Consider the following 112,001-nt stretch of genomic DNA (forward strand, 5'->3'; position numbering starts at 1 on the left):
CCGAGAGCCCAGACAGCAGGGGCGCGAAGATACAGATCGGGGCTTCGCCACCGTGATCGGGCAGAATCTCCCGAGAGAGCATGTAAATACCGCGCTGGTCGACCCCGCCGTAGGCGATGTCGGCGTCGAGGGCGTCGACGTCCAGGGTCTGCATGAGCGGGTAGAGTAGCCCGCCGAGTTTCGGTGAGTCGGATTCACGAACGACCTCGCTCGCGGCACGCTTGGCCCGGGAAATAGTCGTCTCGGCAGCCATCCGCAACAGTTCCAGAGAGTAATCCTCGTCGAGTTCGAAATCGCTGCCCCGGACGAACTCGATCTGTTCGGGATCGGCCCCCGCAGCCTCGATCATCGCCCGGATCGTCGTCTCGTAATAGCGCGAGCGGGCTTCGAGCAGGTCGAAGGGACTCTTCTCGTCGTCCAGGTGTGCGTGGAGGTCGGCGATGAGAACCGTCACGTCCAGGCCAGCCTGGATGAAGTCGGCGAGCTTGCGCATCGTCGTGAAGTGGCCGATGTGCATCTCGCCGGTCGGGGCGTAGCCGATGTAGGCGCTGGGCTGGTCGCGGTCGGCCAGTCGCTCACGTAGCTCTTCGTCGGTGACGACCTCCTGGGTGTGGCGGGTCGTCAGGTCCACACGCGCGTCCGTGTCCATACCACAACGTTGCCCCGGCGGCGGGTAAAACGGTTGTTACTCCGGCCGGAGACCGACACGAGTCCTTTCGGCCGGGTGATCTACCAGGCGAGCGCTTCGGCCAGGTCGTCTCTGAAGTCTTTGACCTGGGTGTAGCGCTTGCCCGGATCCGTCGCCATCGCCTTCGAGACGGCCTCGTTGAGACGATCGGGAACGTCGACGACCGAACTCGGCGGCTTGGGCGGACCCGAGCGGATCGCCTCGGGCAGCGAACTCGCGCTCTCGAAGGGGTCGCGGCGGGTGATCGCGTAATAGGCCAGTGCACCCAGGCGATAGATCGGCGTTCGATCGGTCCGGCCACCGTCGAGTTCCTCGGGCGCGCTGTAGTGACCCACGGGCGTCTCTCCGAGGGAGCGTTCGACCTGATTCGTCAGGCCCCAGTCGGCGAGTTCACCGCTCCAGCCGCGACTGACCGCGCGGACCTGGACGTTGTCCGGTTCGGCTCCGCGGAGCGGCACGTCGTACAGCGTCGCTGTCTCGTAGGCGCCAGCGATGTCGTCTGCGATGTCGACCCGCGTCCGCAGACCGAACTCGTCGATCTGTTCACGGAGGGGCGCCTCTCCGGCGTCGAACGCGACCCAGGGCGAGGGGCCGATCCCATCGTCGTGAACGGTCGCGACGTGGTTGTTGTCCGCGATGGTCTTCCAGTTCTCGACGACGTCCAGGAACGCGTCGACGACGTCGCGGTCGTCACAGAGTTCGGGGTCGAGGGCCACGATAGCGGCCTCACCACCGTCGTCCCAGCCAGCACGATACCGGCGAAGCGGGCCTTCCGTCGGGACGACCTCGACGTCGGTCAGGTCGGGAACCGCAGCGGCCAGCGCACTCGCGGGCGTCGTCCCGGAGGTGACGCCATCGCTGTCTGCCTCGTCGGCGAGTGGTCCGGTCTCGTCCTCGACGATCTTCTCGCGGTCGAATCTGACCCCGGAGGAGTCGATCTCGTTACGGACGAACCGATGGTCGATCGTCCGCCGCTTCGTCCCATCAGGATCGTACAGATCGAGGTGTTTGAAGTCGTAGGTCTGTTGGACCTCCCGGCCGTAGCGGGCCGCAAGTTCCTGATCGTCGGTCGCGTAAAACGGGACGTCGCCCACCTTCGGAAGGATGACCCACGTCTCGGTCATGGCGTCGTAGCGGACGTCCAGGTGTTCGAAATCCGGGTTCCAGTACATCGTCCGGACGCTCGCGTCGCTATCCCAGCGCAACAGGCAGGGATGGCCGCGCTCGTCCATCCGGCGTTTGCCGGCCCGGAGGGCGTCCATCTGTGTGTCGTGGACGGAATAGGTCTCGCCGTCACGCCGCCCGGTGTTGTATGCTTCGAGGATCCAGTGAGCCCCGCCTTCGATGATCTCCAGCGGCGGCCGGTTCGGCGGTGGCTCGAACGTCTTGGGTTCGGACGGAGCCGGCGGATCAGCGCGGGGCGACATCGGAGTATCTGAGCTTTGTCTTGGATCGGCAAGTAGGTTGCCCACCCCGCCCACGTGGTGAGATCTCCGTGAACAGTTAAGCCGCTTCCAGAGAGTGTGCTAGACGAGAGCAATGTACGATCACATCCTGCTCCCGACGGACGGCTCTGCTGAGATGGACGCCGTGATCGAGCACGCAGTCTCGCTGGCGGCCGTCCACGGCGCGGAGATCCACGCCCTGTACGCACTCGATACAGCCGCGTTCGGCGCGCTCCCGATGGAAACCTCGGCGGACGCGATGGCGTCGATGCTCGAAGAAGAGGGTGAGGCAGCACTCGAGGCCGTCGAGACCGCTGCCGGAGACGACGTCCCCGTCTCACGCGAGGTCGTCGACGGGTCACCGAGTCGACGTATCGTCCAGTACGCCCGCGAGCAGCCGATCGACGTGATCGTGATGGGGACCCATGGCCGCGGGGGGCTCGATCGACTCCTGCTCGGCAGCGTCGCGGAGCGAGTGGTCAGGACCTCGCCGGTTCCGGTGCTCACCGTCCGCGTCACCGACGAAGAGTAATCGCGTCTCTCGTGGGTCGATCAGTCGTCGACGGGGCGCAAGTGCTCACAATCGCCGGCTGTGACGGTGCGTCGGCCGCGCCCCGTCTCGATGACGAGCGTCCCCGGGAACGCGACGTCGACCGCTTCGCCGACGATGGTCTCCGACTGTGTCTCGACGCGGACGCGCCGACCGAGCGTCAGTGAGTGATCCGTCCAGGCCTCGAGCACCGAATCGGGCGCTCCCAGACGGTCGTCGAGTCCGTCGAGCAGCGCCTGGGTCAGCGTCCGTCGATCGACGTCACCGACGAGCGCCCGGAGGCTGGTCGCACCTGCCGGCAGCGCCTCGGGATCGACGTTCGCGTTCAGACCGATCCCGACGATCAGCCAGTCGATCCGGTCGTGTTCGCCCGCCATCTCCGTGAGGATCCCGGCGAGTTTTCGTTCGTCTTCGCCCACCAGCACGTCGTTTGGCCATTTGATCCCGGCCTCGACGCCGACGGTCTCGACCGCCTCGACGACGGCGACGGCAGCTGCGAGCGTAGCGATCGGCGCGTGGGCCGGTGGGAGGTCGGGACTGCCCAGTAGACTGCACCAGATTCCCCCGCTCGGCGAGGCCCACGCGCGGTCGAGCCGACCTCGACCGCCGGTCTGTTCGTCCGCGAGGACGACGACGTCCCTGTCCCCGGCCTCGGCACGCTCGCGAGCTCTGGCGTTCGTGCTCGGGATCGACTCGTGGAATTCGATCTCGTAGGGGGCCTCGAGTCCGTACTCGACCGCCAGGCCGCCGAACTCCGGGCTCGACGCGAGCGCGTAGCCCGCCTCCCTGCTCTCGATATCGAATCCAGCCTCTCGGAGGGCTTCGACGTGCTTCCAGACTGCAGTCCGGGAGATGTCCAGATCGGCGGCCATCTCGGGGCCCGACACAGGCCCCGACGCGAGCGCGTCCAGCACCGCCCGACGTGTCTCCTGCATGGCCGGCCATACGCCCGGCCGGACAAAAATACCGGCTACCGCGTGCCCTGAGTTCCCCAGCGATCCAGCGCCGTCGCCAGTTCGGGCGAGTCCTCGGCCGCGGCCGACAGCGACCGTCCCTCGACAGTCGCGTCGATCGCCGCCCGGAAGGCTTTCGCGCCGGCGTGGCTCCCGTCGGGGTGACCGTGAATACCGCCACCGACCTGGACGGCGAGGTTCGTCCCGAGCGCGTCGAGCAAGTCCGGGACCAGCCCCGGATGGAGGCCGCCCGAGGCGACCGGGAGGACGTCGGTCAGGCCGTGCAAATCACTCGTGAGCCACTCGTTGATGCCCGCCGTATCTTCGTTTTCGAGTTTGCCCAATCCTGCGGTCCCGGTGTGGAGCTGGTCGACGCCACAGAGTCGTGCGATCTGGGCGAGCACGCGCATCGAAACGCCGTGGTTCGGGACGCGGTCGAACGCGGCGTGCATCGCGCGGTGGGCGTGGATCGCCAAGCCATGTCTCTCACAGCGGTCCCGTACTTGCTCGACCATCCCCCAGCCGGCGGTGATCACGTCGACCATGACGTACTCACAGCCGTGTTCGGCCGCCAGATCGACCCGTTCGAGCATCTCGGGTCCGGGGCCGGTGACGTTGACCAGATAGCTCTTTTTCTCGCCCGTCTCGTCCTCGGCACGATCGCGCATCGCGAGGCTCTCAGTGAGGCGATCCTCGTAGGAGTTGAAGCCCTGGTCGGTGAGGTTCTCGTCGTCTTTCAGCAGGTCGACGCCGCCGGTCCAGATCTCGTAGCCGATCCGGGCGTGCTGGTCGGTCGAGAGTCCGACCTTCGGTTTCGGGACGCTGGCAGTGATCGGCCGTTCGCCCGCGTCGAAGAGCTCCGCGCGGACCGACGAACCGAACTGCGGACCTGGGAAGCTCCTTGCCAACGACTCGGGCCACTCACAGTCCAGCAGGCGGATACGATCGACCGCTTTCATGCCCATGATATTCCCGGCGATACACGAGAGGACCTGTGCCATGCTCCCGGGTTCGAACAGGGCGTCGGGGTAGGCGACGCGCACTCGCCCCTCGGAGACGTCGAACGCCCGCGCGCTCAGATCGGTGATCGTCCCTTCGACCTGGAGTTCGGCCCAGGTTCCGTTCGAACTCTCGGAGGCGACCCGGCCCGCGACGGCGTCCACGTCGAGTCCGTCGGCTGGCTCGACGGCGAACTCACAGACGAGATCGTCCGCTGCTGGGTCGTAGTCCCGATCGAGAAAGTCCGCGTAGCTGATGCCGGCCATACTTCCATGGTAGGGCGTGACATCCTATAAAGTACCTAGTCGAGATCGGACGCCAGCGCGGCGGCCGCCTCGCCGTCGTCCGGTTGATCAACGTCTTCGAAGAGGTGCCAGCGTTCGGTGTGCGTGGTCGTCTCGCCGGGGTCGAGTTCGACAAGCGGGCCGAGGGTTTCGAGTTCGAGCAGCGGATCGATCATGAACACCTCGACGGATGCGCCGCGGTCGGGGTAGGTCGCCGTCGAATCGTACTCGAAAGTCTTGACGAAGGCCGTGCCGTCGAGGACGTACGCGGTCCAGCCGTCGAAGACGTTCGCGCCGATCTTCAACTCTTGCCCCTCGTCGTGGTCGACGAGGACGTGGTCGTCCACGTAGAGAAGGCGGTCGTCGCTCGGGTCGGTGCTCGGCCAGAAGACGAGCGACCTGTCCGGGAGGAGTTCGCTCGGATCGCCGTCCGGGAACGGAACGACGGCAGTCCCCTCGGGCTTGCAGACCGAGATGGCCCAGGGAGCGAGTTCGACACTCCAGAGCCCCTCGTTGGTCAGTTCGTGCGTGACTTCCACGACCGGCTCGTAGGGGATCATCTCGATCTCGATCGTCTTCCGAATGTTCGTCTCCTCTTCGACTGGCTGGACCAGCCGACAGCCTCGGTCGGTGATCTCGTACTCGACAGGGTCGTTGTCGGGCTGGTACGTCCGAGGGTGGGCCTCCGGGCTGTGCCAGAGGCGGTGCCCGCCGTAGACCTCCCACTCGGTGCTCTCGGTCGTCCCCACCACGTTCCGGTCGTGGAAGAAGATATTCTCCCCGTCGACCGGCCGTAAGTCGACGACGCGTGGCCCGACGTCGGTCGTGGCGACGAGTTCGAGGTGGCCGTTGCTGACCTGTATACAGTGCTCCCAACCGCGATACGTGATCTCTTCGACCTGAATTGCTGACATAGATCGTCTCCGGTCTGTCTACAGATTTCGAGTGTCCGCTTGGTCGTACTGACGCGCTACTGGCCTAATAAAACCCGAGGACAGTCAGTAGGCGTCGCGCCCCGCGCCGCCGCTCACGTCACCGACTGTGCCTGCTGGGCTGGTTCGGGTCGCCCGTCGATCGGTGCGTCTTCGAACACGTCGGGACAGAGCTCTCTGAGCTCCCGATACCGACGGCGGATCGTCTCGGGACAGACGTCACCGGCAGCGGCCGCCGCAGTCTGTGAGCACGACGACTCATCTTGGAGTCGAGAAACGGTGTAGCAGGCACTGGCGGCCAACCCACTGGGATCGCGCCCGCTGTGCAGATTCTCGTCGATGGCCGCCTCGAGCAGTCGTCGTGCCCGTCGTTGCTCGCACTCGTTCAGACCGAGTTCGCTGCAGACTTCGGGCAGATATGCTTCGACTGTCGGCGGGTGGACGGCCAGGCCGAGTTCACGTTGGAGGTGCCTGGCGTCGCGGGTGAGACGACGCCGTGACTCAGCACTCGCCGTCGCGATTTCGTCCAACCGCCGGTGAACGTCCGACCGCCGGACGGCGAGATAGACCGTCGCCGCCGCGACCGACTCACAGGCCCGGCCGTAGAGCAGTCGCTCTTCGACGGCCCGTCGAAAGATCGTCGCTGCTACCGTCTCGACCCGATTGCCGACTTCCAGGTCGCCGCTCAGGCGCTCGATCTCGGCGATCCCGACCCGCCGGGAGTCGCCGATCGCGTCGCTCGCGATCCGTCGCTGCCACCGCCGCTGCCGACGCAATCGCCGGCGTTTCGAGCGGCCGATTCGTCTGCGTCGACTGTCTCGTGAGCAGTCACCGATGTACGTCGAGAGGCGGTGCTCTGGCCGTTGCGGTGGTCCGCGACCGCTGATCGAACGCGCCACGCTGGGGGATCGCTGCGACCGCACTGGGACGAGCAGTCCACACTCTCGACATCGAGGCTCGCTCGTCGTTCGTTGCACGATCCGGCTACTGCACTCCGGACAGTGATCGATTCCATGCCTGTGTTGGGAGGGTCTTTTCATCGTGTCCACCTGTGTCGCTGGACTGGGCGGGCGACAGCAGGAGCTATCGACCATACGGAGTCCACGGGGACCAACCTGGGACTCTCGCCAGCCCGAACGAACAGATAATAATCTCCTCCACTATTGTATAAACCTACCGAATAATCTGTGAAATATTGGGGCAGGTCGTGAAGCGACGGCGTGATCACTCGACGCGGTCAGGATCGGCAGACGGTGTGTCACCGGCGGGTGAGTCGCCGGGGGGCGAGGTTCCGGACCGCATCGAGACAGGCAACTCGCCGCTGGTCTCGTCGAAGACGACGTGTGAGTGGGGATACGCGATCTCGACGTCGGCGTCGTCCAGGCGGTCCCAGATCGCAGTCTGGACGTTCGATCGCGCAGCCAGCAGCTTGTACGGCTCTTTGAGCCAGTATCTGAGTGTCAGTCGAACCCCATGATCGCCGAAGTCGTTGATGTAGCAGGTCGGACCGGCAGGGTATCGCGCTGCCCCGACGCGGATCGAGGGGCCGCCAGTGATGACGTTATCGACGTCTCGCGCTGCGTCTTCGATGAGGCGTCGGGCTTGTGCGAGGTCGCCCTCGTAGGTGACGACGATGTCGAGTGTCTGACGAGTTCGCATGTCTTCGGCCGAGTAGTTGACGACGTCACGATCGCGGATGGTCCCGTTCGGGATGACGACGAACGTATTGTCGAGTGTGAATATTTTCGTGTATCGGAGCGTGATGTCTTCGACGAACCCTCGCTGGCCAGTGTCGACGATCTCGATCATGTCACCGATCTCGAAGGGCTGGTCGGCCAGCAGGAAGATCCCGCTGATGAAGCTCCCGACGATCGGCGCGAGCACGACACCGAGCACCGCCGTGAAGACGGTGACAGAGAGCGCGATCTGGCTGAGTTGGAGACCGTAGATCCGGAGGATGGCGAAAAAGCCGATCAGGTAGACGCCGCCTTTGAGCCCCCGAATCGTCATGCGTGTGAGACTCGGCCGGTCGGACCGACGGGCGATCCGCCGCCCGAGAAGTCGAACGAGTAATCGCGCGACGACGTAGGCGAGAACGACGACGAGCACGACTTGCAGGAGATCGACCGCCCACGGTGGCACGAACGCTTCGACGCGGTCGAGGACGTCGTCGACGGTCACGGTGGCGAGGGGCGACGGCCCGATGGCTCCCTGGGCAAGCGATTCGACGACGCCTCCTCCGGCCATGAGCGTGGGGACACCCGGGGCATAAAAAAGGATTGCGCCACGCCGAGCGACGGGTTACAAGATGTCGGTGGCTGTAGCAGTCAGTATGGCAAGCGAGACACCGACGTTCGACGTCCACTACGACGGCGAGTCGAAACCGGTCCTGCTGGCGGGATTCGCTGAATACGGCCTGGCCGGGCTGACGGCAGTCGATTACCTGGTCGAGCAACTCGATCTCCAACCACAGGGACACGTTCGGGCCGAGGGGCTCCCCTCGATCACGCCGTTCGAATCGGGGACACCACGCCATCACTCTCGGCTGTTCACCAGTCCCGAGACGGACGCGATCGTCCTCGTGGGCGAGCTTCCTGTCCCGGAGTTCGTCGCCGAGGCGTTCGCCGATAGCCTCTTCGAGTGGACTGACCGGGACGGTATCGAAGAGATCGGACTCTGCTCGGGCGTCCCGTTCGCCCACGGTCCCGACGACCACAAACCATTCTACGTCGCGACCGAGTCTTATCAGCGTCAGCGGCTGACCGACACCGACCTGACACCGATGCACGGCGGCTACCTCGATGGCCTCAACGGCAGCGTCATGATGCGCGGGCTCACGAGCGAACGACCGACCTGTCTGTTCACGACCCCGGCGCACGCTCAATCACCCGACGCCGAGGCGGCACTCCGGTTGCTGGACGCCGTCGTCCGGGTGTACGACCTCGAACTGGATACCGCGCCGCTGGAGACGTTCGCTGGTGAGGTCTCGAAATACTACACCGAACTGGCCCAGCGCGTCGAACGGAAAGGCGACGAACAGTTCCCCGACGACCGCATGTATATGTGACTTCGAGTCGGAATCACTCGCCGTATCGCTTGATCCCGTCGTCGGTGACGATCGAATCCAGCAGTTCGACCGGCGTGGCGTCGTAGTTCGGGTTCTCGACGACGAACCCTTCCGCGGGCTCGCGCATGACTTCGCTCACGGATCGGAACTCGTTTTCGAACTGGAAGCCGCCCTCGGGCATCTTCGCGCTCGCCCCGACGGCCGTGACGGGGACGCCGACGTCGGACGCCGTCGCGGTGATCGGGTAGGTCCCGATCCGGTTGTAGAGGTTTCCGTCGACGACGCTGTCCATCCCGACGAGCACGCGGTCACACTCCGAGAGGAAGTAGCCACAGGCGCTGTCGACGATCAGGTGAGGGTCGATCTCGGGAATCTCGGCGAGCCGGCGGGCAGTTTTACGGCCCAGATACCGCGGTCGGGCCTCCGTGATGTAGACCGTCAGTTCGTAGTCCTTCTGGGCGGCGAGTTCGAGCGTGCGGAGAATCGTCGTCGAGTAGTCGTGCGTCAACAGGGTCATCCCGTCCTCGAGGAAGGTCAGCGCCGTCTCGGCGGCCTCCTGTTTGGCCGACTCGACGGTGTCGATGACGTCGGTGATCACGGTGTCGGTGAGTTCCTGAGCCTCCGCGACGGTCGCGGGGTCGGCGTCGGTGACGGTGTCGACGATCTGTCGCTGAGTCTTGTACAGCGAGGCGTGAGAGGGTTTGGCTCGCCGGAGCGCGCTGCTGTTGCGTTCGAGCGCGCGGACGTACTCCTCGACGGTCGGGAAGTCGTCGTCGAGCAGTGACCGGAGGGCGTCGGCGGCTTTGACCGCGACGACGGAGGAGCTATGGGTCTGCATCTCCTCGATCTCCTCGATAGTCTGGTCGATCATACCACACCCATCGGTGCTTCCGTCCAAAGGCTTTCTGCATTGCCTCGCTATCGGGGAGACGCGTCGAGATCCCGACACAGCGTCTGGATCGACTCCTCGGCCCCGTCGAGAACGTGCGATCCATGCGAGACGAGTACGCGCTCGACATCGATCTCCCGGAGACGCGCGACGCTTCGACGAGCCGCGGCGTCGTCGGTGTTAAAGCGCGCTTCGATGACCGCGAGCGGTCCCGACCAGTTCTCGGACGCGGCGAACACGGAGTCGCTGGCGACGACCGTATCGCCCGCGAGCAACACGTCGCCCGCCCGGTAGGCCATGTTTCCGGGTGTATGCCCGGGTGTCGCGATCGCTTCGATCCCCCACCGCTGGTCCCCGTCCTCGAGCGTGACATCAGGCTCGATTCCGACCTCCCGTAGCGCGGCGGCGTCTCCTGCGGGAATCGCGACGTCGACGTCGAGTTCCCGGCGGATCGTCGGGACCGCGCCGTAGTGGTCGACGTGTGCGTGTTCGACCAGCACGACGTCGACATCGTGGGTTCGGGCGACATCGAGCACCGCTTCGGCTATCGATTCGTCGCCGCCACCGACGAGCACGGTCGTCTCGCCCTCGACGACGTGGACCGACAGCGGTTCGACGTACTCGCCGTACGACCACTCGATGGCGTGCGTGCTGATCCCGGGTGCGACCTCCATACCGAGACTGACGGCGAGCGGCCAGTTGGTCGTTTCGCCCGACTGCCACGGCGCTCCGATCGATCGGTTCGTCCGAACCCTGACATCACTGTGAGTAGTATGGGGTGTGTGCCCAGGATCGAACGTATCGCCGAGAACCGACGGCTCGTCGTCGAGCGCGAGATGGACGCGCCCGCCGAGGCGGTATGGGACGTCTTGCGGGATACGACGCTGTGGCCACGGTGGGGACCGTCTGTCACCGCCGTCGAGTGTGACCGTCGATACATCGAGCGCGGGACGACAGGCCGCGTCCGCCTGCCAGGTGGCGTGTGGATTCCCTTCGAGATCACGACGTGCGAGAACTACCGCTGGACCTGGACCGTCTCGCGCATACCGGCCACTGGACACAGTGTCGAACCGCTCACCGAGCGGCGCTGTGTCGCAGCCTTCGACGTCCCGCTCGTCGCGGCCGGCTACCTGCCCGTCTGCCGGCGTGCGCTCTCTCGAATCGCCGCACTCGCCGGGACCTGATCACTCCGCTCGCCGAGACCTGATCACTCGACGTCGATCTCGAACCGTGCACCGCCGCTGTCGGACTCGGCCAGTGCGATGTCCCAGCCGTGGGCGTCGACGATCATCGACACGATCGCCAGACCGAGACCCGTCCCTGATTCGTCGGTCGTGTAGCCCTCGACGAAGACGCTTTCACGTTCGTCTTCGGGGATTCCGGGGCCGTCGTCCTCGACGAAGAATCCGTCGGCGGTCAGGCCGAGCCGGACCGTCACCGTGCTCGAATCGGCCGGCCCGCCGTCGGCGACCGTGTCGGGACTGACACCCGATCCCTGGGCGGCGTTCGCGTGCTCGATCGCGTTGCGAAAAAGGTTCTCGAACACCTGCTGGAGTCTGCTCGCGTCGGCCTCGACGGTCACGTCCTCGGAGACGTCCAGATCCAGGCTCGCCCCCGCAGTCTCGACGGACTCCCAGGCTGCCGTGGCGGCTTCGGTAATCGAGACGGGTTCGGTTTCGTCGACGGTCCGACCCTGGCGGGCGAGCTGGAGGACGTCGCTGATGATGTGCTCGATCCGGTCGTGGGCCCGCATGGCCGCTTCGAGCCGCGCGGTCTCGCCGGTCTCGTAGGCGTACTCGACGTGACCCGTCGCGACGGTCAGGGGATTGCGCAGGTCGTGGCTGACGATGGTCGCGAACTCCTCCAGGTTCTCGTTTTGGCGTTTGAGTTTCAGCGTCTGGGCTTCCAGTCGCTGTTGCTGGCGCTGTTTTTCCGTCACGTCGTGGATGATCGCGACGCGACCGCTGACGTCGTCGCCTCTGCCGTCGAGATTCGAGATGACGATATCGTAACACCGTCGCTCGCCGTCGGGAGACTGGACCCAGACGCCGTCGAATCGCCCCTCGCGGATGTCGGGCCCGAGAAACGGGAGGTCTTCAGCCTCGAAAACGTCCTGATCGAGGATCGAGTCGATCCGCTCGCCGACGATCCGGTCGTCGGTCGCGCCGAGCATGCGCCGCGCCACCGGGTTCAGGTCGACGATCCGGTTGTTCGCGTCGAGAACGACTACGCCGCTGCCCATCTCCTCGATGACGGCGTCGCGGGCGATCGGCCCCAGATCCTCGAATCGATCGCCGAACAGCCCGTAGACGCGCTCGATCGGGAGGAGCGCCAGAAACGTGTCGTCGTACAGGACCAGTCCCGAGATCACGCCGAGGCCGACGAACGACAGCGGCCCCAGCGCCGTGTTCGGGAACGGGCTGAGGCCCGCGACACTGGCGACGTGGCCAGCGAGCAGGACGCTTCCGATCAACACGAACAGGAACGTCCGCTGGCGGTAGACGTTCCGAGATCGCTGCAGTTTGCCGACCAACAGTACAGTACCGGCCGACTGGGCCAGATAGCCGTAGGCGATCAGCGACACATACAGCGGGCCCGGCGCGAACGTCAGCGATCCGATCGACGCGCCGTCAGGAGACAGGTATGCCGACGGACGAACGACACCCCCGAGAAACAGCACAATCGGGATCGCCCACAGGATGGTCGACCGCCGCCTCGTCAACCATCCGTCACGGCCGGTGTAGATCGCACCGAAGTGCGTCCAGCAGACGGCACTCACGACTGCTCCGCCGGTCGCAATGTAGGCGGCACTGACAGCCCCGCCGTCGCCCTGGATCACGAGCGCGGCGGCGTCACCGACTCCCCACAGGCCGATTCCCAGCGTCGAAACTGCGAGATACGTCGCTCCCGTTCGGGGTCTGTGTTGCCAGATCGCGTAGCTGACGACCAGCGCCATCACGGTCACGATGGCGAGGGTGACGACGATCGCCTGGGGCGACATCTACCGTTCGTATTACCTGTACTCGGTAAAACCAATATCGGCCAAGTATAGCGATTGATAACCGGCAATTCGTCGACGATCTCGACCGTGGGACGGACCCGAGCCGTTTTGGATCGTCCGACCGACAGCGTTCGTATGGACGATCGAATCTACCAGCACGCGGAGACGCTGGTCGACTGGAGCGCGCGGATCGAACGCGGCGACGACGTGGTGATGACTGTTGCAGAGGGTGCACACGACCTCGCGACGGCGACCGCAGAAGTGCTCGGTGAACGGGGTGCAAACCTCGTGACACTCTATCAGTCAGGCGAGATCGGACGGGCGTATCTGACGGGCCACGACGGCAAGTTCGACACAGACTCCGAACACGAACTCGCGCTGTACGAGAACGCAGACAGTGTCCTGATCCTCGGTGGCGAGTGGAACACGGCTGCCATGGCAGACGTCCCGGGCGAGCGACAGAGCGCGTACAGTCGCTCCCGGCAAGCGATTCGCGAGGCCCGGATGGACACTGACTGGGTCTCGACGGTTCATCCCACGCGAGCGCTGGCCCAGCAGGCGGGGATGAGCCTGCCTGCGTACGAGGATTTCGTCTACGACGCCGTCCTTCGAGACTGGGAATCACTCGCCGGGGAGATGGCCCAGTTGAAATCGATTCTGGACGACAGCAGCGAGGTTCGGATCGTCGCCGACGGCACGGACCTCACGATGTCCATCGAGGGTCGAACGGCCGTCAACAGCGCCGCGTCAGTCGAGTACGACTCGCACAATCTCCCGAGTGGCGAAGTGTTCACCGCGCCCGAGGCGACTGCGGGGCACGTCACCTTCGACGTGCCGATGACGATTCGGGGCCAGCGCGTCAGAGACGTCCGGCTGGAGTTCGAAGGCGGAGAGGTTGTCGACTACAGCGCCGCGATGGGCGAGTCGGTGATCGGCGAGGTGCTGGACACTGACGACGGCGCCAAACGCCTGGGCGAACTCGGGGTCGGGATGAATCGCGGGATCGACCGGCCGACGGACTCGATCCTCTTCGACGAGAAGATGGCCGAAACCGTGCACCTGGCGCTCGGCCGGGCGTACGACTCGTGTCTCCCGGAAGGCGAGTCGGGCAACGACAGCGCCGTCCACGTCGATTTGATCACGAACATGGACGATGGATCGCGGTTCGAAGTCGACGGCGAGGTGGTCCAGCGAGACGGGAAATTCAGGTGGGAGGACGGATTCTAGACCCGTCCATTCATACCCACCGAGCGCGGAGAGATCACTATGCGGTACGAGGACCAGGGTCTGGACGAGTCCCACACTGACGACGAGCGGTGGGTCAGCGCCGGGCCAGGTGACGGAGCCCTCCCACGGACAGAAGCCGTCAAAGACGAACGCGTCCGCCGGTGGGACATCGCGACGCCGAGCGCAACCCAGATCGGTCGCGCACAGAGTGCAGACGAGGAGTTGCCCGAGCGACTCCGCCGGCTCCACGACGAACAGCACCCCGCCATGCAGGGCCACAGCGAGCGGATGCACAGACTCGACAAGATCCGGATCACCCACGCCATCTGCTCGCGGCTGGATCTGACGCGGTGGGAGCGCGACCGCGTCCTCGGGATCATGGCCGAACTCGACCTGACGGCGTTCGGGAGCCAGCGTGCCATTCCAACTGTTGCGCTGGTCGTCGTCAGCCACGTCGTCGACCGCGAGCGACAACATCAGTTGGGCCTGGACGACAGCGAGCGTCTCGCAGCGCTCTCTGCGGACAGCATGGAACGGCTCTACGAGTTGTTCGATCCGATCACCGACGACGACACCTATCAGGACTTTCTCGACGAGCAAGACCTGACGACGACCAACATCAATCGTCTCAAGCGCGTGCTGAAAACACAACTCGAAGAACAGGAGCTGGAGGGTGCAGTCCTCGGACGCTCGCCGTTCCGGGACCCGAACCTGCCGGCGGTCGAGGGTGGGACTGCCGACGAGCGCGAAGAGGCAGCCGACTCCTGAGGCCGGTTCGCGCACGGCCGTCAGATCACTCCGGACTACGACCCGCCGTCTGCATGAACTCGTGGAGTTTCTCGGCCATCGCCCTCGCGAACGCCTCGTCGTTGATCGGAGCGTCCATCTCGACCATCTCGACGACATCCGTATCCACGTGGTCGGCCAGTGCATCGAACAACGCCTGATCGGCTTTCGGGTCGTAGAAGTCCTCGCCTTCGACGTCGATCATCGAGACGCCGCCCAGCGGGAGATAGAGCGCTGTCGGGCCACTCGAAGCGTTCAGTTTCTGGGCGATGACCTCGCCTAACTCGGCGTTCTCCGCGACGGTCGTGCGCATCAGCGTCACCTGCGGGTTGTGGACGTGGAACAGCCGACCCTCGAATTCCTCGGGGACGGAATCACGCGGCCCGAAGTTGACCATGTCGAGCGCGCCAGTCGAGACGACCTGCGGCGTCCCTGTTTCTGCCGCCGCGTCCAGCCGGTCGGGACCGGCGTTGAGGACGCCGCCGACGAGTTCGTCGGCCCACTCGGTCGTCGTCACGTCCAGCACGCCGTCGATGACGCCCTGGCGGATCAGATTCTCCATCGCCCGGCCGCCGGTCCCGGTCGCGTGGAAGACGATGGTCTCGTAGCCACGGTCTTCGAGGTACTCGCGGGCCGTCTGGACGCAGGGAGTGGTCACGCCGAACATCGTGATTCCGACGGTCGGTCGCTCCTCGACCTCGACATCGGGTTCGTTCGAGACCATCCCGACCATCGCGAGGGCGGCGTTGGCGATGACCTTCCGTGAGAGTTGATTGAGACCCTCGATGTCGGCGACGGAGTACATCATCGTCACGTCTGTCGCCCCGACGTAGGGCTCGACGTCGCCCGAGGCCATCGTCGAGACCATCAGTTTCGGGACGCCGACCGGGAGCGCGCGCATCGCCGTCGTCGCGATCGAGGTGTTGCCCGATCCGCCCAGCCCGAGAACGCCATCCACGTCTCCGGACTCGTGCATCTGCTTGACGATAGCGGCCGCACCCTCACCCATCGCTTCCATGGCTTCGCCGCGGTCGGCCTCCTCTCTGAGGTGTCCGAGCGTCGTGTCGGCGGCCTCGGCGACCTCGCTAGCGCTCGTGTCGGGTTCGAACTCCGGGTCGCCCACGACGCCCGTATCGATCACGTGAACCGCGACGCCCTCCGCTTCGAGGACATCCCGAGCGAAGCCGATCTCCTCGCCTTTCGTATCGAGTGTGCCGACGATGACGACGGTCATGGTCCCTCCACGTTCTCCGGCGTCGGGAGTTTCCCTGGTGGGACGATTTCACACTCCGGGAGATCCCGGAGAACGTCCTCAGGACCAGGCGGGGAGTAGACTGCGAGCAGCAGGAGCGGTTCCCAGCCCGTGTTGACTGTGCCGTGTTCGACGCCTTCGGGGACGAAGACCATCTCGCCGGCCTCGATATCGCGGGTCTGCTCGGCGACTTCCTGCTCGCCCTCGCCGCGGATGACGTAGAGAATCTCGTCGCTGTCGGGGTGCGTGTGGCGTTCGTGGCCCTTCCCGGGTTCGAGTTTGACCACGCCAGCACTGAATCGTTCGCCGCCAGTGACGGCAGGCGTACTCAACCATTTCAGGACGCCCCAGTCGAACACCTGACTCTCGACGTCGTCCGGTTCGACGAAATACTCGTGGTCGACCATCTCAGAACTCGATCTCCTTGAACTCCCGCGCCTGGTTCTGGATGGCCTCCTCTGTCGGGAGGCGTTCGATGCTGGACGCTCCGAAGAACCCGACGACGCCCTCGGTGTTGTTCAGGACGTACTCGGCGTCCTCCGGCCAGGCGATGGGGCCGCCGTGGCAGATTACGAGGACGTCGTCGTCGACGTCCTTGGCCGCGTCGTGATGGGCCTGGACGCGCTCGGCAGCGGTCTCGAGGTCGAGGGAGGTCTCGGCACCGATGTCACCCGAGGTCGTGAGGCCCATGTGCGAGACGATCACGTCCGCGCCGGCCTCGGCCATATCCCGAGCCTGCTGTTCCGTGAATACGTACGGGCAGGTCAGCATGCCCTGATCTGCGGCCTCGCGGATCATCTCGACCTCCTTGTCGTAACCCATCCCCGTCTCTTCGAGGTTCTGTCTGAATCCAGAGTCCGCGTCGATCAATCCGACAGTGGGGAAGTTCTGGACGCCCGAGAATCCCCGGCGCTTGAGGTCCTCGATGAAAACGTCCATCTCTCGGAACGGATCTGTGCCGTTGACGCCCGCCAGAACGGGTGTGTCCTCGACGACCGGGATGACCTCGTGCCCCATCTCGACGACGATCTCGTTGGCGTCGCCGTACGGGAGCAACCCTGCGAGCGATCCGCGACCGTTCATGCGGTAGCGCCCAGAGTTGTAGATGATCAGCAAGTCGACGCCACCGCGTTCGGCGAACTTCGCCGAGATACCAGTACCCGCGCCCGCGCCGATGACCGGTTCTCCGCTCTCTACTGTCTCGTGCAGTCGGTCCAGCGACTCTTGTCGTTCAAATTTCATAGTGCATGTCGTACTATCGCACAGAATCGTGATCAATATTTTGATAACTACTATGCATTGAAACTATCGGTTGGATGAGCGAACTCGTAGCTACCAGCCAATTTATAAAAGATGGCCGAACGTATTCGGGGACCTTCCCGGGCAGTTAGAAGGCGCTCACGGGCCTAAAGCGGTGGATGACTGTGATCGGAATGTGAGCGTCGCAAACCGGTCTCAGGAACCATGGCCGATGGGGCGAGAGAGTGCCCTGTCGGGTTCGTGAGACTGGCCGACGGTGATAGTCATGAACAGGAAGACACTGGTCATACTCGCGGTGGTGATCGCGGTTCTACTGCCGATGTGGTTCGTCGCGCTACACGGCGAACCGCCTTCAGAAGAAATCGCGATCGACCAGAGCGTCTCGGAGATGCGCCCGCTGGAGGGCGTGCTAGACACGCCGCGGACTCATGTGGCGACAGTCACGGCCACGCGCAGGTCCGGCCGAGCATCTACACGGACGTGCGTGCGCAGATGCGCCGCCGAGATTACGCCAAGGCGCTCGCGACCGTCGACGGATTGACGGCGGTCGCCAGTCTCGCCGCACCGCTGGCGGGCCTCCAGCGGGTCTTCGAACGGGAGTATACGGGTCCGGTGTTCGGTGACGGCGTCCCACTGGTCGACGCGGAGGGCGAGCGGATCAGGGAGGATCGGTTGAAGAACGGCGAACAGATCACGGTCTTCCCGGAGCTGCGGCCGGGAATCGAGCGCGCGCCGACGCTGCTCGTCCGATTCCCCGAGTCCGACTACGGCGGCGACACCGAGATGGCCTTTACTGCCGGCGGATACGCTGCATACTCGAAGATCTGTACGCACGCGGGCTGTATGGTCGCGAACCGAAAGGGCGACACCTGGGAGTGTCCGTGCCACTACGGGAAGTTCGATCCCAAGAGCGGCGCGAGCGTGGTCGGCGGCCCGGCACCCAGATCACTCCCGCAGTTACCGATCACCGTCTCCAGCGACGGCTATCTGGTGGCGACCGGCGACTTCGAGGCCCCCGTCGGGGCGGGAGGTGGATGATGGCGATCGCACGGCTTCTCTATCGTCTACTCGACCGAGGAGGGCCAGCCGGTTCCGATCAGAACAGAAGACCTGGAGGTGATGAGCGTCGGGTTGCTCGAATCGGACGTGCCGCTGGCGTGGCGCGGCGCGATGGCTCACGACGCCGTCTCACAGCTGTTCGGCGAGACTGCCTGGCGCAGTGACGACACCCTGGTCGTCGACCTCCCGCCGGGGACGGGCGACGTCGTCCTGACCACGCTGCAGGAGGTCCCAGTCGACGGGCTGGTCGTCGTGACCACGCCGTTCCACACCAGCGTCACCGACACCAATCGGACGATCGACCTCTTCGATGACGAGGGCGTCCCTGTGCTGGGTGCCGTGGTCAACATGGCCGAGTTCACCTGCGAGTGCTGTGGCGAGCCGAACGACCTCTTCGAAGACGGCGTGGCGGATCTCTCGACAGCGGTGCTCGCGTCACTGCCGTTCGACCGCGAGTTGCAGGGGCGGCCTGCCCCGGGTTCCGTGCCGGCTGACATCGAGGACCTCGCCGATCAGATCACAGCCGAGATCGACTCGCTGGGATCGTATCAGCCACCGCAAGACGCGGTCGATATCCGGGGACTGCCGCCAGACCTGCGACGCCAGCGCGTGGAAGAGGCGTTTTCGAGTCTCGATAGCGGCGACCCCTTCGTACTCGTGAGCGACCGCGATCCGACGCCAGTCACGGAGTTTCTGGCACGGCTTGCTGACGTCGACCCCGGCTCGTTCGACGGCTTCGAAGTCGAGCGAAAGACCCCTGAAGCCTGGGCACTTACGACCGAACATCCGTGACGACACGCGCCGGAATCGTGCTCGGTGGCGGCTACGCCAGCCGATTCGACGAGGGTGACAAGACGCTGGCCGACTTCGAAGGGAGGCCGCTGATCGCCCACGCTGTCGAGCCGCTGCAATCTGTCGTCGGGACGGTCGTCGTGAGCTGTCGCGCCGAGCAGGTCGAAGCGTTCGAGCGCGTGCTCGACGACGTGGAGTTCGTTCCCGACCCGGAACCTGACGAAGGCCCACTCGCGGGGCTCGACGCAGCGCTCCAGCGCATCGAAGCGGACGCCGTCGCGCTGGCGACAGCGGATCGTCCGTGCGTGCCGTCCACCCTCTATAGCCAGATTTTCGAGACGCTCGACGCGGACGGCGTCGTGATCGACGCCGACGGGATCCGGCAACCTGCACCGGCAGTGTTCGACACGAGAGCGCTCCGAGGGGAAGTCCAGCGCCACCGGGATACCGGCGAGCGACGACTTCGATCGATACTAGCCGACCTCGACGTCGACCTGCTCGCTGCCGACACCGTTCGCGACCAGTGGGGCACGAGCGTACTCACAGACGTCAACACGGTCGCGGAACTGGACCGTCTCCGCCGCGACGGGTGCTAGGAAGCGGCGTAGGTCACGGTGCCGGCAGCGACGAGCACGACCGGACCAGGCTCGAAGGTAGTCGGCTCGCCCGACGAGCGGTCGCTCAGGACTGGCCCGACCTCGCCGAGATTGTATATCGAACCGAGCGGTCCCGGAGGCGATTGTAATGTATTCCTTATTACTCGAAACGTGACCGTACTCTCCGAGGGCGCAGGTGCGCGCTCACCAGGTCTCAGGTGCCGACTGTTCGTCGCTTGCCTCCCGGCTTCGATCAGGGTCCCGCCGGAGGCTAGTAGCTAGTCAGAGGGTTTCTGCTGGACGTGTGTCGTGCTCCGCGAGTCCCAGCGCGCGTACAGCGAGTACGCGAGGATGGCGAACCCGACGGCGGTGAACGTACTCTGAACCCCGACACTGGTCGCAAAACCGATGCCGAGGAACTGGTGGAGACCGCCTGCTAGCAAGGCTCCGGCGGTGACGAGACCGAGACCAGCTGTGAGTGCGCCGAGCGCTGGTGACTGCGTGCGGTGGTACGCACGGCGGGCGAGTAACGTAACCGTGCCACCGCAGAGCAGCGTCACGGTATTGGTGACGATGACGTACGTTTCGAGTGCGGCTGACATTACATCTCGTTTGAGACTCCGTCACGTGGCCCAATATAATATCCCTGGTCTTTCCATGGAATGAGAATCCCGCGCTCCGAGAACGCAGGCGAACATCTTCGGGACACGTCCCAGCAGGCTCACAGTCGAATTCATTCGTATGAGCGCGATTCCGAGCGGAATCGAGACCGATCGACAGCCTCCCCTCCCGATCCCGATGGCGCACTTTCTCGTCGGGATCGGCTTTCTCCTGCTGGGGGGCTTCAGTGGCGCTGCTGCGGGTGCGAACGCCCTCCCAGGCATGGCGATGCTCGCACACACCCACCTGCTGCTGGCCGGGTGGGTCTGCGTGACGATCATGGGCGCGATGACGCAGTTCGTCCCGGTCTGGTCGGGGGTCGCCTTGCATTCCGATCGGCTGGCTATGGTACAGCTATACCTCCTGACGGCAGGCCTGCTCGGGTTCGCCGCCGTGTTCGTCTTCGGCCCCCTTCGATTACTGGTGGTCCCGGCCGCGCTGATGCTCGCTGGCTTCTGGGTGTTCGTCTACAACGTCGGTCGAACGCTTCTGGCGATCGACACTCCCGATGTAACCGAGATACACTTCGCGGTTGCGCTCGGCTGGTTCGTCGTGCTGACGGTGATGGGGGTGACCCTGGCAGCGAGTTACGCCCGCCCGATGGTGTTCGTCGAGTTGGGGCTGAATCCGCTACAGTTCCGGATGGCTCACGCGACGGCGGCCGTCTTCGGTGCGGTCCTGACGACCGTCGTCGGCGCGCTCTACCAGCTCGGCGAGATATTCACGCAGGCACCAGATTCGGCAGTCGACGACGCCGTGCAGCGGGTCGAATCGGTCAGCTATCCCATCGGTGTCGTGTCGCTGGTCGGCGGCCGGCTGTTGGGGATCGAGTCGGTTGGAGCCGTCGGTGGCGTCCTGGTGGTCACCGGCCTGGTCGCAGTCGGCGTGGTCCTCGCTCGTCGCCTGCTGTACGCCCAGACGGAGTGGGCGCCCGTACTCTCGCGCTACAGCGTCGTCGCGGGCGCAATGCTCCTGTGGGGGGTGCTCACCGCGCCGATCTGGCTTCGTCGACCGCTCGCCTACGACGCCATGCTCGGTGCCCCACTCGCGCGGAACGTCCTCGTCTTCGGCGTGTTGACGTTCGTCCTGCTGGGCTCGCTGTATCACGTTGTGCCATTCTTGCTGTGGCTCGAACGCTATAGTGATCGAATCGGCCTCGAGAGCGTCCCGATGGTCGAAGACCTCTACAGCAGCCGGCTCGCAGCCGTCGACTTCTGGGCGGTCCTGCTCGGCGGCGCCGTCCTCGTCGCTCGCGACGCGTTCGATCTTCCAGTCGTCGCGATAGCGCTCGGTGGCACGCTCACCACTGTCGGATTCGTCGTATTCACTGCGAATATGCTGCTCGTGCTTCGCGGCCACAGCCCGTTCTCGATACGGGTGATAGTGTCGGCTGGTCTCAGCCGCTCCACTGGTGAGCGGTGACCGAACACGTTCGCCGACAGCCGGAGGGGCGTCCCCGACTGACTGTTCACTGATGGTCGAACGAGCGTCACTCGCGTCGCCCGCCGAAGCGAAGAAAGAACCACTGTTCGAGGGCGGTCTACGTACAGTTAGAGTCACGCTCGAAGAAGACGGGCAGATCGCAGAGCACAACCACCCCGGGACAGAGATCCTGTTTTTCGTCGTCGAGGGAGGGCTCGAACTGTCGCTCGACGACGAGAACTACGAGCTATAGCAGGGAGATCTCGTCCGATTCGAGGGTGAACGGACGATCTCGGGGCGCGCTGGCGAACCGACGACGGCGCTCGTCGTGCTGGTCGATCGATAGGCCTGGGGTGTGAGAGCGCCCGACACCCCTCCAAAAGTGCTTTCTCATACCCACTGGAAGACGTGGACATGCCCGGTCCCGTCTTCCTGTCGGGCGAGCGCGTTCGCCTCCACACAGTCGAGGAGGAAGACCTCGACGCGTTCGCGCGCGCTCGGAGCGACCCCGACCTCAGAATCCCCCTGTGTATCGATACTCCACAGAACCGTGAGGGCCTCGAAGAGTTCTTCGAGGAGACGATCTCCAGCGACGACGGCTACTGGTTCGTCGTGAGCGTCGACGAGGAGACCGTCGGCGCGGTGATGTATCCGAACGTCCGCGAGTCGGACGGTCTGGGTGAACTGGCCTACTGGATCCTGCCCGAATACCAGAGCGCGGGCTACGGCCGGGAGGCCGTCTCGCTCCTGCTCGAATACGGGTTCGAAGAACTGCGCCTCAACCGCGTCCAGGCCGATTGCGTGGCCACGAACGAGGCCTCAAGCGGATTGCTCGAATCGCTCGGGTTCACCCGGGAAGGACAGTTCCGTGAGGCCGTCTTCCAGAACGGGAGGCACGTCGACGTCCGCAGATATGGCTTGCTCGCCGACGAATGGAGGGATCGCTGATGCCTGGGCCTGCCTTCTGTCGGGGGGAGCGCGTGAGCCTGCACACCTGGGAGGAAGAAGACGCCGAGTTCTTCCAGAAGAACCGCAACGAGCAAGCGATCCGGCGACCGCTGACGGACGTCTCGCCGCGTAATCGCGAGCAGGTCGACGAACAGTTCGAAGAGCGGTTCTACGACGACGACGGGATGGTCTTTCTCGTCTGCACCGGCGACGACGCGGCGATGCGGACCGGCGACACCGAGGAACTGACCCGCGTCGGCGAGGTCGCGATCCCCTGGGTCAACCAGCCTCACGGGGTCGGGATGCTCATGTACTGGGCCACCCCCGAACATCAGGGACAGGGTTACATCCCCGAAGCGACCGGGCTCTTGCTGGATCACGCCTTCGGCGAGCGTCGCCTCCACAAGGTCTGGGCGATGGTCGTCGAACCGAACGAACCCTCCCAGAACGTCCTCGAAACACTCGGCTTCGAGCAGGAAGGTCGGTATCGCAAGGAGACCTTCTACGAGGGCGAATACGTCGACAGCTACCGCTACGCAATCTTGGCCGAGGAATGGCTCGAACAGCACGATTGAAACCGACAGCATTCGATACAAACCTCCCCCACGAGCACTGATCGACACATGCCCGACGCCTCCCGCACCGTCCTGAAGTATTATCTCTATCGCGCCACAGCCGGACCGGCGTTCACCTACCCCATCTATACGCTATTCCTGCTACTGAACGGGCTGGATTTCGCTGCGATCGGGGTCATCGGCGCGGTCCAGTCGGTCATCGTCGTCGGCGGTGAGATCCCGACCGGCTACGTCGGCGACCGGATCGGCCGGCGGAACAGCCTCGCCGTCGCGGCAGTCCTGTTTCTGGTCTCGAACGCGGGCTACCTGTTCGCGACCGACATCTGGGGCTTTCTGTTCGTGTTCGGGACGCTGTCGTTCGGCCAGACGTTCGTCTCCGGCAGCGGGAGCGCCTGGCTCTACGACACCCTCGAAGAGCACGACATGGAAGACGAGTTCACCCGCGTCAGCGGGCGAGCCAGCGCGATCAACAAGGTCGTGATGGCGGTGACGATGATCGCAGGGGGCCTGCTGTACGTCGTCGATCCGTTCTTTCCGTTCTACGCGGCCGTCGCGTTCAGCCTGCTCAATATCGGGTTCGTCCTCGTCCTGCCGAAGAACGCCGCCTACGCAGACGACCGGGGGAGTGAAGACGACGAGGGTGGGCCGCTGTCGATCGTCGAGGCGTTGCCGACGATCCGCGAACGGATTACCTCGCGAGAGCTGCGGTGGTTCGTGGTCTACCTCTCGCTGTTCTGGGGCGCACTGATGACCGCGGACATGTACCTCCAGCCGGTGATCGATCGGACCCTCGAACAGTCAGTCGGGCCAGCGCTGGCTGCGTACGGTGTCGCAGTACCCGCGACGCTGGGCTTCTTCTACGCTTCGTTCATGGTCGTTTCCGCAATCGCCAGTGACCACGCCGCCGACATCGAGTCGTGGCTGGGCGTCCAGAAGGCCATGCTGTTGCTCCCGCTCGGGATCGCCGTCTTCTATCTCGTTCCGGTGCTCGTTCCGGTCGCCGTCTTCCCGATGTTCTTCGTCATGAAGGGTTCGAACAGTCTGATATTCCCCATCTCCAGTCGCTACATCAACGAACACGTCGAATCGGTCGGTCGGGCGACGGTCATCTCCGCTATCGCGATGATCAGGGCCGTCGCAGGCGTCCCGTTCCGGGTCAGTAGCGGCCTGTTCGCGGATCTGTTCACACCGCTCGCGGCCATCGCGGCGCTGGGCGTGTGTTTCATCGTCGGCGCGCTCGCGCTGTACACGTTCGTGCCGCCGATCCGGGACGTGGACGTCCCCGAGTCGCTCGGTCCCGAGCCGGCGGGGGCGGGCGACGCGAGTACGGAGGCGACCGACTAGCGGTCGCCGTAGCGCTCTGCGAACAGGCCGAGTAACAGTCCCGCGTGGACGACGCCGCCGACGAGCGCGAGGGCTGCACCACCAGTGGCGAGCGCGGCAACGTCGGCGAGCAAGCCCCCGACCTGCGCGAGCAGTCCCAGTGACAGTAGCGTGATTGCCACCCCTGCTGTCCGATTTCCAGCACCGGGGAACGTCCCGACTGCAGGCGGGTAGAACTGATAGGAGACGCCGACGATCGTCAGGCCGAGAAGGCCCACCAAATTGACGCGGAAGTGCGCGATTGCGACCCCGGCAGGCGGGACGCCGACGGCCATCCAGAGCCCGAGTCCGACGCCAAGTAGACCAAAGAGCGCGCCAGCGAGCACGCCGTAGAAACCGACGCGCTCGCGCGGCGACCGGACGAACAAGACGAGATAGCTCACGGCGAAGCCGGCGACTGCGATGGCCTGCAATCCGGCGCCGGCGTGCAGTAGCGGCCCGGAGGGGAGGCCGGCAGCGACACAGATCGGGGCGAGTGCGCCGGCGACGAGGACGATCGGGACCAGGGGCCGTGGCGGGTCGGCGACGAGAAATCGCGGGAGGAGTCGAAATCCGATGGCGAACACGAGTAGCGCGCCGGTCCCGGCCGCAAGGAGGTGGCTCGCCCGCGGCGGATAGCCGTCGAAGACGAGTGGGAGGGCGCTCGCACTCGCCAGTGTGGCGTAGCTCCCGAGCGCGAGATACAGGAACGCGAGCGGGACGAACGCGTTGGCGAGCCTGTCGACGGACCGGCGGTCGGCCTTGGCCTCACCGGTGGCCGTTGCCGCGCCCGTGAGATTGCCCCGAAGCGTCCAGCCGAGCGTCGTGAGAAAGACTGCGACGCCGAGAACCCACGAGGTTGCGCCGGCCTGGCCGATCCAGTGGACGTCGACGAATCGCACCCCGTCGAGCGCGAGCAGTGCAGTCCCCGCGAGGGTGAACGGAAACTGGACGAGCGGGGCACAGGCGAACGCGACTTCGCGGTCGAAATAGGCGGGCAGGAGCGAGTAGGCCTTCCCGAAGACGGTGTGGAGGACGAAGCCGAACAGGAGCGCGACCACGACGGTCCGGCGCGGAAGCTCGGCCAGCACGGCGGCGAGCCCGACGACGAGCCAGCACGCGCCGGCGGCGACGAACGCCCGACTCCCGCGGGAGACAGTTTCGGCAGTCACGACGGCCGTATTCGGCGGCCACCCTCTTCAGGGTGGTCCCGAACACCATCCGCTAGCGGCAGAACGCGCACGTTGGCCAACCTCTTAGTGGTCGAGGGCCGACCGTTCAGTTGCTATGCCAACACGAAATGCGGAAGCGACCTGGCGCGGCAATCTCAAAGAGGGAAGCGGCGATCTCGCCGTCGGTAGCGGCGCGTTCGAGGGCCCCTACTCGTTCATGTCCCGCTTCGAGGACGGCGACGCCACCAACCCCGAGGAACTGATCGGCGCGGCCCACGCCGGCTGTTTCGCGATGGCGCTGGGCAACGCGCTCGACGAGAACGGCTTCGAAGCCGACGAACTCCACGTCGAGGCTGAAGTCCACCTCGACCCCGAGGCTCTGGAGATCGACTGGATCCAGCTGACCCTCGAAGGCAACGTACCTGACATCGACGAGGAGACGTTCCTCGAAATCGCCAACGAAGCGAAGGCGGGCTGCCCGGTGTCGAAGGTCCTGGCCGGCGCGGAGATCCGGCTGGACGCGACGCTCGTCTGAGCAGAGCCACCGACTCGTTTTTCCACCTGTCGTGTGATCGCTCCCAGCCGACGAAAAGAGACCCGAACATGTAGGGGGCCGAGCAGAGGGTTGCGGGGGTCCAATACTCGCCTATGAGCGACGCCGAGCACGACCACGACGCCGCGCCCGTGACTGACCGGGTCCACGACAACTCCTGGTCCGCGAATCTCGAACAGCCAGAACACGCAGACGACCCCGATCTCGTCGTGGCCCAGGCGGTCGAAGCCATCGAACACACGACCGCCGGCAATCACGTCAATCTCGTCACGCACGGCGACCTGGGCCATCCCGAGACGTTCCTCTACGACGCCATCGAGAGGCGTAGCGAAGGCGTCACGCTGGAGTACGTCGAGCAGTGTGGGTGCGGTGGTCACGTCGTCCGGGCACACGTCGGAGACGACGAACATGCTGTGGAGGAGTGAACATGCGGCCGGGAGACATCGACACCGACGAGCGACCGTTCGTCCTCATCTGGGAGCTCACCCAGGCCTGTGATCTCGAATGCGATCACTGCCGGGCCGACGCCGAACCACAGCGCCACCCGCGCGAACTCTCGACCGAAGAGGGCAAGCGACTGCTCGATCAGGCCGCCGAATTCGGCGCGGGCCAACTGGTCGTGCTCTCGGGCGGCGACCCGCTCAAGCGCGATGACGCCGTGGAGCTAGTCGAGTACGGGACCGACCAGGGCCTCCGGATGACGATGACGCCAAGCGGGACGAACTCCTTGACACCCGAGAAGATCCAGGACCTCGCCGACGCCGGTCTCAAGCGGCTCGCCGTCTCCATCGACGGCGAGGACGCGACGTCGCACGACGACTTCCGGGGCGAGGACGGCAGTTTCGAACAGACTGTGGCAGCCGCTCGTGCGGCCCGCGAGGCCGGCCTCCCCCTGCAGATCAACACCACCGTCTGCCAGTCCACAGTGGAGGACCTGGCGGGGATCCGTGAGTTGACCGCAGATCTCGGGGCCGTGCTGTGGAGCGTCTTCTTCCTCGTGCCGATCGGTCGCGGGCGGATCCTCGATCCCATCTCACCCGAGCGCGCCGAGGACGTCATGGCGTGGTTGCTGGACGTCGCCGACGAGGAGCGATTCGGCGTGAAGACCACCGAAGCCCCGCACTACCGCCGGGTCGCCCTCCAGCAGAAAATCGAGTCCGCGACAGGGGCGAAACCGAACGATGAGATCGGCCGCCGAACTGGAATTCGCGCGGGCGACGGCTTCGCGTTCGTGAGCCACACCGGCGAGGTCTATCCATCGGGGTTCCTCCCTCACTCGGCGGGCGACGTCCGCGAGCGCAGTATCGTCGATATCTATCGCGGTTCGCGGCTGTTCGAACAGTTGCGCGCCGAGGACAACCTGAAAGGCAAGTGCGGGGCCTGTGAGTTCCGGCAGGTCTGTGGCGGCAGTCGCTCGCGGGCCTACGCTTACACTGGAGATCCACTGAAGAGTGACCCACTCTGTGCGTACGTGCCTGAGGGGTACGACGGCTCGATGCCCGCCGAGGAATTCGAGGTTCCCGAGTCCGCGGACTAGCTGTCGAGTCGGTCCACGTCGGTGATCTCGAAGCGCGCACCCGTCTCCGTCTCGCAGAGTTCGACCGTCCAGCCGTGGGCCTCGGTGATCTCACGGACGACGTTCAGCCCGAAGCCAGTCGCCGTCGGCTCGGTGGAGTAACCGGGTTCGAAGACGTGCTCGCTGTGTCTGGAATCGATACCGGGGCCGTCGTCGGCGACGAAGAAGCCGTCGTCGAGACAGCCGACAGTGATGGTATCGCCGCCGTGTTCGATCGTGTTCTCGAAGAGGTGATCGAGCAAGCGGTGGAGTCGGGCACGGTTGGCGGCCAACCTGCAGTCGCCGTCGACTGTCAGCGTGACTGCCTCCGTATCGCGTTGCTCCAGTACGTCCGTTGCAACAGCCTGCAGGGAGATCGAAGTCGTCTCGGTCACCAGCGGCTCCGATCGAGCCACCGAGAGTACGTCGTCGACGATGGCCTCGATCCGGTTCAGCGCGCGCTCGACCAGTTCGGAATCGTGGGCCTCTCCGTGGTCGAGTTGCCCCCGAATCACCTGCACCGGATTGCGGAGGTCGTGGGCTAATACACGGGTAAACTGCTCGATGCGGTCGTTCTGCCGTTTGAGACGCCGTTCGCGCTCTTTCAGATCGGTGACGTCGGTGAGCACACTGACGATCCGAGAGGGAGTGCCACTCTCGTCGTCAAGCGCGGCCGCCGATAGCTGTAGGTCGAGCCACCGGCCGTCCCGCCGCTGTCGGCGCACTTCGCGTGGGCCGATCGATCCATCTTCGAGGACGGACGCGACAATTGCTTCGAACTCATCGCGGGTCTCCTCGCTCACGTACGGCGGGTAGGGTTCGCGGATCGCCTCGTCGGCCGTCCAGCCAAACAGCTCGCCTGCCGCGGGGTTCCAGAACTGGACCGTCCCCGTCGTGTCGTGGACGACGATCGCCGCGGGCGAGGTCTGGACGATCGTACTCAGCAGCTGTGTCGTCGCCTGCAACTCCTCTTCGCGCTGTTTTCGGTCGGTGATGTCGATCGCCAGCCCCGCGACGCCGACGATCTCGTCGCTGTCGATCCACGGGACCTTCGAGACGAGAAACCAGCCGTCTTCGACCGGACAGAACGCCGCTTCGTTGCGGATCGTCTCACCGTCTTCGAGCACTCGCCGGAAGGACTCCTGACCGCGATCACCCGCTTCACGCTCGGGCCAGATCTCGACGTCGGTCCGCCCGAGCAACCGCGACGGATCGTAGCGTGCCGAACTCGCTCGGACGTACTGTTTGGACCGATCTTTCGCGAAGACGTGGACCGGTAGGCGATCGAGCATCGTCTCCAGCAGGCTGGCGTCCTGTCTATCCGCGACGCGCTGGCGATAGCGGCGTGCGTCGTTCAGGACCGTCTCACGGACGCTGTCGTCGTCGAGCCGAGCCGGAGTCAGTATGCTATCGACTCCCGCCTCGAGCACCGCTGTTGGCTCGTATGTGTCGGCCTGCGACGTCCAGAGTACGACCGGCAACTCGGGGTCGTGAGCGTCGATCTGTGCGGCGATCTGGAGTGGGGCCACATCCTGAGCGGTGTCGTCGAGCAGCACACACTCCGGGCCCAGGTCGTCGCCGTCGACAGCACGGAGCAGTGCCGTGGCGTCGGTGTAGATGGTAGTACGACACCGTTCATCGTCGAGCAGCTCCGAGAACCGTCGAACCGCTGCCGTGGCGGCCGGTTCACTCGACCGTGGATCGTCCGCTGGTTCCGCTCCGACGCTGGCGACCACGATCGGCGCTCCCTCCCTGGGGGGTGGGGGGTGAGGGCCATCCAGCGGAGTTACAGGCGGGTGTGTGATAAATATACCTGCGAATGTCAGTGATCGTAACGGTACGTGGCGGTGACGAGTGTGGTTAGGCGAGCGCCTCGTCGAGGTAGTCGAACTGCCCCTCGATCTCTTTGCGCCGCTGGCGCTTGATCACCGTCGCGTCGAGGATCGATCCGCCGGGAACGTCGAGTGCGAATTCGGTCCGGACGGTCACCTCGGCCCCGTCGTCTTCGTCCGTCACCGTATACCTCGTGATCATCGATTCGAAGATGCCCTCGGCCTGCTCGTAGGTGAGGACCGCGTCGGGCTCGTCGAGGATCCGCAGTGACAGCGAGATCTTGAGCAGACCGACGGCTTTGGCGATTGCCAGACGGTCGCCGTCCAGTTGCACTTCGTCGAAGCCCGCCGCTCGCATGAACGGCTCGACATCGGCGATCGCATCCCTAACTGCAGACGGCGGTGCGTCGACGACGTGACTGAGTGTGATGGATTCCATAGTGAGAACGGGAAGCCCCGGGACGTTATTCCTTGGGCAGTTCCGCGACGAACGTCTGCTCGTCGCGCTGTTCGACGGTATACTCCTCGGCGTCGAAGGACTCGACTTCGGCCTTGAATTCGTAGTACAACGGCGTCGGTTCGTGATCGTTGACGATCGTGAGACACTCACCACTATCGAGGTCCTCGAAAGCGGCTTGGATCTTCGGGTGTCGTTGCGGCGGCGGGACGTCACGCAGGTCGAGTCTGGTCTCTGCCATCGTCGACGCTTCGAGGTGCCACCTGGTGTGTGTTTGCCCGAACGTGTTCGCCTCTCGGCCAGAAGGGTGTTCGAACATGTTCGGGAAAATCATAGGGCTGATCAATCCCGAACACGTTCGACAGGAACGATGCCCCGGGCGAAACTGACCTTGACGGTTCCAGAGGAGGTGTGGATCGGCAAACTCACGCGCCAGCACCCTGAAGCGACGATACGGGTGCTGGCCGCGCTGTCGAACGATGCCGACAGTGGTGTCGGCCTCGCGGAGGTGATCGCGGCGGACCTGCCGAGTGTGCTCACGGAGATGAGCGAGTACGAGGCGGTGACCCAGATCGATCTTTTGCAGCGCGACGGCGACGAGGCGTTGGTGCAGTTCCAGACGTCCATGCCGTTGCTCCTGTTTCCGGCACGGGACTCGGGGATCCCCCTGGAGATGCCGTTCGAGATAAGCGACGGGCAGGCAGTCTGGGAGGTGACCGCCCCACAGGAACGGCTATCGGCACTGGGCGAGCAACTGGAGGTGTTCGATATCTCGTTCACCGTCGATTACATTCAGCAACACGTCGCCGAGGAACCGCTGTTGACCGAGCGACAGCGACGACTCGTCGTGGAGGCGACCGACGCGGGCTACTACGATACCCCGCGAGAGTGTTCGCTCACGGACGTCGCCGAGCAACTCGACATCGCGAAATCGACCGCGAGCGAGACGTTACACAGGGCCGAAGAGAAGATCGTCAAGCAGTATGTCGAGCAGCTTCCCGACACCGACACGGCGTGACCGTTGAGCATGGGTACCGCCCGGCTCAGGTAAAGATCGGCAGGCCGACGTGGCGCATCCGCTGGAGGACGTAGATGGGGACGGCGATAAACGCGCCGACGACGGGGATGACGTGAACGGCCGTATATAGCATCCAGTGGGGCGACCAGTCGGCATCGACCGATTCGAGATACCGGGCGTCGAAGTAGTACCCGATGAGCGACCCGACCCACGCTACGACGACGAGGACGGCGATCAGTCGCAGGAGCCAGTTGACCGCGAACCGGACGATCCACTCGACGCCGAAGTAGTCCCAGACCGGACTGAACCCTGCGTAGAAGGTGAGGATCATCGGGACGACGAAGAAGACAGCCACCAGAAACGCCATGTGGTGTTTCCACCAGTCGTACTCGACGAGGGGTTTCGAGACTAGCCCGCCCGTGAGATCGGAGATAGACGTCGCCATCCGTCTACCGCCACGAATGGAGTCTGTACGATTAAAACTCGCGATCCCGTCGTCGCGGCCAGGATACTGAGTTCAATGTGTGAACAGCAACGTCTGACTCGGAGTGCGTGCCAGACAGAACGGCCCGGGTGGTGACTGGAACGTGTTCGTTCGTTTCTCGCTGACGAACAGGCGCTCGAAGGGCTTGCCGCAGGCTGGGCAGGCGAACCCGGCCCGATTTTCCAGGTGCATCGTCTCGCGGGTCTCCTTGAGGAGTTTGAACCCCTCGCGATACTCGTGGACGTCGAACTCCCCGGTCACGTCCAGATCGCTCATGGCCAGAGATTCGACGTGGATTGACAAAAAGCGACCGGCAAGCCCTGGGCGCTGACGCACGTCTGACGAACATATATAGCCCTCTCGGACACTCGATTGTGTGTGATGGACGAGAAGTTCCTCGATATGGAAGCCGTCTCGATCGAGTTCGACGAGGAGACCCTGGAGGCGCTGGACGACGTCGCGTTCACGGATCACCGGGGCAATCGCAGTGCTGCGATCCGTGAATGTCTCGATCGCTGGCTGAAACGCAAATAGTCGGGTGCGAGCGCAGTACGGTCAGTGCCGGAGCCGGTTCCGATCGCCAGTTCCCTGGGTGAGCGCGCTCGCCAGCGCACCCCTGAGGACCACGTCGTCGCCGAGGGTCGTGAGCTTGATGTCGGGCATGTTGACGAAGACGTGGTTTTCCAGCCGTTCGCGAACGGGGTCGAGAACGAGGTCTTCGTTGTGCATCGCGACGCTGCCACCGACGTAGATGACTAGCGGCGCATAGGAGTGGATGACGTTCGCGAACCCCTGGACGTTCCAGTCGGTGACGCGTTCGATGACGTAATCCGCAAACTCGTCCTCGCCAGCGTTCTCGTAGATGTCGACTGCCGAGAAATCGTCGTCGAGCACGTCGAGGTCCGTCTCCCAGTCTTCCTCGCGATAGAGTGCCCGGGCGTACCGGGGGATGTTTTTGCCCGAGCAGTAGGCTTCCCAGTGACCGGGTTTGTCACAGCCACACTCCATGAATCCGTCCGGATCGAGCGTGATGTGACCGACTTCGCCCGCGTTGCCGTCCCAGCCCGACAGAACGTGGCCGTCCACACAGACGCCAGCACCGATCCCGGTCGAGATCGTGAGATAGACCATGCTATCGGGGTTGCGATCGCTGTGGAAGCGCTCGCCGATGACGCCGGCGATGGTGTCGTTGTGGAGGTAGACGTCCTCGGTTTCGGCGAGGTTCGAGATGGGGCCGACCAGCGGGATGCGGTCGATCGAATCGGGCAGATTCGCGGGGTTCTCGACGGCACCGTCGGCCAGATCCAGCGGGCCGATAGAGCCAATCCCAACGCTGCGGAGTTCGATCGGTTCGACTCCTGCCTCCTCGCACGCGGTCCGAAGCGTCTCCAGGACGGCTTCGGTCACCGTGATACCGGTCGGTCCCTGCGGCGTCTGCTGTTTGTGCGACCCGAGCTCCTCGCCCGTCTCGTCGCCGACGATGGCACGGACGTACGTCGCACCCAGGTCGACCCCTGCGTATGTGGCCATTCTATCGGCGTATCGTCCTTGCCGTACTTAACTGCACATATTTACTCGCGAGCCCGTGTGTTTTTCTGCTGATATGTAGGTCGTGATCCATCCTCGAGAGATCATGGCCAGGCGTCTTCGTGGCCGTCGAGCGGGTCGGCGACGACGCCGTCCTGTCGGGCGAGTGTCCGGGCGTGCCCGGCACACACCAGGCGGTTCTCGGCCCACGGGATGTGCAGTTCGACGACGGCCTCGGCGTCACAGCCGTCTTCGGCACAGGCGGCCATACAGGCACTCGGTGGCCAATCTATAAGTGCCCTTCCCGCCCGGGATACGACTCGGCGACAGACATACAGTAGTGCCGTGAGAACACCTGATCGATGGGCTGGCTCGACGCGGCGATGGCGACGGCGACGGGAATCGCTGTCTTCGTGCTGGTGGTCGCCGGCGTCGCCACCGCACTCACGGGTCTGCTCCCGAACCCGGTCGTGATCGCGATTCCGGTGGGCATCGGGTTCGGAATGGCCGCGATGACGGGGACCTACATCGGACTGGCTGCCGAGCCGTCCACTCGCGAGTATCGCGCCGCCTTCGCGTGCGGTGCGTTCGGTGTGACTTCCCTCGGCGTCGGGGCCGTCGCTATCGGTGCTGGGCTTCAACTGATAGCCGTCGTCGCAGCAGCGGTCGGGGCGGGACTGTTCGCGGCTGTCGGCGTCCTCGTCGCCTTCTAGACAGTGCGACACGACAAATTTGAATGTCCAAACCTTGAATACAGTCCCAGGAGAGTCGAAGGTATATGCCCGACGAAGCCTGCCGTGAGATCGAGCACTGCCGCGTCTGCGAATCCGACGCACTCTACTCGTTCCTCGATCTGGGCGACCAGCCCCCAGCCAACGCGTTCGTCGACGACCCCGACGAGGACGAACCGGCCTACCCCCTCGAAGTCGTGGTCTGTGAAGCCTGCGACCACGTCCAACTCGCCCATACGGTCGACAGCGGGATTCTCTTCACTGACTATCCGTACTTCTCCTCGGCGTCGCGGCCGCTGTTCGATCACTTCGGCGCCTATGCCGACGCGGTCGAACAGCGCTACCTGGAAGCCGACGACTTCGTGGTAGAGATCGGCTGCAACGACGGCGTCCTGCTGAGCCAGTTCGACGAGTCCATCCGACGGCTCGGCGTCGATCCCGCAGACAACGTCACCGAGGCCGCCCGAGAACGTGGCGTGGAGACCGTCACTTCGCTGTTCAGCCCCGATCTCGCCGCGTCGATCCGTGAGGACTACGGCGAGGCCAGCGCCATCTGTGCCAACAACGTCGTCGGCCACATCGATGACCTGCACGCACTGATGACAGGGATCGACACGCTGCTCGCGCCCGACGGCGTGTTCGTCGTAGAGGTCCCGTATCTCGTGGATCTGCTGAGCAACAACCAGTTCGACACGATCTACCACGAACACCTCTCGTACTTCTCGATCCGGGCGTTCCAGACATTGGTCGAGCAGGTCGACATGCAAGTGCTGGACATCAATCGCATGTCCGTCCACGGCGGGACGATCCGCGTCCACATCCAGCGAGAGTCGGCCGACAGAGCACCGAAGCGCGTCGTCGACGACTACCGACGCCTGGAGCTCGCGCTCTCGCTTGACGATCGGAGGGCCTACGACGAATTCGCCCACCAGGTCGAGCGCACGCGCGAACGGATCACCAGTCTCCTCGACTCCCTCCGAGAAGACGGGTCCGCGATCGTCGGCTACGCCGCACCAGCCAAAGGAAATACCCTCCTGAACTACTGCGATATCGGGCCCGAAACACTCGACTATCTCATCGACACCACACCAGCCAAGCAGGGAACGTACTCGCCCGGGATGAACATCCCCGTCAAAGAGCCCGACGTCTTCCACGAAGATGCGCCCGAATACGCCTTCCTGCTCGCGTGGAACTACAAGGACGCCATCCTCGGGAACGAGGCCGACTACCGCGAGGGCGGCGGGCAGTTCGTCGTCCCGATTCCCTACGTCAACATCGTCTGAACCGTCGCATCACCCCTTCATCGACTCCCGACCCGGCTATTTGGTAACACATCTCCCTACAAGGATATATATCTCAGGCGACCAATAGAGGGGTGGATAATGAACACCCGACGAACCCCATTCGACGAGATGAACCGCTTCTTCGACCAGTTCCGTGGTGACACCTTCGACTGGCCCACAGTCCGGGGCGGCCAGGAGACGGACCTCAACCTCACGATGGAGCGGACCGAGGACGCCTACGTCGTGCTCGCAGACCTCCCGGGCTTCGAGCGCGAGGAGATCGACCTCACCTTCGAGGAGGGAACGGTCGAGATCAGCGCGACCCACGAGGTCGACGAGGACAGCCACTACCGCAGCCGCGCGGTCTTCGACCGCATCACCGTCCCCGACGACATCGACGTCGAGGCTCTCACTGCGACCTACCAGAACGGCGTCCTCGAAATCACGCTCCCCACCAGGGCCGAACTGACCGAAAGCGGCCACCGTATCGACATCGAGTAACCGGATTATCAGCTTCGAATGACTGGATAAACGCACGTTCCGTTTCTCGTTTCCTATTTCCTAGTTATTTTTTACCAGCAATGCGAACAGGGTGGATATGACAGGCGGGTTCTCGCTGGCCGAAGAGCAGGGGTACAACGACGAGATCATCGGCGACGACACGCTGCCAGCGATGTTCGAGGCGACGGTCGAGCGAAACAAAAACCGAAACGCACAGCGGTTCAAAGTCGGTGTCTACGACCGTTCACTGCCGGAGTTACCGACCGAAGGCGTCGAGAGCGGAACGTATCGGTCGATCACCTACGGCGAGATGCAGTCGTTCGTTCACAACCTCGCGGCAGGCTTCCGAGAACTCGGGGTAGGGGGGGGAGACCGCGTCGGGATCTACGGGAGTACGCGGATGGAGTGGGCGCTGTCTGATTTCGCACTCCTAGCGGCTGGTGGGGTCGTCACGACTGTCTACACCGAATCTTCGCCACGGCAGGTCAGGTATCTGCTCGACGATCCGGGCGCGACCGGCGTCGTCGTCGAGAATCAGGAGCTGCTGGACACACTGCTGGAAGTCGAGGACGACCTCGACCTGGAGTTCATCGTCGCCATCGACGAAGTCGACAGCGACCACGAGGCCGTCTACACGCTCGGAGAAGTCCACGAGATGGGGGCCGAGGCGTTCGACATCGAGACCTACCAGTCCTGGATAGACGCCCGTGATCGCGAGGATCTGGCGACCCTGATCTACACCTCCGGAACCACAGACGAGCCGAAAGGCGTCGAGTTGACCCACTGGAACATCCGGTCGAACGTCAATCAGAATCGCAAACGAATGGCCGAGCGGCCGGACAAACCCGCTGGGGTGCCGGCACTGGAACCCGGCATCGACACCATCTCGTTTCTGCCGCTGGCACACGTCTTCGAGCGAACGGCCGGCCACTTCCTGATGTTCGCCTCGGGGGCCTGCGTCGGCTACGCCGAGAGCACCGACACGATCGCCGAGGACATCCAGCAACTCCAGCCGCAGGTCGGCGCGAGCGTCCCCCGAATCTACGAGCGCATCTTCGACTCGATGCGCGAATCCGCTGGCGGCGGCCTCAAGGGCTCGATCTTCAGCTGGGCGATCGACGTCGCCAAACAGTACGCCCGCGCCGAGAATCCCGGAGCCGGACTGCGATTCAAACACAGTCTCGCCGACAGACTGGTCTACAGCACCGTCAAGGAGCGACTCGGCGGCAACATCGAGTTCATGGTCAGCGGCGGCGGCAGTCTCAGCAAGGATCTCGCAGAACTGTTCCTCGGACTGGGGATCCCGATTCTCGAAGGGTACGGCCTGACCGAGACGGCACCCGTCGTGTCGGTAAATCCGCCCGAGGACATCAGACCCGGGACGCTCGGCCCGCCCGTGACCGACGTCGAGACGAAGATCGACACCTCGGTCGTCGGTCCCGAGCAGTTCACCGACGCCGACGGCGAGGTCGGCGAACTCCTGTTGAAGGGGCCGAACGTCTTCGAGCGCTACTGGAACAAGCCCGACGCGACGGAGCGCGTCTTCACCGAAGACGGCTGGTTCCGCACCGGCGACGTCATCGAGCAGACCGCCGACGGCTACCTCACCTACCGGGATCGGATCAAACAGATCCTCGTCCTCGACACGGGCAAGAACATCGCGCCCGGGCCGATCGAAGACGAATTTGCGACGTCCGACCGCGTCGAGCAGATCATGGTCGTCGGCGACGGACAGAAGTTCGTCTCCGCCCTCGTGGTCCCGAACTTCGAGCAGGTCCGCCAGTGGGCCGACTCAGAGGGGATCGACCTGCCGGACGATCAGCGCGCTATCTGCCAGGATGACCGCGTCCACGAGTGGATCGACGAGGAGATTCAAAGTGTGAACGCCGACCTCGAGAAGGCCGCCCGGATCAAACAGTTCCGACTCGTCTCTGATGAGTGGACGGCAGATAACAACCTTCTCACGCCCTCGATGAAGAAGAAGCGCCGCTCGATTCTCGACCGCTTCGCCGACGACATCGACGAGATTTACGGTGATAGCTGATTCGAACCCGATTCAAAGTCTGGCAATCCGAGTGAGCGTGTACAGAAATCCGCCGAGACCGCCACAGAGAACAGGGTAGAGCAATCCCATGACTGGCACTGCAAAGAGCAGCGACGGGTGCATCGAGATCGTCGCCGTCGCGAACTGGTTCTGGGCAGTCTGCGACCACGTGAACAGGAACGCGCCGGCCACGGCCATCAGCAGATACCCCGGTGCGATCGACGCGCCAGTGAACGTCGAGGGGGTGTCGGTATCGCGTAACAGCCGGGCCAACAACAGCCCCGCGCCGATCAGCAGCAGTGGCGGAATCAGGTGCAGATACGTCTGTGGCCCAACCCCCATCGTATCAGTCTCGGAGAGTCGCCCGAAACTGTTGGAGACACTGGCAGTCGTCGCACTGAAATGCGCCTCGTAGAAGATCCACCCGGCATACGTAAGCGATCCGGGCGGTGAGATTCCGACCGACGACAACGGTGCGCCGAGCCCTACCCGCAATCCGCTCGCAAATGACGATCGCATTCTCTCGACGTCTGCGAGGACGTACACCAACAGAAAGGAGATCCAGTACGTTACCGCGCCGAGTAGCGTCCCCCCACCGTATCGAGCCACCCTGTCGCTCAGGAGATCTCGCACCATAGATGACATCTCACGGGAGGATCATTTAATCGACGCGGTCTCTCGTGGCCGTGTCGCCACTCTGGGCCTCTGAGAAAGTGTAAAATTAATACCAGGTCCGGGTGCGAGAATCGAACCCGCGTCCCAGCCTCCACAAGGCTGGAGGATAACCACTACCCCAACCCGGACACGCGTTGGGTGCACCTCAATGTAGCCGGAGTGCGATTGATATAGGTTACGTTCCGAATCGGGTACGACAGTGGGTCACGGGCCGGCACGACAGTCGCGTCAGGATTCCTCGTCCGTCGCGGTCCGACTCGACCACGGAATGGACCACCCCTTCGCGTGTCGGCAGACGTTACAGACGTCCGAGAGCCGGACGGTCTCGTCCTCGACATCTGCAACGCGTAGCTGTTGTCGATTATCGTCCCAGACGACGTCTTTCGTCGGCCCGTCGAGTTCCAGATCGGCCGAATCGACGTACCGACACTCCACGTCCGGGCAGTGCCACTTGCTCCCGCCGGCCAGTTGCTGGATCGTCACTCGGGTAGCTGCAGACATGTAGTCACTCGATGACTCTGGTCCTCGTAGCCAACCACACTGTCGGTCTCTCGCAGGCAGTTCGTGCGAGAACGTCCGGCGGTAGCTGGTGACCACACGAGAGCACCGTCGTCGTCGGCCCCGTCGTTGTCGTCGTCGCTACCTGTCCGCACCCACGGGGACAGTCCATACTACAGGGTTGAACGCTCGTGAGATAAAACGTTTCACGTTTGTTCGGGATGATACACCACTCCACACTGCTGCAACCCGTGGGCGACTCGGAGAAGCCGGACGGGCAGTCAGAACTCGGTACTCCTGAACGAGAGATATCCGAGGGCAGGCGGGCAGACGATCCACGCACTGAGGACCAACAGAGCGAGCCAATTGGAGGCGAACCACTGGGAGCCGATGTCGAGACCGGTCGCGCCGGGACCGACCCCGAGCGTCGTATCGAGGAGATACGTGAAGCTGGTCAAAGGAGTGCAGAACTTCGCGGATTCGGCCCACAGCGGTGGGTCAGCCAGTCCGGACGGGCGGAATCGAAAGAGAATCAGAACCAACACGTCGACCACCTGGTTCCAGAGCATGATCAGGAGGACGTACGCACCGAAGGCGGCACCGATGACCCGGCGCGACGACGACAGCGCCATCGAGAAGCCAGTCGCGAGCGCGACGAACGTGAACGTGTAGAAGAGCACGAGCAGTGAGAAGCCGACGAACCCCGAGAAGTCGAACGTGGGATAGACAGCGAGGGAGACCACGCCGCTGCCCACCAACGCGAACCCGAGCAGCGCGCCCGCGACGACGAACCGGCCGAGGAGTTTGCCGACCACGAGCTCGACGCGTGAGTGGGGCAGCGACATGAGTAGCGCTATCGTCCCGGATTCGCGTTCGGCGATGACGGCCTTGTACCCGACCGCTACGCCGATCAAGGGGGCCAGGAGCACGAACACGCCCGTGAGAACGTCCAGATACAGGTCGAACCCCGAAGACAGAAACTCCCCGGCAGCGTAGGTGAGCGCGCCGAAGCCGAGCATGATCGTCGCGCCGAGGAGCCAGAGTATCTTCGACTGTCTGGTCTCCCTGAGATCGTTGCGCGCGATGGCGAGCGAACTCACAGGTCGGTCACCTCGAAGCGCCGGTAGCCAGCGGCGACGGGGACGACCACCCAGCACAGGAGTACGATCAGTGCGACCCACTCCCCGAGATAGAATGGGGCGTCGGGACCGAGATACGCACCCTGCTCGGACCCAGCGAAAAACGCCCGGACAGCACGGGAATAGCACATCCCGGGTTCCAGCCCGTAGACGAACAGAGCCCAGTCAGGAAGGCCGTCACCGGCGAGGCCGAGATAATCGAGTGCGATCCGAAACGGGGCTCTGAGTTCCGTCCAGAGGACGACGAACACGAAGAAGACGCCGAAGGTCGCAGCCGTCGCGCGCTGGCCGGACCGGGTGAACGTCGAGAGACTCATCCCGATGCTGACGAACGCGAGTCCGTAGACCAGCGTCACCAGCAGATACGCCAGCATGACGCCCAGTTGGAGGCTGCCGAAGGGGTAAGCCACGAGCGCGCTGGCGAGAACGACCCCGATAGTGACGACGAGGGCCAGAACGCCGCCCCGTCCGAGAAACTTCCCGAAGACCGCTTCCAGACGGCTGTGCGGGAGCGAGAGCAACAGCAGGATCCGTCCGGATTCGCGTTCGCTGACGATCGTCTTGTATCCGAGCAGCAGGCCGAACAAGGGTAACACGAGCGTGACGGCGCCCGTCAGGTAGGGGGCGAGATCGGCAGTCTCGGGACTGGCTGTGGTGGTCGGGAGGAGATACCCGCCCAGCACGAAGACGAGCGCGACGAGCGCGAGGCCGGCTCGTCGACGGCGTGGCTTGATGAGGCCGCGGACCTCTTTGCGAGCGATCGCCTGCCAGACCATCAGGACCGGCCTCCGGTGTACTCGACGAAGAGATCTTCGAGCGAGGGCTCTTCGACGGTGAAGTCGAGCACGTCAGCACCGCTGTCGTTCAGTGCGACCAATACGTCGATCTTGGCCGCACTCGAACAGTTGACGGCCAACCGTTCGTCGTCGATCCACGCCGAGTCGGCTCCCTCGACTGCCTCGATCGCGTCGAGGTCGACGACGTCGAGGTCGTCGACGGTGATCAGGAGTTTCGTCCCGCTCTTGGCTGCCGAGCGGAGACCCTCGATGGTGTCGACGGCGACCACCTCACCGTCTGAGAGGATCCCGACGCGGTCACAGATCGCCTCGACCTGTTCGAGGATGTGACTGGAGAAGAAGATCGTTGCGCCGCGCTCGTTCTCCTCGGTGAGGATCTCACGCATCGCTTTCGCACCGTTTGGATCGAGACCAGTGGTCGGCTCGTCGAGCAAGAGCAGGTCCGGCTCGCCGACAAGCGCCATCCCGAGGACGAGCCGCTGGGCCATCCCCTTGGAATAGCCGCCGGCCGCTCGATCGGCGGCGTCGGCGATCCCGACCCGATCGAGGACGTCCATCGGGTCGCCGTCGACGCGCTTTGACTCCATGGCGAACTGGATGTGCTGGCGGCCGGTCAGGGGGTCGTAGACCTCGTATCCTTCCGGCAGGACGCCCATCCGTTCGCGGGTGGCGACGCTCTGGCGCTGACAGTCCATCCCGAACACCTCGACCCGGCCGTCGGTCGGGCGGGCGAAGTCCAGCAGCATGTTGATCATCGTCGACTTGCCAGCCCCGTTCGGCCCGAGAAAACCGAAGATCTCCCCCTCTTCGACGGTCAGGTCGACGCGGTCGACCGCCGTCAGCGTGCCGTAGCGCTTCGTGAGATTGTGCGCTTCGATCGCAGCCATGGCGGAGTGGTTCAGCGCTCGCCCACATCAACCTTCGGAATCTGACAGGTGAGTGCCGGGCAGAGCGGCCTGGTATCGTCGCGGACGCGGCGACAAATACGGAGGCTCGGCAGCCACGGCGACCAACAGATACACAACGGCACCGCGACCACGTGGGCGTATGCCAACCGTCGACGAACTCCGTAACGAGATCCGGGTCGCTGTCGGTCGCTACGAGCGTCTCGAATCGACGGCGTTCACCAAAGAGTCGCTGGCGGCCATCTGTGAGGCCGTCGGCTACGAGATCGATCACGATTCGTTCCCGTCGAAACCCGAGATGCGAGCGGGTATCCTCTACGCGATCGGCGAACGCGACGTGAACGATCCGAGCCAGAGCGAACAGGCGTTCCGAAAAGCCGAGCTAGAGGCGATCGCGGCGGCGCTGAGTGAAGAGTGAGAGCCGGCCCCAGAATATTATTATTTATCCGCCGGAATTAATATAACAGTTCGGCGAAGAACAGGAGGTGTGCTGGAGGTATCGACAGAGGACATCACGGAGGGAAGTCTCCTTGGACCACTGGTAGTGCTGGCGGTCCCGCTGTTGGTCCAGAACGTCGTACAGGTCCTCCAGCAGGTGATAGACATCGTCTTTCTGGGGCGGGTGAGCGGCGACGCCGTGGCGGCAGTAGGCCTCGTGACGCCGTTGCTCGGGCTCATGTTCGCGGGCGTGTTCGTCACCTTCGTCGGGACGCAGGTCGTCGTCTCGCGTCGGGTGGGCGCGACCGACCGGGCGGGAGCGCGGACGGCGCTGTACACTGGGCTCGTGATGGCACTCGGTGTCGGTGTCGTCGTCGGCGGTCTGATGGCAGTGGCGGCGGGACCGCTGTTGAGGGCGCTCTCGATGGTTCGTCCCGAGAGTGGAGTGGCAGTCACCGAACTGGCGGTCCAGTATCTCTCGGTGCTCGCACTGGGGCTGCCGATCATGGCCGTCACCGACACTGTCGAGGGCGGGTTCGTCGGCCACGGTGACTCGCGAGCGTCGCTGTACATGAACGGGCTGGCACTGTGTGGCAACATCGTGCTCGACCCGCTGTTGATCTTCGGGCTGGGGCCGTTTCCACGCCTCGGAATCACCGGCGCGGCACTCGCGACGGTCCTGGGCTCGCTGGCCGGGGTCGTGCTCGGGTTCGTGCTGATCGCACGGGGCCGAAACGACGGGATGCTCACGCGCGAGCGCCTGGGCATCGAGCGCGAGACGACCCGCGGCATCCTCTCGATCGGCGCGCCCGTCGGCGGTCAGCAGGCAGCCCGGCAGTTGCTTCGGTTGCCGGTCTACCTGCTGGTCTTTCTGGCAGCCGGCGGGGCCGGACTGGCTGCCTACACGATCGGTGCGAGAGTGGCCTCGATCGCGTTCGTCCCGCCCCAGGGCCTCCAGCAGGCAGCCCAGAGTGTGGTCGGACAGAACCTCGGAGCGGAGCGCCCCGATCGCGCCCGGCTGACGGTCTGGCTGGGCGTCGGGGTCGCCAGCGGGGCGCTGCTGGTCGTCGGCCTCTCCCAGTGGATAGCGGCGAGTCCGCTAGCGCTCGCGTTCGCCCCCACGCTGTCCAGCGAGGCGCTCTCGCTGACGATCGAGTACCTCCGAATCCTGGCGATCGGGTATCCGGCACTGGGCGCGATCTATCTCTTCGAGGCCGGTTTCAACGCCGCCGACCGCTCGCGGATCAGCTTCCTCTCGACTGTCATGCAGTACGGCACGGTCAGATTGCCGATCGCTGCGGCGGGCGTGCTCCTCTTGGGCGGTAGCGTCACCAGCGTCTTCTGGGCAGTCACGGTTTCGAACGTCGCGGCCGCGCTCTGGCTGGCCTGGTACTACGAGTCGGTCGGTGACGGGCTGATGGGGCGTGCGGCTGCAGTTGCACAGTGAGAGTCAGTCCGACCGGGAGTAGCCCGTCTTCTCCGGGCTTTCCGGCGTCGAGAACCACTCGCTGGGTCGGCCGACGGCATCGAGAAGCGACCGACTCCCGATGACGGCGAACCCGGCGACGATCACGACGAAGCCGACGACCGTGATCGCCGAGACCGTCTCGCCGAGGAGCACCCATCCGCCGAGCGTCGCGACCGCGGGCACGACGTAGAAGATCAGGTTGGCCCTGATCGCTCCCGTGGCGTCGATCAATCCGAAGTAGGCGATGTAGGCGACCGCCCCGGCGAAGAGGCCGACGTACGCCAGCGCGAGCACGGCTTCGGGCGTCCACGCGATCGATCCGGCAGATTCGCCGGTCGCGAGGCTGAGCACGTGGGTGAGTGCGGCAGCAAGCGGGAGACCCCACGCAGTGCGGGCGGTACTGGACAGCGTCGTGTCGGCCCGACGGATGAGCACGGTCCCGAGCGCGCCACTGACCGCACCGGCGAAGATGAGCAGCTTGCCCACACCGCCGGCGAGTAGCGTCGCAGGATCGGGATCGACGACGAGCGCGACGCCGAGCAGTCCGAGGATCATACCGAGTGCGCCTCGCCGGGAGAGTTGCTCGTCGGCCAGCAGGACGGCGGCGAAGACGGGCGTCAGGATCGGATTGAGGCCGAAGACGATCGCGCCCACGGCGCTGGTAGCGTCCTGCTGGCCGACGAACAGCAGGGCGTTGGCCAGCCCGATCGCGAACACGCCCGTCGCCACGATCCCGAGAAGGTCGCCCCGGGTCTGCGGGACCAGATCGGCCCGCGGGATCGTCACGAGGGCGAAGATGGCGATCGCCACGGCCGCGATATCGAACCGCAGCGCGACGAAAAGGACCGGCGGGAAATACGCCAACCCGGCTTTGGCGGCGACGAAGGTCCCGCCGAACAGCAGACTCGCCAGCGCGAACAGCGCGGCGCTGGTGCGGTCGATCATCGGCCACACCTCCGGTGGAGAAAGATCCGGAACATATCGTAATCGAAGGGCTGGAAACCCATAGATGACGCCAGAAAACGTTGCATAGCGCCGGAATGGACCGCGTCGTGCAGCAGTCACAGCGGGTGCAACAGTTGCACGGCGTGCAACACTCGCCAGGAACCGATGCCACCGGCGACGGTAAGGCTTTCACCCGAGGGCGAGCAACCGGGAGTATGGAGTCGGCACTCGAGGAGATCGAGTTTCTGGCGCTCTCGGAGAATCGCGTCGAGGTGCTGACGCTACTCTCGGACGGTCGACACACACGGCCGGAACTCGAAGCCGAGACGGGTGCGTCACAGGCGACGCTGGGGCGGATCCTGAGTGACTTTCAGGACCGCTCGTGGGCCCGCCAGGACGGCAGCGACTACGTCGCGACCGCGACCGGGACGCTCGTCGCCCAGGGGTTCAACGATTTGCTCGACATCCTCGAGACCGAGCGCGAGCTTCGTGGACTGGTCCGATACCTCCCGACCCACGCGATGGACTTCGACCTCCGACACCTGGCGGACGCGACGATCACCACGCCGACCCAGACCCGCCCGAACGCGCCCGTCCAGCGCCTGCTAGATCTCGTCGAGGACGCCACAGAAGTCCGGGCGTTCTCACACGCGTTCAACGAACAGAACCTCTCCGTCGTCGAACGCCGCGCCAGCGCCGGAGAACTCTCTTTCTCGGGCGTGCTCTCACGAAGCGCTGTCGAGGCCCTCGCCAGCGACGCAGACCTGCGAGAGCGCCTGGTGTCGCTCCTGTCAGCCCCGGAGGCGACCGTCCGAGTCCGCGAAGAGGGGATCCCGCTGGCGGTGACGATCGCCGACGGGACGGTCCACCTGCTGTTGCGCGACGAGACGGGCGTGCTCCGAGCGTCGATCGATACCGACTCGGAGGCCGTCCGATCCTGGGCGATAGAGACGTTCGATCACTACTGGCGGACGGCGACCGAACTCACCGTCTCGGATCTGGCTGGATCAGACGAGTCGAGTTAAGACGAGCCAGAGCACGACCAGTGTACCGACCTGCACGCCGGCGAGGACGGCCCAGGTGCGACGCACAGTGTGCAGTCGCTGGCGGGCCATCCCACCCTGGTATCGCGGCAGGACGACGACCGCGAAGAAGCCGGCGAGCCACCCGTAGAGGACGAGACTGCTCGCGGCCAGTGCGAGCAGTCCCCGGAGGCCGAACGCGCCCGCCCCGATACCCAGGAGCCACCAGCCGAGTCCCAGTAGCGCCAGAAAGAGGATCCCCGAGGCAACCCCGGCGAGATAGTGAACACTCTTTGCCCGACGCTCGGTGACGTCGCGGGGATCGTCGCCCGTGAGCACGCTGGCGGCCACGCGGGGAATTGTCTGTCCTTCCTGGAGTCGTCTCATCACGACGTCCATCGCGAGCGTCGCGACCAGCCCCAGAATCGCCCCCTGAATCCCGATCGACAGTAGCGAAGCCATACCCGGTGGTTGGGACGGGTCTGTGAAATACTCGTCCGTCCAGGGGGACGGTATAAGGCCGAGCGCCCGCCAGTAGACGTATGCGAACGAACCCAATCGCGACGTTCCAGCGGAGGGGGCAGGACGGGGTCGTCGTGTGAGCGCGTCGATGGGCGAGACAGCCGACCCCACGCTCGATACCGTCCGGCTGCCGGTCGAACACGACGGCGGTCGGAGCTGTGAGTCGTGTGCGTTGCGTCTCGAACGACAGCTCGAAGCGACGGCGGGCGTCCGGGAGGCGTCGGTCTCGTTCCGCTCGGGAATCTGTTCGGTCACGTTCGAGGAGACGGTAGTTTCCAGGGAAGACGTCGTATCGATCGTCCGTGAGTTCGGCGTGCTCGTCGAGGACAGTGTAGACGGGAAGCGAGACCAGCAGCGGCTCCGACGCGAATCGATCTTCGTCGCGCTGACGCTCCTCGGGATGGGAGTCGGGCTCGCGACTGATCTCCTCTCCGGGCCGACACCGCTGGTGTGGGGCGGCTACGCGACGGCGTACGTCTTCGGGGGCTGGTACGGCCTGCGCGGAAGCATCGCGTCACTGCGAGACAGAACGGTCGACATCGACCTGTTGATGATCCTGGCGGCAGCGGGGGCGCTGACGATCGGAGCGCCGTTCGAGGGCGCGATGTTGCTGTTCCTGTTCTCGCTGTCGAACACGCTCCAGCACTACGCGATCGGTCGGTCGCGACGGGCGATCGAGTCGCTGGTCGAACTCCGACCGGAGACGGCACAGGTCGTTCGGGGCGAGAAGACAGAGACCGTTCCGATCGACGAGGTCGAGGTCGGCGACGTCTTCGTGGTTCGGCCGGGCGATCGAATCCCGCTGGACGGCGTCGTCGTCGAGGGCGAGAGCACGGTCGATCAGTCCTCGCTCACCGGCGAGTCCGTCCCGGTCCTGAAGACGCCCGGCGACGAGGTGTTCGGCGGGACGATCACCGAGAACGGGAGTCTGGAGGTTCAGGTCACGAGAGTCGCCCAGGAGTCGGCGATCGCCCGGCTCATCGACATGGTCGAGAACGCCCAGAGCGAGAAAGCCCCGACACAGCGGCTCATCGACCGCCTCGAACAGCCCTACGTCCTCGGTGTCTTCGGCATGACCGGGGTCGCCATCGCGCTCCCGCTCGCGATCGGCGCGGCGTTCGAGCCGACGTTCTACCGGGCGATGACGCTCATGGTCGCTGCCTCGCCGTGCGCGGTCGTGATCTCGACGCCTGCGGCGGTACTCTCGGCCATCGCCGCCGGGGCGCGCCAGGGCGTCCTGTTCAAGGGCGGCGAACACGTCGAGACGGCGGCCACCATCGACGCCGTGGCCTTCGACAAGACCGGCACACTGACCGAAGGAAATACCAGCCTGACCGACGTCGGAGTCCGCGACACCGCGACACTCGACGGCGAGGCGCTGACCGAGGCGCGTCTCCTCGCCGTCGCGGCGGCCGTCCAGTCTCGCTCGGAACACCATCTCGCGACTGCGACGGTCGAGGCGGCCGACGAGCGAGGGCTCGACGTCCCCGAAGCCAGTGGGTTTCAGGCGACGGTCGGTAAGGGCGTCCGCGCGAGCGTGGAGGGGCGGACGATCCACATCGGGAACCGACGCTACTTCGAGTCGCTTTCGACGACCTTCGACGGCATCGAGATGGGCGACCGCGAGATCACAGAGCTCGAAGCCGACGGGAAGACGAGCGTGCTCGTCGGCGTCGAAAACGACGGCGACGGGCGGATCGTCGGCTGGCTGGCCTACACCGACACGCTCCGGGAGGGCGTCCCGGCGGTGATCGAGCGACTGCGTGCCCTCGGGATCGAACACGTCGTCATGCTCACCGGGGACAACGAGCGCGTCGCGGAAGCGATCGGCGCAGAAGCCGGGGTCGACGCGGTTCGAGCGGAGCTACTCCCGGAACAGAAAGTCGACGCCATCGACGAACTCGTCGCCCAATTCGACGGCGTGGCGATGGTCGGCGACGGCGTCAACGACGCGCCCGCGCTCGCTACAGCCACCCTCGGCGTGGCGATGGGCGGTGCCGGGACCGACGTCGCCCTCGAAACGGCTGACGTCGTCCTGATGGGCGACGACCTCGGTAAACTGCCGTACGTCCTCGGACTGAGCCGAAAGACCCGAACGACGCTGATGGTGAACCTCGCGATCTCCTTCGGCGCGATCGGCGTGATGGTACTCGCGATCCTCACCAGTGGCATCCCGCTCCCGCTGGCAGTCGTCGGCCACGAAGGCTCGACCGTCGTGGTCTCACTGAACGGGCTCCGACTGCTCGGTGTTCGGGGATGAACTGACCGCAGTGGTATAATTATTAACTCAACTGCGTTTAATTACCAATATACGGCACCTCAGGACGCATTTGTAACAGCGGATTTAATAAACGGTCGTTGCCTAGAGCCGGATAATGAACGAAAATGGACGGGACGACACTCGAACTGTCGATACCGCGTCCTACAGCGTCCCGGAGATGGACTGTGCCTCGTGCGCGGGCAAAGTCGAGACGAGCGTCGAGAAGCTCGACGGGATCGAGACGGTCGATCCGCAGGTCACGAGCGGTCGTCTGTCAGTGACCTACGATCCGGGTTCGACGTCGGCCGCGGAAATCGAGGAGCGGGTCGAGAAAGCTGGCTACAGCGTCGGAAAAGCCGACGAGCAGACAGTGACGTTCTCGGTTCCGGAGATGGACTGTGCGTCGTGTGCAGGCAAAGTCGAGAACGCGCTCGGCTCTGTCGAGGGAATCGTCGACTACGAGACGCGACCCACATCCGGGACCGTCGTCGTCACCTACGACGATTCCGCCGTCACCACCGAAACCATCGTCGGCGCGATCGAAGGTGCAGGCTACGAGGTGACGGGCGGCGGCCACGAGGATGGGGCGGAACCGGAGCGCGAGAGCATCTGGACGAGCAACCGAGCGATCAAGACCTGGGTTAGCGGCGTCTTCGTCGCGCTCGGACTGGTATTCGAGTTCGTCCTCACGAGCCAGAATGCACTCGTCGGGGAACTGGCCAACAGCGAGTTCTTCCTCGCGGACGTCGCCTTCCTGCTCGCGGTCGCGATCGGCGGTCAGGAGATCGTGCGGAACGGCTACTACTCGGCGCGCAATCTGAATCTCGACATCGACTTCCTGATGTCGATCGCGATCCTCGGCGCACTCCTGGCGTCGGTCGGCTTCGGCGAGCCACTCTATCTCGAAGCCGCAACGCTTGCGTTCCTGTTCAGCGTCGCCGAGTTGCTCGAAACCTACTCGATGGACCGCGCTCGGGAGTCGCTGCGAGAGTTGATGGACCTCTCGCCGAACGAGGCGACGGTCAAACGCGGCGACGAGACCGAGACGGTTCCGGTCGAGCAGGTCGCAGTGGGTGACGTCGTCGTGGTCAAGCCCGGCGAGAAGATTCCGATGGACGGGACGGTCGTCGACGGCGCGAGCGCGGTCAATCAGGCACCGATTACCGGCGAGAGCGTCCCCGTCGACAAGACCGTCGGCGAGGAGGTCTTCGCCGGGACGATCAACGAGGAGGGGTATCTCGAAGTCGAAGTGACCTCGGCGGCGGGCGAGGACACGCTCTCGCGGATCGTCGAGCTAGTCGAGGACGCCCAGTCGAACAAGACCGAGCGCGAGCAGTTCGTCGAGCGCTTCTCGTCGTACTACACGCCCGCAGTCGTCGCGTTCGCGATCGTGACGACCCTCGGAACGCCCCTGGTCTTCGGCGTGACCTGGTCGACCGCAGTCGTCTACGGCCTGACGCTGCTCGTGCTTGCGTGCCCCTGTGCGTTCGTCATCTCGACACCCGTCTCGGTCGTCTCGGGAATCACCAGCGCCGCGAAGAACGGCGTGCTGATCAAGGGCGGCAATCACCTCGAAGCGATGGGCGCTGTCGACGCCGTCGCCTTCGACAAGACGGGCACTCTCACGAGGGGCGAACTCACCGTGACGGACGTGATCCCGCTGGGCGGCAACACGGAAGACGAGGTCCTCCAGTGTGCCCGCGGCCTGGAAGCCCGCAGCGAGCACCCGATCGGCGAGGCAATCGTCGCCGAGGCGAGCGGGGCCGGCGGCTCGGAGCGCGAGATCGAGGACTTCGAGAGCATCACCGGCAAGGGCGTCCGAGCAGATCTCGGCGGAACACCGCACTTCGCGGGCAAACCCGGACTGTTCGAGGAGTTGGGCTTCGACCTCAGCCACGTCCACGCCACGACTGACGGCGGGGTCGTCACGAGCACCGCCCAGCAACTTTGCGACCGGAACAACTGCCTGGATCTGCTGGAAGACACCGTCCCGAAACTCCAGTCGGAGGGCAAGACGGTCGTGCTGGTCGGGACCGACGAGGAACTCGAAGGCGTCATCGCCGTGGCCGACGAGGTTCGCCCCGAGGCAAAGCGGACCGTCGCCCGACTCAAAGACCTCGGCGTCGAAACGACTGTGATGCTGACCGGCGACAACGAGCGGACTGCCCGTGCGATCGCCGAACAGGTCGGTGTCGACGACTACCGGGCCGAACTGCTGCCCGAACAGAAAGTCGACGCCATCGACGAACTCGTCGAGGAGTACGACGAGGGGGTGGCGATGGTCGGTGACGGGATCAACGACGCGCCCGCACTCGCCACGGCGACGGTCGGCGTCGCGATGGGCGCTGCCGGGACCGACACCGCCCTCGAAACGGCCGACATCGCGCTGCTGAGCGACGACCTCTCGAAGCTCCCGTACCTCTACGAACTCGCCGGCGACGCCAACGGCGTCATCAGACAGAACATCTGGTCGAGTCTGGCAGTCAAGGCTGGCCTCGCAATTGCAGTCCCGTTCGGCTACGTCCCGATCTGGCTGGCCGTCCTCGCGGGCGACGCCGGCATGACGACGGCCGTCACCGGCAACGCGATGCGACTCTCGCGGGTCGAGCCCGAAAACTAGTCGGAGTGGGCTTTCTCGAAACGACTCGGCGACAGGAGTAGTTCCTCGACGCCGGGCATGTGCTTGACGTTGTAGACGACTTGCGTGTGTTCGGTCACGGGCGCAGCCAGACAGGAGAGTCTGATCCCCTTCTCGATCATCTCGTCGGGAAGGATGTGCCCGACTGGCGGCGGCATCTCGCCGTCGACGATGGCGACCGCACAGTTGGTGCATGCTCCGCCGCGGCAGGCGAACGGCCAGGCGAAGCCCCTGTTCTCGGCCGCCTCCAGCAGCGTCTCGTTGTTCTTGACCACGAACTTTCCGTAATCCTCGTAATCTAACTCTGCCCGCCCGGCCTTCTCGAAGAGATCGTCGTCCGCGACCTCCCAGCCGTAATCGTCCAGCACCTCGTAGTTGAGGTATTCGACCGTGACCGTCTGTTCGGGACGATCCTGCGACGATTCCGGTGCGGTTGCCGCACTCGAATCCCCCGAGGTGGTCGACTCGCGCGCCCGTTTCGGTGATCGCGACGGTGTCGGCGACTCACTCTGAGACGCCCGAGCCGTAGCGCCCGCGTCGGCCTCGCCGTCCCGGATGGCCTCGTATGCTTCCTTGACTGTCTGGAATTCCTCACGAGAGCCACCGTGGTCCGGGTGCGCCTCTTTGACTCGCTTCCTGTAGGCGTCGACGAGGGTCTGCTCGTCGGCATCGGGGTCGATACCGAGGATCTCGTACGGCGAGGACACACCCGTGCTAATGCGGGGACGAATAAATCCCCTCGCCAGGGTGCAAGAACTGCTGGCTGTCCTCGCTGGGGGGCTACTCCTGGGCAGTGTCGTCGTCGAGGGCCGCTTCACAGAGGGCGCACTCCGTGTCGTCTTCCACTTCGAAGCCACAGTTCGGACACTGGACGCGGGCGACGCTCATGTCCCGTCTCTCGTCGTACTACCTAAAAGACCCAACCGATCGTTTCGGGTTGTTCCGGTTGTTTCGCGACGAGAAAACGGGACTTTCACGCCCGCAGTCTCCCGAATTCACACCTCGACCGAAGCGACTGTTCGCGACTCTCTGGGGGACCGTCTTCACTTCGAGACATCGCCGTCAGACGATCTACTCGGCATCCTTCGACAGAAATAAACAGTTCTTTCGGGAGCTTCGCTCTCGTTCCTCTTCGGAGTCCAGATCGAGCAGACGACTCAGTCCTCGTCGTCTTCTTGGAAAACCTCGCTACTGCTCGTCTTCAGAAAGCTCCCATCGGTCGCTTTCTGAAACTCCGGAAGACGTCGCTACACTCGACTTCCGGGCCCAAGAAGACTCCTCGGACTCGCTACTGCTCGTCCTCGTCGTCTTCTTGGACGTCTTCGAAGTCGGCGTCGACATACTCCTCGCCCTGGCCGGCCGCACCGCCAGCGCCCGCTGCACCGCCTGGACCGGCTCCCGCTGCGCCGCCCGGGCCGGCACCAGCGCCGCCAGCGGCTTGCTGGGCCTGCTCCTGGTACATCTGCTTGCCGATCTCCTGCAGTTCCTCGGTCAGGGTCTCGGTAGCCTCCTCGTAGTCCTCGGTGTCGGCGTCCTCGTCTTCGAGGACTTCCTCCACGTCGTCGATCTTCTCCTCGATCGAGGTCGCGAGGTCGTCGTCGACGTTCTCCTCGTTCTCTTCCAGAAGCGTCTCGGCACGCCTGACCGCCGCCTCGGCCTCGTTGCGGGCCTCGATGCGCTGGCGGCGCTGCTCGTCTTCCTCGGCGTGCTTCTCGGCCTCTTCTTGCATCTCCTCGATCTGGTCGTCGCTCAGGCCGGCACCACCCTCGATGGTGATGTCTTCCTTGTTGCCCGAGCCCTTGTCCTCTGCCGAGACGTTGACGATGCCGTTCTCGTCGATAGAGAAGGTGACCTCGATCTGCGGGGTCCCCGCGGGGGCTGGGGGGATACCCGCGAGGGTGAACTCGCCGAGTAGCTCGTTCTCGGCAGCGATCTCACGTTCGCCCTGGAAGACGCGGATCTGCACCTGCGTCTGGTTCGCGGCGGCCGTCGTGAAGATCTTGGACTCCTCGGTCGGGATCGTCGTGTTCTTCTCGATGAGTCGCTCGAACAGGCCGCCTTTGACCTCGACACCCAGCGACAGCGGCGTCACGTCCAGCAGCACGATGTCGTCGACGTCACCCGACAGGACGCCGCCCTGGATGGCAGCACCCAGCGCGACTGCCTCGTCGGGGTTGACGTTCTTCTTCGGCTCCTTGCCGGTGAGGTCCTCGACTTTCTCCTGTACCTGCGGCATCCGGGTCGAGCCACCGACCAGCAGCACCTCGTCGATGTCGCTCTTGTCGTAGCCGGCGTCAGAAAGCGCCTGCTCGGTCGGGCCGACCGTCCGGTCGACCAGATCCTCCGTGAGACTCTCGAACGTCGCGCGAGTCAGACTCTGTTCGAGGTGGACCGGGCCGTCGTCCGTCGCAGTGATAAAGGGCAGATTGATCTCGGTCTCCTTCCGGGAAGAGAGTTCGATCTTGGCCTCTTCGGCGGCGTCTTTCATACGCTGGAGCGCCTGCCGATCCTGGGTCAGATCGATCCCGTGGTCGTTCTCGAACTCCTCGGCGAGCCAGTCGATGATCGCCTCGTCCCAGTCGTCCCCACCGAGGTCGTTGTCACCGTTCGTAGCGACGACCTCGTAGACGCCACCACCGAGATCGAGGATGGAGACGTCGAAGGTCCCCCCACCGAGGTCGTATACCAGGACGGTCTGGTCCGAATCGTCGTCCAGGCCGTAGGCCATCGAGGCGGCGGTCGGCTCGTTGATGATCCGTTCGACCTCGAAGCCGGCGATCTCGCCGGCGTCCTTGGTCGCCTGGCGCTGACGGTCGTTGAAATAGGCGGGAACCGTGATGACGGCCTTCTCGATCTCGTCGCCGAGATACTCTTCGGCGTCGTGTTTGATCTTCTGGAGGATCATCGCCGAGACCTGCTCGGGTGTGTACTCCTCGCCGTCGAGTTCGACCGTGTAGTCGTCCTCGCCCATGTGGCGCTTGATCGAGGCGATCGTCTCGTCGGGGTTCTTGACGGCCTGGTTCTTGGCCGGCTTGCCGACAAGTCGCTCGCCGTCGTCGAACGCAACGACGGAGGGCGTCGTCCGGTCACCTTCGCTGTTGACGATGATTTCGGGGTCTGCACCTTCCATCACCGCGAACGCGGAATTCGTCGTCCCCAGGTCGATACCGAGGATCTTGTTGGATGCCATGTTAGGCTGACCTATCCGTCAGACCCGGTTAAAAGTTGCTAGACAGCCCGACACACGCCCCCACGAATACAGCCACGGAACGACGTCTGAGCGCTCAGGTAGCCGTCTGTCCGATGCATATAAACCGACCGCTTTCAGAGTGCTCGATCGCGTCCACTACTCTCAAAAATCGATCACTCTTCTTCGCTGACGGCGACCTGTGCCGTCCGGATCACTTTCCCGGCCATCTCGTAGCCGGGGCGGTGCACTTGCGCGATCGTCCCTGGGGGCTGCTCGGAATCCATCCGGACGAGAACTTCGTGTCGTTCTGGATCGACTTCGTCGCCGGGTTCTGGCTCGACTGGTTCGACGTTCTCGTCTTCGAGGATGCGGTCGAACTGCTTGAGCGTCGATTCGACGCCGTCGCGAATGTCGGTATCCTCGTCCTGTTCGAGCGCTCGTGTGAGGTTGTCACGAACGTCGAGCAATCTCGTCACGAGATCCTCGGTCGCACGGGCCTGTTCCTCCTCGCGCCGTTTTTGCATCCGCTTTTTGTAGTTCTCGAAGTCGGCTTGTTTGCGCCTGATCCTCGATTTGAGATCCTCGAGCTCCTGTTCGTATTCGGCGACGTCAGATTCGAGCGTGTCGACTTCGAATCGGAGCGTCGCGATCTCGTCGGCGACTTCCGCTGCAGGTGTCGACTCGACGTACTCGACGATGTCGTCTGCCACGTCGAGATCAACGTCGCTGTCGTCCCGGGACTCGTAGGCCACGTCTCTATTCGATGTCCCAGCGTCGGAGTCGGTCTCTTCATCGGCGGCCTCGTCGGCCGCCTGCTCGGACGGGGTCGATTCTGACGAGTGGTCCTCGTCCTGTGGTTGTTCTCCGGCCGCCGTCGACGCCGCTCCGGACTCGGCGTCTCCATTCGCTTCCGACTCCGTAGTCTCTCGTTCGTCGTCGGCTGCGTCGGACGTCCCGTCCTGCTCGCTCATGTTGGGACAATACCGGCACGGCGATAAAAGGGTTGAGAAACGACGTTACGCTGACTCGTCGGGCGACTCGTCGTCCGTGGGCGTCGTCTCCGCACTCGAATCCCGGTCACTTTCCGTCGCCGCGTCACCGGCCGATCCGCCGGTTTCGTCCATTGACTCGGTCTCGGTCGAGGATTCGGACGGAGCGGACTCGTCTGACTCCGTCTCGCCAGCCGACCCGTCGGTCGACTCGACCCCGCTGCCGTCGGCTGCTCTGGGCGCGCCAGTCGCCGAGTCGGTCGGTTCGTCGGACCCGGTCACGTCGAAGTGGAGCCAGCCGGCGAGGCCGAGCAAGCTCGCGAGACCGCCGGTCCCGATCTGTAGCCACTCGTCCATCGAGTCGCCACTGCCGCCAGTCGAACCGCCGGCCGATCCACTGTCCGGGCCATCCAGAGCCGCCTCGGACGGAGTCGTCGTCGGTGTCTCTGTCGGGGTGGGCGTAGCCGTCGGGGTGGCTGTCGTGGTATCTGGAGGCGTCGGCGTGGGCGTCGTCGCCGCTTCGACACGAACGTTCGAACTCACGCTATCAGTGGCACCGTCGTCGTCGATGACGGTCAACTCGACGTAGTACGATCCCGTCTCGGGGAACGTATAGGGGACTGTCAATCCCGAGTACGAATCGGTGCCGATGACCCAGTTGTACTCGACGATTTCCCCGTCCGGGTCCGAGGAGCGCCCGGCCGAGAAGATGACCGTGTCGCCTGGATTCGGATTCGAGGGCGAGACGCTGAACCCGGCCGTCGGTGCGATCCCTGCGACTGGAACCGTACGGATTGCCGTATCGACGTTTCCGAACTTGTCTTCGACCGTCAACCGGATGTCTCGATTGCCCTTCGTCGAAAACGAGTAGCCGGCAGTCTCACCGCTCAGCGTCTTGCCGTCGATCTCCCACTCGTAGGAGACGATGAGGTCGGACGGTTTCGACCCCGTGGCGTCGAATCGAATTCGTTCGTCGGCGGCCGGTTTCTCCGGGCTGAAGGAGATCACGGCCTCGACCGACTGCTCGATCGCAAACAGACCGCGGTCGCTACTCTGGACGTAGACGGTCCCGTCGTACGCCGCTGGAGACGATTCGACTGGCCCACCGGTGTCGAACGTCCACTGTTCGTCTCCGCCGTCCGCTTCGAGCGCGTAGACTGACCCGTCCTCGCTGCCCGCGTAGACGACGCCGTTGGCCACTGCCGGCGCGTGGACTGCACCAGCTGTCTGGTACGACCACGACTCCGAGCCGTCGTAGACGTCGAGCGCGTAGAGGAAGCCGTCCTCGCTGCCGACGTAGACTGCCTCGTCGGTGACGGCGACCGACGACGTCCCCGCACTCTCGGAGTCGAAGACCCACTGCTCGGAACCGTCGCTAGCGTCGAGCGCGTAGACACGCCCGGTCGCGTCGCTGGCGTAGACGGTCCCGTCGACGACACTCACCGCGTTCTCGATCGCCCCCTGACAGCGATAGCGCCACTGTTTGGAGCCGTCCGTTGCAGCAAACGCGTAGACGAATCCGCGTTCGTCACCGACGTAGACGGTCCCGTCCGCGACGGCAGCGCCCGCAGAAACGGAGTCGAAGAGATCGGTCTTCCGTGACCAGCGCTCGCTTCCGTTCTGACGGTCGAGCGCGTAGATCCAGCCGTCCTGACTGCCGGTGATCACCATCTCGGACGTGACTGCCGGCGCGGCTGTCACTCTCCCGCTCGTGCTGACCACCCACTCAGTGTCGCCGTCGGCACGATTCAGGCCGTAGATGTTGTTCTCCGCACCTACGTAGACGAAATCGCCGCGGACCGACGGCGCCGACGTGATCGTCTGTTGCCACCGCGCTTGCCAGCGCTCAGAACCGTCGTCGGTCGCGATCGCGTAGACGTTGTCGTCGAGGCCGGCGAACACCGTGTCCTCGGTGACCGCTGCTGACGAACCAGCCCCGGACGACCGAAACCGCCACCGCTGTTCGATGTTCAGTTTCGGCCCACGGTTTCCCGGGGCGTGGCCCGAATTCGCCGTGTCGTACCCAAATTGAGTCCATCCAGCCTCGGCGACGGTCCCCGACGCCGTCCCAGCACCGAGTCCCAACCCGGCAGTGACTGCCGTCGCGCCGAGTCCTGCCAGATATCGGCGACGCGTCGATTGTAACTCCCGTGTCATTCCATCACCTCGAGCCAGGCCATCCGTGGTGTCGAAAGAAGGGTCGTCATCGTTGTATCCAGAGATAGTCGTTCGCGCCCAAGAGTCGTTCTCTTTGCCGGCCGGTGTGGGGGGCGTGACCGAACGACACCGGGATCCAGCACGGTCATTATATCCGTCATCTTGGATCTCGACCAGTGATGAGTCTTCCCGTTCACGCCACACGGCTGAGAGGAGGACAGCCGCCCCTCACCCGAGCGGTTCGGCCGGCCGCTCACACGAGTACGTCTCCCGAAGCGTATCCGCGAAGTGGCCGCCCTTCTCGAAGGCGATCGTGACGACGACGAACGCACCGTCCGCCGGTCGGAGGACGAACACCTCCCGCGGAGCGACGTCGGCACTCTCGTTGACTCGGTCGATCAGCGGTTCGATCGGCCGTGCCCCTTCGCGGAACTCCGTGAGTCGATCTTCGAGTGGGGGCTCGGCGAAGACGTAACAGACGCCGTTGGCTTCGCCGTCGGTGTTGTGTGTCACGCGGCTGTTCATCCCGTCACCGCTCGCGCGCGCCTCCTGCCAGACGTCTCGGGCGACCTCGAACACCGGTTCGATCCCGTCGGCGAACGTGTACAGCGTCGACCGCTGCACAGTGAATCTCTCGACTGCCGGCTCGGGGGCCGACCAGTCGAGCGTTGCGTCGAGGAGATATCCAGGGTGGACGTCGTCGAGACGCGCGTCGCTCCCGTCGAGCCGGACGACGACCGGATCGAACGTTTCCCGATCGAGGAGCCGAAGCGTCCCCGACTCCGGGCCGGGAAGCACGCGAACCCGGCGCTGTTCTTCCATACCAGAGTTTCGAGCCCGAGCGGGGAAAAGGGATCGAACCTGAGTCGTCAGGGCCAGCCGCGGTCCCGCAGGCTTTTCTCCCGGCCGGTCGTGGCTCCGGGTATGGACGACGTACGATTCCGCGATCCGGCTGGCACCGTACGTGAGGGGCTGTGGCACGACGACCACGTTCACTTCGGCGACGACGCCTACGACCTCGAGGAGGTGGACGTGCTGGCCCCGTCCGAACCGACGAAGATCGTCTGCGTCGGGCGTAACTACGCCAGACACGCCGACGAACGTGGCGAGGACGTACCCGACCGGCCGCTGCTGTTTCTCAAACCGCCCAACGCCGTCGCGACCCACGGCTCGACGATCACGCTCCCCGAAGGCAAGGATCGGGTCGAGCACGAGGCCGAGCTCGCGGTCGTCATCGACCGCCAGTGCAAAGACGTCGCCCCGGAGGACGCCGAAGATGTCATCCGCGGGTACACCTGTTTCAACGACATCTCGAACCGTGACGATCAGGACCGCGAGCAGAACTGGATCCGCGGGAAGGCATTCGACAACGCCGCGCCGATGGGGCCGGTCCTGACCGAGGATATTCCCGACGACGCGGCCATTCGACTGCGGGTCAACGGCCAGACGCGCCAGGACTCCTCGATCGAGCACTTCATCTTCTCCATCCCGGAGTTGATCGCGGAGATCACGGCGTACATGACGCTGGAGCCGGGCGACGTGATCGCGACCGGGACGCCCGAGGGCGTCGGACCGCTGACCGACGGCGATCACGTCGAAGTCGAGATCGAGGGCGTGGGGACGCTCGAACACGAGGTCCGGCAGGCGGAGTGACAGACCAGCCACGACGCAGGTGGCGAAGCCCGACTTTCCGAGCCTGAAACTCTGTTCCCTTTTTTATACCGTATCCGTTCGATGGTCCGAGTGAGGTCACACACCCATGCACTCGACGCATCGGTACGGACTCGGTCTGGCGATCGCCGCGGCCGCCGGGGTCGCGAGCCTGCTCGCCGCCCCAGAACTCCCCCAGGAGGTCGTCACCCACTGGAACGCTGCTGGCGAGGCGGACGGCTACGCGCCTCGCTGGGTCGCGATGGCTCTCCTCCCTGCGCTGAGTGTCGCCATCCTGGCGATGTTCGCCGTCATCCCACGGATCGATCCGCTCGGGAGCAACATCCGGGAGTTTCAGGCCGCTTACGAGTGGTTCGCGGTCGGGACGGTCGCACTGCTGTCGTACGTCCACGCCGTCCTATTGTTGGTCAACGTCGGCGTCGAGGCGTCTATCTTCCAGCTCGTCACGCCGGCCGTGGCCGCGCTGTACGTCGCCGTCGGGTTCGTCCTCGACCGCGCCGAGCAGAACTGGTTCGTCGGCATCCGAACGCCCTGGACGCTGACCGACGAGCAGGTGTGGGACCGAACGCACGAGCGAGCCGGACCCCTGTTCAAAGTAGCCGGCGTCGTCACCCTCGGTGCGCTCGTCGTCCCGGAGTACGCGACGGCGTTCCTCGTCGGCCCCGTCGCCGTCGTCGCGCTCGTGACGACAGTGTACTCCTACGTGGCCTACCGCCGAATCCACCACGGCTGAGAACCCGCTGACAGCGACGCTCCTCCACCTCGCTGGCGCTCGGCCCTCCACCGTCCCGCTGACGCCCGATTTTCCGTCGTCACCGCAGATTCTTGGCCCCAACCACGCCCCTGGCTCCCGAGCCGCAACGACAACGCCTAAGTTTAGGCTTGCCTAAGCCACGCCGAATGGCGCGAGATCGGTCCGCTTCGGAGCGAGTCGACGTCTGTATCGTCGGTGCGGGACCGGCAGGCGCGCTCGTCGCCCACCGCCTGGCCAGCGCGGGCTACGAGGTAGTCGTCCTCGAAGCCGGCCCCAGATTCGACTTCGAAGAGCGGATCGAGCGGATGGAACGGTCGATCCGTCCCGCCCACCCACCCCAGTCAGTCTGGGACGTGGGCGGGCCGCGTGACGCCTACACCTCCTCGGGTGAGATGCACTATCCCCTCAATCACGCTCGCGTGAAAGGCGTCGGCGGGACCAGCCTCCACTGGCAGGGGATGGTGATGCGTCTGCACGAACGCGATTTCGACGGCGAAAACGGCGGCGATCCCTGGCCGATCGACTACAGTGACCTGCGGCCGTACTACGCCGACGCCGAGCAGGCCATCGGCGTCGCCGGGGCCGACGACAACCCCTTTGCACCGCCGCGGAACGAGCCGTTTCCGCTGCCGGCGTTTCCGCCTTCGCACAGCGACTCGATCTTCGCCCCTGCCTGCGAGCGATTGGAGATCACGACCCACTCGATTCCGAACGCTCGGAACTCCGAACCCTACGACGGCCGCGGTGCCTGTGTCGGCTACGGGACGTGCAAGCCCATCTGTGCCTCCGGCGCGAAGTACGACGCGACCGTCCACGTCCGGAAAGCCGAGGACGAAGGTGCGCGAGTGATCGACCGCGCGCCCGTTCAACGACTCGAACACGACGACGCGGGCGAGCAAGTCGAGGCCGCGGTCTACGCGACCCCGGATGGCCAAGAGCACAGGCAAGAAGCCCGCGAGTTCGTACTCGCGGCCGGGGGGATCGAGATTCCGCGACTCCTCTTGCTCTCTTCGAGCGAACAGTATCCGGACGGCCTCGCGAATTCGTCGGGGCTGGTGGGCCGGTTCTTCACGGAGCACCTCGCAGCGCGGGTCGGCGGGACGGTCGACCGTCCCACGCGTCAGAAGCACGTCGGCTTCAACACGACCGAGACCCACCAGTTCTACGACAGCGACGACCACATGCCGATCAAACTCGAATTCCTGAACTACGCCGGTCCCTCGCCCGTCGAGGATGCCCTCCACGCCGACGAATGGGGCGACGACCTGCTCGGGAGTCTACGCGAGACCTACGGCAACTATCTCGAGGTCGCCGGGCTAGTCCAGCAGGAGGCCCGCGCGGACAATCGCGTCACGCTCGACACCGAGCGGACGGACGATCACGGCAATCCCGTCCCGGAGATCGAGTGGTCGATCAGCGACCGGGATCGGGCGACGATCGAACGGGCAAACGAGGTCCAGCGCTCGATCCTCGACGAACTCGACGCCGACGTCGAGTGGGTCGTCGGCCCGGATTCGACCGGGCCGGCGTTCCACCACATGGGGACGACCCGGATGGGCGACGATCCAGCGTCGAGCGTGGTCGATCCCAGCTGCCGGACGCACGACCTCGAAAACTGCTGGGTCGCTTCGAGTAGCGTCTTCGTCACTGCGGGCGCGATGAACCCGACGCTGACAATCGCAGCGCTCGCACTCAGGGTCGCAGACGACATCGTAGAGCGCCTCGCGCAACAATAGTGCGGCGGGAACTGAGGCCTCAGCGGCGGTGACTGGGCCTTACTGCGTGACGTAGCCGCCGTCGATGACCAGCGATTCGCCGGTGACGAACGAGGCGTCGTCCGAGCAGAGCCAGACGGCAGCGTCGCCGATCTCTTCGGGTTGGCCGATCCGACCCATCGGCGTCGCGGCTTTCACTTGCTCCATCTGCTCGGGGGAGTCTTCTTGAGAGCGTTGTACCATCGGCGTCTCGATGACGCCCGGACAGATCGCGTTGACCCGAACGCCGTCACCGCTGAACTCGATAGCAGCCGTCTTGGTCAGCCCGATCACACCGTGCTTGCTGGCCACGTAGGGGCTCAGCCCTGGGAAGCCGACGACGCCCGCGATGGAGGCTGTGTTGACGATCGAACCGCCACCGCTCTCGAGCATCGCCGGAATCTCGGCGCGCATACAGTTGAACACACCCTTGAGGTTGACGTCGATCACGCGCTCCCAGTTGGTCGTCGGCTGTTCGGAGGCCGAGCCAGTCTCGCCTTCGATCCCCGCGTTGTTGAACGCGAAGTCGAGCCCGCCGTAGGTCTCGACTGCCGTCTCGACCATCGCCTCGACGTCGGCCTCGTCGCTGACGTCCGTCTCTACGAACGTCGCTTCGCCACCCGCGTCTGTGATGGCGGCGACGGTCTGTTCGCCGTCGTCGACGTTGACGTCGGCGACGACGACCGATGCCCCCTCCTCAGCGAAGCGAATGGCCGCCGAGCGCCCGATACCAGTACTCCCGCCCGTTACGATCGCCACTGCGTCCTGTATGCCTTTCATAATGAACACCGTACCAGCGCTTCGATCGCTGGTCTACCAGACTATTCGCTCGCGGATACCTTAACATCGACTGAAATTATCAGAAAGAGATAAAGATAGAGTCGTCGGTTACAGTCCACCGGAGATTGCACCGGCGTCGATCAGCAGCAGGACGGCGACGGCAGTCGCCGCGAGAAGGAACGGCCGGGCCTCGCGAGCGGGCTCGCGGACCTTCTGCTGGCTCGTCCCCGACGTGAGTTTGCTCGCGCCGACCTCGACCAGCCCCATCAACACGAGCCAGAGGACGATCATCCCGATCAGGAGGTGGCCGCGGGTCGTCTCGAAGAGGATGGCTGTCTCGGTGTAGCTCAACAACATCGCCATCCGGATGCCGGTGAGCGGGAGAATGACGGCACTGACCCGGGAGAGCAATTTCAGGCGTCCGGTGATCGATTCCAGCGGGGCCGCGTCGAGAGTTCCGTCTCTTGCGAGCGGGAGAATTCCCCACGTCACGAACACGACAGCGCCGGCCCAGAGACCGGCGAAGACGAGGTGGATCGCGTACAGGCTTGCGAGCTCGATACTCATACGCGAGTGGGGGAACGGGACCGCCTTCAATGTGGAGGATCCACGGCCACAGAATCAGGGGAGTTCGCCTTTTGATTCGGCGCGGTCGGCGATCTCCTCGACCGAGAGGTGATCGAGCAGGTTGACGAACGAGCCGGGATCGGGGACCAAAAAGACTCGAACTTTGAACGCCGCGTCCTCGTCGGCGACGTCGATCATCGAGTCGAGGACGATCGACAGCGAGTCCTTGCGAACGTGTGAGAGGGTCTGTTCGGCGACGGTAACCCCGCTGGAGTAGCGCAGCTCCGGCGTCTCCATATCGATGGTCGTCCCGAGGGTGTTGGCGATGCCGTCGATGAATCCCGAGGTGAGGATGTTACACATCTCCTGGAGTGCACTCTCCTGAAGTTGGTTGAACTCACCGTCGACCGCTGTCCCAGTCATCAGCGCGGCCATCTCTTCGCCGGTTTCCCGCGGGAAGGTGAGCAGAAAGACACCGTAGGGAGGTTCTCGAAGCTGGATCGACGCACTGTAGAGTTCGTCGGTGCCGATCTCGGCGGCGATGTCGGCCGGCTCGACGAACGAGAGGCTCTTGATATCGACCCTCGATTCGACGTCGGCCAGCGTCGCCAGCGCCTCGGTGACGTTCTCGGTTCCGCTGCGCATCAACTGATTGATGATGCGGAGTTTTCGAATGTCGATCAGCAGCGGCATTTCCTGACTGATAGTTACTGGCTCGCGTGGTAGTCGTTTCGGTTGGTAGTACGACACGGCAGGTCAGCCGTGGCGGTTAGCAATACGACACGGCAGGTCAGCCGTGGCGGTTAGCAATACGACACGGCAGGTCAGTCTGTCGGACGAAACGCGTCGACACGCCTTGGGCACGCTTAAGACCCGCCGTCCGCTTGCCACAGGTATGGAACCACGGGACCTCTCGAATCTCTCGATCTACCGCGCGGGCCGCGGCATCGAGGAGGTCGCCCGGGAACTCGGTCTCGATCCCGACGACCTGATCAAACTCTCCTCGAACGAGAACGCCCTCGGGCCCTCACCGAAGGCCGTCGCGGCCATCCGCGACGTCGCCGAAGACGTCCACTACTATCCCAAGTCATCGCACACGGACCTCATCGCCAAACTGGCCGATCGCTGGAACGTCGACGACGAACAGATCTGGCTGGCCAACGGCGGTGACGGCGCGCTCGATTACCTCTCGCGCGCCATGCTCGACCCCGGCCAGGCCGTCCTCGTGCCCGACCCCGATTTCACCTATCACGGGATGGCCGCCCGGTATCACCACGGCACAGTCGAGGAGTTTCCCATCTCGAAGGCCGAGGACTTCCACCAGTCGCCCGAGCGCGTCCTCGACGCCTACGACGGCGAGCGGATGGTCTACCTCACGAGTCCGCATAACCCGACAGGGTCGGAGGTCACCATCGAGGAAGTCGAGCAGATCGCAGCAGAGACCGACGAGCAGACGCTCGTGGTCGTCGACGAAGCCTACGGCGAGTTCACCGAGCGGGAGAGCAAGGTCGAACTCGTCCGCGAGCGCGACGACGTGGCCGTCCTCCGGACGTTCTCGAAGGCCTACGGGCTGGCGGGGATCCGGCTTGGCTACGCGATCACGCCCGCCGAGTGGGGTGACGCCTACGCCCGGGTGAACACGCCCTTCGCCGCCAGCGAGATCGCCTGTCGCGCGGGACTGGCCGCCCTCGACGACGACGAATTCCTCGAAGAGACGATCGAAACCGCTCGCTGGGCCCGCGAGTACATGCACGAGCACCTCGAGGCCGAGACGTGGGAGAGCGGCGGGAACTTCGTCCTCGCCGAAGTCGGGGACGCAAGCGCCGTGGCCGACGACTGCCAGCGCGAGGGCGTCATCGTCCGGGACTGTTCGAGTTTCGGCCTGGAGGAGTGCATCCGGATCACCTGTGGAACGCGCGAGCAGACGCCCGAGGCCGTCGAAACCATCAACGAGGTGCTGGCCGATGTCGAAGACTGAACGGGGGATGGGGGAATGAGGGTTGTCGTCACCGGGACACCCGGCACGGGCAAGACGACGGCCGTCGAGCACCTCGATCTCGACCAGTTCGACACCGACTTCGAGGTAATTCACCTCAACGACGTCATCCGCGAGCGCAACTTCACGACTGGGCGCGACGAAGACCGAGACTCGCTCGTGGCTGATCTCGACGCCGTGGCCGAGTGGCTCGACGGCCACGGCGACGCGATCGTCGAGTCCCATCTGGCCCACGAGTTCGACGCCGACAGGGTCGTCGTCCTGCGGTGTACGCCCGAAGAGATCGAGCGCCGACTCAACGAGCGCGGTGAGTCAGCCGGCTCGGCGCGGGAGAACGCCGAGAGCGAGGCGCTGGACGTCGTGTTAGGTCACGCCGTGCAGAACCACGGCGAGGAGCGCGTCTACGAGATCGAGACGACCGACCGGACGCCCGAGGAAGTCGCCGCGGAGATCGAAGCTGTCATCGCCGGGGATCGTGAACCGAGTGCTGGAACCGTCGACTACATGGAGTATCTATGACGCTCGACCAACTCCGGCCGCTGGCCGACCGGGCGCTGGGGCCGTTCGTTCGGGGTGCCGCGAAACTCGGCCTGACACCGAACGCCGTGAGCGTGCTCGCGATCGTGCTCGCCGGCGGTGCAGCCGGCGCGTTCTATCTCGGTGGCGACGAACCGATCTTCTACGCCGTCGGTGCGATCCTGGTCTTTCTGAACGGCTGGCTCGATCTGATCGACGGCGCGCTCGCGCGGAAACTCGAGGTCGCGAGCGAGGCCGGAGACCTGCTCGATCACGTCCTCGACCGCTACGCTGACATCGTCATCCTCGTCGGCCTGGCCGCGGGCATCGCCCGGTACGACCTCGGCCTCGCTGCGGTGACCGGCGTTTTGATGACTTCCTATCTCGGCACGCAGGCCCAGGCCGTGGGATTGGATCGGGTCTACGGCGGCCTGCTCGGCCGGGCTGACCGACTCGTCCTGATCGGGTTCGTCGGTGGCGCGGCCGCGGTCGTCACCGATCCGATCGAAGGGTTGACCATCGTCGGTTGGCTGCTCGTCGTCTTCGCCGTCGTCGGCCACTTCACCGCCCTCCAGCGGTTCTACTACGCGATGCGGGACCTTCGGTAGCGAGTGAGACCGACCCAGGGCAGTTCGTGTCACTGAAATTTTATTTCTAACCCAGACGTACATCTCTGTATGGGTTCGTTGGGTACGGTACGGAAAGGCTTGGCGTGGCCGTTCTGGAACCGCCGCGAGCGCCGGCTCCGTGCCGGCTGGCGGATCACGACGATGCTCGCGCTCTATCTCGCGATCACGATCGCGACGATGGTCACCATCGAGTCGCTCCTGCCCGGCCTCGGAGAGTACGCAGCCCCGTTCGGCATCGCTCTCACAGGGCTGCTGACGGCCTGGCTGGCGGTTCGGTTTCTCGATGGGCGTCGGCTACGATCGCTCGGGCTTCGGGTCGACCATCGCTGGTGGCGCGAACTTCTCGTCGGTGTCGGCTTCGGGCTGTTCACGACCGGCGGCGTCCTGGCGATCTACCTCGCGATGGGGTGGGGAACGATCGACGGCTGGTTCGTCGCCGAGGACGGACTGTTCGTCGTCGCCTTCGGCCTCAGCGTCGCGACCTACGCCGCGGTAGCTCTCCTCGAAGAACTGCTGTTCCGGGGGTACTTCGTGACCAACGCGACCGAAGGCGTCCCCTCAGGACTGGTCCGGCCGCTCGGACGTCTCGTCCCACGGCGGTGGCTCGCGGGCGTCCCCGTCGTGATCGCGGTGGCCGTCTCCTCGCTGGTGTTCGCAGAGTTCCACGGCGACTCGCTGACGGCGATGGACTACCTGCACTTCTGGCTCGCGGGTGTGCTCCTCGCGATTCCGTACGTGCTGACGGGGCGACTGTGGCTCTCGATCGGCCTCCACTGGGCGTTCAACGTCGGCCTCACGTCGCTGTTCAACGTCGAGGGAGGGTTGCCGGCACTGATCCGCCTGGAGATCGACGGACCGTCACTGTGGGTCGGCGAGGCCGCCCTCACCGAGACGGCGATGATAGCCGTGACGATCCTGCTGGTCCTAGTGTGGGCTCGCTGGCGTGGGTTCACCCACCTCGACGACGCGTTCCGCCGCGACAGCGACCCCGTGGAAAGCCACGCAGTGGCCGACGACTGAGAGCGATTTACCACTCCGACCGCACGACGTCGTGCGGTCGATGCGAAACAGACCGACAGTACTCACTATGACCCGGCTGTGTCGGGTAACGCTTTTTTCGCACACCGCCGTTGTCCCGTCCATGACTGACGGGCGGGATACCGCGTGACAGCGGACGACGACATCGAGAATCTCCGCGAGCGCAAGGCCGAGGCCGCCAAAGGCGGCGGCGAGGAACGCATCGAGGCCCAGCACGACCGCGGCAAGATGACCGCGCGCGAGCGCATCGATTACTTTCTCGACGATGATTCCTTCGTAGAGACCGACGCCCTGCGCGAGCACCGCTGCACCAACTTCGACATGGACGAGACGAAGATTCCCGGCGACGGCGTCGTGACCGGCCACGGCGAGGTCGACGGCCGGACAGTCTTCGTCTTCGCCCACGACTTTACTGTGTTTGGTGGCTCACTCGGCGAGGTTTTCGCCGAGAAAGTGGTGAAGATCATGGACAAGGCGCTGGAAGTCGGCGCGCCGATCATCGGCCTCAACGACTCCGCAGGCGCCAGGATTCAGGAAGGGGTCGACTCGCTCGCAGGATACGGCGACATCTTCCACCGCAACCAGCTCGCGTCGGGCGTCGTCCCGCAGATCTCGGCGATCATGGGCCCATGCGCGGGCGGTGCGGTGTACTCGCCGGCGATTACGGACTTCGTGTTCATGGTCGAGGAGACCAGCCACATGTTCATCACCGGCCCGGACGTCATCGAGACCGTCACAGGAGAAGAGGTCTCCTTCGACGAACTGGGCGGGGCCAAGACACACGCCAGCGAGAGCGGGGTCGCACACTTCACGCCCAGCGCCGAAGAGCAGGCGCTAGACGACATTCGCCATCTCCTCTCGTATCTCCCGCAGAACAACGTCGAAGATCCGCCCAGCGTCGAGCCCTGGGACGACCCCGAACGGGACTGCACAGAGGCCAGAGACGCCGTCCCGAACGCGCCCCAGAAACCCTACGACATGAACACCGTCGTCGCGGACGTCCTCGACGAGGGATCGTTCTTCGAGGTCGCCGAGGACTACGCCCGCAACATCGTGACCGGATTCGGCCGTCTCGACGGCCACGCCGTGGGTGTCGTCGGGAATCAGCCCCGCGTGAATGCTGGAACGCTCGACATCGACTCCTCGCTCAAAGGCTCGCGGTTCGTGCGCTTCTGTGACGCGTTCAACATCCCGATCCTCACCTTCGTCGACGTTCCCGGGTTCATGCCGGGGACCGACCAGGAGAAAGGCGGCATCATCAAACACGGTGCAAAGCTTCTCTATGCCTATTCAGAGGCCACGGTCCCGCTCGTGACGGTCATCACCCGGAAAGCCTACGGCGGGGCCTACGACGTCATGGCCTCCAAACACGTCGGCGCGGACAAGAACTACGCCTGGCCGTCCGCCGAAATCGCCGTGATGGGTCCGAAGGGTGCAGTCAACGTCCTCTACGACGACGAACTGGAGGCGGCCGAAGACGTCGAAGCCAAGCGCGAGGAACTGATCGAGGAGTACCGCGACGCCTTCGCCAACCCCTACACTGCTGCCGATCGGGGCTATCTGGACGACGTGATCGAACCTCAGGAGACCCGTTCACGGCTGATCACCGACCTCGAACTACTGCGGAGCAAGCGCGTCGACCACCCAGACCGCAAGCATGGCAACATCCCGCTCTGAGATGGCGGAGGAGTCACCGAGCGACGAATACCTGTTCGCGGCCGTCGCGGAGTCGAATCCGGACGCCGAGCCCGAGGAGGCGGCTGCGATTGTTGCGGTCTTGCGGGCGCAACTCGACGTGGAGGCCGCGGCGCGTGAGGCGGCGAGCGCGGAGGGCGAGGAGGCCGACAGCTGGCAGGGCCGTCGCTGGGCATTCACAGGCCGGATCAAGTCACTGCAACATCGGTCAGATCGCGTCCCGGAAAACGCGCCTGAGGACCCGTGGACGGCGTCGGGTCGGACGGATCTGTTCTGAAAACGGTTCCAGAAGGCGTTACCGCCGCGAGACGACCGGCGGATTGTCCGTCTCCAGGCTCGCCGGCAGACTCGTTTCGCCCATGAGGTATTCGTCGATGTCTCGGGCTGCATCGCGGCCGTCGCCGATGGCCCAGACGATCAGCGAGGGGCCGGAGTTGGCGTCGCCCGCGGCGAAGACGTTCTCGACGTTGGTCTGATGATCCTCGGTCTCGAAGGTGCCGTGTTCGGTCATCTCCAGGTCGAGGGGGTCGAACGGCGTCTCCTCGGGCCCCTGGAAGCCGGCGGCGACCAGCACCATCTCGGCGTCGATTCGCATGTCCTCCTCGACGACCTCTTTCTCCCAGCCGTCCTCGCCCTGCTCCCACTCGACGCGGTGAGCGCGGAGCTCGTCGACTGTTCCGTCGCCGTCGGTGTCGTGGAACTGCTGGGTGTCGACGCAGTACTCCTCGACGCCACCCTCTTCCTGAGAGTAGGATTTTTCATACGTTTGGGGCTGGTCGGGCCACTGGTTGCCCTCCGGGCGCTCCTCGGGCGGCCGGGGCAGCAGTTCGATCTGGACGACCTGTGCTGCACCCTGTCGGTGAGCGGTCCCGACGCAGTCCGCGCCGGTGTCCCCACCACCCAATACGACGACGCTCTTGCCGTCGGCGTTCATCTCCTCGGGGACCTCCCAGCCGTCGTTCTGACCGGGGTTGGCCCGCGGGAGGTACTCCATGGCGTAGTGGATCCCGTCCAGATCGATCCCCTCGATGGGGAGTTCGATCGGCTTCTGTGAGCCGACGGCGATACACGCCGCGTCGTACTCCTCGTCGAGCTTCTCGGCGGGGATGTCCTCGCCGACTTCGACACCACACTCGAAGGTGATGCCCTCTTCGCGGAGCTGGTCGATCCGTCGCTCGACCTTCTTCTTCGAGAATTTGGCGTCCGGGATCCCGTAGCGCATCAGGCCGCCGGGGTTCTGGTCGCGCTCGTAGACCGTGACGTGGTGACCCGCGCGATTCAGCTGCTGGGCCGCCGCGAGTCCTGCAGGGCCGCTCCCGACGATAGCGACTTCCTTGTCTGTGCGCTCCTCGGGCGGATCGGGCTGGATCCAGCCTTCTTCCCAGCCTTTGTCGACGATGGCCCGTTCGATCGACTTGATCGTCACGGGGTCGTCGTTGTAGTTGAGCGTGCAGGTGTTTTCGCAGGGCGCCGGGCAGTTGTAGCCCGTGAATTCGGGGAAGTTGTTGGTCGCATGGAGTCGTTCGAGGGCGCGCTTCCAGTCGTCCCGGTAGACCAGGTCGTTCCAGTCGGGGATGATGTTCCCGATGGGACAGCCGCTCATGCAGGCGGGCGTCCCGCAGGACATACACCGCTCGCCCTGGGACTTGAGGTGGTCTTCGTCCCACTCCTGCTCCCAGACTTCTTCGAAGTCGTCCTTTCGCTCCTCGGGATCGCGTTTGTGGATCGGTTCGCGCTTGTTCTTGAGATAGCCGCCGGGGTGTTCCTTGCTCATCAGTCGTCACCCTCCGTTGGGGTCGCAGTGGTCTTCGGTGACTCCGGCGGCGAGATCCGGATGTCCTCGCCGTCGGCGAGGCGCTCCTCGACGACCGCGGCGTAGGCGTCGGGCATGACCTTCACGAACTGGTCGAGGTAGGCCTCGAAGTTGTCGAGGACCTCCTGGCCTTTCTCGCTGCCCGTGTAGCGGACGTGGTTCTCGATCATCCGCTTGATCATCTGGACGTCTCGTTCGCTCTCGACGGCCTCCAGACTGACCATGTCCTTGTTGACGTTGTCCTCGAAGTCATCAGACTCGTCGAGGACGTAGGCTTCGCCGCCGGACATGCCGGCTCCGAAGTTCTTGCCCGTGTCGCCGAGGATGACCGCAATCCCGCCGGTCATGTACTCACAGCCGTGGTCGCCCACGCCTTCGACGACCGTTTTCACGCCGGAATTGCGGACCGCGAAGCGCTCGCCACCCTGGCCGTTGAAGTACGCCTCACCGTCGGTCGCGCCGTAGAGGGCAACGTTGCCGATGAGGATGTTCTCGTCGGCTTCGTAGCTCGCGTCCTCCGGGGTTTCGACGACGAGTTTGCCGCCCGAGAGCCCCTTGCCGCAGTAGTCGTTGGCGTCGCCTTCCAGGTGCATCGTGATCCCGTTGGTGAGGAACGCACCGAAGGACTGGCCGCCCGTGCCCTCGACATCGATGTCGATGGTGTCCTCGGGCAGGCCATCTTCGCCGTGGTTCTTCGAGACTTCCGAGGCGAGCATCGCGCCCAGGGTCCGGTCCTCGTTGCCGGCCCGCAGATCGATCGAGACGCCCTCGCCGTTTTCGATGGCGGGCTCGGCCTCGGCGAGCAGTTCCTGGTCGAGTTTCTCGTCCAGGCCGTGGTTCTGCTCGGTCGTCTTCTGCAGGTCGTCGCCCGTCGGCTCCCAGAGGAGTTCCGAGAGGTCGACGTGCTTGGCCTTGGGATGCTCGATGTCTTTCTGTTCGAGCAGGTCGACCCGGCCGATCGCTTCCTCGATGGACTCGAAGCCGAGTTCGGCCAGATATTCCCGGACCTCCTGAGCCATGTGGCGCATGTAGTTGGCGACGTACTCGGGGTCGCCGGGGAACCGCTCCCGCAGGTCCTCGTCCTGCGTCGCGACGCCGACCGAACAGGTGTTGTTGTGACACTGCCGTAGCATAAGACAGCCACAGGTGATGAGCGGCGCAGTACCAAATCCGTACTCCTCGGCTCCGAGCAGGGCGCCGACCAGCACGTCGCGGCCGGTCTTCATGCCGCCGTCGACACGGACCTTGATCCGCGAGCGCAGCCCGTTCTCGACGAGCACCTGCTGGGCCTCGGCCAGCCCGAGCTCCCACGGCAGGCCCGCGTTCTTGATCGACGTCTGTGGGGAGGCCCCGGTCCCGCCGGACGCGCCCGAGATGAGGACCGAGTCGGCCTTGCCTTTCGAGACGCCGGCCGCGATGACGCCCACGCCCGCCTCGGAGACGAGTTTGACGTGGACGCCAGCGTCCTTGTTCGAACATTTGAGGTCGTGGATGAGCTGGGCCAGATCCTCGATCGAGTAGATGTCGTGGTGTGGCGGCGGCGAGATCAGCGGCACACCCGGCGTCGTCGAGCGGGTGTCGGCGATAATCTCGTTGACCTTCTCACCGGGGAGATGGCCACCTTCACCGGGTTTCGATCCCTGGGCCATCTTGATCTCCAGCATCTCGGCGTTGGCGAGGTAGTAGCTCGTCACTCCGAAGCGGCCCGAAGCGACCTGTTTGTTCGCACATTCGCGTTCGGTGCCGAACCGTTCGACGGGTTCACCACCTTCGCCCGTGCCCGCGAAGCCGCCGACGCGGTTCATCCCCGCGGCGAGGGTCTCGTGGGCTTCCTTGCTGAGCGAGCCGAACGACATCGACCCCGAGAAGAAGCGCTGGGTGATCTCCTCGACCGGCTGGACCTCCTCGATGGGGATCGATTCGCGCTCCTCGGTGTCGAAGTCCAGCAGCCCGCGGAGGGTCTGCAGGCGCTCCTCTTGGTCGTTGATCATCGAGGCGAACTCCTTGTAGGCCTCGTAATCGTCGTTCTGGGTGGCGTCCTGAAGCGTGCCGATCGTGCTCGGGTTCCACTGGTGGAACTCGCCGTCACGGCGCCAGTTGAGTTCGCCACCCTGATCGAGGTGGAGCGAGCCGCTGATCTGGGCCTCGAAGCCGTACTCGTGGCGTTCGAGCACGTCGTGTTCGAGTTCTTCGAGACCGATCCCTTCGGTGCGGTTCTCGGTCCCGCGGAAGTACTCCTCGACGAAGTCCGAATCGAGACCGACCGCCTCGAAGATCTGGGCACCTTTGTACGATTCCAGCGTGGAGATACCCATCTTGGACATGACCTTCTGGATCCCGTCCTCGATGGCGTGGCGGTAGTGTTCGAGGGCGTCGTCAATCTCTTCGTCGACGATGTCCTCGTGGACGAGGTTCTCGATGGTCTCGTAGGCCAGGTACGGCGTCACGGCGTCGGCACCGTAGCCGACGAGCGTACAGAAGTGATGGACCGCACAGGGCTGGCCGCTCTCGACGACCAATCCCGTGCGCGTGCGCAGGCCCTCGCGAACGAGGTGGTGGTGGACGCCCCCCGTCGCAAGCAGGCTCGGGATCGGAACGCGATCCGGGCCCGTGTTGCGGTCCGAGAGGACGAGCATCTCGGTGCCGTTTTCGACGGCAGCGGCGGCTTCCTCGCGTATCTCGTCGACGGCGGTTTCGAGGTCCGTGCCCTTCTCGTAGGTGATGTCGATCGTCTCGGCAGTGATGCCGTTTCGGTCGATATCGGTGACTTTCGCCTGCTGCTGACGGGTGAGGATCGGCGATTCGAGGTAGAGCTGTCGGCAGTGCTCGGGCGTCTCCCCGAGCAGGTTGCGCTGGTGGCCGACGTGCTGTTCGAGCGACGTGACCGTTTCCTCGCGGATGTAGTCGATCGGCGGGTTCGAGACCTGCGCGAACAGCTGCTTGAAGTAGGTAAACAGCGTCTTGTTCCGGCTCGACAGGACAGCCAGCGGCGTGTCGTTACCCATCGCCCCCACGGGGTCCTTGCCCTTCTCGGCCATCGGCTCGACCAGGCGCTCGACGTGATCGAGCGTGTATCCGAACGCGCGCTGGTAGGCCGTGATCTCGTCGTCGACGTAGGTGGGCGTCTCCTCGGTGCCGCCGTCGAGGTCTTCGAGATGGACCTCGTGTTCGTCGAGCCACTCGCCGTACTTCTCGTCGGTCAGTCGGTCGAAGATATCGTCGTCCGAGACGATGCCGCCCTCGTCGGGGTCGGCGTAGAACATCTGTCCCGGCTGGAGGCGATCTTTGTGGACGACGTTGTCTTCCTCGACTTCCAGCGCCCCCGTCTCGCTGGCCATCACGAGTCGGTCGTCCTCGGTGACGACGTACCGGCAGGGTCGCAGGCCGTTGCGGTCCAGCACTGCGCCGACTTTGTAGCCGTCGGTGTAGGCGATCAGCGCCGGGCCGTCCCAGGGCTCGTTGATCGTCGAGTGGTAGCGATACCAGTCCTCGCGGTCTGCCGAGAGCTGGTCGTCCTGCTCCCAGGCTTCCGGGACGAGCATCCGGAGGGCGTGAGGCATCGAGCGCCCACCTTCCACGAGGAGTTCGAGGACGTTGTCGACGACCGCGGTGTCGGACTGGTCCTCGTCGGTGATCGGTTTGAGTTTATCAATTTCGTCGCCAAATTCCGGACTCTCCAGTTCGGCTTCGCGGGCCTGCATCCAGTTGAGGTTCCCCCGCAGAGTGTTGATCTCGCCGTTGTGGATGATGTTCCGGTAGGGGTGGGCGAGTTCCCACGCGCCGAGCGTGTTCGTCGAGAACCGCGAGTGGACGAACGCCAGTCGGGAGACGACCCGTTCGTCGCCGAGTTCCGGGTAGTATTCCCGAACCTGTGCGTTGGTGAGCAGCCCCTTGTAGACGGTCTTCCGGCGGTCGAGAGAGCAGATGTAGAAGCGATCGCTGCCGGCCGGCCGCTGGTCTTCGACGCGGTTCTCGATAACCCGGCGCAGGATGTAGAGACCGGAGTCGATCTCCTCGGCTTCGAGGTCAGCCTGTGGCTCGACGAAGAACTGCTTGACGTCCGGTTCGGTGGCGCGTGCGGTCTCCCCCAGACTCTCGTTGTTCGTCGGGACGTCTCGCCACGCGGTGACGTCGAATCCTTCCTCGTCGGCGGCCTCCTCGATCAGGTCCCGGAGTTCCTCGCTCGGTTCGTCCTTCGGGAAGAAGACGACGCCGACACCGTAGTCGTCGAACTCGCCCAGTCCGTCGACCTCGTCGGTGAAGAAGTCGTGTGGCTTCTGGATCAATATCCCGGCGCCGTCGCCGGTGTTCGGTTCCGCTCCGCGGGCTCCCCGGTGATCGAGATTCTCGAGGAGGTCGAGTCCGTCCTCGATGATCTCGTGCTCGCGATCCCCCGAGAGATCGAGGACGACCCCGACCCCGCAGTTGGCCTTCTGACCTGATGGGTCGTACAGCCCGTTTTCAGTCGCTCCATCTACTGTGCGCTTCATCTGTGTATACGTGTGGAAATTGGAGGCATAAATCAAACGATATCCATGGTAGTCTCCGGCAAGACGCTAGTAATCTTACAATCATTAAAATTCCTAATACACACACCCATACCGACCGCCATCTGTCGGTCGGGTCACAGCAGTTTCTCGAAGACGACTGCGTCCAGTCCATACCACTCTCCGTCCCCGACGGATTCGAACCCCAGATCCTCGAAGAATGCCCGACTCACGTCGGGCGCGGTCGCGGTCAGCGTCTCGACATCGTGTTCGCGCGCGTGAGTTTCGAGCCGGTCGAGTAGCTGTGTCGCGAAGCCTTCGCGCTGATAGTCCGGGCTCGTGAGTATCGACAGTAGTTCACCATGTTCGCGGTCGAGAACTCCGTACGAGACGGGCGTGATCTCGGTCTCGGCGACGAGCACGCGAGACCTGTCGTTGTCGATCCACGCTGAAAGGTCGTCGTCGACAGTCGCGACGAGGTCGCCGACGGTCTTGCGGTCGTACTCGTCCTGAAACGCAGCCTTGAGCGCCTGTCCGCGGAGGATTCGCAGGCCTGTCTCGTCCTCGGGGTCGGCGTCGCGGATCGTGACCTCCATTATTCTGTCTTCTCAGTTCCAGGACCTTGACCGTCTCGGTCGCCAAGCTATTTTTCCCCGGTTCGCGTGCTGTCCGACATGCGCTACCTCCGCGCGAAACTCGACTTGCCGCCCGAATTACGACACCCGATGCAGGAGTGGATCCGCGAGACGGACCATATCGAGCGCGAGGAACTGCTGACCTGGAACGTCCTCCCAGGGAGAGACCACGAGTACGCGCTGTTCTACGTCGTCGGGGACCAGGACGCCTACCGCGAGGCCGTCCGAGGGGTCGACTCGATATCCGACGTCACGCTCACGACCATCGACGACGGAAGTTTCTACAGCTACGTCTGCCAGCAGACCCGCGAGGCCGACGACGCCTGGCGGATGGTCTTCGCCGACCTGAATCTCGTGGTGATGCCACCCATCGTCTACGACAGTCGTGCTCGGACCCATATGACTATTGTCGGAGAAGCGGAGTCGCTGAGCACGCTGGTCGAGCAACTCGAAGCCGGTCCCGGACTGGGCGTCGAGGTGCTGGAACTGGGCGAATTCGATCGCCGGCACGGGACGATCGCCGGGGACCTGACAGATCGCCAGCTCGAACTGGTCGAGACCGCTGCAGAACTGGGGTACTACGCGGTGCCCCGGGAAGCCTCGCTGGCGGACGTGGCTACCGAGGTTGATGTGGCGCGGAGTACCGCCTCGACAGTGCTTCGCAGGGCAGAGTCGAACGTCATGCAAGCGCTCGTTGGGAACTGAGACTCTACGGCGTCTGTTTTCGGTTCCGGTCACTCGCTGGTCTCTTGATGCGAATAACTGCTGAGCGGCGCGCGCTGGCGAACCCTCGTGGTGAGCCGACGCCGCGCGAGGGATGAGTCCGCGACCGCAGGGAGCGGTCGAATCGGCTGGGGCGGGTGTGGATCACTGTGGGCGAGACTGAGCCGAACGAAGTGAGGCGAGGGTCGAAAGACGAGCGTAGCGAGTCTTTCGGGACTGAAAGGGGCGGGGCTTTCTGGCCGTTCCGAGCTGTGCGTGAACAGACGAGCAGACCCAGAAAGCCCCCGGGCGCTACGGTCCCGCAGCTCGCTGCGCTCCAGCGGATGCTTGCGTCACCGGGGTTCCCGTAGCACCCGGCCCCTTTCAGTCCCACCCTCAGCACTGTAACCAGGCCACACCCTCCCCAGCCGACTCACTCGCCTTCGGTTCGTTCGTCCCTCGCACGATTCTGTCGCGACACGCTCACGGCTTCGCCGTTCGCAACGCGGTCGCAGGCGACCGCGCAGGTCGCGACCGCGTGCGCCAGATGTGGATTCCAAAATCCATGGCCCGCAGAACCATCGATACCAAGAAGACACACCAACTCATTCGCTCCAGTCGCGCGTACTTTTAAGCCCGAACCGCTCACAAGGTGGGATATGTTCGAGAAGGTCCTCGTCGCGAACCGTGGCGAGATCGCCGTGCGCGTGATGCGTGCCTGCGAAGAACTGGGGATCGAGACCGTCGCCGTCTACTCGGACGCCGACAAACACGCGGGGCACGTCCGCTACGCCGACGAAGCCTACAACGTCGGCCCGGCCCGCGCCGCCGACTCCTATCTCGATCAGGACGCCATCGTCGAGGCAGCCCAGAAAGCCGACGCCGACGCGATCCACCCCGGCTACGGCTTCCTCGCGGAAAACGCCGACTTCGCCGCCAAAGTCCAGCAAGCGGACGGGATCACGTGGGTTGGCCCCGACAGCGACGCGATGGAATCGCTCGGCGAGAAGACCAAAGCCCGCAAGATCATGGACAGCGCGGACGTGCCCATCGTCCCCGGGACGACCGACCCCGTCGAGGATCCCGAAGAGGTGATCGAGTTCGGCGAGGAACACGGCTTTCCAGTGGCGATCAAGGCCGAGGGCGGCGGTGGCGGCCGCGGGATGAAGATCGTCGAGAGCGCCGCGGAGGCCGAAGAACAACTGGAAAGCGCCAAACGCGAGGGCGAGGCGTACTTCAGCAACGACTCGGTCTACCTCGAACGCTACCTCGACGGGCCGCGACACATCGAGGTCCAGATTCTGGCGGATCAGCACGACAACGTCCGCCACCTCGGCGAGCGTGACTGTTCGCTCCAGCGTCGCCACCAGAAAGTGATCGAAGAAGGACCGAGTCCGGCCATCGACGACGAGATGCGCGAGCAGATCGGCGAAGCAGCGAGGCGGGGCGTCCGCGAAGCCGACTACACCAACGCCGGCACCGTGGAGTTTCTCGTCTCCGGCGACGAGTTCTACTTCCTCGAAGTCAACACGCGCATCCAAGTCGAGCACACCGTCACCGAGGAGATCACGGGCATCGACATCGTGAAGTGGCAGTTACGTGTGGCGGCAGGCGGGGAGATCGAGTTCGCACAGGACGACGTCGAGGTCGAGGGGCACGCCATGGAGTTCCGGATCAACGCCGAGAACGCCGCCAACCAGTTCGCGCCCCAGACCGGCACCCTCGACACCTACGACCCGCCGGGCGGGATCGGCGTGCGGGTCGACGACGCGCTGCGCCAGTGCGATCGGATCGGCGGCGACTACGACTCGATGGTCGCGAAGTTGATCGTCGAGGCCACCGACCGCGAGGAGTGTCTCGCGCGCTCCCGTCGCGCCCTCGCGGAGTTCGACATCGAGGGACTCGTCACGATCGTCCCGTTCCACAGGCTGATGCTCGAAGACGAGACCTTCTGTGCGGGCGAGCACACGACTGACTACCTCGACGAGCACTTCGACCGCGCGCGGATCGACGAGGCCCAGGAGCGCTGGGGGAGCGAGCCGAGCAGCGAAGACGGAAGCGAAGAGGCCGTCGAACGCGAATTCACAGTCGAAGTCAACGGGAAGCGCTTCGACGTGACTCTCGAAGACCGCGGCGGGCTGACGGTCCCCGCAGGCGGCGAAACTACCAGCGGCGGGGGGAGCGAGTCCTCCGCGGGCCCGCGCCGCCAGGAGAGAGAGTCGGAGAGTGCCGACGGCGTCCCCGGCGAGGGCGAGGAAGTAACCGCGGACATGCAGGGGACCATCCTCAGCGTCGACGTGGCCGAAGGCGACGAGGTCGCGAGCGGAGACGTTCTCTGTGTGCTCGAAGCGATGAAGATGGAGAACGACGTGGTGGCTCCGCGTGGCGGGACGGTCGAGCACGTCGCCGTCAGCGAGGGCGACAGCGTCGACATGGGTGAGACGCTGTTCGTGATCGGCTGAACCGGTCGTCTACGGTGGATTGCGCGCGTTGTTCAACGGATCGTAAGAGTCCGTATGATAGGCGACGCGCCAGAGTCTAAGCACGGCACGAGTGACGAGCGTTTCGGCAGCGTGCTCGATACACGATGCTTCGACATCAGCGGGGTTTGAGGTGGCATCCGGTGGCGGGTGGAAGTGTTCGAGTCCTGGAACGTGAGTAAACTCCCCGCCGTGCGGGTGTTTTCCCCACCTGCAGTTCACGCCAGCGCTATCTGTGTAGTGAAATTTGTAGTCCGACTGGGTCGTCCACTCGACATCGATCCGCGCGGTGTCGGCACTGCAGAGGCCGTCGTCAAGCGGGACCTCCAGAACCGAGGGACCGAGATAGTCATCCAGCGACGGCGATGCGAGCGGTTCCTCTCGCTCGATCGTATCGCGGATGGAACAGAGCGCAGCGCGGTCGATCGGGCCTCTGAGCGAGTGTCCTTCGTCTGCATCGTCACGATCCACCATCGTTCAGACGGGAATACTGTCGTCAGTCGGTCCTGCGTCGCCGTCGACAAACCGCTCGGCGGTCGCGATCGAGAGCGCCGCGTTCGCGAACGCCAGATTTCGACGCGTCGTCTGCCAGTCTCGAAGCGTCTCGGCGTCGATCCGCGACCGAGCGGAATCACGCTCCGAGAGGGTCTGATTCGTCTGCTCGATGGTCAGCTCGTCCGGAGAGGCGACGCCGTACTCTGTCCGATAGTCCTGGAGTTGCTCGCGCATCTCCGTGATACGTGCCCGAAGATCCTCGATCGAGACGTGTTCGAGGATGTCCGCGGCCTGTTCGACCACGAGCGACTCCGGTGACCGTCGATACGTCGTCCCGCCGTGTTCGCCCGTGTCGGTGACGACGAATCCCTCGTCGGCGAGCGCGCTCAGGTGTTTCCGTGCCGTCTTCGGTGTGGTCCGTGCCTCGTCTGCGGCAGTTGCCGCCGAGACAGGTGAATAGGTGTGGGCGATCACCTGGCGAACACGCTCGTAGGGTGTCGTCTCCGACTCCCACTCCTCGCCGACCGCCTCGTTGACGTCCGCGAACTCGTCCGGTGTGAGGTCGTCGCTCATGCCAGCACGAACGAGCTGTGTTAGTATAGTACTTTTGTAAAGTATTATTCTACGCCTACACTCGCTGGCGTCACCCCTTCTCGAACGTAAGCGCCGCGCCAGAATCCAGCACTCACTCTACCAGTGATTCCACGTACTTGGTGACGTGATCGTCAATCCGGCGCTTGAAGCCGGCCTGGCGGGCCAGTCGATCGAGTTCCCGAGAGACCAGGCTCCCGTACTGGACGGCCTTCTTCTCACGAGTGGCCAGCTCCTCGGGGAGCCAGCGCCAGGCCGCCTCCCGGAGGGCGACCTTCCGGGTGTCGCCGTCGACGAGCAACTCCCCGGGCAGGCCGAGCGCGGCCTCGACGACGGCGTCGTGGAGCAGCGGCGCGACGGGCTCGACGCCCGCCGCCCGCAACGTCAGCACGTCACGCTCCAGTTGGTCGGGCAACGTCTCGATCACCTCGCGGGTGGCTCCCCGAACAGTATCGGCCTCGGTCCGAGGGTCGTCAGGCGCTTTCGCGACCTTGGCGTAGCCGCCGAACAGTTCGTCCGCGCCCTGGCCCACTGCGAGTCGGTCGAACCCGTCGCTGGCGACGCGCTCGCCGACCAGATACAGCGCGAGCGCGATCTGGACATCCATCGCGTTCGTCCGTCCCGTGGCGGCGACGATCTCCGGGACTGCACGCTCGATGTCGTCGTGAGTTACTTCGATGACAGTCAACTCCTTATCGAGCAGTTCGGAACCTGATCGTGCAGCCTCGACATCGTGGCTGTCAGGGAACCCGGCGACGTACAGCGGGACGTCGAGGGCGGCGGCGACCAGTGCGGAGTCCACGCCACCGGAAAAAGCGACGGCTAGCCCTTCGGTGTCGACCGTCGCGAACGAGCGTTCTAGCGCCGAGCGGACAGCCGCGACGCCCTCGTCAGGGTCGGCAAGCGAGGGGTCCGGGAGATCACACCAGCGTTCGAAACCATCGTCGGTCCGGATGTGTCCGGCCGGGAACGACGACGGATCGTCGAGGTCGGCGGGATCGAACGCCCAGCCCTCGTCGTCGACGAACAGCGGATAGCGCCCGATGACGTCCCGGACGAGATAGTCGTCGACCTGACCGGCAAAGCCGTTCGTTCCGGGCAGGGCGTCGCCGCGCTCGACGGCGGACCGAACGATATCCGGCGATGACCCGTGCAGCGTCATCAAAATAGCCCCGACAGCCGACTTCGGATGCGTCGTTTCGCGCCGCCGGCGGCTTGTCTGAAACTGATCCACCACGGCGTCCGGCGACCTTCGATCGAGGTTCGTCCCTCGACGATTGCCTGGAGAATCGCTTCGACTGTGCGTTCGTCGGTATCGACGTTCGTCACCGCGCGGCCGACCATCTCGGCGATGTGGGCGTCACTGCCGGCCGTCATCGGGATCCCGTGTTCGCGGGCGAAGCGCCGCGCCTGGCGATTGGCTCGCCCCGTCAGCAACCGGGAGTTGTACACCTCGATGGCGTCGGCCCGGGCCAGTTCGGCCCGCGAGATGTTGTCGATGACGCCGCTGCGCGATTCCTGAAAGGGGTGGGGAACGACGGCGATCCCACCCTGGTCGTGGATTCGATCGAGCGTCTCCTGGAAAGACAGTCCCTTCGGGATCGCCTCGGTGATACCCAGCCCGAGGACGTGCCCGGCGGCGCTCGTGACCTCCATCCCCGGGATGCCGATCAGGTCGTAGTCGGAGGCCTTCTCGACGGCGTCGAGACTAGCCGCTATCTCGTCGTGGTCGGTGACTGCGAGCGCGTCGAGAGAGGCGTCGCGAGCGCGTTCGAGTAGCGCATCGACGGGGTCGCGGCCGTCGTAGGAGAGTGCAGAGTGGGCGTGAAGCTCGACCGAGAGCACACCCGTGGGTTCGACACGACTGATAAAAAGCGCCTCGGTCTCGCTTTTCTGACCACCACACCCTGGTTGCGCTGTCAGGACCGACTCACCGTCACGGACTCGTCCTCGGCGACCCCAAGCCCGAGTCGCTCGATCGCGTCCGCGGTCGCACTCGGATAGATCCGGCCCGCACGCTCGCGGGCACGGACTTCTGGGACGACCGTCGCCAGGTCGGCCGGCGTCCGAACGGGCTGGAGTCCCGGGAGGAAGTCGGCGTCGACGCCGGCGTCGATCGCGCTGTCGACGAGCGACTCGACCGCCGGCGCGTCGTAGGCTCCGTCGAAGTCGATCGTCTCAGCGAAGCCAGCGTAGCCGACGCGCCCCCCGCTGGCTGGGGAGACGACGACCGAGGAGCGCCGCAGCTTCATCGACGCCGAGTCGATCGCCTGGCGCGACACCAGCGGGACCGTCGGTTCGAGGACGTGGACGCTGCCCTCCCCCTCCTGTTCGAGCAGGTGCGTCACGGTGTTGCCGGCCCGTGCGGCGAAGGTGCTGCCGACCTGAACTTCGTACCGCACAGCTTCTGGCGCGTCGACGGCCTCGCTCACGACGCCCTCCAGTCGCGTCTTGGGCGACACCGACTCCGGCAGGTCGAGGTGCTCTCGCGGCCGGTAGTTGAGCAACAACTGGGCCCCGCTGCCCTCGACGGCACGGCAGATGTCGGTCAGCATGGCCTCGTAGAGCCTCACTCCGTCGGCAGCGTGCAGCGGCGTCGACTCGATCAGGTCCCGACAGACGACGCCTTCGACGGGCGGATCGGCGAGTACGGCGACAGTGGTCATACACGTACTCGGAGTGGCCACCCCTTCAAGGACGCGTTTGCAGTCGAGTACTTGTCCAGTCTACTGATCCGACCGCAGATCGTACAGCCGTTCGAAGACGAGCGTGGGGAACCGTGGCTCGACGCGACTGGGCGGGCGGCCGTGACCGGACGGTTGGTCGGCTGTGACACGCTCGACGACGCCGGATTCGGCGAGTTCGTAGAGGAAACGCTTGACCGTCCCCGACGAGAGATCGACCGTCGGCGAGGCGGCGATCGCGTCGGTCGTGGTCGTCACCGATTCGCGGTCGGCATCGTCGATCGCGAGCAACTCCCGGAGGACACGCTGGCGGTTCTCGGGCAAGGTCAACACGATCCCGAGTGAGACGCAGGGCTGTGGCACGGCCTCGATCCCACCGTCGACATCGGGCTCGCGGATTCGTTCCGCACCCCGGGAATCGGCTAACTCCGCCGCGCCGAACAGTGCCGAAAGTGCGTCGTGCGCGTTGCCACGTGCCCAGGAGGCGATCCGGCGTGCCTGGGCGTGACCGAGCGCGTCGCGTGCGAGCCCCGCCGAACCGCGAGTCATGAGGATATCGATCAACACCTGTTGACTGTAGGCCGGAACCTCGATCTCGTTCGTCTGTTCCGGAATTCCGAGATCGCCCGGGGGGCTTCGGCCGACCAGAACAGTCGAGAGCGGCCCGTCGAGGTCGGCGAGCGATTCGAGCACGGAGTCGGGCGATAGCGACCGCGGTTCGTCGACGTGATCGACGGCGACGACCGTCCCCGGGGTCGATCGAAGTCGGTCTTCGAGGCGACCGCGAAGTTCGGAGGTACTGACTCCTTTCTGCGGGACGTCGGTCTCGGTGAGCCCGTCGAGAAGAGCGTGGTAGAACTGGAACTCCGTGGCGGCCTCCCGGGCATTGACGTAGACGAATCGCGGCAACTCGACGGGCTGTGCGCGGGTCGTCGTGTGGATGACTGTCCGGGACTGGACTGTCACGACACCGAGTCGGTCGAACAGCGCCGTCACGATCGCCGACTTTCCGCTGCCTGCCGGTCCCCACAGATACGCGTCGCCCGGCAACGATCCCTCGAAAACGGGATCGAGGTAATCGAGAACACGTTCGAGGATCGGGCCGCGTCCAGTCGGTTCCTCGACGTGTGCGACCGGGTTGATCGGCTCGTAGTTGAGCACTACCGCTCTGTTGCCGCCCCGGCGCTGGCGTCGCCTGATGCGCTCCGTCAGATCCATGGGTGGAGTCGAGTCCTGTGATTGGTGCTCCAGCGTCGGGAATAAAAATGCCCCTTTCGAGACTGGAGTGGTCGCCCCGCCGCACCCGAGGACCGTCCAGTTCGTGTCAGTACTCCAGGCCGGCCTTCTTGATCAAAATGGTCGTGACGACGAACACGACAGCGCTGATGAGCCCGCCGATGACGCCGGCGAGAAGCCGGACGACGACCGACCCGTCGGTGAAAAACGCCATGAGGATCGCGATGACGACCGCGACAGCGACGAGATTTCGACGGTCGCGATCGGAGATCCCGAATCGCTCCAACATACTGCTCGCCACTCCGGGCCAGCATATAGTGTTGGCGGCGCGCTCGTCCCCGGGACAGGGTCGACCTTCGGGTGACGGCCCTGCAGTTACGAACGCTCCTGCGATGAGGGTCGTCGATCTGAGACGGCCGCTGGACGGGCGCTGGCGCCTGCAAACTTATAACGGGATTCGATACGTGCCGGTAGGTATGGCCGACGCTCAGGTGGACGAGTCGCTGCAGCGAGCCGACAAGTGGAGCAAGATCATCGCGCTGTTCTTCGCGATGGCCGTCTTCGGGCTGGCGACGCTGCTGACCGACAACGTCAATTTCAACGCTGCTATCGCGGCGTTTTCCGCCATCGGCGTTCGAATCTACATCCCCTATCACGCGAGTCTCGCCTCGGACGCGGGCGTCCCGAGCCAGGCGATCGAAGCCACTGGCAACTACCATCACGGCGCGGCCGGCGGTGCGCTCGTCGTCGGATCGTTCGCGGCGCTGGCGGCGATGGTGATCGAGCCGGGCTTTCTCCTGGCGCTGGGCGTCGGGGTGGGCACGGGCGTGCTGTCGTTTCTTGTCTTGCGGACAGCGCTGCCGTCGTAGGTGCATAGCGAATTGGTGGTACGGCTACGGGGGCGGTGTGGGGGCTGTACGATAAACGAAGAGAGTGCGGGCCGAATTTAGAGGCCACCGGGGACCCAGACGGACGTGGCGAAGACGCCAGCGACCGCCAGCACCCAGATCAGCGAGATCGAGATGAAGATGGCGAACGCAGGCGGGTCCACGTGGGTCGAGCCGTGGGCGTAGAAGATCCGCTGACCGGCCTCACCGATCAGCGCACCGATCATGCCGAAGACGGCACCGATGGCGACGGCGACGATCGGGTCGACGCCCGCGATTATCGCGTCCCCTGAAGCGAGGGCGGCGAAACACGCAGTTGCCCCTGGGAGAGTCATGTGGTGTGTGACCGGAATTCGATCGACGCCCAGATTCAGGAACAGCAGCGTCGCTGCACTGAACCCGAATCCGAGGAAGACTGCAGGTGCGGCAGCACCACCGTACGCAACCGTGGAAACTTGCCAGCCTGCGTAGGAAGCCGCAGCCCCAGCGACCAGACCGATCGAAGCGACGTGCGACCACTTGTACATGTTCGGCAGCCACGGCTCGACGGCGAGCCGTTCCGACGTGCTCTTCTCACCGTCGGTGACGAGCGATTCGCTCTCGGCACGCATTTCCTCGCGCTCGAACGGCCCCATGTCGAAGCGTCCCTTGGCCTTGGAGCTGACCGTGCCGAGGATCGAGTAGCCGAAGACTGCACGGTGGGCGAACGCGCTGATGACGACCATGATCGCGATCGGGTCAGTCGGGACAGCAAGGTTGCGGAGCAGTTGTTCTCCGAGTATCCCGAACACGCCGAATAACGCACCAACGGCCAAGATGTCCGGTCGACTCCCTAACGCGAATCCTATGTCTTTCCCGTTATGGTAGTCGAATCCGGACTCCATCAAGCCGTTCTTCGAGGCGTAAGCGGCCGCGGCTGCACCACCTGCGAAGGAAATGTGCGGGCCAAAGACCGGGCCGAACCCGACACCGACCAGGTTCCCACCGGCGACGCCCGCCAGAACGAGGAAGCCGGTGAAGATGAATGCCGGGAGTGCCCCCAGTGCCGCACCGAACGCGCCACCGGCAGCCGCCCCCAGCAGAATCGCTGGGCCCGGTTGATCAGTGAACACTTCGATGACATCGTCGATGGTCCCCCAGTCATGTCCGGCCTGCAACACGACGTCGACCAGGTCGACGCCGGCCAGAGCTGCCTCCACCGCCATATTCAGTCACCTCCGTCACGAGCCCAGTCGAGCGAGCGGTCGACTGCTTCCTCCCACCGGGCCTGCTTCTTGTCGGCGTCGCCGCTGGCCATCTTGGGCTTGAACGTCTTGTCCACCTGCCAGTTGTCGCGGAGTTCGTCCACCGTCTCCCAGTAACCCACCGCGAGACCGGCAGCGTAGGCCGAGCCGAGCGCCGTCGTCTCGTCGACTTTCGGGCGGGCGATATCGGTCTGGATGATGTCGCTCTGGAGCTGGCAGAGGTAGTTGTTCTTGACTGCCCCACCGTCGACTTTGAGACTCGTCATCTCGACGCCGGAGTCGGCTTCCATCGCTTCCGCGACGTCGCGGGTCTGGAACGCGATGGATTCGAGGGTCGCGCGAACGATGTGCTCGCGGCGGGTCCCCCGAGTCATTCCGACGATGGTCCCGCGTGCGCGGCCGTCCCAGTGGGGTGCTCCCAGGCCCGTGAACGCGGGTACGAAGTAGACGCCGTCCGTGGAGTCGACCGAGCGCGCGAGTTCGGCGGTCTCGGCCGGGTCGTCGATCAGCTCGACGTCTTCGAGCCACTCGATTGCGGCTCCAGTAATGAATATCGACCCTTCCAGGGCGTACTGGACGGGCTCGCCCGAGCGCTGGAAGCCGATCGTCGTCAGGAGGCCGTGATCCGACGCGACAGCTTCCTCGCCGGTGTTCATCAGGAAGAAGCTCCCTGTGCCGTAGGTGTTTTTGGCGTCACCGGTGTCGAAACAGGTCTGGCCGAACAGCGCGGCCTGCTGGTCTCCCAGCGCGCCAGCCACCGGGACCTCCGCACCGAGGAAGCCGTCCGCGTCCGTCGTCCCGTAAGTCTTCTCGTCGCTGGACGGGCGGACTTCCGGCACCATCGATCTGGGGACGCTGAACTCTTCGAGGAGTTCGTCGTCCCACTCCAACTCACGGATGTTGTACAGCATCGTCCGCGAAGCGTTCGAGACGTCCGTGATGTGATTGCCGGTGAGGTTGTAGATGAGCCACGTGTCGATCGTCCCCATCAGCAGCTCACCGCTCTCCGCTCGATCGCGGATGTCCTCGGGTCGTGCGCGGCCGGTCTTGATCTGATCGGCGTTGTCGAGAATCCACTCGACTTTCGTCGCCGAGAAGTACGCGTCACACTCCAGGCCCGTCTTCTCGCGGATCCACTCGACTTTGTCCGCCTCCTGGATCTCCTCGACCCGGTCGGTCGTCCGGCGATCCTGCCAGACCAGCGCGTTGTGTACCGGCTTGCCCGTCTCTGCGTCCCACACGATCGTCGTCTCACGCTGGTTGGTGATCCCGAGCGCATCCAGCTGATCGGGCGAGAGCCCACCGTCCGCGAGTCCGTCTTTGACGACTTGTTTCGTGTTCTCCCAGATCTCCATCGGGTCGTGCTCGACCCACCCGGGCTCCGGGTAAATCTGTTCGTGTTTCTCGTAGGCGTTGGCGACCACTGAGCCGTCGTGGTCGAACACCATGAACCGAGTGCCTGTCGTCCCCTGGTCGATCGCACCGACGTATGTGTCTGACATGGGTTGTGCGACGAGACCTCTTTATCGAAGGTCCCGTTCTGGTAGTAAATCTCACAGTGAATCATTATAAATGCTTCGCAAGTGCCTGTTCGTTTCCGCTGAGATGTGTATATTTGGCCGTTTCAGATGAAATATTACTTCAGACTTTATTGAGTGGGAGTGATTCACATCGGTTCTTTATCGACATCGCCGGTTTCGAAGTAACAATGAAGTACGTTCGGTCCGTTGGGCTTGCTATCGGATGGCAGCCACACCACACGTCCTCGTAATCGGCGGCGGGTCGACGGGTATCGGCATCGCGCGCGACCTCGCGATGCGCGAGCTCGACGTCACGCTCGTCGAACAGGGAAATCTAACCCACGGGACCACAGGCAGGATGCACGGCCTACTCCACAGCGGCGGGCGCTACGCCGTCTCGGATCAGGCCAGTGCGACGGAGTGTATCGAGGAGAACCGCGTCCTCCGGGACATCGCGAGTCACTGTGTCGAGATGACAGGGGGACTGTTCGTCAAACGTCCGGAGGACACAGAGGAATACTTCGAGCAGAAACTCAACGGGTGTGAGGAGTGCGGCATCCCGGCCGAAGTCGTTTCCGGACGCGAGGCCAGAGAGATGGAGCCGTACCTCGCGAAGGACATCGACAAGGCGATCACCGTCCCCGACGGGGCCATCGATCCCTTCCGGCTGGTGGTCGCAAACGCCGCCAGCGCCGAGGAACACGGCGCGCGCATCGAGACCCACTCCCCGGTAACCGACCTCCTGCTCGAAGACGGCGAGGTCGTCGGCGTCGAGGTCGAACACCAGTCCGGGTCGGGCAAACGCGTCCACGGCGTCGAAGGTGGTCGAGAGGAGATTCGCGCCGACTACGTCGTCAACGCGACAGGTGCGTGGGCGGGACAGATCGGCGAGATGGCTGATGTCGACATCGCGGTCCGCCCCTCGAAAGGCGTGATGACGATCATGAACGTCCGGCAGGTCGACACCGTGATCAACCGGTGTAAACCCAAGGGCGACGCCGACATCATCGTGCCCCACGAGACGACGGCGATCCTGGGGACGACCGACGAAGAGGTCGAAGACCCCGAAGACTACCCCGAAGAGCAGTGGGAGGTCGACCACATGATCGACACGCTCTCGGAACTCGTCCCGATCCTCCAGGAGGCGCGGACGATCCGGTCGTTCTGGGGCGTTCGGCCGCTGTACGAGCCGCCGGACGTCGCCAGCGAGGATCCCACGGATATCACGCGTGATTTCTTCCTGCTCGACCACGAGGAACGCGACGACCTGCCCGGGATGACCTCCATCGTCGGGGGGAAGTTCACGACCTACCGTATGATGGGCGAGAAGATCTCCGACCACGTCTGCGCGCAGTTCGGCATCGACCGAGAGTGTCGGACGGCAGACGTCCCACTCCCCGGAAGCGAGGACTTCTCCGTGTTACGGAACTACATGGACGAGTTCGGTCTCCGCTCGCCGATCGGTCGCCGCAGCGTCGAGCGTCTCGGCTCGCGCGCCGACGAGGTACTCAAGACGAGCGGGCCGAACCCGACGATCTGTGAGTGTGAGGGCGTCACCCGCGCTGAGATTCAGGACGCCATCTCCCAGTCGGGGTCGGATCTCAACGCGGTTCGGATCCGCACGCGGGCCTCGATGGGGAACTGCCAGGGCGGGTTCTGCGTCCACCGGCTGGCCAACGAACTCCACGGGACCGTCGTCGACGGCGACACGTACGACGAGTCGATCGCTCGGCAAGCCTGGGACGAACTCCTCCAGGAACGCTGGAAAGGGCAGCGCCACGCTCTCTGGGGCGAACAGCTCTCACAAGCCGCGTTGAACTACGCCCTGCACGCGACGACCCAGAATCGCGATCACGACCCCGCCGACGGCGAACCGATCGACTTCGCCGCCTTCGATACGGGCAGTGGTCGGTCGAGTGGTGCGAGCACCGGCGACGTCGCGACCGACGGAGGCCACCATGGCAATTGAGTCGGACGTCCTGGTGATCGGCGGCGGTCTCGCCGGCCTGACGAGTGCTATCACCGCCGCGCGTGAGGGCGCACACGTTCGACTCGTCTCGTACAAACAGAGTACGCTTCGGCAGGCCTCGGGACTGGTCGATATTCTGGGGTACACACCCGAGGGAGAGGGGCCACTCACCGACCCCTACGAGGCCATCCCCGAGCTCCCCGACGCGCATCCCTATCGGATCGTCGGGAGCGACACCGTTCGCGACTCGATGGCCCTCTTCGACGAAGTCGTTCCCGAGTACCAGGGTGGGCATACCGACACGAACGCGCTCCTGCCCACCCACGGCGGGACCGTCAAGCCCACGTCCAGATATCCCGCCGGCGCGGCCGCCGGGCTGGCGAGCGACGACCGGGACGTCCTGCTGGTCGGTTTCGAGAGCATGACCGACTTCGACGCGCCACATGCCGCGGCCCACCTCCGGGCTGCGGGCGTTCCCTTCGACGTTCACGGCGTCACGGTCGAGTTCCCGGGTGATCTTAAAGCGGACGCGAAGGTGACGCGCTACGCCAAGCTTCTCGAACACAACGGGACAGTGTCGGTCCGCGGACGCGAGCAAGGCGCACGCGACGCACTGGCGGCCCGGGTCAATCGCGAGCGGACCGAGGAACCACGGGTCGGCTTTCCGGCCGTGCTGGGCGACGACGACGCGGTCGGCGTCCACGCTGCTCTGAGCGAGAAACTCGACGCCGAAGTGTTCGAGGTCCCGAGTGGGCCGCCGTCGTTGCCGGGACTCAGACTCGAAGACGCACTCTTCGACGCCCTCGACGAGGCCGGCGGCAACTTCGAGACCGGCAACCCGGTCGTCGAATTCGACGGCGACGATCGAATCGAGCGAGTCTACCTGGAGAAAAACGGCGCGAAAGTGCCCGTGCGCGCCGACCAGTACGTTCTCGCGACTGGCGGGCTGGTGGGCAAGGGCGTCGAGTCCGACCGTGAGGGCGTTCGCGAACCGGTGTTCGACTGTCACGTCCCACATCCCGAGGACCGGTACGCGTGGTTCGACCTCGATGTCTTCGGCGATCACCCGTTCGCGCTGTTCGGCGTCGATCCCGACCCCGAACTCCGACCCAAGGACGCCGAGGGCGACCCCGAGTTCGAGAACCTGCGCGCTGCGGGATCGGTCCTCGGTGGCTTCGACTTCGCCGCCGAGAAATCCGGAAGCGGCGTCTCGATAGCAACAGGATACCACGCTGGTGCGGCCGCGGCACAGGAGGCACGATGAGCGACGCAGAAGATCCACCGTTCGACCCAGTTGCACCGAACACCGGCGACTCCTACGAGCCGGTCGATGTCTTCCCCGACAGCGACGACTTCGACCTCCGGCCCGGGGCAGATTCGTGTTACAAGTGCTCGATCTGTGATACGAACTGTCCGGTTGCGGAGGTCGACGACGATTTCCCCGGTCCGAAGTTCCAGGGGCCCGAGCAGTGGCGGCTCAAACAGACAGACGACGATTACGAGATCGACGACTCGATCACTGAGTGTTCGAACTGCATGCGGTGTGACGACGGCTGTCCGTCGGGCGTTCCGTTGAGTCAGATGCACAACACGGCCCGTGGCCAGTACGTCGACGAACAGATGTCGAAGTTCTCGATAACGTACTGGCGCAACCGCATCCTCGCGAACTATCGGACGTCGGCTCGACTGGCGAGCATCTTCCCACGGACGGCCAACTTCGTGATGAACTTCGGCCCTGTCCGGTGGGTGATGGACAAGACCATGGGGATCCCGAACGAGCGAGACTTTCCCGCCTTCGCCACCGAGACATTTCGCAAGTGGTGGCAGAAACAGGGCGGAGCCGACGCCTCGCGCCAGCGCGCTCGCGAGGCTCGCAAGCGCCGCGGGGAGCCGGAAGACGCCGACAAAAAGATCGCGTACTTCCACGGCTGTTACTCCAACTACAACACGCCGGAGGTCGCGAAAGCACTCGTCAGCGTCTACGAACACTTCGGCTACGAGGTGGTCGTCCCCGAACAGCGCTGCTCGGGAACGCCGATGTTCGCAAACGGCATGTTAGACGACGCCCGGCGCGGTGCCGAAGTCAACGTCGCGTCGTTTGCAGACCTGGTCGAACAGGGCTACGACGCCATCGCCTCGTGTACGTCCTGTTCGATGGCACTGCGAAAGGAGTATCCCGAACTGTTCGACATCGAGGGCGTCGACACCGTCGCCGAACACACCTTCGAGTCGATCGAATACCTCCGCATCCACGAGGATCTGAAAGGAGAAATCGAACAGGCAGATGTCTCCGAGGACCTCGCTCGGGAGTTCGCCTATCACGCGCCCTGTCACGCTCGCAATCAGGGCCTCGAACGACAGGCCGTCGAACTGTTCCGCGATCTCGATAACGTCGAAGTCGAGGACGTGGGCGAGTCCTGTTCGGGGATCTCGGGTACCTACGGCTGGAAGTCCGAGAAGTACGAGAAGTCCATGAAGATCGGCGAAGAGATGTTCGACCACATGGAAGACGCCGAGGGAACGACCGGGATGACCGAGTGCCCGACCTGTGCCATGCAGATGGAACACGGAACGGGCTACGAGATTCGACATCCGCTCGAACTGCTCGAAGCCGCGCTGGTAGAATAGCTCGAAAAAACGCGTCGCGTCCTCCGCCTGTGGCGGCTGGACCGGCCGCGCGTTCTACCGTCGGTACGTCTCGTTGCTACCTGACGCTAGTTGCCGTTCCCGTTCTCGCCGCGGACGAACGTCACCGGGCACGGCGCGTCGAGCATGACGGCCTGGGCGACCGACCCGAAGACGGCCTTCCCCGTCGGCGAGCGCTTGCGGCCACCGACGACGACCCGGTCGGCCTCGACTTCTGTGGCGAGGTCGATGATCTCGGCCGCGTGTTCGCCCATTGCGCCCCGAATCGTGTAGTCGACACCGGCGTCGTCGAACAGCTTCGTCATCGTCCGCACGGTCTGGTGTCGCTTGGCCACTTCGTCCGGGTCCGCGTCTTCGTCGAATTCCAGCCGCTTTGCCGTCTTCGCGAACTCGCTCTCGGTGAAGACGTGTGCGATCACGACGTCTGCGCCTGTGGGTTTCGCTACTTCGACGACTGCCTCCGCGAGGGCGTCCGCGCGGTCGTTGTCGCTCGGTCCAACTGCCAGGAGGATCGTATTGAGTGTCATGATATGCTCCTACCAGTATTATTTACTCGCAAGTAGATAAATGATTCGATTGTTGCAATAGTGGGCGTGTGGAAATATGTACAATGGTACGGTGTTGTGCTCATTGGCACTCTGTGGTGGAGACGACCGTCGGATGGTCGGGTACATTCGCTATCGAGGTATCACGACGAATGTCGTCTGGGCTCACCGTAAATTGGCGGGGTAACTGTCACCCAGATATCGACGTGAGCAGGGCCTGGTTAATATGTGAAGCTTCGATTTGAAGGGGTAATCGTCCGAATCTGTGAGTATGGCAGCGGAATCTGAGAACGACGTGCAATATACGACGAACGACGGGGTGCGGCTGGCATACGACCACGCCGGCGTCGGGAACGACGAGACGGTCCTCTTCGTGGAGGGACTGGGGTACAGTCGATGGATGTGGCACTGGCAACGAGAGGCGGTGCTCGGAACGTACGAGGTCGTCGTCCCGGACAACCGCGGGACCGGCGACTCCGACGAACCCGAAGGTCCCTACACGATCACGGAGATGGCGGGCGACCTCGAAGCGGTCCTCGCAGACGCAGGCGTCGAGCGTGCACACGTCGTCGGCGCGAGCATGGGCGGGATGATCGCCATGCAGTATGCCCTCGAATACGACCGCGCCGAGTCGCTCTCGCTGTTTTGCACGAGCTTTGGAGGGGAAGAAGCCGTCCCGATTCCGGAGGAGACCAGAGTCAAGATGTTTACCGTGCCCGGGGAGTACGACGAGCGCCAGGCGATTCGCCACAAGATGGGGCCCGCGCTCTCGGAGGAGTATCCTGAGGCGCATCCCGAGCAGATCTCTCGCATCGTGGACTGGCGACTCGAGAGCGACGCGAGCGAGCAGGCTCGCCAGTGGCAGGCCGCCGCCGTCGAGGCCTTCGACGTCAGTGATCGGTGTGACGAGATCGACCTCCCCGCGCTCGTCGTCCACGGAACGGACGACCGGGTCGTACCCTACGAGAACGGCGAGATGCTGGCCGAACGGCTCCCGAGATCTCGGCTGGTGCCGATCGAAGGCGGCCCGCACCTGTTCTTTATCGAGCAGACAGAGCTGGTGAACGACCGTCTCCTAGAGTTTCTCGAAGATGTCTGAGCATCACCCGCGCAGCCCCCACCGTCCGGCCGACTGGGTCGGCGACTGGAGCGGTCGGCGCGCCCGACTGACGCCCGAGCGAATCGGTCTGATCGACCGAACGACCGGCGAGCGATACACCTATGGTGAACTCGATCGGCGGGCGAACCGCGTCGCGCGACTGCTGTCCGAACAGGGCGTCACGGCCGGGGCCGAATCCGCACGCGAGAACGTCGGCGGACGGGTCGCGGTCGTCTCGCGCAACCGACCTGAACTGGTCGACCTCTTCTTCGCGACCGGCAAGACCGGCGGCGTGCTGGTGCCGCTCTCGCACCGTCTCGCGCCGCCCGAACTCGGGACGCTCCTCGAAGACGTCGACCCGGCGCTGCTCGTCGTCGAGGAACCCTTCATCGAGACGGTCGAGGAGGCCCTGGCAGACGATTCGACGTTCGAGAGACTGGTACTACCGACCGAGGGTTCGCACGACGGGCGGGCCTTCGAAAACGCACTCCCGACGGACGAAAGCCCGGTCGAGACGGCCACCCTGTCGATGGACGACGCGCATCTCTTCTTGCACACCGGCGGGTCGACGGGCGTCCCCAAGGAGACGGTCCTCACACACGGCGGGATCGTCTGGAACTCGCTGAACACGATCACGGGCTGGGGGATCCGCGAAGACGACGTCACTCCGATGGTATTTCCGATGTTCCACACAGGCGGATGGAACGTGATCACCATCCCGATCTGGCACATGGGTGGGACCGTGGCCATCGCCCGGGCATTCGACCCCGGAGCGGTCCTCGCGACGGTCGATGATCTCGGTGGGACTGTCCTCGTCGCCGTTCCAGCGGTGCTGCGGATGATGACCGAGCACGACCGCTGGGAGGACGCCGACCTGTCGTCGCTCCGGGTCGTCAAGTCCGGCGGCGGTCCCTGCCGAGAATCGGTCATGGATACCTGGTGGGACCGCGGGATCGAGCTCTCACAGGGATACGGACTGACGGAGTGCGGGCCGAACAACTTCGCGATGCCCGAGGGCTGGCCCCGCGAGAAGGCCGACAGCGTCGGCGTGCCGGATATGCACGTCGAAACGCGGGTCGTCGACGACGGCGAGCCGGTCGAGCGCGGTAAGATCGGCGAACTCCAAATCGCCAGTCCGCACGCGGCGGACCGCTACTGGAACGACGAGAGCGAAACCGTGGCAGCGTTTGGAGAAGGAACGGTCGAACCGGCCAACGAACCCGGGGCCGACCGGGGTTGGGTTTCGACGGGCGACCTCGCGCGCGTGGACGAAGACGGCTACCACTACATCGAGGGGCGGAAGAAGCACATGTTCGTCAGCGGCGGTGAGAACGTCTATCCCGCCGAAGTCGAAGACGCGATCGCGGATCATCCCGCCGTCGCAGAGGTCGTCGTGATCCCGATTCCCGACGGGCAGTGGGGCCAGGTCGGCAAGGCCGTCGTCGAACTGGCCGGCGGGACCAGCGAATCGGACCTCGACATCGAGTCGCTACGCGCCTTTCTCGACGGCCGACTCGCCCGATTCAAGCACCCCAGAGCCGTTTCATTCGTGGAGACGATGCCGACCAGTGGACCCTCCAAGATCGACCGTGAGGCCGTCGCCGAACGTTTTGGCGAACTGGAGTGACGCCGTTCAGAGTTTTTCTCACGAAGGAAAGAAATCGGATTCTGCAGTGTTCACAATCGGCAATATTCACCGTCACAGGCAGGATCGAACCAGACACGTACTCAACACTTAACACCATGTAGAATGATGAACTATCAGGGTATCGGCTCATGATCGACATCGCCATGGACATGGAGCAGTACGACTGTCCGTTCATCGACACCACGGCAGACCACGGTGTCGCGTTCGCTACCGTCCACTGGGACTTCGATCAATCTCGGCGGGAACTAGAGACGCGGCTGGTCGTCGAAGGGGACGACCGTGGGGAACTCGACGCGGGGTTGGATGCGTTGCGAGCGCACGACAACATGAACGACTACTCGCTGATCACGCGCCAGAAGAATGTGGCACACATCCGCACGCGGATCGTCGAGACGGACGCGATGGCCGCGATCCGCGACAACGACGGCTACATCACCGGCCCCTTCCACATCGAGGACGGGAGCGAGATCTGGCACGTCGGGTTCGACCGCAGCGACGAGGCCGACGTGGCCCTCTCGGAACTGGACCGCAACAACGAGTTCGACATCGTCGAACGGAAGAATTCGGCACTGCCCGATCTGCAGGACTTCGTGCAGAACGCGGGTGCCGCGATGACGCTGATCGAGGGCTGTCGAGACCTCTCTGACGTCGAACGCGAGACGCTCGAGACCGCCGTCCAGAGCGGGTACTTCGAGACACCGCGGGACGCCTCGCTCGGCGCGCTCGCCGACGAGTTCGGCGTCTCGAAACCCGCCGTGTCGAAGAACCTCCGCCGGAGTCAGCAGAAGATGATCGAACGAGTCGTCGAAGCGCTCGACAATCTGGAGTGAACCCGTCCGCTACTCGTGGTCAGGGCCGCGAAAATCGACGTCACTGTCGCGGGTTCACATGTAAACCCGACTTGCCTTGTCTTTCGTTAACATTGGTTAGTACGTCATGGCAGACAACAACGTAACACGGCGGCGAGCGCTGCAGGCGCTCGGTGTCGCGGGGTTCGCCGGCCTGGCCGGCTGTGGTGAAGAGACGGGACCGGGAGGAGACGACGATGGCAATGGAAACGGAGAGACAGATCCGATGACTACCGAAGGAACACGAACGCCGCAGGACGTCTCGGGAACGATCAAGATCGGTGTCCTCCAGCCGCTGACCGGGGACCTGCGATACTACGGTCAGCAGAGCGTCTGGGGGTTCCTGTCGGGACTTGCCTACAAAGGCGATTCCGAACCGCCGGGCGACATCAGCGCCGGGACGATCACGATGGACGTCGGTGACGTCACGTACGAACTACTCCTTCGGGACACGGAGTTCACGGCAGATATCGCCCAGACGCGAGCGACTGACCTGGTCCAGTCCGAGAACGTCGACATGCTGTTCGGCTGTTCGTCCTCGGGGGCGGCGACGCGGGTCATCGATACCGTCGTCAGTGCCACGAACGTCCCGTACATGGCCGGTCCTGCGGCCTCGGCAGACATCACGTCCAACAACGAGACGTGTCGCGATATCGTCTTCCGCGCGAGCGAGAATACGGCGATGGACGCCCGGAGTGGCGGCCAGTACGTCGCCGAGGAGACAGACGTCGAGAACGTCTACCTGTTCGGTGCCGACTACAGCTTCGGGCGTGCCGTCGTCAACAACTACGAACAGGTGCTGGCGGCCAACGGCGTCAACGTCATCGACACGCGGTTCGTCGAGCGGGGTTACTCAGACTGGGGGCCCCTGCTCGACAACGCCGAGGAGGCCGGCGCGGACGGCATCGTCGGCGGGTTCACCGTCGCCACGCTCCCGCAACTGTTCACGGCGTTCCTGACCGGGGACTACAGTTTCCGGGCGTTCGGTGGGTTCGCGACCCTGATCACGAACACCGTCGTCGGTGAGACGATGCAGAACGCCCTCGGAGAAGACCTGACGGCCCAGGACATCCGCGACGCGAAGCTCGGGCCGTTCACGACGCGGTATCACTGGAACCAGTACGACAACCCGATCAACGATGCGTTCGTCGACACGTACACCAGCACGTACGGGATGGTTCCCGACCTCTTTACCTCGGGGACGTTCACCGCGGCGTCGGCGATCCATCAGGCCGCCCGGTACGGCGGCTCGCTCGAAGGTGCCGATATCGCGAGCGAACTCCGCGGGATGACCGTCAGAGACACGCCGAAGGGGGAGAACGGCTACACCTTCCAGACGTACAACAACCAGATCCGCTCGGAGATGACGGTCGCCGATCCGATTCCGACGACCGACGAATGGGCCGACGCCTGGAGCGCAACGATCATGCCCGGCGAACCCCGCGTCCGGATCAGTGGCGAGGACGCGACCATCCCCGAAAGCGACGTCTCCTGCTCGCTGTAAGCTATGCTGCAGACGAGCGGACTCACGAGACGATTCGGCGGACTCGTCGCCGTCGACGACGTCGACTTCTCACTCGGCGACGAGCTGTGCTCGCTCATCGGTCCCAACGGTGCCGGGAAGACGACGTTCTTCAATCTCCTCACCGGGGCCCTGGAGCCGAGCGACGGCACGATCGAATTCCGCCGAGACGACGAGTGGCTGGACATCACGAACGCCTCGCCACACGAAACGGCTTCGCTGGGCATTCACCGATCGTACCAGCTCACGAATATCTTCCCGACCAGCAGCGTCTTCGAGAACGTCAGAGTCGCCGCCCAGGCGGCCGACAGCGGCCGGCGGAGCTTCTGGCGCAACGTCAATCACTTCGAGCGATATCGCGAAGAGGCCTACGACATCCTCGAGCGCGTCGGCCTCGCCGAGCACGCAGAGACGCCAGCGAACGCACTCAGTCACGGTGCCAAACGCCAGCTCGAAGTGGCGATCGCTCTCGCCGGCGATCCCGACGTTCTCTTGCTCGACGAACCGAACGCCGGGGTCTCCTCGGAGAGCGTCGGCGACATCATCGACCTCATCGAGGACGTCGCCGGCGACCACGCCGTGCTGCTGGTCGAGCACAACATGGACGTGGTGATGCAGGTCTCGGACCGCATCGTCGTTCTCAACCAGGGCGCGGTCATCGCTGACGACGAGCCCGAATCGGTACGCAACGACCCCGCAGTGCAAGAGGCCTACCTCGGTGGGTACACACCCGGGGATCTCGCGGAGGGGAGTACATGACGTTGCTCTCTCTCACAGACGTCCACACGTACTACGGCGAGAGCCACATCCTCGAGGGCGTCTCTCTCGAGATCGAGGCGGGCGAAGTCGTCGCCCTCGTGGGGCGCAACGGCGTCGGGAAGACGACGACCATCCGGACGATTCTCCAGCTGACGCCGCCACGCGAGGGGACCGTTCGGTTCAAGGACGAAGAAATCGCGGGCGAAGAGACTCACGAGGTCGCCCGTCGCGGTATCGGCTGGATTCCCGAGGACCGGCGGATATTCACCCAGTTGAACGTCGAGGAGAACCTCCGAGTCGCGGTCCCCGACCGTGACGCGCTCCGGCCGGCACTGGAGATGGCATACGACGCCTTCCCGATCCTCGAAGAGCGTCGCGATCAGCGAGCCGGGACGCTCTCGGGCGGTCAACAGCAGATGCTCTCGCTCGCGCGCGGGCTCGTCGGTGAGAACGAACTGCTACTGGTCGACGAACCGAGCGAGGGACTCGCGCCACAGGTCGTCGCGACGGTAGCGGAGTCGCTCGCCGAGGCGGCCACCGACACGTCGATGCTCGTCGTCGAGCAGAACCTGCCGCTGGCGCTCGACCTCGCGGATCGGTTCTACGTGCTCGACAACGGTTTGATCGTCGACGAGGGATCGACCGACGAAGTCTCGGCCGACAGCGAACGCCTCAGGAGGTATCTCTCTGCATGATCGACGCCACGCTCTTCACCGCGGAAGTGGTCCCACTGTCGATCGTCGACGCGTTCGTCGAGTTCCTCCACCCCTCGGAACTGGTCGGCGTCCTCGTCGACGGGCTCTCGAAAGCAGCCATCTACGCCATGATCGCTGGCGGGTTGACGCTGATCTTCGGACTGATGGGCGTGCTCAACTTCGCGCACGGCTCACTGACGATGGTCGGCGCATACCTCGGCGGGGCGATCATGGTCCTGTCGGTGAGTTCCGCCACCGGACCGATGACCAGGCTCGCGTTCTTCTTCGTCGGCATCGTCGTGGTATTCGGCGCGCTTTCGGCAGTCGGGGGCGCGCTCGAGATATCGCTCATCCGACGCCTTTACGATCGTCCCCCCATCGCACAGATCCTGCTGACGTTCGGCCTCACGCTGATCATCGACGAGTTGATGCGGATCGTTCTCGAGTTCTACGACCTCCAGCCGCGAGCCGACTGGATCGCCGCCTGGGGAACCAAGCCGTGGTTCCTCTCACAGCGGCTGTCGATCGGCCCCGTCGACGTCAGAGGGCTCGCGCTGTTCGAGATTCTGATGGGCGTCCTGACGGTCGGCGCGATCTGGGCCTTCCTCACGCGGACGCGCTACGGGCTGTTCATCAGGGCCGGCAGCGAGGACAGCGAGATGGCGTCCGCACTGGGAATCGACGTCCGACGGGTGTTCACGGTCGTCTTCGCGATGGGGACCGGCGTCGCCGGCGTCGCCGGGATGCTCCTGATGTGGGACACCCTCTGGGGTGCCAGCGTCCCGCTCGGCGCTGAGACGCTGTTGCCGGCGTTCGTCGTCGTCATCATCGGCGGCCTCGGAACGTTCCGCGGGACGGTCGTCGCGGCGTTGCTGGTCGGGATGGTCGACGCCGTGATGACGTGGTGGTTCGTAAACGAGATCAGGTTCACCGGGTTACCCGAACTGACGATCTTCCTGATCCTGGTGATCGTCCTGATCGTCCGCCCGCAGGGACTGTACGGCGTCGAGGGGGTGGGCGGCCATTAGCGACGATGCCCCGCCCGAAGACGCCCCCGAGGCGTCCGGGTCCGACGAAACCGCGGCCAACACCGGCGGTACTGATCCCGTCCCTGACGGAGCCGTGGCGACTGCAGACGACGAGCACACGCGTGCGGAACAAGGGACGGGCTGGCGCTCGTCCTGGCCCGCCCGGTACGCCCGGGATCACGCCATTCACCTCGCGGTCGTCCTGCTGTTCGCCTGCTATCCCGGTATCTATCACGTCGCCACCACCTCGCAGTTCGGACTGGTCTTCGAGTCGTTCTTGCCGCAGGTTCAGACGATGACGCCGATCCTGTACTTCGGCCTGTTCGCGATGTCGTTCGACTTCATCTCGGGGTACACCGGGTACCTCTCGTTCGGCCACGCGGTCTTCTACGGCACCGGCGCCTACCTCGTGATCGTCATCGCCAACGGGAAGATCCCGCTGCTGGCCGCGGGGACGCCGTTCATGATTTCGGTCGTACTGGCGGCGGTGCTGGCGGCGCTCATCGCGGTCGCGATCGGCCTCGTCTCCTTCCGACTGACGGGCGTCTACTTCGCGATGATCACCCTCGGCTTCGCACAGGTGTTCTACGTCTTCATCCGCGGTTGGGACTGGGTCGCGACAGCGCCGCGAGACGGGCCGTCCGTCTCCTTCGGGACCCACCCCGAAGGATTCAGGATCGGGATCCCCTACGTCGACGGCGCCAGCTACGCGATCGGGCGGCTGTACGGCTCCGGGCTGGAGGGCTTTCTCGGTCTGTTCGATCTCTCTACCACTGTCGTCTCCTTCTACATGATCGGGCTGGTCGTACTCGTCTGCTATCTCGCGATGCAGCGGATCATCCACTCCCCGTTCGGCAGGGTGATGATCGCCATCCGCGAGAACGAAGAGCGCGCCCGTGCGATCGGGTACAACACCTTCTACTACAAGCTGGGCGCCTTCGCGATCAGTGGCGCGTTCGCCGGCGTGGCCGGGGCCCTGTTCGCGGGCTACAGGCGATCTGTCACGCCCGAGAACACCTTCTACTTCCTGACGACAGGGGACGCGCTCCTGTCGAGCATCATCGGCGGGCTCGGCACGCTGGCCGGGCCGCTGTACGGCCGGTTGTTCGAACAGGGCCTCGACGAATTCCTCTCGAAGGGGAGCGAGGGCGGCGGCCTGCTCCCGATGTTACAGGAGTACCTCAGCCGGTCGATTCTCGAGACGAACGCGCTCGGCCTGACCATCGAGGAGATGATCGACGCGTTCATCAACGGCCGTGCCAGCCTCTACGTCGGCATCGTCTTCGTGCTGTTCGTGCTGTTCGTCCCCAACGGGCTGCTGGGATCGCTCCGCGAGCGGGTCGGCGGTCCGATCGCCAAACTCCCCGGACGGCTCTTCGGCGGTGAAAAGCCGTGAGTGTCGGGGTGACTGGCCTGGGAACGTATCTTCCCGAACCGACGCTGTCGGCCGAGGAGATCGCAGCCCGGAGTGACGTCCCCCAAGAGGTGGTGCGCGAGAAGATGGGCGTCGAACGTAAACACGTCTGTCCGCCGGACGGCGAACACGTCACGGACATGTGTGTCGAGGCCGCGGCGGCGGCTCTCGAGGAGTCGTCCCTGTCGGCTCACCAGCTCGATTACGTGCTGTACCACGGCAGCGAGTACAAGGACTACGTCGTCTGGCCGGCAGCCGCCGCTATCGCCGAGCGGATCGGCGCACAGACCGCCTTCGCCACCGAGAGTTACACGCTCTGTGCCGGCGCACCCATCGCGATTCGAACCGCGGCGGCGATGCTGACAGCAGATTCGCCCCGGAGCGCACTCCTCGTGAGTGCCAGTCGCGAAGAGGACCTGGTCGACTACACCGACCCGGACGCCTCGTTCATGTACAACTTCGGCAGCGGGGCCAGCGCGATGGTGCTCGAATCCGACCCCGACGACCGCCTGGCCACAGTCAGGTCGAGCGCCGCCCACACCGACGGGAGTTTCGCAGACGACGTCGTCATGCCAGCCGGCGGAAGCCACAACCCGCCCAGCGAGGAGACAGTCGCCGCGGAGGAGCACACGCTGACGGTTCCGAACTACGAGTCGATGAAAGAACGACTCGCGGAGGTGACGCTGGCGAACTTCACCGACGTCGCGGATACGGCCCTGTCGCGGTCTGGATTCGAACGAACTGACGTCGATCTGCTGGCGCTGACGCACATGAAACGGTCGTTCCACGAGACCCTCGTGGACGTCTTCGACCTCGGACCAGACGAACACGTCTACCTCGAAGAGACCGGGCACGTCCAGTCCGTCGATCAGGCGCTGGCGATCGAGCGAGCACGGGAATACGGCTGGCTCGGAGACGGCGACGTCGTGCTCTGTCTGGCCGCCGGGACGGGCTACACCTGGTCAGCGACGGTCATGGAGTGGGAGACCCAGGTCTGACGGCCGAGATGAGCGTCTCTGACGGACGTCTGAATCCGAAATTCCATCGCAGAGAAACAGGCGACGAGAACTGACTTCTATCCGGTGTTTTTCATCCCGGCGGCGATGCCGTGGACGGTCAGCCGAAGCGTCCGTTTTTCGGTCTCGGTGAGGTGGCTCTGGGCGAGCAACCGGGTCTGCAGGAGGTTCAGCGGGTCGACGTACGGGTTACGCCGCTCCATGTTCTCTTCGAGCCACGCCCGCTTGACCAGACTATCACGGCCGGTGATCTCCTGGACGATATCGACTGCGTCCTGGTACTCCTCGCGGATGCGCGAGAAGATTCGTTCCTGCAAGTCCTCGTCGGCGAGGGCAGCGTACTCCTCGGCAATCTCCATCTCCGTTCGCGCGAGCGCCAGCGCGGCGTGGTCGAGCATGGTGTTGAAGAACGGCCAGTTCTCGTACATCTCCCGCAGCGTCTCGATGTCGCCGCCGTCGTCGAGGTAGGCCTGCAGTCCCGTCCCCAGCGAGTACCACCCTGGGACGATACAGCGCGACTGCGTCCAGGAGAACACCCACGGGATCGACCGCAGGTCCTCGACGTTGCGCTCCTCACTTCGGGAGGCCGGCCGAGAGCCGAGGTTGAGGTTCTCGATGACGGTGATCGGCGTCGCCTGCTCGAAGTATGTGACGAAGCCGTCAGTGTCGAGGAGGCCGCGGTACTCCTCGCGGGCGGCTTCGGCCGAGGACTCGAAGGCGTCCATCCACTCCTCGGGCACTTCCTCGACAGGCTCCTGTAGCGCGTTGTGGCGCGCTTTCACCTGCGCGTTGAGCATCTGTTCGAGGTTGCGCTCGGCGATGTTCTCGTTGGCGTACTTCTCGGCGATGGCTTCGCCCTGCTCGGTGAACTTGATCTGGCCCGTGCAGGTCTCGTTGGGCAGCGCCAGCATCGCCTCGTGCATCGGGACGCCGCCGCGGGAGATCGACCCACCGCGGCCGTGGAACAGGCGCATCTCGACGTCGAAGTCGTCACAGATCGCCGCCAGCCGTTTCTGGTTGCGGTACAGCGACCAGTTCGCCGCGAGGAAGCCGTTCTCCTTGTTCGAATCGGAGTAGCCCAGCAGGATCTCCTGGGTGTTGTTCCGGGCCTCCAGCGCCTGGGCGTAGGCCTCGTTCTCGAACAGCGTCCCCATGATCCGGCGCGCACCGGAGAGGGCGTATTCGGTCTCCAGCAGGGGAACGATGTCGAACCCACAGTAGTTCGGGAGGTCGACGATGCCGGCCTGGTCGCCGAGGAACAGCACCTCCAGTGCGTGACTCGGCTCTTCGAACCAGCTGATCGCGTAGGTGTCGATCGCGTCGACGCCGTACTCTTTCTGCCACTCGGCGGTCTGCTCGAAGCGGGTCAGCACGCGGGCGGCGTCGTCGCCGAGGCCATCAGTGTGCTCGATGTCCAGCACTGGCTCGTCCTGGAGGATGGCCTCAGTCAGGAACTCCTGGCGTTCCTGTTCGTCCATCCCCTCGTAGTCGATCCCCTCCTGGGCGTCGAGCGCCTGGCTGAGGGCGTTGGTGTGCATCTCTCGGTGGTCACGCAGGTCCATGCTGACCAGCGTGAATCCGAACGTGTCGACCTTCCGGCGAAGCGGGCGGACGTACGCCTCGGAGATGTCCTCGCCGCCGTGTTTGTGGAGGCTCTCCTCGATGACCCGCAGATCCTCCATGAACTCCTCCTCGTCGCTGTAGCCGCCCTCGCGGACGTCCGAGACCCGGAGGATCGACTCGCGCATCAGCTTGAGTTTCTGCCGGTAGGGTTCGTCGGGATAGCGCTCTTTGGCCTCGGCGGCGACGCCGGGCAGGCGCTGTTTGTGCGGCTCGAAGCGCTCCTCGAACTCCCCGGTGACCGACACCTGTGAGGCGTCCTGGGTCAGCACGCCCGAGAGTTCCTTGAGCTTGTCTCGGTAGAGCTGGAGGACGGTTTCGCGCTGACGATCCAGCGTCTCGGCCGTGACTTCGGGGGTCACGAAGGGGTTACCGTCCCGGTCGGAGCCGGCCCACGACCGGAACTCGTAGAGTTTGGGGACGTCGACGTCGGACTCGTAGGCGTCGTCGAGCGCCGATTCGAACTCGTCGTAGATCCTGTCGATGATCTCGAAGAGGACGTTCTCGAGATACCACTGGACGTTCAGCGCTTCGTCGGTGACCTCCGGGCGGCGCTCGCGTACCTGCGGCGTCTGCCAGAGGCTCGTGACCTGCGCGCGAACCTCGCGTTTGATCCGGTCCTCCTCGCGGTCGGTCAGTCGAACCTCGTCGAGTTCTTCGAGGTCGCCCGCGATGTCTCGCAGCTTGGCCTTGACCGTCTTCCGGCGGGCTTCGGTCGGGTGTGCGGTAAAGGTCGGCTGGATCAACACGTCTTTGAGGATGTCTTCGAGCGCGTCGGGCGAGACGTCGTTGTTCTTGAAATACTGAGCGGCCTCGCGGACGCTGTCGTCGAGCGTCTGCTCCTGGGTCCCCTCGCGGATCTCCCGGACACGTTGGCGCTCTTCGGCTAGATTGATAAGTTCGAAGTAGGTAGTAAAAGCCCGAGCGACGACGTCCTGTTTCTCCGGCGAGAGACGGTCCAGTGTGTCGTGGATGGGGTCGCGGGAGTCGGCTTCCCCGCGGCGGTAGTTGATCGCTGCGTTGCGGATCGTCTCCACCAGATCGAACGCCTCGTCCGAACTCTGGTGTTTGATCACGCGGCCCAGCAACTCACCCAGCTCACGCACGTCCTGATTTATTTCTCTGGCGTGTAGACTCATGCCACTGCGTCTCAGTCCCACTGCCGAGTGTAAAACACTAGCGGAACAGGGTGGCCGTAACCGGGAGAACGTTTGTGATAGATACGCTGTCAATCCCCTTATATAAGGGGGATCTGGTGCAGACGAAACCTGTGTTGAGAGTCCAATGTGAGACCCGGAAACGCGCGACACCTGAGACTGACTATCGATACGGCGAGATCCCTAATCAATTATCGAAAACGTTTCAACTATCTTAAACACCCTCTATTTGAGGGCTATAACGGTGTGGTAGTGGGACGAGTAGAGTCGAGTAGGGTACTTCCGGCTGGCAGTGACAGGCGCAGATCAGCGATGTCGATTCCAGCCGGAGAACGTCAGTGAGGATAGGGCCTGTACAGCGTGCGAGACGCTGACTGGTCGTTTCTCACTCCCAGCGGAGGAGGATTTCACAATGTACGCAATCAGGATTCACGGTCGCGGTGGGCAGGGCACCGTGACACTAGCACAGTTGCTGGCACAGGCAGGACACGAAGAGGGGATCTGGACGCAGGCGACGCCATCGTTTGGCGTCGAACGACGGGGGGCACCGGTCGAGGCGTACGTGCGATACAGTGACGAGAAGATCACCGAGCGAAGCCACGTCGAACAGCCGGATTGTGTCATCGTTCAGGACACGAGCCTGCTGGAGTACGTGGACGTGACCGAGGGGCTCGAAGACGACGGCATCCTGCTCGTCAACACGGACGCCGATCCGGCAGCCGTCGACGTCGACACTGACGCCGACGTCATCACCGTCGACGCGACCGAAATCGCGCTGGAGAACCTCGGGCGGCCGATCATGAACACGGCGCTGCTCGGGGCCTTCGCGGGCGCGACTGACAAACTGAGCACCGGGAGCCTCGAGTCGGTCATCACCCGCAAGTTCGCAGGCGAGGTCGGTCGGAAGAACGTCGCGGCCACCACCGACGCGTACACGGAGGTACACGCATGAGCGACACGCAAGACCCATACGAGAACCTGAAGATCACGACAGGCGTCGTCGCGGAACCGAACACGTCCCGTACGAACGAGACCGGCTCCTGGCGGGAGTACAAACCGGTCGTCGATCCGGACACCTGTATCGGCTGTGGCCAGTGTGAGACGTACTGTCCCGATCAGGCGGCCAAGCCGGTCGAGGGCGAGGACTTCTACGCCTTCGATCTGGACTACTGCAAGGGCTGTGGCATCTGTGCCGACGTGTGCCCGACCGACGCTATCGAGATGGTACGGGAGGTGAAATAACATGGCACGAGCGGACCAACAGCACCCCTCGGACGAACAGGAAGTGATGAAGGGGACGTCGGCGGTCGCGAAAGGCGTCATGGCCGCCGACCCCGACGTCGTCTCGGCGTACCCGATCACGCCCCAGACGGGCGTCGTCGAGAAGCTCTCCGAGCTGGTCGCCGACGGTAAACTCGACAGCGAGTTCATCAAAGTCGACAGCGAGTTCAACGCCGCTTCGACGTGTATCGGCGCGTCGGCGGCCGGCGCTCGCGCGTTCTCCGCGACCTCGAGTCAGGGCCTGAAGCTGATGAGCGAACCGCTCTTTACGGCCGCGGGGATGCGCCTGCCGATCGTGATGGCGGTCGCCAACCGGTCGCTGTCGGCACCGCTGTCGATCTGGGCCGACCACACCGACGCCTTCGCGGAACGGGACGGCGGCATGCTCCAGTTCCACGCCGAGGACGTCCAGGAAGCGATCGACCACGTCCTGCTGGGTTTCCGCGTCGCCGAGCAGGTCAACCTACCGGCGCTGTCGAACTTCGACGGCTTCATCCTGACGCACGTCCAGGAACCCGCGAACATCCCGGACGAGACGGAAGTCAGCGAGTTCCTCCCGCCGCGCGATCCCGAGTACACGCTCGATCCCTCGGATCCGAAGACGATGGGCGCCTACGCCCGCCCCGAGCACTGGACGGAGAGTCGCTACGAGATCCAGCGCGCGATGATGGACGCCCGCGAGGTCTGGGCCGACGCTGTCGAGGAGTTCCGCGACGTGTTCGGTCGCGATTACACCGAGTACGGCGGGATGCTGGACACCTACCACGCCGAGGACGCCGACCACATCGTCGTCGCGATGGGGTCGATCGCCGGGACCGTCCGCAACGTCGTCGACGCCTACCGCGAGGACGGCGAGACGGTCGGCATGGTCCGACCCCGCGTGTTCCGTCCGTTCCCGGCCCCCGAACTGCGCGACGCGCTGGCCGATGCCGAGTCGGTCGCCGTCCTGACAAAGGAGATGTCGCCCGGCTACGAGAGCGCCTTCGCCGGGGAGATCAAGGGCGCGCTCTACCACGCCGAGAGCCGGCCCCCCATCAAGAGCTACGTGCTGGGGATGGCCGGGCGCGACGTCAAGCCCGAAGACATCGCGGAGATCGTCGAGGACGTCAAGACGGCGACGCCGCGGATGGGCTTCAAAGAGAGCGAATCGTGGCCGCAACTGCGTCCCGAACTCCTCGAAGGAGGGGATGACCGATGAGTTCCGACCCGCAAGAGCAAGACTACACCGACCGACTCGAACACGACGACGAACTGTGGAACCCGGGCCACCGCGCGTGTGCCGGCTGTGGCCCCGCGCTGGCGATGAAATATATTACTGAAGCTGCCGGCGAGAACACCATCGTCACCAACGCCACCGGCTGTATGGAGGTCGTCTCGACGCCGTATCCCGAGAGCGCCTGGGGGACCAGCTACATCCACAACATCTTCGAGAACGCCGCGAGCGTCGCGGCGGGCATCGAAGCCGCGTACAAGTCCTTCGACCGGCGCGATCCCGATCACCTCGACGTCCAGGACAGCGACGACCTCAACATCATCGCCATCGGCGGCGACGGCGCGACCGCCGACATCGGCTTTCGGGCGCTGTCGGGCATGATGGAGCGCGGCCACGACGTCCTCTACATCATGTACGACAACGAGGCGTACATGAACACCGGCGTCCAGCGCTCCAGCCAGACGCCGTTCGGTGCCGAGACGACCACCTCCCCGGCCGGGAAAGAGAGTATCGGCAACGACACCAACAAGAAGGACATGGCCTCGATCGCCGCCGATCACGGCGTCCCCTACGTCGCGACGGCGACGATATCCAACCCGCGTGACTTCAAGCAGAAAGTCGAGAAGGCCCTGGAGATCGACGGGCCAAAGTTCATCCACGTCTACGCGCCCTGTCCGGTCGGCTGGGGCTTCGACTCTGCGAAGACCATCGACCTCGCCGAGAAGGCCGTCGAGACCGGTCTGTTCCCCGTCTTCGAGATGGAAGACGGCGAGATAACGAGCGTCAACAAGATCCGCGACCGCGAGCCGATCGAGGAGTGGCTCGAACCGCAGGGCCGGTTCAGGCACCTGTTCAAAGACGAGGAGAACGGCGAGGAAGCGATCGAAGAACTGCAGGGGTGGATCGACGGGCGTGCTGAAGACCTCGGTCTAGACGCCTGATCGGGGATTCCCGACGTTTCTTCCGGGACGACTGTCCGACACGTGGGCCCCTACAGGCCCGTCGGTACAACACCTACTGTGAAATGGTCGGCCACCGTTGGTCGAGGTATGCCCACCGCAAACAACGACGGCGTCGCCATCGCCTACGAACGCGACGGACTCGACGACGCAGAGACGATCGTCTTCGTCGAGGGCCTGGGCTACGGGCGCTGGATGTGGCGCTGGCAACGCGCACAGCTGCAGGATCACTACGACCTCCTGCTGTTCGACAACCGCGGGACCGGCGATTCGGCCGAACCTGACGGTCCATACACCATCGGCGAGATGGCCGGCGACCTCGAAGCCGTCCTCGCGGACGCTGGCGTCGAGCGCGCCCACGTCGTCGGCGCGAGCATGGGCGGGATGATCGCCATGCAGTACGCTCTCGAATACGACCGCGCCGCGTCTCTGGGCCTGTTCTGTACGAGTCCCGGCGGTCCCGACGCCGCCCCGACGCCCGAAGAGACTCGCTCGCGAATGTACGACGTCCCCGAGAATCTGGGTGAGCGCGAGGCGATCAAGTACAAGATGGAGCCGGCACTCTCGGAAACGTTTCCCGAGCAGTACGACGACGTCTTCGAAGAGATCGTCGACTGGCGACTCGAATCGGACGCCTCCGAGCAGGCCCGCCAGTGGCAGGGCGCCGCCGTCGAGGCCTTCGACATAAGCGACCGGCTCGACGAGATCACGCTGCCGGCGCTGGTCATCCACGGGACCGGCGACAAGGTCGTCCCACCGGAGAACGGGGAGCTACTGGCCGAGTCGCTACCGAACAGTCGGTATCTGACGCTGCACGACGCGCCACATCTGTTCTGCATCGAGGAGTTCCTGCAGGTCAACGAACACCTCGACATGTTCATCAGGGATGTCTGACCCCGACGAGCCTCCCGAACACCGTCCCGCGAGCCCGCACCGCCCGTCCGCGAGCGCTTCGGAACCTGATCACGCCGGCCGAACGAGCGCCAGGAGCGCTCCGGTCCAGAAGAGTGCGACGATCCCCGCGAGAAACACCGAGTACGAGACGGCACGCACGGGAACAGCGATCGCGTAGCCGACCGGCCGAAGCCCCGGTGAGAGCGTCCGAGCGCCGGCCACCAGCGACGCCGTGTCGTCGTGACTCGGGAGCGCTGTCAGCCCGAACGTGAGGCCAAGCCAGAGCGGCACGAACGCGACGGGCGGATCGAGTCGCGTCGCGAAGAAGAACGCCGCGAGTGCGAGCAGGGAATTGACGACCAGCGGCGCGACGGCGATCGCGAAATCCTGGCCGAACGTCTCGACTGGGTCGTGTTCGATGGTGGCCGCCGACTCTAACAGCGCGAGCGAGGGTCGCTGGCGAATCTCGACGCCAGTCAGTCGACACGCCAGAACGTGCGCGTACTCGTGGCTCAGAATCCCGGGAGCGACGGCGATCGTGATGGCGGCGTTTCCGAGTGCTCCGAGAGCGCCTCCTGTCACGAGAACGTCTGGGCGACGGATCGAGAAGTCACTGTCGAACGATCACACCGAAAAGGACACAGAGGGAAGGCGCGGCAGGCGTCAGCGCGTGGTGACCGCGATGTCAGAGGCACGGCCGGGCGAAGCGCCGCGGGGCACGGGCGGCGGCTCGTTCCACACGCAGGGTGTCACCCCCCTGCCGCATGTAGGTGTAGACAGGGGTAATTGGTAGATACTACTCAGATACTATCAATACTATCAAAACAATCGCAGCTATCGATACAACCTACAACTTGTGTCTGAACGCGTGGAGGACGTTCTCGCCTGTGTCGGTCAGTTCGATCTGTTTCTGCCGCCCGACGGCGTTGACCCCGATGTAACCGTCGTCCTGCAGGGGATCGATGACGTTGGCGTTCAGGAGCGCGAACTTGGCCTTGTCGTTGGCGGGATTGGCTTCGGTCAGGAACGTGAGTTCTGCCTCCTCGGCGAATTCGATGAGGTCTTTCTTCTTTGCGGTGTAGGCCTGGGTGTTGGTCTCGTCGAGGAAGTTCAGGATTGCGACCTGATCGCGCGAGATCGCCTCGATCGGGTAGGACGGTAATTTCTCGTCGTCGACCATCCCCCGGGTGAGCGGTTCCTCGTCGAGGGCGTGGACCTGTTCTTCCGGCTGGACGTAATAGGGCGTCGCGTCGGTCGCCATACAGGCGATGGCAGAGCCGATGTCGGCCAGTTTCGGGCCACTGGAGACGTTCACACGGACGATGTCGCCCGCGTGGTCGGCGGTGATCGTCGTGACCACGCCCATCACGTCGTAGAGATCCTGCAGATCCGCCGTCTCGACGTGGACGTCGACGCCGTCGTCTCGGAGGGTTTCGATCATCTCCTCGTGGTAGCACGTCCGGCCACCGTGGATCGTGTCTTCGAGGAGGTAGACGACGTCCGCGTTGTGTTTGCGAATCGGTTCGACGATACGGTCGCGCTCGTATCCCAGCGGCGCGATGTGAATCTCGTCGATCTGCTCCATGGCTGCCGTGCTCAGTCCGATCGCTTACACTTTTTGGGACGGCTCCGAGATGACTACGGGAATCCTCCCGAGACGATACATAGAAACGTGCGCAAGCGAACCCGGCGACATGAAAATTCGAATCGCTACGACCGACGACGCGGCTGCGATCCGCGAAATCTACGCTCCCTACGTCGAGTCGACGGCGATCACCTTCGAAGTCGAGCCGCCGTCGGTGGCGGCGATGGCCGAGCAGATCGCGGCCGGTGTGGAGACGTACCCGTGGCTGGTCTGTGAGAGCGGTGACGGCGAGTTAGTGGGCTACGCCGCAGCGAGCCAGTTGCGCTCGAAGACGGCCTTCCAGTGGTCGGTCGAGCTGTCGATCTACGTCGATTCTGCCGCC

General features: G+C 64.5%; 109 protein-coding genes, 1 tRNA gene and 1 pseudogene (2 of these 111 running past the window's edge). 57 read left to right on the plus strand and 54 right to left on the minus strand.

Annotation, left to right across the window (positions count from 1 at the left end):
* Positions 1–649, minus strand: the 5' portion of a protein-coding gene (locus DV733_RS16045) for a tyrosine--tRNA ligase (protein ID WP_049992986.1). 389 nt of this gene lie to the left of the window's left edge; 649 of the gene's 1,038 nt are visible here — the first part of the coding sequence; it begins with the start codon at positions 647–649; the stop codon falls past the left edge of the window.
* Between the two features lie 80 nt (positions 650–729).
* On the minus strand, positions 730–2,115 hold the full coding sequence (locus DV733_RS16050; RefSeq protein WP_049992987.1) for a protein kinase family protein: 1,386 nt from the start codon (positions 2,113–2,115) through the stop codon (positions 730–732).
* A gap of 112 nt (positions 2,116–2,227) precedes the next feature.
* Between DV733_RS16050 and DV733_RS16055 the strand changes: the two genes are divergently transcribed.
* On the plus strand, positions 2,228–2,665 hold the full coding sequence (locus tag DV733_RS16055) for a universal stress protein (protein WP_049992988.1): 438 nt from the start codon (positions 2,228–2,230) through the stop codon (positions 2,663–2,665).
* Positions 2,666–2,685: 20 nt separating this feature from the next.
* Here DV733_RS16055 and DV733_RS16060 read toward each other — a convergent pair whose 3' ends face one another.
* From DV733_RS16060 to DV733_RS16080, 5 genes are all read right to left on the minus strand, one after another.
* A complete protein-coding gene (locus DV733_RS16060) occupies positions 2,686–3,618 on the minus strand; it encodes a biotin--[acetyl-CoA-carboxylase] ligase (RefSeq protein ID WP_049992989.1) in 933 nt (310 codons plus the stop codon).
* Positions 3,619–3,653: 35 nt separating this feature from the next.
* Positions 3,654–4,901: a type III ribulose-bisphosphate carboxylase gene (rbcL, locus tag DV733_RS16065; protein ID WP_049992990.1), complete on the minus strand. Its 1,248-nt coding sequence runs from the start codon at positions 4,899–4,901 to the stop codon at positions 3,654–3,656.
* A gap of 35 nt (positions 4,902–4,936) precedes the next feature.
* Complete coding sequence (locus DV733_RS17200; RefSeq protein ID WP_049992991.1) at positions 4,937–5,833, minus strand: hypothetical protein; 897 nt, start codon at positions 5,831–5,833, stop codon at positions 4,937–4,939.
* A gap of 113 nt (positions 5,834–5,946) precedes the next feature.
* Positions 5,947–6,627: a transcription initiation factor IIB family protein gene (locus DV733_RS16075; protein WP_161569366.1), complete on the minus strand. Its 681-nt coding sequence runs from the start codon at positions 6,625–6,627 to the stop codon at positions 5,947–5,949.
* A 448-nt stretch (positions 6,628–7,075) separates the two neighbouring features.
* Entirely contained in the window at positions 7,076–8,098 is a 1,023-nt protein-coding gene (locus DV733_RS16080) for a mechanosensitive ion channel family protein (protein WP_079979372.1), read from the minus strand.
* An 85-nt stretch (positions 8,099–8,183) separates the two neighbouring features.
* Between DV733_RS16080 and DV733_RS16085 the strand changes: the two genes are divergently transcribed.
* The gene (locus tag DV733_RS16085) at positions 8,184–8,918 is read left to right on the plus strand and encodes a proteasome assembly chaperone family protein (RefSeq protein WP_049992993.1); all 735 of its coding nucleotides are present in this window, start codon (positions 8,184–8,186) and stop codon (positions 8,916–8,918) included.
* A gap of 13 nt (positions 8,919–8,931) precedes the next feature.
* On the opposite strand, the gene DV733_RS16090 is transcribed toward DV733_RS16085, so the two are convergent.
* Together DV733_RS16090 and DV733_RS16095 are read right to left on the minus strand one after the other, a co-directional pair.
* Positions 8,932–9,789, minus strand: coding sequence for a translation initiation factor eIF-2B (locus tag DV733_RS16090; RefSeq protein ID WP_049992994.1), 858 nt, complete (start codon positions 9,787–9,789; stop codon positions 8,932–8,934).
* 47 nt (positions 9,790–9,836) lie between these two features.
* Positions 9,837–10,481, minus strand: a complete 645-nt coding sequence (locus tag DV733_RS16095) for an MBL fold metallo-hydrolase (RefSeq protein ID WP_049992995.1) — start codon at positions 10,479–10,481, stop codon at positions 9,837–9,839.
* Between the two features lie 99 nt (positions 10,482–10,580).
* Here DV733_RS16095 and DV733_RS16100 point away from each other — a divergent pair, with 99 nt between their 5' ends.
* Positions 10,581–10,991, plus strand: coding sequence for an SRPBCC family protein (locus DV733_RS16100; RefSeq protein ID WP_049992996.1), 411 nt, complete (start codon positions 10,581–10,583; stop codon positions 10,989–10,991).
* A gap of 23 nt (positions 10,992–11,014) precedes the next feature.
* Here DV733_RS16100 and DV733_RS16105 read toward each other — a convergent pair whose 3' ends face one another.
* Positions 11,015–12,808 carry a histidine kinase N-terminal 7TM domain-containing protein gene (locus DV733_RS16105; protein WP_049992997.1) on the minus strand — a complete coding sequence of 598 codons (1,794 nt, stop codon included), beginning with the start codon at positions 12,806–12,808 and terminating at the stop codon, positions 11,015–11,017.
* A 135-nt stretch (positions 12,809–12,943) separates the two neighbouring features.
* Here DV733_RS16105 and DV733_RS16110 point away from each other — a divergent pair, with 135 nt between their 5' ends.
* Entirely contained in the window at positions 12,944–14,035 is a 1,092-nt protein-coding gene (locus DV733_RS16110) for an aminopeptidase (protein ID WP_049992998.1), read from the plus strand.
* 39 nt (positions 14,036–14,074) lie between these two features.
* The gene (locus DV733_RS16115; RefSeq protein WP_049992999.1) at positions 14,075–14,803 is read left to right on the plus strand and encodes a hypothetical protein; all 729 of its coding nucleotides are present in this window, start codon (positions 14,075–14,077) and stop codon (positions 14,801–14,803) included.
* A 25-nt stretch (positions 14,804–14,828) separates the two neighbouring features.
* On the opposite strand, the gene DV733_RS16120 is transcribed toward DV733_RS16115, so the two are convergent.
* From DV733_RS16120 to DV733_RS16130, 3 genes are read right to left on the minus strand one after another with little or no spacing between them, the layout of a single operon-like run.
* On the minus strand, positions 14,829–16,055 hold the full coding sequence (locus DV733_RS16120) for a Tm-1-like ATP-binding domain-containing protein (RefSeq protein WP_049993000.1): 1,227 nt from the start codon (positions 16,053–16,055) through the stop codon (positions 14,829–14,831).
* Positions 16,052–16,480, minus strand: a complete 429-nt coding sequence (locus DV733_RS16125; protein ID WP_049993001.1) for a cupin domain-containing protein — start codon at positions 16,478–16,480, stop codon at positions 16,052–16,054. Before DV733_RS16125 ends, DV733_RS16120 begins: the two co-directional genes overlap by 4 nt.
* A 1-nt stretch (position 16,481) precedes the next feature.
* Entirely contained in the window at positions 16,482–17,315 is an 834-nt protein-coding gene (locus DV733_RS16130; RefSeq protein WP_049993002.1) for a phosphoenolpyruvate hydrolase family protein, read from the minus strand.
* Between the two features lie 486 nt (positions 17,316–17,801).
* On the opposite strand from DV733_RS16130, the gene DV733_RS16140 reads away from it, so the two are divergent.
* The 3 genes and pseudogenes from DV733_RS16140 (at position 17,802) to mobA (ending at position 19,780) form a co-directional block, all read left to right on the plus strand.
* A complete protein-coding gene (locus DV733_RS16140) occupies positions 17,802–18,371 on the plus strand; it encodes a QcrA and Rieske domain-containing protein (protein WP_237560494.1) in 570 nt (189 codons plus the stop codon).
* 24 nt (positions 18,372–18,395) lie between these two features.
* Positions 18,396–19,184, plus strand: a pseudogene (locus DV733_RS16145) (P-loop NTPase); the annotation flags it as partial.
* Positions 19,181–19,780 carry a molybdenum cofactor guanylyltransferase gene (mobA, locus tag DV733_RS16150; protein ID WP_049993005.1) on the plus strand — a complete coding sequence of 200 codons (600 nt, stop codon included), beginning with the start codon at positions 19,181–19,183 and terminating at the stop codon, positions 19,778–19,780. The pseudogene DV733_RS16145 and the gene mobA, both read left to right, overlap by 4 nt.
* Positions 19,781–20,058: 278 nt before the next feature.
* On the opposite strand, the gene DV733_RS16155 is transcribed toward mobA, so the two are convergent.
* Entirely contained in the window at positions 20,059–20,382 is a 324-nt protein-coding gene (locus tag DV733_RS16155) for a DUF7521 family protein (protein ID WP_049993006.1), read from the minus strand.
* A 139-nt stretch (positions 20,383–20,521) separates the two neighbouring features.
* Between DV733_RS16155 and DV733_RS16160 the strand changes: the two genes are divergently transcribed.
* The 5 genes from DV733_RS16160 to DV733_RS16180 all read left to right on the plus strand — a co-directional run bounded on the left by DV733_RS16160 (position 20,522) and on the right by DV733_RS16180 (position 24,729).
* Positions 20,522–21,862 carry a hypothetical protein gene (locus tag DV733_RS16160; protein WP_049993007.1) on the plus strand — a complete coding sequence of 447 codons (1,341 nt, stop codon included), beginning with the start codon at positions 20,522–20,524 and terminating at the stop codon, positions 21,860–21,862.
* A 52-nt stretch (positions 21,863–21,914) separates the two neighbouring features.
* Positions 21,915–22,115, plus strand: coding sequence for a cupin domain-containing protein (locus DV733_RS16165; protein WP_136342370.1), 201 nt, complete (start codon positions 21,915–21,917; stop codon positions 22,113–22,115).
* 161 nt (positions 22,116–22,276) lie between these two features.
* Entirely contained in the window at positions 22,277–22,810 is a 534-nt protein-coding gene (locus tag DV733_RS16170; protein WP_049993008.1) for a GNAT family N-acetyltransferase, read from the plus strand.
* Positions 22,810–23,385, plus strand: a complete 576-nt coding sequence (locus DV733_RS16175) for a GNAT family N-acetyltransferase (protein WP_049994275.1) — start codon at positions 22,810–22,812, stop codon at positions 23,383–23,385. Before DV733_RS16170 ends, DV733_RS16175 begins: the two co-directional genes overlap by 1 nt.
* A gap of 48 nt (positions 23,386–23,433) precedes the next feature.
* Complete coding sequence (locus DV733_RS16180; protein WP_079979375.1) at positions 23,434–24,729, plus strand: MFS transporter; 1,296 nt, start codon at positions 23,434–23,436, stop codon at positions 24,727–24,729.
* Here DV733_RS16180 and DV733_RS16185 read toward each other — a convergent pair.
* Positions 24,726–25,919 (minus strand): hypothetical protein, encoded by a 1,194-nt coding sequence (locus DV733_RS16185; protein WP_049993009.1) that lies wholly within the window; start codon positions 25,917–25,919, stop codon positions 24,726–24,728. The genes DV733_RS16180 and DV733_RS16185 overlap by 4 nt on opposite strands.
* A gap of 115 nt (positions 25,920–26,034) precedes the next feature.
* Here DV733_RS16185 and DV733_RS16190 point away from each other — a divergent pair, with 115 nt between their 5' ends.
* From DV733_RS16190 to DV733_RS16200, 3 genes are all read left to right on the plus strand, one after another.
* Positions 26,035–26,454 carry an OsmC family protein gene (locus DV733_RS16190; RefSeq protein ID WP_049993010.1) on the plus strand — a complete coding sequence of 140 codons (420 nt, stop codon included), beginning with the start codon at positions 26,035–26,037 and terminating at the stop codon, positions 26,452–26,454.
* Positions 26,455–26,567: 113 nt separating this feature from the next.
* Positions 26,568–26,897, plus strand: coding sequence for a CGCGG family putative rSAM-modified RiPP protein (locus tag DV733_RS16195; RefSeq protein WP_049993011.1), 330 nt, complete (start codon positions 26,568–26,570; stop codon positions 26,895–26,897).
* A 2-nt stretch (positions 26,898–26,899) separates the two neighbouring features.
* A complete protein-coding gene (locus DV733_RS16200; protein ID WP_049993012.1) occupies positions 26,900–28,009 on the plus strand; it encodes a TIGR04053 family radical SAM/SPASM domain-containing protein in 1,110 nt (369 codons plus the stop codon).
* Here DV733_RS16200 and DV733_RS16205 read toward each other — a convergent pair.
* The 3 genes from DV733_RS16205 to DV733_RS16215 all read right to left on the minus strand — a co-directional run bounded on the left by DV733_RS16205 (position 28,006) and on the right by DV733_RS16215 (position 30,557).
* Positions 28,006–29,763 (minus strand): PAS domain S-box protein, encoded by a 1,758-nt coding sequence (locus DV733_RS16205; protein ID WP_136342371.1) that lies wholly within the window; start codon positions 29,761–29,763, stop codon positions 28,006–28,008. The genes DV733_RS16200 and DV733_RS16205 overlap by 4 nt on opposite strands.
* Positions 29,764–29,887: 124 nt before the next feature.
* Positions 29,888–30,298 carry an SRPBCC family protein gene (locus tag DV733_RS16210; RefSeq protein WP_049993014.1) on the minus strand — a complete coding sequence of 137 codons (411 nt, stop codon included), beginning with the start codon at positions 30,296–30,298 and terminating at the stop codon, positions 29,888–29,890.
* Positions 30,299–30,323: 25 nt separating this feature from the next.
* Positions 30,324–30,557: a DUF2249 domain-containing protein gene (locus tag DV733_RS16215; RefSeq protein WP_049994276.1), complete on the minus strand. Its 234-nt coding sequence runs from the start codon at positions 30,555–30,557 to the stop codon at positions 30,324–30,326.
* A 129-nt stretch (positions 30,558–30,686) separates the two neighbouring features.
* On the opposite strand from DV733_RS16215, the gene DV733_RS16220 reads away from it, so the two are divergent.
* Positions 30,687–31,334: a helix-turn-helix domain-containing protein gene (locus DV733_RS16220; RefSeq protein ID WP_049993015.1), complete on the plus strand. Its 648-nt coding sequence runs from the start codon at positions 30,687–30,689 to the stop codon at positions 31,332–31,334.
* Positions 31,335–31,359: 25 nt separating this feature from the next.
* Here the strand turns inward: DV733_RS16220 and DV733_RS16225 are convergent, their stop codons facing one another.
* Both DV733_RS16225 and DV733_RS16230 read right to left on the minus strand, forming a co-directional pair.
* Positions 31,360–31,779 carry a hypothetical protein gene (locus tag DV733_RS16225; RefSeq protein WP_049993016.1) on the minus strand — a complete coding sequence of 140 codons (420 nt, stop codon included), beginning with the start codon at positions 31,777–31,779 and terminating at the stop codon, positions 31,360–31,362.
* A 72-nt stretch (positions 31,780–31,851) separates the two neighbouring features.
* Positions 31,852–32,094, minus strand: coding sequence for a DUF7385 family protein (locus tag DV733_RS16230; protein ID WP_049993017.1), 243 nt, complete (start codon positions 32,092–32,094; stop codon positions 31,852–31,854).
* A gap of 105 nt (positions 32,095–32,199) precedes the next feature.
* Between DV733_RS16230 and DV733_RS16235 the strand changes: the two genes are divergently transcribed.
* Complete coding sequence (locus DV733_RS16235) at positions 32,200–32,352, plus strand: ribbon-helix-helix domain-containing protein (RefSeq protein WP_079979376.1); 153 nt, start codon at positions 32,200–32,202, stop codon at positions 32,350–32,352.
* 21 nt (positions 32,353–32,373) lie between these two features.
* Here the strand turns inward: DV733_RS16235 and DV733_RS16240 are convergent, their stop codons facing one another.
* Both DV733_RS16240 and DV733_RS17420 read right to left on the minus strand, forming a co-directional pair.
* A complete protein-coding gene (locus DV733_RS16240) occupies positions 32,374–33,348 on the minus strand; it encodes an ROK family protein (protein ID WP_049993018.1) in 975 nt (324 codons plus the stop codon).
* A gap of 101 nt (positions 33,349–33,449) precedes the next feature.
* Entirely contained in the window at positions 33,450–33,614 is a 165-nt protein-coding gene (locus DV733_RS17420) for a hypothetical protein (protein ID WP_170178715.1), read from the minus strand.
* A gap of 93 nt (positions 33,615–33,707) precedes the next feature.
* Here DV733_RS17420 and DV733_RS16245 point away from each other — a divergent pair, with 93 nt between their 5' ends.
* From DV733_RS16245 to DV733_RS16260, 4 genes are all read left to right on the plus strand, one after another.
* A complete protein-coding gene (locus tag DV733_RS16245; RefSeq protein WP_049993019.1) occupies positions 33,708–34,058 on the plus strand; it encodes a hypothetical protein in 351 nt (116 codons plus the stop codon).
* A gap of 65 nt (positions 34,059–34,123) precedes the next feature.
* On the plus strand, positions 34,124–35,359 hold the full coding sequence (locus tag DV733_RS16250; protein WP_049993020.1) for a class I SAM-dependent methyltransferase: 1,236 nt from the start codon (positions 34,124–34,126) through the stop codon (positions 35,357–35,359).
* A gap of 99 nt (positions 35,360–35,458) precedes the next feature.
* A complete protein-coding gene (locus tag DV733_RS16255; protein ID WP_049993021.1) occupies positions 35,459–35,860 on the plus strand; it encodes an Hsp20/alpha crystallin family protein in 402 nt (133 codons plus the stop codon).
* 97 nt (positions 35,861–35,957) lie between these two features.
* Entirely contained in the window at positions 35,958–37,904 is a 1,947-nt protein-coding gene (locus DV733_RS16260; RefSeq protein WP_049993022.1) for an AMP-dependent synthetase/ligase, read from the plus strand.
* A gap of 12 nt (positions 37,905–37,916) precedes the next feature.
* On the opposite strand, the gene DV733_RS16265 is transcribed toward DV733_RS16260, so the two are convergent.
* The 6 genes from DV733_RS16265 to DV733_RS16290 form a co-directional block, all read right to left on the minus strand.
* The gene (locus DV733_RS16265) at positions 37,917–38,540 is read right to left on the minus strand and encodes a hypothetical protein (RefSeq protein WP_049993023.1); all 624 of its coding nucleotides are present in this window, start codon (positions 38,538–38,540) and stop codon (positions 37,917–37,919) included.
* 95 nt (positions 38,541–38,635) lie between these two features.
* Positions 38,636–38,707 (minus strand) — tRNA-His (locus DV733_RS16270).
* 100 nt (positions 38,708–38,807) lie between these two features.
* The gene (locus DV733_RS16275) at positions 38,808–39,080 is read right to left on the minus strand and encodes a hypothetical protein (RefSeq protein WP_049993024.1); all 273 of its coding nucleotides are present in this window, start codon (positions 39,078–39,080) and stop codon (positions 38,808–38,810) included.
* Between the two features lie 278 nt (positions 39,081–39,358).
* Positions 39,359–40,177 carry an ABC transporter permease subunit gene (locus DV733_RS16280; protein ID WP_049993025.1) on the minus strand — a complete coding sequence of 273 codons (819 nt, stop codon included), beginning with the start codon at positions 40,175–40,177 and terminating at the stop codon, positions 39,359–39,361.
* Positions 40,174–40,992, minus strand: coding sequence for an ABC transporter permease (locus DV733_RS16285; RefSeq protein ID WP_049993026.1), 819 nt, complete (start codon positions 40,990–40,992; stop codon positions 40,174–40,176). The genes DV733_RS16280 and DV733_RS16285 overlap by 4 nt, the downstream gene beginning before the upstream one ends.
* A complete protein-coding gene (locus tag DV733_RS16290; protein WP_049993027.1) occupies positions 40,992–41,900 on the minus strand; it encodes an ABC transporter ATP-binding protein in 909 nt (302 codons plus the stop codon). The genes DV733_RS16285 and DV733_RS16290 overlap by 1 nt, the downstream gene beginning before the upstream one ends.
* A 160-nt stretch (positions 41,901–42,060) precedes the next feature.
* On the opposite strand from DV733_RS16290, the gene DV733_RS16295 reads away from it, so the two are divergent.
* Both DV733_RS16295 and DV733_RS16300 read left to right on the plus strand, forming a co-directional pair.
* Entirely contained in the window at positions 42,061–42,336 is a 276-nt protein-coding gene (locus DV733_RS16295; protein ID WP_049993028.1) for a hypothetical protein, read from the plus strand.
* A gap of 69 nt (positions 42,337–42,405) precedes the next feature.
* Entirely contained in the window at positions 42,406–43,803 is a 1,398-nt protein-coding gene (locus tag DV733_RS16300; protein ID WP_049993029.1) for an MATE family efflux transporter, read from the plus strand.
* Positions 43,804–43,806: 3 nt separating this feature from the next.
* On the opposite strand, the gene DV733_RS16305 is transcribed toward DV733_RS16300, so the two are convergent.
* Complete coding sequence (locus DV733_RS16305) at positions 43,807–44,769, minus strand: DMT family transporter (RefSeq protein ID WP_079979378.1); 963 nt, start codon at positions 44,767–44,769, stop codon at positions 43,807–43,809.
* A 215-nt stretch (positions 44,770–44,984) separates the two neighbouring features.
* On the opposite strand from DV733_RS16305, the gene DV733_RS16310 reads away from it, so the two are divergent.
* Complete coding sequence (locus tag DV733_RS16310; protein ID WP_049993030.1) at positions 44,985–45,794, plus strand: helix-turn-helix transcriptional regulator; 810 nt, start codon at positions 44,985–44,987, stop codon at positions 45,792–45,794.
* Here the strand turns inward: DV733_RS16310 and DV733_RS16315 are convergent.
* Complete coding sequence (locus tag DV733_RS16315; protein WP_049993031.1) at positions 45,777–46,253, minus strand: hypothetical protein; 477 nt, start codon at positions 46,251–46,253, stop codon at positions 45,777–45,779. The two genes, DV733_RS16310 and DV733_RS16315, sit on opposite strands and share 18 nt — an antisense overlap.
* 148 nt (positions 46,254–46,401) lie before the next feature.
* Here DV733_RS16315 and DV733_RS16320 point away from each other — a divergent pair, with 148 nt between their 5' ends.
* Both DV733_RS16320 and DV733_RS16325 read left to right on the plus strand, forming a co-directional pair.
* Positions 46,402–48,573: a heavy metal translocating P-type ATPase gene (locus tag DV733_RS16320; protein ID WP_049993032.1), complete on the plus strand. Its 2,172-nt coding sequence runs from the start codon at positions 46,402–46,404 to the stop codon at positions 48,571–48,573.
* 115 nt (positions 48,574–48,688) lie between these two features.
* Entirely contained in the window at positions 48,689–51,193 is a 2,505-nt protein-coding gene (locus DV733_RS16325) for a heavy metal translocating P-type ATPase (RefSeq protein WP_049993033.1), read from the plus strand.
* Here the strand turns inward: DV733_RS16325 and fer are convergent.
* The 5 genes from fer to DV733_RS16350 all read right to left on the minus strand — a co-directional run bounded on the left by fer (position 51,190) and on the right by DV733_RS16350 (position 58,369).
* Entirely contained in the window at positions 51,190–51,918 is a 729-nt protein-coding gene (gene fer, locus DV733_RS16330) for a ferredoxin Fer (RefSeq protein WP_049993034.1), read from the minus strand. The two genes, DV733_RS16325 and fer, sit on opposite strands and share 4 nt — an antisense overlap.
* A gap of 581 nt (positions 51,919–52,499) precedes the next feature.
* A complete protein-coding gene (gene dnaK / locus DV733_RS16335) occupies positions 52,500–54,401 on the minus strand; it encodes a molecular chaperone DnaK (RefSeq protein ID WP_049993035.1) in 1,902 nt (633 codons plus the stop codon).
* Positions 54,402–54,574: 173 nt separating this feature from the next.
* The gene (grpE, locus tag DV733_RS16340; protein ID WP_079979379.1) at positions 54,575–55,372 is read right to left on the minus strand and encodes a nucleotide exchange factor GrpE; all 798 of its coding nucleotides are present in this window, start codon (positions 55,370–55,372) and stop codon (positions 54,575–54,577) included.
* A gap of 45 nt (positions 55,373–55,417) precedes the next feature.
* The gene (locus DV733_RS16345) at positions 55,418–57,547 is read right to left on the minus strand and encodes an outer membrane protein assembly factor BamB family protein (protein WP_049993036.1); all 2,130 of its coding nucleotides are present in this window, start codon (positions 57,545–57,547) and stop codon (positions 55,418–55,420) included.
* Between the two features lie 228 nt (positions 57,548–57,775).
* Positions 57,776–58,369 (minus strand): DUF6663 family protein, encoded by a 594-nt coding sequence (locus DV733_RS16350; protein ID WP_049993037.1) that lies wholly within the window; start codon positions 58,367–58,369, stop codon positions 57,776–57,778.
* A 102-nt stretch (positions 58,370–58,471) separates the two neighbouring features.
* On the opposite strand from DV733_RS16350, the gene DV733_RS16355 reads away from it, so the two are divergent.
* From DV733_RS16355 to DV733_RS16365, 3 genes are all read left to right on the plus strand, one after another.
* Positions 58,472–59,200, plus strand: coding sequence for a fumarylacetoacetate hydrolase family protein (locus tag DV733_RS16355; RefSeq protein WP_049993038.1), 729 nt, complete (start codon positions 58,472–58,474; stop codon positions 59,198–59,200).
* 106 nt (positions 59,201–59,306) lie between these two features.
* Positions 59,307–59,951: an SdpI family protein gene (locus tag DV733_RS16360; protein ID WP_049993039.1), complete on the plus strand. Its 645-nt coding sequence runs from the start codon at positions 59,307–59,309 to the stop codon at positions 59,949–59,951.
* 167 nt (positions 59,952–60,118) lie between these two features.
* The gene (locus tag DV733_RS16365; RefSeq protein ID WP_049993040.1) at positions 60,119–61,708 is read left to right on the plus strand and encodes a GMC family oxidoreductase; all 1,590 of its coding nucleotides are present in this window, start codon (positions 60,119–60,121) and stop codon (positions 61,706–61,708) included.
* Between the two features lie 39 nt (positions 61,709–61,747).
* Here the strand turns inward: DV733_RS16365 and DV733_RS16370 are convergent, their stop codons facing one another.
* The 3 genes from DV733_RS16370 to DV733_RS16380 all read right to left on the minus strand — a co-directional run bounded on the left by DV733_RS16370 (position 61,748) and on the right by DV733_RS16380 (position 63,766).
* Positions 61,748–62,506 (minus strand): SDR family oxidoreductase, encoded by a 759-nt coding sequence (locus DV733_RS16370; RefSeq protein WP_049993041.1) that lies wholly within the window; start codon positions 62,504–62,506, stop codon positions 61,748–61,750.
* A 108-nt stretch (positions 62,507–62,614) separates the two neighbouring features.
* Positions 62,615–63,073, minus strand: a complete 459-nt coding sequence (locus tag DV733_RS16375) for a CopD family protein (RefSeq protein WP_049993042.1) — start codon at positions 63,071–63,073, stop codon at positions 62,615–62,617.
* Positions 63,074–63,127: 54 nt separating this feature from the next.
* Positions 63,128–63,766, minus strand: a complete 639-nt coding sequence (locus DV733_RS16380; RefSeq protein ID WP_049993043.1) for a chemotaxis protein CheC — start codon at positions 63,764–63,766, stop codon at positions 63,128–63,130.
* Positions 63,767–63,968: 202 nt separating this feature from the next.
* Between DV733_RS16380 and hisC the strand changes: the two genes are divergently transcribed.
* The 6 genes from hisC to DV733_RS16410 all read left to right on the plus strand — a co-directional run bounded on the left by hisC (position 63,969) and on the right by DV733_RS16410 (position 69,224).
* Positions 63,969–65,051, plus strand: a complete 1,083-nt coding sequence (gene hisC / locus DV733_RS16385; RefSeq protein ID WP_049993044.1) for a histidinol-phosphate transaminase — start codon at positions 63,969–63,971, stop codon at positions 65,049–65,051.
* A gap of 15 nt (positions 65,052–65,066) precedes the next feature.
* Positions 65,067–65,588: an adenylate kinase family protein gene (locus tag DV733_RS16390; RefSeq protein ID WP_049993045.1), complete on the plus strand. Its 522-nt coding sequence runs from the start codon at positions 65,067–65,069 to the stop codon at positions 65,586–65,588.
* Entirely contained in the window at positions 65,585–66,193 is a 609-nt protein-coding gene (locus DV733_RS16395; RefSeq protein ID WP_049993046.1) for a CDP-alcohol phosphatidyltransferase family protein, read from the plus strand. Before DV733_RS16390 ends, DV733_RS16395 begins: the two co-directional genes overlap by 4 nt.
* 69 nt (positions 66,194–66,262) lie before the next feature.
* Positions 66,263–67,234: a CPBP family intramembrane glutamic endopeptidase gene (locus DV733_RS16400; protein ID WP_049993047.1), complete on the plus strand. Its 972-nt coding sequence runs from the start codon at positions 66,263–66,265 to the stop codon at positions 67,232–67,234.
* A 144-nt stretch (positions 67,235–67,378) separates the two neighbouring features.
* Positions 67,379–68,929, plus strand: a complete 1,551-nt coding sequence (locus DV733_RS16405) for an acyl-CoA carboxylase subunit beta (protein ID WP_049993048.1) — start codon at positions 67,379–67,381, stop codon at positions 68,927–68,929.
* Complete coding sequence (locus tag DV733_RS16410; RefSeq protein WP_170178716.1) at positions 68,910–69,224, plus strand: hypothetical protein; 315 nt, start codon at positions 68,910–68,912, stop codon at positions 69,222–69,224. Before DV733_RS16405 ends, DV733_RS16410 begins: the two co-directional genes overlap by 20 nt.
* Positions 69,225–69,242: 18 nt before the next feature.
* Here DV733_RS16410 and DV733_RS16415 read toward each other — a convergent pair whose 3' ends face one another.
* From DV733_RS16415 to DV733_RS16425, 3 genes are all read right to left on the minus strand, one after another.
* On the minus strand, positions 69,243–70,721 hold the full coding sequence (locus DV733_RS16415) for a glutamate synthase subunit beta (protein WP_049993050.1): 1,479 nt from the start codon (positions 70,719–70,721) through the stop codon (positions 69,243–69,245).
* Positions 70,721–75,250: a glutamate synthase large subunit gene (gene gltB, locus DV733_RS16420; RefSeq protein ID WP_049993051.1), complete on the minus strand. Its 4,530-nt coding sequence runs from the start codon at positions 75,248–75,250 to the stop codon at positions 70,721–70,723. Before gltB ends, DV733_RS16415 begins: the two co-directional genes overlap by 1 nt.
* Positions 75,251–75,384: 134 nt before the next feature.
* On the minus strand, positions 75,385–75,843 hold the full coding sequence (locus tag DV733_RS16425) for a GNAT family N-acetyltransferase (RefSeq protein ID WP_049993052.1): 459 nt from the start codon (positions 75,841–75,843) through the stop codon (positions 75,385–75,387).
* A 78-nt stretch (positions 75,844–75,921) separates the two neighbouring features.
* Between DV733_RS16425 and DV733_RS16430 the strand changes: the two genes are divergently transcribed.
* Together DV733_RS16430 and DV733_RS16435 are read left to right on the plus strand one after the other, a co-directional pair.
* Positions 75,922–76,587, plus strand: a complete 666-nt coding sequence (locus tag DV733_RS16430; protein ID WP_049993053.1) for a helix-turn-helix domain-containing protein — start codon at positions 75,922–75,924, stop codon at positions 76,585–76,587.
* Positions 76,588–77,243: 656 nt separating this feature from the next.
* Positions 77,244–79,046: an acetyl-CoA carboxylase biotin carboxylase subunit gene (locus DV733_RS16435; RefSeq protein WP_049993054.1), complete on the plus strand. Its 1,803-nt coding sequence runs from the start codon at positions 77,244–77,246 to the stop codon at positions 79,044–79,046.
* A 9-nt stretch (positions 79,047–79,055) separates the two neighbouring features.
* On the opposite strand, the gene DV733_RS16440 is transcribed toward DV733_RS16435, so the two are convergent.
* The 7 genes from DV733_RS16440 to DV733_RS16470 form a co-directional block, all read right to left on the minus strand.
* A complete protein-coding gene (locus tag DV733_RS16440; RefSeq protein WP_049993055.1) occupies positions 79,056–79,538 on the minus strand; it encodes a hypothetical protein in 483 nt (160 codons plus the stop codon).
* Between the two features lie 3 nt (positions 79,539–79,541).
* Positions 79,542–80,132, minus strand: coding sequence for a DUF7342 family protein (locus DV733_RS16445; protein ID WP_049993056.1), 591 nt, complete (start codon positions 80,130–80,132; stop codon positions 79,542–79,544).
* Positions 80,133–80,244: 112 nt separating this feature from the next.
* Positions 80,245–81,306, minus strand: a complete 1,062-nt coding sequence (locus tag DV733_RS16450) for an asparagine synthase C-terminal domain-containing protein (protein ID WP_049994277.1) — start codon at positions 81,304–81,306, stop codon at positions 80,245–80,247.
* A 5-nt stretch (positions 81,307–81,311) separates the two neighbouring features.
* Positions 81,312–81,995 (minus strand): PHP domain-containing protein, encoded by a 684-nt coding sequence (locus DV733_RS16455; protein ID WP_049993057.1) that lies wholly within the window; start codon positions 81,993–81,995, stop codon positions 81,312–81,314.
* A gap of 74 nt (positions 81,996–82,069) precedes the next feature.
* On the minus strand, positions 82,070–82,816 hold the full coding sequence (locus DV733_RS16460) for a hypothetical protein (RefSeq protein ID WP_049993058.1): 747 nt from the start codon (positions 82,814–82,816) through the stop codon (positions 82,070–82,072).
* A gap of 60 nt (positions 82,817–82,876) precedes the next feature.
* A complete protein-coding gene (locus DV733_RS16465; protein WP_049993059.1) occupies positions 82,877–84,052 on the minus strand; it encodes a Cdc6/Cdc18 family protein in 1,176 nt (391 codons plus the stop codon).
* Positions 84,053–84,158: 106 nt separating this feature from the next.
* Positions 84,159–84,359, minus strand: coding sequence for a hypothetical protein (locus DV733_RS16470; RefSeq protein WP_049993060.1), 201 nt, complete (start codon positions 84,357–84,359; stop codon positions 84,159–84,161).
* A 187-nt stretch (positions 84,360–84,546) separates the two neighbouring features.
* Here DV733_RS16470 and DV733_RS16475 point away from each other — a divergent pair, with 187 nt between their 5' ends.
* The gene (locus DV733_RS16475; RefSeq protein ID WP_049993061.1) at positions 84,547–84,939 is read left to right on the plus strand and encodes a hypothetical protein; all 393 of its coding nucleotides are present in this window, start codon (positions 84,547–84,549) and stop codon (positions 84,937–84,939) included.
* Between the two features lie 77 nt (positions 84,940–85,016).
* On the opposite strand, the gene DV733_RS16480 is transcribed toward DV733_RS16475, so the two are convergent.
* Positions 85,017–86,162, minus strand: a complete 1,146-nt coding sequence (locus DV733_RS16480; RefSeq protein WP_174876522.1) for a hypothetical protein — start codon at positions 86,160–86,162, stop codon at positions 85,017–85,019.
* 2 nt (positions 86,163–86,164) lie between these two features.
* Positions 86,165–87,703: a glycerol kinase GlpK gene (glpK, locus tag DV733_RS16485; RefSeq protein WP_049993062.1), complete on the minus strand. Its 1,539-nt coding sequence runs from the start codon at positions 87,701–87,703 to the stop codon at positions 86,165–86,167.
* Positions 87,704–87,944: 241 nt separating this feature from the next.
* On the opposite strand from glpK, the gene glpA reads away from it, so the two are divergent.
* Genes glpA through DV733_RS16500 form a run of 3 tightly spaced genes read left to right on the plus strand, consistent with a single transcriptional unit; the run spans position 87,945 to position 92,318 of the window.
* Positions 87,945–89,690: an anaerobic glycerol-3-phosphate dehydrogenase subunit GlpA gene (gene glpA, locus DV733_RS16490; protein WP_049993063.1), complete on the plus strand. Its 1,746-nt coding sequence runs from the start codon at positions 87,945–87,947 to the stop codon at positions 89,688–89,690.
* On the plus strand, positions 89,680–90,954 hold the full coding sequence (gene glpB / locus DV733_RS16495) for a glycerol-3-phosphate dehydrogenase subunit GlpB (protein ID WP_049994279.1): 1,275 nt from the start codon (positions 89,680–89,682) through the stop codon (positions 90,952–90,954). Before glpA ends, glpB begins: the two co-directional genes overlap by 11 nt.
* Positions 90,951–92,318, plus strand: a complete 1,368-nt coding sequence (locus tag DV733_RS16500; protein ID WP_049993064.1) for an anaerobic glycerol-3-phosphate dehydrogenase subunit C — start codon at positions 90,951–90,953, stop codon at positions 92,316–92,318. The genes glpB and DV733_RS16500 overlap by 4 nt, the downstream gene beginning before the upstream one ends.
* An 86-nt stretch (positions 92,319–92,404) precedes the next feature.
* Here the strand turns inward: DV733_RS16500 and DV733_RS16505 are convergent, their stop codons facing one another.
* The gene (locus tag DV733_RS16505) at positions 92,405–92,863 is read right to left on the minus strand and encodes a universal stress protein (protein ID WP_049993065.1); all 459 of its coding nucleotides are present in this window, start codon (positions 92,861–92,863) and stop codon (positions 92,405–92,407) included.
* A 289-nt stretch (positions 92,864–93,152) separates the two neighbouring features.
* Between DV733_RS16505 and DV733_RS16510 the strand changes: the two genes are divergently transcribed.
* The 9 genes from DV733_RS16510 to DV733_RS16550 all read left to right on the plus strand — a co-directional run bounded on the left by DV733_RS16510 (position 93,153) and on the right by DV733_RS16550 (position 102,892).
* Entirely contained in the window at positions 93,153–93,980 is an 828-nt protein-coding gene (locus DV733_RS16510; RefSeq protein WP_049993066.1) for an alpha/beta fold hydrolase, read from the plus strand.
* Complete coding sequence (locus tag DV733_RS16515; protein WP_049993067.1) at positions 93,973–95,607, plus strand: AMP-binding protein; 1,635 nt, start codon at positions 93,973–93,975, stop codon at positions 95,605–95,607. Before DV733_RS16510 ends, DV733_RS16515 begins: the two co-directional genes overlap by 8 nt.
* A 149-nt stretch (positions 95,608–95,756) precedes the next feature.
* Positions 95,757–96,458, plus strand: a complete 702-nt coding sequence (locus tag DV733_RS16520) for a helix-turn-helix domain-containing protein (RefSeq protein ID WP_049993068.1) — start codon at positions 95,757–95,759, stop codon at positions 96,456–96,458.
* A gap of 106 nt (positions 96,459–96,564) precedes the next feature.
* Entirely contained in the window at positions 96,565–97,980 is a 1,416-nt protein-coding gene (locus DV733_RS16525) for an ABC transporter substrate-binding protein (RefSeq protein WP_049993069.1), read from the plus strand.
* 3 nt (positions 97,981–97,983) lie between these two features.
* Positions 97,984–98,757 (plus strand): ABC transporter ATP-binding protein, encoded by a 774-nt coding sequence (locus DV733_RS16530; protein WP_049993070.1) that lies wholly within the window; start codon positions 97,984–97,986, stop codon positions 98,755–98,757.
* Positions 98,754–99,452, plus strand: a complete 699-nt coding sequence (locus tag DV733_RS16535; RefSeq protein ID WP_049993071.1) for an ABC transporter ATP-binding protein — start codon at positions 98,754–98,756, stop codon at positions 99,450–99,452. The genes DV733_RS16530 and DV733_RS16535 overlap by 4 nt, the downstream gene beginning before the upstream one ends.
* A complete protein-coding gene (locus DV733_RS16540; protein ID WP_049993072.1) occupies positions 99,449–100,480 on the plus strand; it encodes a branched-chain amino acid ABC transporter permease in 1,032 nt (343 codons plus the stop codon). The genes DV733_RS16535 and DV733_RS16540 overlap by 4 nt, the downstream gene beginning before the upstream one ends.
* A gap of 226 nt (positions 100,481–100,706) precedes the next feature.
* Complete coding sequence (locus DV733_RS16545) at positions 100,707–101,876, plus strand: branched-chain amino acid ABC transporter permease (protein WP_394346233.1); 1,170 nt, start codon at positions 100,707–100,709, stop codon at positions 101,874–101,876.
* On the plus strand, positions 101,873–102,892 hold the full coding sequence (locus tag DV733_RS16550) for a 3-oxoacyl-ACP synthase (protein WP_049993073.1): 1,020 nt from the start codon (positions 101,873–101,875) through the stop codon (positions 102,890–102,892). The genes DV733_RS16545 and DV733_RS16550 overlap by 4 nt, the downstream gene beginning before the upstream one ends.
* Positions 102,893–102,969: 77 nt before the next feature.
* Here DV733_RS16550 and ppc read toward each other — a convergent pair whose 3' ends face one another.
* On the minus strand, positions 102,970–105,669 hold the full coding sequence (gene ppc, locus DV733_RS16555; protein WP_049993074.1) for a phosphoenolpyruvate carboxylase: 2,700 nt from the start codon (positions 105,667–105,669) through the stop codon (positions 102,970–102,972).
* Between the two features lie 430 nt (positions 105,670–106,099).
* Between ppc and DV733_RS16560 the strand changes: the two genes are divergently transcribed.
* The 5 genes from DV733_RS16560 (at position 106,100) to DV733_RS16580 (ending at position 110,034) form a co-directional block, all read left to right on the plus strand.
* Entirely contained in the window at positions 106,100–106,639 is a 540-nt protein-coding gene (locus tag DV733_RS16560) for a pyruvate ferredoxin oxidoreductase subunit gamma (protein ID WP_049993075.1), read from the plus strand.
* Positions 106,636–106,929, plus strand: coding sequence for a 4Fe-4S dicluster domain-containing protein (locus DV733_RS16565; protein WP_049993076.1), 294 nt, complete (start codon positions 106,636–106,638; stop codon positions 106,927–106,929). Before DV733_RS16560 ends, DV733_RS16565 begins: the two co-directional genes overlap by 4 nt.
* 1 nt (position 106,930) lies before the next feature.
* Entirely contained in the window at positions 106,931–108,166 is a 1,236-nt protein-coding gene (locus tag DV733_RS16570; protein ID WP_049993077.1) for a pyruvate ferredoxin oxidoreductase, read from the plus strand.
* Positions 108,163–109,122, plus strand: a complete 960-nt coding sequence (gene porB, locus DV733_RS16575; RefSeq protein WP_049993078.1) for a pyruvate synthase subunit PorB — start codon at positions 108,163–108,165, stop codon at positions 109,120–109,122. Before DV733_RS16570 ends, porB begins: the two co-directional genes overlap by 4 nt.
* Positions 109,123–109,230: 108 nt before the next feature.
* Entirely contained in the window at positions 109,231–110,034 is an 804-nt protein-coding gene (locus DV733_RS16580; RefSeq protein WP_049993079.1) for an alpha/beta fold hydrolase, read from the plus strand.
* 69 nt (positions 110,035–110,103) lie between these two features.
* Here the strand turns inward: DV733_RS16580 and DV733_RS16585 are convergent, their stop codons facing one another.
* A complete protein-coding gene (locus DV733_RS16585) occupies positions 110,104–110,616 on the minus strand; it encodes a hypothetical protein (RefSeq protein ID WP_049993080.1) in 513 nt (170 codons plus the stop codon).
* Positions 110,617–110,881: 265 nt separating this feature from the next.
* Positions 110,882–111,619: an HFX_2341 family transcriptional regulator domain-containing protein gene (locus tag DV733_RS16590; RefSeq protein ID WP_049993081.1), complete on the minus strand. Its 738-nt coding sequence runs from the start codon at positions 111,617–111,619 to the stop codon at positions 110,882–110,884.
* Between the two features lie 109 nt (positions 111,620–111,728).
* On the opposite strand from DV733_RS16590, the gene DV733_RS16595 reads away from it, so the two are divergent.
* Positions 111,729–112,001 carry the beginning of an arsinothricin resistance N-acetyltransferase ArsN1 family B gene (locus tag DV733_RS16595; protein ID WP_049993082.1) on the plus strand. It continues 327 nt past the right edge of the window, so 273 of the gene's 600 nt are visible here — the first part of the coding sequence; it begins with the start codon at positions 111,729–111,731; the stop codon falls past the right edge of the window.

The sequence above is a fragment of the Halapricum salinum genome (genome assembly GCF_004799665.1).
Lineage (GTDB): Archaea > Halobacteriota > Halobacteria > Halobacteriales > Haloarculaceae > Halapricum > Halapricum salinum.

What these genes read in the sequence shown, in the direction of transcription:
- DV733_RS16050 (WP_049992987.1), bottom strand. Translation starts at nt 2,115, where the DNA reads ATGTCGCCCCGCGCTGATCCGCCGGCTCCGTCCGAACCCAAGACGTTC.
- DV733_RS16055 (WP_049992988.1), top strand. Translation starts at nt 2,228, where the DNA reads ATGTACGATCACATCCTGCTCCCGACGGACGGCTCTGCTGAGATGGAC.
- DV733_RS16060 (WP_049992989.1), bottom strand. Translation starts at nt 3,618, where the DNA reads ATGCAGGAGACACGTCGGGCGGTGCTGGACGCGCTCGCGTCGGGGCCT.
- rbcL (WP_049992990.1), bottom strand. Translation starts at nt 4,901, where the DNA reads ATGGCCGGCATCAGCTACGCGGACTTTCTCGATCGGGACTACGACCCA.
- DV733_RS17200 (WP_049992991.1), bottom strand. Translation starts at nt 5,833, where the DNA reads ATGTCAGCAATTCAGGTCGAAGAGATCACGTATCGCGGTTGGGAGCAC.
- DV733_RS16080 (WP_079979372.1), bottom strand. Translation starts at nt 8,098, where the DNA reads ATGGCCGGAGGAGGCGTCGTCGAATCGCTTGCCCAGGGAGCCATCGGG.
- DV733_RS16085 (WP_049992993.1), top strand. Translation starts at nt 8,184, where the DNA reads ATGGCAAGCGAGACACCGACGTTCGACGTCCACTACGACGGCGAGTCG.
- DV733_RS16090 (WP_049992994.1), bottom strand. Translation starts at nt 9,789, where the DNA reads ATGATCGACCAGACTATCGAGGAGATCGAGGAGATGCAGACCCATAGC.
- DV733_RS16095 (WP_049992995.1), bottom strand. Translation starts at nt 10,481, where the DNA reads ATGGAGGTCGCACCCGGGATCAGCACGCACGCCATCGAGTGGTCGTAC.
- DV733_RS16100 (WP_049992996.1), top strand. Translation starts at nt 10,581, where the DNA reads ATGGGGTGTGTGCCCAGGATCGAACGTATCGCCGAGAACCGACGGCTC.
- DV733_RS16105 (WP_049992997.1), bottom strand. Translation starts at nt 12,808, where the DNA reads ATGTCGCCCCAGGCGATCGTCGTCACCCTCGCCATCGTGACCGTGATG.
- DV733_RS16110 (WP_049992998.1), top strand. Translation starts at nt 12,944, where the DNA reads ATGGACGATCGAATCTACCAGCACGCGGAGACGCTGGTCGACTGGAGC.
- DV733_RS16115 (WP_049992999.1), top strand. Translation starts at nt 14,075, where the DNA reads ATGCGGTACGAGGACCAGGGTCTGGACGAGTCCCACACTGACGACGAG.
- DV733_RS16120 (WP_049993000.1), bottom strand. Translation starts at nt 16,055, where the DNA reads ATGACCGTCGTCATCGTCGGCACACTCGATACGAAAGGCGAGGAGATC.
- DV733_RS16125 (WP_049993001.1), bottom strand. Translation starts at nt 16,480, where the DNA reads ATGGTCGACCACGAGTATTTCGTCGAACCGGACGACGTCGAGAGTCAG.
- DV733_RS16130 (WP_049993002.1), bottom strand. Translation starts at nt 17,315, where the DNA reads ATGAAATTTGAACGACAAGAGTCGCTGGACCGACTGCACGAGACAGTA.
- DV733_RS16155 (WP_049993006.1), bottom strand. Translation starts at nt 20,382, where the DNA reads ATGTCAGCCGCACTCGAAACGTACGTCATCGTCACCAATACCGTGACG.
- DV733_RS16160 (WP_049993007.1), top strand. Translation starts at nt 20,522, where the DNA reads ATGAGCGCGATTCCGAGCGGAATCGAGACCGATCGACAGCCTCCCCTC.
- DV733_RS16165 (WP_136342370.1), top strand. Translation starts at nt 21,915, where the DNA reads ATGGTCGAACGAGCGTCACTCGCGTCGCCCGCCGAAGCGAAGAAAGAA.
- DV733_RS16170 (WP_049993008.1), top strand. Translation starts at nt 22,277, where the DNA reads ATGCCCGGTCCCGTCTTCCTGTCGGGCGAGCGCGTTCGCCTCCACACA.
- DV733_RS16175 (WP_049994275.1), top strand. Translation starts at nt 22,810, where the DNA reads ATGCCTGGGCCTGCCTTCTGTCGGGGGGAGCGCGTGAGCCTGCACACC.
- DV733_RS16180 (WP_079979375.1), top strand. Translation starts at nt 23,434, where the DNA reads ATGCCCGACGCCTCCCGCACCGTCCTGAAGTATTATCTCTATCGCGCC.
- DV733_RS16190 (WP_049993010.1), top strand. Translation starts at nt 26,035, where the DNA reads ATGCCAACACGAAATGCGGAAGCGACCTGGCGCGGCAATCTCAAAGAG.
- DV733_RS16195 (WP_049993011.1), top strand. Translation starts at nt 26,568, where the DNA reads ATGAGCGACGCCGAGCACGACCACGACGCCGCGCCCGTGACTGACCGG.
- DV733_RS16200 (WP_049993012.1), top strand. Translation starts at nt 26,900, where the DNA reads ATGCGGCCGGGAGACATCGACACCGACGAGCGACCGTTCGTCCTCATC.
- DV733_RS16210 (WP_049993014.1), bottom strand. Translation starts at nt 30,298, where the DNA reads ATGGAATCCATCACACTCAGTCACGTCGTCGACGCACCGCCGTCTGCA.
- DV733_RS16215 (WP_049994276.1), bottom strand. Translation starts at nt 30,557, where the DNA reads ATGGCAGAGACCAGACTCGACCTGCGTGACGTCCCGCCGCCGCAACGA.
- DV733_RS16220 (WP_049993015.1), top strand. Translation starts at nt 30,687, where the DNA reads ATGCCCCGGGCGAAACTGACCTTGACGGTTCCAGAGGAGGTGTGGATC.
- DV733_RS16225 (WP_049993016.1), bottom strand. Translation starts at nt 31,779, where the DNA reads ATGGCGACGTCTATCTCCGATCTCACGGGCGGGCTAGTCTCGAAACCC.
- DV733_RS16230 (WP_049993017.1), bottom strand. Translation starts at nt 32,094, where the DNA reads ATGAGCGATCTGGACGTGACCGGGGAGTTCGACGTCCACGAGTATCGC.
- DV733_RS16235 (WP_079979376.1), top strand. Translation starts at nt 32,200, where the DNA reads ATGGACGAGAAGTTCCTCGATATGGAAGCCGTCTCGATCGAGTTCGAC.
- DV733_RS16240 (WP_049993018.1), bottom strand. Translation starts at nt 33,348, where the DNA reads ATGGCCACATACGCAGGGGTCGACCTGGGTGCGACGTACGTCCGTGCC.
- DV733_RS17420 (WP_170178715.1), bottom strand. Translation starts at nt 33,614, where the DNA reads ATGGCCGCCTGTGCCGAAGACGGCTGTGACGCCGAGGCCGTCGTCGAA.
- DV733_RS16245 (WP_049993019.1), top strand. Translation starts at nt 33,708, where the DNA reads ATGGGCTGGCTCGACGCGGCGATGGCGACGGCGACGGGAATCGCTGTC.
- DV733_RS16250 (WP_049993020.1), top strand. Translation starts at nt 34,124, where the DNA reads ATGCCCGACGAAGCCTGCCGTGAGATCGAGCACTGCCGCGTCTGCGAA.
- DV733_RS16255 (WP_049993021.1), top strand. Translation starts at nt 35,459, where the DNA reads ATGAACACCCGACGAACCCCATTCGACGAGATGAACCGCTTCTTCGAC.
- DV733_RS16260 (WP_049993022.1), top strand. Translation starts at nt 35,958, where the DNA reads ATGACAGGCGGGTTCTCGCTGGCCGAAGAGCAGGGGTACAACGACGAG.
- DV733_RS16265 (WP_049993023.1), bottom strand. Translation starts at nt 38,540, where the DNA reads ATGGTGCGAGATCTCCTGAGCGACAGGGTGGCTCGATACGGTGGGGGG.
- DV733_RS16275 (WP_049993024.1), bottom strand. Translation starts at nt 39,080, where the DNA reads ATGTCTGCAGCTACCCGAGTGACGATCCAGCAACTGGCCGGCGGGAGC.
- DV733_RS16285 (WP_049993026.1), bottom strand. Translation starts at nt 40,992, where the DNA reads ATGGTCTGGCAGGCGATCGCTCGCAAAGAGGTCCGCGGCCTCATCAAG.
- DV733_RS16290 (WP_049993027.1), bottom strand. Translation starts at nt 41,900, where the DNA reads ATGGCTGCGATCGAAGCGCACAATCTCACGAAGCGCTACGGCACGCTG.
- DV733_RS16295 (WP_049993028.1), top strand. Translation starts at nt 42,061, where the DNA reads ATGCCAACCGTCGACGAACTCCGTAACGAGATCCGGGTCGCTGTCGGT.
- DV733_RS16305 (WP_079979378.1), bottom strand. Translation starts at nt 44,769, where the DNA reads ATGATCGACCGCACCAGCGCCGCGCTGTTCGCGCTGGCGAGTCTGCTG.
- DV733_RS16310 (WP_049993030.1), top strand. Translation starts at nt 44,985, where the DNA reads ATGGAGTCGGCACTCGAGGAGATCGAGTTTCTGGCGCTCTCGGAGAAT.
- DV733_RS16315 (WP_049993031.1), bottom strand. Translation starts at nt 46,253, where the DNA reads ATGGCTTCGCTACTGTCGATCGGGATTCAGGGGGCGATTCTGGGGCTG.
- DV733_RS16320 (WP_049993032.1), top strand. Translation starts at nt 46,402, where the DNA reads ATGGGCGAGACAGCCGACCCCACGCTCGATACCGTCCGGCTGCCGGTC.
- DV733_RS16325 (WP_049993033.1), top strand. Translation starts at nt 48,689, where the DNA reads ATGAACGAAAATGGACGGGACGACACTCGAACTGTCGATACCGCGTCC.
- dnaK (WP_049993035.1), bottom strand. Translation starts at nt 54,401, where the DNA reads ATGGCATCCAACAAGATCCTCGGTATCGACCTGGGGACGACGAATTCC.
- grpE (WP_079979379.1), bottom strand. Translation starts at nt 55,372, where the DNA reads ATGAGCGAGCAGGACGGGACGTCCGACGCAGCCGACGACGAACGAGAG.
- DV733_RS16345 (WP_049993036.1), bottom strand. Translation starts at nt 57,547, where the DNA reads ATGACACGGGAGTTACAATCGACGCGTCGCCGATATCTGGCAGGACTC.
- DV733_RS16350 (WP_049993037.1), bottom strand. Translation starts at nt 58,369, where the DNA reads ATGGAAGAACAGCGCCGGGTTCGCGTGCTTCCCGGCCCGGAGTCGGGG.
- DV733_RS16355 (WP_049993038.1), top strand. Translation starts at nt 58,472, where the DNA reads ATGGACGACGTACGATTCCGCGATCCGGCTGGCACCGTACGTGAGGGG.
- DV733_RS16360 (WP_049993039.1), top strand. Translation starts at nt 59,307, where the DNA reads ATGCACTCGACGCATCGGTACGGACTCGGTCTGGCGATCGCCGCGGCC.
- DV733_RS16365 (WP_049993040.1), top strand. Translation starts at nt 60,119, where the DNA reads ATGGCGCGAGATCGGTCCGCTTCGGAGCGAGTCGACGTCTGTATCGTC.
- DV733_RS16370 (WP_049993041.1), bottom strand. Translation starts at nt 62,506, where the DNA reads ATGAAAGGCATACAGGACGCAGTGGCGATCGTAACGGGCGGGAGTACT.
- DV733_RS16375 (WP_049993042.1), bottom strand. Translation starts at nt 63,073, where the DNA reads ATGAGTATCGAGCTCGCAAGCCTGTACGCGATCCACCTCGTCTTCGCC.
- DV733_RS16380 (WP_049993043.1), bottom strand. Translation starts at nt 63,766, where the DNA reads ATGCCGCTGCTGATCGACATTCGAAAACTCCGCATCATCAATCAGTTG.
- hisC (WP_049993044.1), top strand. Translation starts at nt 63,969, where the DNA reads ATGGAACCACGGGACCTCTCGAATCTCTCGATCTACCGCGCGGGCCGC.
- DV733_RS16390 (WP_049993045.1), top strand. Translation starts at nt 65,067, where the DNA reads ATGAGGGTTGTCGTCACCGGGACACCCGGCACGGGCAAGACGACGGCC.
- DV733_RS16395 (WP_049993046.1), top strand. Translation starts at nt 65,585, where the DNA reads ATGACGCTCGACCAACTCCGGCCGCTGGCCGACCGGGCGCTGGGGCCG.
- DV733_RS16400 (WP_049993047.1), top strand. Translation starts at nt 66,263, where the DNA reads ATGGGTTCGTTGGGTACGGTACGGAAAGGCTTGGCGTGGCCGTTCTGG.
- DV733_RS16410 (WP_170178716.1), top strand. Translation starts at nt 68,910, where the DNA reads ATGGCAACATCCCGCTCTGAGATGGCGGAGGAGTCACCGAGCGACGAA.
- DV733_RS16415 (WP_049993050.1), bottom strand. Translation starts at nt 70,721, where the DNA reads ATGAGCAAGGAACACCCCGGCGGCTATCTCAAGAACAAGCGCGAACCG.
- gltB (WP_049993051.1), bottom strand. Translation starts at nt 75,250, where the DNA reads ATGAAGCGCACAGTAGATGGAGCGACTGAAAACGGGCTGTACGACCCA.
- DV733_RS16425 (WP_049993052.1), bottom strand. Translation starts at nt 75,843, where the DNA reads ATGGAGGTCACGATCCGCGACGCCGACCCCGAGGACGAGACAGGCCTG.
- DV733_RS16430 (WP_049993053.1), top strand. Translation starts at nt 75,922, where the DNA reads ATGCGCTACCTCCGCGCGAAACTCGACTTGCCGCCCGAATTACGACAC.
- DV733_RS16435 (WP_049993054.1), top strand. Translation starts at nt 77,244, where the DNA reads ATGTTCGAGAAGGTCCTCGTCGCGAACCGTGGCGAGATCGCCGTGCGC.
- DV733_RS16440 (WP_049993055.1), bottom strand. Translation starts at nt 79,538, where the DNA reads ATGGTGGATCGTGACGATGCAGACGAAGGACACTCGCTCAGAGGCCCG.
- DV733_RS16445 (WP_049993056.1), bottom strand. Translation starts at nt 80,132, where the DNA reads ATGAGCGACGACCTCACACCGGACGAGTTCGCGGACGTCAACGAGGCG.
- DV733_RS16460 (WP_049993058.1), bottom strand. Translation starts at nt 82,816, where the DNA reads ATGACCACTGTCGCCGTACTCGCCGATCCGCCCGTCGAAGGCGTCGTC.
- DV733_RS16465 (WP_049993059.1), bottom strand. Translation starts at nt 84,052, where the DNA reads ATGGATCTGACGGAGCGCATCAGGCGACGCCAGCGCCGGGGCGGCAAC.
- DV733_RS16470 (WP_049993060.1), bottom strand. Translation starts at nt 84,359, where the DNA reads ATGTTGGAGCGATTCGGGATCTCCGATCGCGACCGTCGAAATCTCGTC.
- DV733_RS16475 (WP_049993061.1), top strand. Translation starts at nt 84,547, where the DNA reads ATGGCCGACGCTCAGGTGGACGAGTCGCTGCAGCGAGCCGACAAGTGG.
- DV733_RS16480 (WP_174876522.1), bottom strand. Translation starts at nt 86,162, where the DNA reads ATGGCGGTGGAGGCAGCTCTGGCCGGCGTCGACCTGGTCGACGTCGTG.
- glpK (WP_049993062.1), bottom strand. Translation starts at nt 87,703, where the DNA reads ATGTCAGACACATACGTCGGTGCGATCGACCAGGGGACGACAGGCACT.
- glpA (WP_049993063.1), top strand. Translation starts at nt 87,945, where the DNA reads ATGGCAGCCACACCACACGTCCTCGTAATCGGCGGCGGGTCGACGGGT.
- glpB (WP_049994279.1), top strand. Translation starts at nt 89,680, where the DNA reads ATGGCAATTGAGTCGGACGTCCTGGTGATCGGCGGCGGTCTCGCCGGC.
- DV733_RS16500 (WP_049993064.1), top strand. Translation starts at nt 90,951, where the DNA reads ATGAGCGACGCAGAAGATCCACCGTTCGACCCAGTTGCACCGAACACC.
- DV733_RS16505 (WP_049993065.1), bottom strand. Translation starts at nt 92,863, where the DNA reads ATGACACTCAATACGATCCTCCTGGCAGTTGGACCGAGCGACAACGAC.
- DV733_RS16510 (WP_049993066.1), top strand. Translation starts at nt 93,153, where the DNA reads ATGGCAGCGGAATCTGAGAACGACGTGCAATATACGACGAACGACGGG.
- DV733_RS16515 (WP_049993067.1), top strand. Translation starts at nt 93,973, where the DNA reads ATGTCTGAGCATCACCCGCGCAGCCCCCACCGTCCGGCCGACTGGGTC.
- DV733_RS16520 (WP_049993068.1), top strand. Translation starts at nt 95,757, where the DNA reads ATGATCGACATCGCCATGGACATGGAGCAGTACGACTGTCCGTTCATC.
- DV733_RS16525 (WP_049993069.1), top strand. Translation starts at nt 96,565, where the DNA reads ATGGCAGACAACAACGTAACACGGCGGCGAGCGCTGCAGGCGCTCGGT.
- DV733_RS16530 (WP_049993070.1), top strand. Translation starts at nt 97,984, where the DNA reads ATGCTGCAGACGAGCGGACTCACGAGACGATTCGGCGGACTCGTCGCC.
- DV733_RS16535 (WP_049993071.1), top strand. Translation starts at nt 98,754, where the DNA reads ATGACGTTGCTCTCTCTCACAGACGTCCACACGTACTACGGCGAGAGC.
- DV733_RS16540 (WP_049993072.1), top strand. Translation starts at nt 99,449, where the DNA reads ATGATCGACGCCACGCTCTTCACCGCGGAAGTGGTCCCACTGTCGATC.
- ppc (WP_049993074.1), bottom strand. Translation starts at nt 105,669, where the DNA reads ATGAGTCTACACGCCAGAGAAATAAATCAGGACGTGCGTGAGCTGGGT.
- DV733_RS16560 (WP_049993075.1), top strand. Translation starts at nt 106,100, where the DNA reads ATGTACGCAATCAGGATTCACGGTCGCGGTGGGCAGGGCACCGTGACA.
- DV733_RS16565 (WP_049993076.1), top strand. Translation starts at nt 106,636, where the DNA reads ATGAGCGACACGCAAGACCCATACGAGAACCTGAAGATCACGACAGGC.
- DV733_RS16570 (WP_049993077.1), top strand. Translation starts at nt 106,931, where the DNA reads ATGGCACGAGCGGACCAACAGCACCCCTCGGACGAACAGGAAGTGATG.
- porB (WP_049993078.1), top strand. Translation starts at nt 108,163, where the DNA reads ATGAGTTCCGACCCGCAAGAGCAAGACTACACCGACCGACTCGAACAC.
- DV733_RS16580 (WP_049993079.1), top strand. Translation starts at nt 109,231, where the DNA reads ATGCCCACCGCAAACAACGACGGCGTCGCCATCGCCTACGAACGCGAC.
- DV733_RS16590 (WP_049993081.1), bottom strand. Translation starts at nt 111,619, where the DNA reads ATGGAGCAGATCGACGAGATTCACATCGCGCCGCTGGGATACGAGCGC.